Genomic DNA, 84,668 nt, shown 5'->3' with positions numbered 1-84,668 from the left:
CGGGACTTCCATGTCCCGGCTCCGCCTTTCGCCCGCGTCCTGCGGGCTCTCCTGGCCTCCTCGCTTCGTTCAGCGCTGCGGATTGCCGGCCCAAAAGCGTCCCCGGCCTGCTCATAAGCTTCAGTGCGTGTTGTTGAAAAGGGCGCATTTGCCAGAGGCGCTGGCGCGTCTGCTGCGGCGAAAGGGCTATTCGCAGCGCTGAGGCTTTTACGTTGGGCCAGGAGCCTCGCGCATGGATGCGCGAGGCAGTTCGGGGCCGGCCAGGACGGCCGATCCGCGAACGGTCCGTTGGCACAACGTGGAAGCCGAAGGCACCGCGCCAGCGGCGCGAGGACGGCCCGTGACGCAGCAGATGTGTCAGAGCCCGCTACCTATTCAAAGCAACATGCTTTCTTAACTGGCAAGCATTACGCCATTAATGGCGACCTCTTATCCAGATCAATTTCCTTTTAGACGCGTACCAGCCTTTTTTATAGGCTAAGCAAGTCACAAAAAATTCATAAGCAATTTTAGATAAGTTCGCTGCTGGCGGCCTTGTCGGGGCTTTTTTCATCTAAGAAAATTCCTGAAGCGCGGTGGTTGAGCAAGAAACACGCGTCCGATCATAAAGTGAAAAAAAAGTGCTGAGCGGTTGACACTAAGTGCAGGCCTTGCGGCATGCGGATCCAGGATTTTAGCCAGCCGGTAAGGACGATTTTTGAGTGAAAATCAACTCTTGTTAAGAAGAGATTGCTGACTAGAATACTCACCATATTGTTGTTCAAACTTCCCGCACCCCCTATATATAGTGTTTATCCACAGGCTTACTCACAACGAGCGGCTTGTGCATAAACCTTGTGCATAGATGGGGGATAAATACGTCATTCATGCATGGACAGGTAAAAACGCGACATGAACCAAAGTCTGCTCGTTACTAAACGCGATGGCCGCCAGGAGCGCATTGATCTCGACAAAATTCACCGTGTACTGGATTGGGCAGCCGAAGGGCTGAACAATGTTTCAGTTTCACAGGTTGAACTGCGCTCACACATTCAGTTCTACGATGGCATCAGAACTTCTGATATTCATGAGACCATCATCAAGGCTGCCGCAGACCTGATCTCTCGTGATGCGCCGGATTACCAATACCTGGCCGCGCGTCTGGCTATCTTCCACCTGCGTAAAAAAGCTTACGGCCAGTTTGAGCCGCCGAAGCTGTACGATCAGGTGGTCAAGATGGTTGAGATGGGCAAATACGACCGTCATCTGCTGGAAGATTACAGCACCGAAGAGTTCGAGCAGATGGACGAGTTTATCGACCATTGGCGCGACATGAATTTCTCCTACGCAGCGGTTAAGCAGCTGGAAGGGAAATATCTGGTGCAGAACCGCGTTAGCGGCGAAATCTACGAAAGCGCCCAGTTCCTCTACATTCTGGTAGCGGCGTGCCTGTTCTCTGGCTATCCGCGCGAAACCCGTATGGATTACGTGAAGCGCTTCTACGATGCGATCTCAACCTTTAAGATCTCGCTGCCAACGCCAATCATGTCCGGCGTGCGTACCCCAACGCGTCAGTTCAGCTCTTGCGTACTGATTGAGTGCGGCGACAGCCTCGACTCCATCAATGCCACCTCCAGCGCCATTGTGAAATACGTTTCGCAGCGCGCCGGTATCGGCATCAACGCTGGCCGCATTCGTGCGCTGGGCAGCCCGATCCGCGGTGGCGAAGCGTTCCACACCGGCTGTATTCCGTTCTACAAACATTTCCAGACCGCCGTAAAATCCTGCTCGCAGGGCGGCGTGCGCGGTGGTGCAGCAACGCTGTTCTACCCAATGTGGCATCTGGAAGTTGAAAGCCTGCTGGTGCTGAAAAACAACCGTGGTGTTGAAGGTAACCGCGTGCGTCACATGGATTACGGCGTCCAGATCAACAAACTGATGTACACCCGCCTGCTGAAAGGTGAAGACATCACGCTGTTCAGCCCGTCTGACGTGCCAGGCCTGTACGATGCGTTCTTCGCCGATCAGGACGAGTTCGAGCGTCTGTACACCAAATACGAGAAAGACGACAGCATCCGCAAGCAGCGCGTGAAAGCCGTTGAGCTGTTCTCACTGATGATGCAGGAACGTGCTTCAACTGGCCGTATCTACATCCAGAACGTCGATCACTGCAACACGCACAGCCCGTTCGATCCAAGCATCGCGCCAGTTCGCCAGTCGAACCTGTGCCTCGAGATCGCACTGCCGACCAAACCGCTGAACGACGTCAATGACGAAAGCGGCGAAATCGCCCTGTGTACGCTGTCTGCCTTTAACCTGGGCGCGATTAACAGCCTGGACGATCTGGAAGAGCTGGCCACCCTCGCGGTGCGTGCACTCGATGCGCTGCTGGATTATCAGGATTACCCAATTCCAGCAGCACAACGCGGCGCGATGGGCCGTCGTACGCTGGGTATTGGCGTGATCAACTACGCGTATTATCTGGCGAAAAACGGCGTACGTTACTCTGATGGCAGCGCCAACAACCTGACGCACAAAACCTTCGAAGCCATTCAGTACTACTTGCTGAAAGCCTCGAACGAATTGGCGAAAGAGCAAGGTGCGTGCCCGTGGTTCAAAGAGACCACTTACTCGCAGGGCATTCTGCCGATCGATACCTATAAAAAGGATCTCGACGCGGTGTGCAACGAGCCGCTGCATCTGGATTGGGAAGGTCTGCGTGAATCCATCACCACGCATGGTCTGCGCAACTCGACGCTCTCTGCGCTGATGCCGTCTGAAACCTCTTCGCAGATTTCAAACGCCACCAACGGTATTGAGCCGCCGCGCGGACACATCAGCATCAAAGCATCGAAAGACGGCATTCTGCGTCAGGTGGTGCCAGAGTATGAGCGTCTGAAAGATCAGTACGAACTGTTGTGGGAAATGCCATCTAACGACGGTTATCTGCAGCTGGTTGGCGTGATGCAGAAGTTCATCGATCAGGCGATTTCGTCTAACACCAACTACGATCCGAGCCGCTTTGCCAATGGCAAAGTGCCGATGAAACAGTTGCTGAAAGACCTGCTGACCGCGTACAAGTTCGGCGTGAAAACCCTGTATTATCAAAACACCCGTGACGGTGCGGAAGATGCACAGGACGATATGGCGCCTTCCATTCAGGATGATGGCTGCGAAAGCGGCGCTTGTAAGATCTAATCTCATCTTGTCAGGGCCGGCATTGGTCGGCCCTCTTCACATTTGGACTCAAAATGGCTTACTCCACATTCTCGCAGAACAAGAATAACCAGCTGTTAGAACCGATGTTCTTCGGCCAGTCAGTGAACGTTGCCCGTTTCGATCAGCAGAAATATGACATCTTTGAAAAGCTGATTGAAAAGCAGCTCTCCTTCTTCTGGCGTCCGGAAGAAGTGGACGTCTCGCGCGATCGTATCGATTACCAGGCGCTACCGGAGCATGAAAAGCACATCTTCATCAGCAACCTGAAGTATCAAACGCTGCTGGACTCGATTCAGGGCCGTAGCCCGAACGTGGCGCTGCTGCCGCTGATTTCCATCCCTGAGCTGGAAACCTGGATTGAAACCTGGGCGTTCTCCGAGACCATTCACTCGCGCTCTTACACGCATATTATTCGTAATATCGTTAACGATCCGGCGGTGGTGTTTGACGATATCGTTACCAACGAGCAGATTCTGGCGCGCGCCGAAGACATCTCGAAGTACTACGATGATCTGATCGAGATGACCAGCTACTGGCATCTGCTGGGTGAAGGTACGCATCAGGTCAACGGTAAAACCGTTACCGTAAACCTGCGCGATCTGAAAAAGCAGCTCTATATCTGCCTGATGAGCGTCAACGCGCTGGAAGCGATTCGCTTCTACGTCAGCTTCGCCTGTTCATTTGCTTTCGCCGAGCGCGAGCTGATGGAAGGTAACGCCAAAATCATCAAGCTGATTGCCCGCGATGAAGCGCTGCATCTGACCGGCACCCAGCACATGCTGAACCTGCTGCGCACCGGTGAAGACGATCCTGAGATGAAAGCCATCGCCGCAGAGTGCCGCGAGGAGTGCTACGACCTGTTCAAGAAAGCAGCCGAGCAGGAAAAAGAGTGGGCAGAATATCTGTTCAGCGGCGGTTCGATGATTGGCCTGAACAAAGACATTCTGTGCCAGTACATTGAGTACATCACCAATATTCGTATGCAGGCGGTGGGTCTTGATCTGCCGTTCCAGACGCGTTCCAACCCAATTCCCTGGATCAACTCGTGGCTGGTGTCGGACAACGTGCAGGTTGCACCGCAGGAAGTTGAAGTGAGCTCGTATTTGGTCGGTCAGATTGATTCTGAAGTGGGCGAAGACGATTTCGACGGCTTCCAGCTGTAAGCATGAGCCGCTCTGTTGTTATTCTGCGTAGCTCCGGCTCCCGGCTGGAGTGCGCAGAAGATCACCCCAATCTGCTGGCGACGCTGGAAGCCAATAATCTGTGCGTTGAGTTTCAGTGTCGTGAAGGCTACTGCGGTTCGTGCCGCATGCGCTTGCTGAAAGGCGAAGTGGATTATGCACAAACCCCGTTGGCCTTTGTGCAGCAAGGCGAAATTTTGCCGTGCTGCTGTCGTGCCAAGGGGGAGATTGAGATCGAGTTGTAATTGACCAGGTTGCCATTCATGGCGACCTGGTCACCCATCAACGTTTCACCGTTTCCAGCACATCAATCCAACCGTGTCCGGTACTGACTTCACTGCCGTGCAGCCAGCGACGCAACATGTTCATTGCCATCATCGCCACCACTTTCTGCCTGGTTTCCACGTTGTGACGACCATGGGTAAACTTCACGCGCTGGCCCCAACTGGCTTCCGGCGTGTGCAGCGCAATCGACACTTCACCCTCTTCCAGATTCCCCACGGATAGCGCCAGCGCAGTACCTTGCTGTTTGGCCCAATCACGCGTACGGGTAACCTGTGATTCCAGATCTTCATCCTGTGGCGGAAGAATCTCCGCCTTGCTGAGCGCCACCTCCGCTGCGGCCAACTGCCAGTGCAGCAAACCGGCGGTGAACTGCTCGCTGAGCGCCAAACGCAAATCACCTTGCTGCAACTCGCGCGCCAGCAGCGCCGGCATACCTTCGGTGCCTTCAAAGATGGTGCACTCAGCCAGCAACAGTTTTACCTGCTGCCACACGTGCTCCATTGCCACGCGTTGACTGGCCGGTCCGGTAAGTTTGATTTCGATAATCGGCATCGATGAGCGATAGCCCATCACCACGCCTTCTGGCAGCGGTAACGGCTCCAGCTCGGCGGCAATATCGCTTTCGCCACGACCAAAAGTGGTAAGGCGCAGGCACAGCGGCGGTTCTGGCAGTTCGAAGCGTGCTTTAAGGCGCGGAATGATCTCCTGCTCGACCATCACTTTAAATTCCGACGGCACGCCAGGCGTGAAGAAAATCCAGCAGCGATTGAGCTGCATCGCGAAGCCGCACGCGGTGCCGACCGGATTATCCAGCATCTCGGCGATGGCGGGGATTTCTGCCTGCTTGCGGTTGCTCGGCGCCATCACGCGTCCGCGGCTGGCGAACCAGGCTTCCATTTTTTCCAGCCAGGCTTGCTGGATCACTAATTCGCTGCCGCTGGCATCGGCTGCGGCCTGCGCGCTGAGATCGTCGCTGGTCGGTCCTAAACCGCCGTTCACGATCAGCACGTCAGCAATCTGGCTGCGGCTCTGCAGCGCCTCCACCAGCGAAGTCATCGCATCACCGACGGTGCTGCGGCTGGTCATCGGCAAACCGTGCTGGAACAGCACATCGGCCAGCCACGCGGCGTTGGTATCGACAATCTGCCCATGTAACACTTCATCGCCCGTTGAGAGCATTTCTACACGTATCACGTTGCGTTCTCCTTTTCCCTGTCGCTTTACTGTAGGAAGCGCGCAGGCGAAACACAATCGCGGATGATGCGAAACAGGGATTTAGCGGGAAAAGCGGCGGGAAGAAGAGGAATCGGGCGCGAAGCGGGTCGCGCCCGTTGGTACTTAACGTCGAGCCAGCAGTAAACCGACAAACAGGCCAGCGGCGGCACCAATGCCAATCCCCTGCCACGGTTTTTCATGCACATAATCATCGGCGCGATAGGCCGCATTTTTGGCACGATAATAATAGCTGTCTGACGCCTGGCTAACGCGCGATTTCACGTCTTCCAGCGCTTGTTCAGCTTTGAGTTTCAGTTCGATGTATTTCTGATCGGCCGGATCGCCTGACGCGCGTAACACTTCTTCCAGCGTTTCCGTCAGCAGCGCCAGGTCGTCGTCAAGGTGCGTTTCAAATTGGTCTGAAGATGACACTATGTAGTTCCTCCATGTTCCTAACTCGTTGTGGTTTAACTATAGTCATAAATTCCAGATTTGCTGGGCGGCAGCTGCCAGGATTTAACCGAGTTTCATCCTTCTCAATGCAAAGTTGTGTCATCAGCGGCGGAGCGGCGCGAATTCTGCTTCGCTTATTTGATTAATCTGATAAATTTTCCGCAGACTGAATTTTTTATTTTCACGACTGTCGTAACCCCCTGTAGTCAGACGTTTCTCGTCTTACGAGAGTCAAAATACACCCGAGCAGCTAAGGATTAGATTTCCGGCATGAATCGTAGAAAATTTATGAAAGCGTCCATGGCCCTCTCCGCTGTTAGCGGCATGACGGGTCTCTCCACGCTGTTTGCACAATCCGCCTGGGCCGATGATGGTATCGCCGACGGTACCGCGGTTCGCTTCGATTTCGACTCACTGAAAAAGAAAGCCTCCGCGCTGGCAAAACAGCCCTGGGGCGGCGCACCCGGCCCCTTGCCCGACACCCTGGCCAATCTAACTCCGCAGGCCTATAACGAAATTCAGTACGACGCCAATCACTCGCTGTGGAATAACATCGCCGATCGTGAGCTGGACGTGCAATTCTTCCACGTCGGTATGGGCTTTAAGCGCCGCATCCGCATGTTCTCGGTCGATGCCCAGAGCCGTGAAGCGCGTGAGATCCACTTCCGCCCGGAGCTGTTCAACTATCACAACGCCAACGTCGATACCAAGCAGCTGGTCGGTAAAACCGATCTCGGCTTTGCCGGTTTCCGTGCGTTTAAGAAGCCGGAACTGGCGCGCCGCGATATCGTCTCTTTCCTCGGCGCCAGCTATTTCCGCGCGGTTGATGAGACCTTCCAGTACGGCCTTTCCGCGCGCGGCGTGGCGGTAAACACCTTCAGCAACGGCAAAGAAGAGTTCCCGGACTTCACCGCGTTCTGGTTCGAAACGCCAAAAGCGGATGACACCACTTTCGTGGTCTACGCTCTGCTGGATGGCGCGAGCGTCACCGGTGCCTACAAATTCACCATTCACTGCGAAGAGAAACGCGTAGTGATGGAGGTGGAAAACCACCTGTTTGCACGTAACGACATTCGTCAGCTCGGCATCGCGCCGATGACCAGCATGTTCAGCTGTGGCACCAACGAGCGCCGCATGTGCAACACTTACCATCCGCAAATCCATGACTCCGATCGTCTGGCGATGTGGACCGGTGAAGGCGAATGGATTGCGCGTCCGCTGAACAACCCGCAGCGTTTGCAGTTCAACGCCTATCAGGATGAAAACCCGCGTGGTTTTGGCCTGCTGCAGCTGGATCATGACTTCAAAAATTATCAGGATGTGATTGGCTGGTACGACAAACGTCCTAGCCTGTGGGTGGAACCGATTGGTAAATGGGGCAAAGGCGCCATTAACGTGATGGAGATTCCAACCACCGGTGAAACACTGGATAACGTGGTGTGCTTCTGGCAGCCGTCAGAACCGGTGAAAGCCGGCAGCGAGTTCAACTTCCAGTACAAGCTTTACTGGAGCCAGTTGCCGCCAGTGCGCAGTGGTTTGGCGCGTGTCGACGCCACGCGCACCGGTATCGGTGGCTTCCCGGAAGGTTGGGCGCCAGGCGAACACTTCCCGGATACCTGGTCACGTCGCTTTGCCATTGATTTTGTCGGCGGCGATCTGAAAGCCGCAGCGCCGAAAGGCATTGAGCCGGTGATCACCGTATCAGAAGGCACATTCAAGCAGGTTGAGATTCTCTACGTCGAGCCGCTGAACGGTTACCGCATTCTGTTTGACTGGTATCCAAACAGCGACTCGACCAAACCGGTTGATATGCGCCTGTTCCTTCGCACTAAGGATGAGACGCTGAGTGAAACCTGGCTCTATCAGTACTTCCCGCCGCCGCCGGATCAACGCAAATATGTTGATGACCGGCAGATGACGCCGGGCTGATGATAACGGCGAGGAGCAATCCTCGCCGTTATGCTTTCTGCATGCCGATGTGGGGAATGTCATCTTCCATGTAGACTTCGGTCACCGCTTTAAAACCCAGACGACCGTAGAACCCTTCCAGATGTGCCTGCGCAGAGAGATAGATAGCGCGCTGCGGCCAATACTTCTCACAGCTCTCCAGCGCCTTCTCCATCAAGCGATAGCCAAGTTTCAAACCGCGGGCTTCTTCTGAAACAATCACTCGACCAATCAGCACCGGTGCAGAGTCTAGCGCTGGCGTTAATACGCGCGCATAGGCCAGCAGCTTACCGTCGAGAAATCCGAGAATGTGGCGGTTATCGGCGGCTAAATCCTGGCCATCAATATCCTGATACGGGCAGTTCTGTTCCACGATGAAGACATGATTGCGCAGCGCCAGCAAAGTGTAGAGTTGTTGCGCCGTCAGTTCACTGTGGTGGCAATCAAGCCAAAGCATTTCCATGGTGCTTCCTTGTCTGAGCGAAAAAAGTGAATTCCGCCAGCGTATCACAGCGACCCTGGGAATCGCAGTGTCAGACATCACTGCACCGCACGAACGTGTTGCGCTTCACACGCTTATTTCACAATACTGCGCGATGGGGCGCGCTTTTGCTGCCACAGTTCATGGCGCAATCGCAGACTTTGCCACAAGCGCAGCGGCCAAAGCTGGCTCGACTGCGGTTCAATCACGCGCTTCAACAGCCAGACGTAATCCAGCGCCAATCCCGGCGTCCACGTCATCTCTTCCGCCCGGCCGCGAATCACGCCAAGCAACCAGAAGTTGGGATCGATAAACAGACGTAAACCGGCAAACGGCTGCTGCGCCAGAATCCCCTCTATCGCCACATCCAGCGCCTGAATCATGGTGGATGAGCAGTTGCGTGCCGTGAGGTTGTAAGTGCTGTCAGTGCGATAGCTGCGCCAGTAATTTTCCAGCGCCGCACGATTGTAGCGGGTAAAAATGATCTGCTTATCTGGCGCGCACCAGTCCGCCACTTCCTCCGCCAGTGAAGGCAGGAAACGCCCGGCGACATCGTTACTTTCCCCCGAGCGCAGAATGGCGCGGAAATTCCCGGAATCACGGTCGATGTTATCCAGCGGATAGTGGCTGATGTAAATATCGCTACCCACTTCCAGCGCAGCGTGTCCGGTTGATACCACGCCATTGTTATCCACTGCGGCGATATAGCGATTTATTAACGGATAACGTTCGCGCACCACGCAGGCGCCGACCGGCGTCCAGATATAGACCGTCAAGGGAATCGCGGCCAAATCCTGTGGAAACGGGGGATGCGCATAGCGACTGCTGTGCCAGCGGCGTAATCCTGCCGCCCTGAACAGCGGCAGCGCGGTTACTGAACTGTCGTCAGTTAACAGATGTGCCTGACGCGCCATAAGAAGCAGATTGCTGCCGATGCTCAGCAGCAGCAAGGCGAAACAGAGCGGCACCGCAATGTGATGATGAAACGGCCAGTTGCTGATGATCAGAAGACTCAGAGCAAGCTCGACGATGCCGGTGAAGCAGTGCTTGCGCCAGCGAACTCCGCGCAACACCCATGCTGCCGAGATGCGAAACAGGCCATCAAACAGGAACATCAAACCAAACAACACCGCCGAGACATCGTTGTTATCAGCGGGGATGTTGAATATCAGGAAGGCGATGAAGAGAAAACCAAACGCTTTCAGCAACGTTAACCAGTCAATGCGTAGCTCTTTGCTGATGGCGAAAAACAGTTGAACCACGCCTTCAACCACAAACAGGATAGCGAGCATATCCAGCGGTACCGACAGTACGCCGTCGCTGCCAATATCATAAAGAATCGATGCAGAGAGCAGGATCAGCGCCAGACCACCCAGCGCGAGCCAATACCAGCGACGGCGCAGCACCTGAGCACCGGTAAGCAGGAAGATCAGTTTGATCATGTCGCCTCTGCGGGGGAATTAACACTGCTTAAAAATTAGCAACGTCCGCAGAGATTGTCAGATTTCAGGCAAAAAAAATCAGGCCCGCAGGCCTGATTCAGTAATGAAGTGAATCTGAATTACATCAGCGGTTGAGCCATCTGCACCAGTGTAATCAGCGGCTGCGGATAAACACCGAGCAGCAGCACCAGAATCGCAGAGATCAGCACCACAACGCCGCCCGCCGTAAACGCCCAGTTGGCTTGCGTATCGCGGTTGTGCAGTTCTGGTGGGCTGAGATACAGGCTCACCGTCACGCGCAGATAGTAGTAAAGACCAATCGCACTACCCGCTACCACCGCACCACTCAACCACCACAGATGTGCGTTCACACTCGAGGCGATAACGTAGAACTTACCGATGAAGCCGAGCGTCATTGGGATACCCGCCAGTGACAACATCATCACCGTCATTACCGCAGACAGAATTGGACGATGCCAGAACAGACCGCGATAGGAATAGAGCGTATCGGCATCCGGACCGCGATATGGGCTCGACATCAGGCTCACTACGCCGAACGCGCCAAGGCTGCTGAACAGGTAACCGGCCAGATAAACGCCTGCGGTTTCCAGCGACAGCTGATGGGTTTTCACCGCAATCAGCGCCACCAACAGATAACCAAGGTGCGCGATCGAGGAGTAACCGAGCAGACGCTTGATGTTGCTCTGGGAAATCGCCATCAGGTTACCGAACAGAATCGACGCAAAGGCAATGATGCCCAGCACGGTACGCACCGCTTCGCTGTCAGTGACTGGCGCGTACATGAACAAGCGCATGATCACGCCAAAGATGGCGATCTTGCTGGCGGTGGCGAGGAAGGTTGAAACCGGCGCAGGCGCACCCTGATAAACGTCTGGCGTCCACAGGTGGAAAGGAACCAGTGACAGTTTAAAGCCCAGACCGATAATCATCATGCCCAGACCGAGCAGCAACAGCGGCTCCTGAATCATGCTGTCACTCAGACTTTTGCCCAGCTGCACAAAGCTCAGGCTGCCGGAATCAGCATAAATCAGCGCGATACCGAACAGCAGGAACGATGAGGCGGCAGCCGACAGAATGGTGTATTTCAGCGACGCTTCCAGCGAACGTTTCTGGCGGAAGGCGTAGCCGATCAAACCAAACAGCGGCAGTGACAGCAGTTCGATACCGATGAACAGCGCCGCCAGATGGTTGGCGCTCGCCAGCACGATCCCGCCGAGTGCTGCAATCAGCACCAGCAGATAGAACTCATCTTTGTTGTCCGGGAAACCGGCCAGCCACGGATAAGCGAAGGTGCAGGTGGCTAAACTCGCCAGCACCACCAGCGCGGTGTAGAACATCGAATAGCCATCAACGCGCAGCAGCGGCGTGACGTCCATCGCTCCCGCCTGGCCAACAAACCACAGAGAAAACAGCGCAATGTTAAGTCCGATCACCGTCAGCGTGGCATTAACAAAGTGATTGCGTCGCCACGCAATGGACAGCATCACCACCACCACCGTCAATCCGACGATCAACAGCGGCAGTAACGCGATCAGATGTTGAGGAGTTATTGTCATGGCGAATTACGGCCTTGTAGTTGAAATTGAAGCGGTAAACCACTGCTGAATATTGCTCATCGCAGCATGGGATGTGTCGAGGATCGGCTGTGGATAAATCCCCAGCAGCACCAGCAACACCACCAATACGCCGATAGTCAGGAACTCACGCGGTGACATGCCTGGCAGCGGATCTTTCGACTTTGCTTCGCCGAAGTAAGCGCGCTGCATCATGATCAGGGAGTAAACCGAAGCAAACACCAGACCAAAGGTTGCGATGACGATAATCACCGGTACCACCTGGAAGCTGCCGGTCAGAATCATGAATTCGCCGACAAAGTTACCGGTGCCCGGCATACCGAGGTTCGCAACCGCAAAGAACAGTGACAGACCCGGAATCCATTTGATACGTGACCACAAACCGCCCATCTGACGAAGGTCGCGGGTATGCAGACGCTCATACAGCTGACCACACAAGATGAACAGTGCCGCAGCAGAAAGACCGTGCGCAATCATCTGAATCACCGCGCCCTGGAAGGCCAGCTGGCTGCCGGTGTAGATGGCGATCAGCACGAAGCCCATGTGCGACACCGAGGTATAAGCAATCAGACGCTTGATATCAGTTTGTGAGAACGCCATCCACGCACCATAGAAGATGCCGAGGATACCGAGCCACATGGCAATCGGTGCAAACTCTGCTGACGCGTTCGGGAACAGCGGCAGACTAAAGCGCAGCAAACCGTAGGCCGCGGTTTTCAGCAAGATACCCGCGAGGTCAACCGAACCGGCGGTTGGTGCCTGGCTATGCGCGTCAGGTAACCAGCCGTGTAATGGCACCACCGGCATTTTCACTGCAAAGGCGATAAAGAAGCCGAGCATCAGCAGATATTCAACGGTGTGCGACATTGGGGTTTTCAGCAACTCTTCGTAGCTGAAGGTCCACACGCCGGTGGCGTTATAGTGGACAAACACCAGCGCCAGAATCGACACCAACATGATCAGGCCAGATGCCTGGGTGTAGATGAAGAACTTGGTCGCCGCGCTGATACGCGTTTTACCGTCTGATGCTTTATGGCCCCACAGTGCGATGAGGAAGTACATCGGCACCAGCATCATTTCCCAGAAGAAGAAGAACAGGAACATGTCGATGGAGAGGAACACGCCAATCACACCACCGAGAATCCACATCAGGTTGAGGTGGAAGAAGCCCTGATATTTCTCAATTTCGTTCCAGGAGCACAGCACCGCCATCAAACCGAGCAGTCCGGTCAGCACCACCATCAGCAGCGACAGACCATCAATCGCCAGATGGAAGTTGATGCCAAAACGCGGGATCCACGGTACTGAGAAAGTCGATTGCCATTGCGGAATGCCCGCAGCCTGCGTCAGTGAATAGCCTCCCTGCAACCACAGCTGCAGGCCAAGCGCTAGCGTCAGGCCCATGGTGATCATGGCAATCCAGCGCGGTACCTTTGCGCCGAGGCGCTCTGCCAACCAGCAGAGTAAGCCCCCAACGAAGGGGATAATTATTAGCCAAGGTAATAACACGGCGAACTTCCCTTTTTATTGCCTTACTTCAGGCAATTTTTGACATTCTAATTGGGCGAGCGAACCCGCCCCGCTCATCAATCTTTAAATCACCAGCAGCAGCGCCAGCACCACAACGGCACCCACACTCATCGAGGCCACGTACCAGCGCAGATAACCGTTTTCGCTCACCACCAAACCTTTGTTACCAATGCGCGACAGCAGCGCAGGCAGGTTCATCAGTGAGTTAAGCGGATCGCGCTTCAGTAACCAGGCAATGCCGAGATAAGGTTTTACAAACACCTTGTCATACAGCCAGTCGAAGCCCCAGGCCGCGAACCACCAGGTGCCGAAGAAACGCCCCGGCGCGCTGTTAGCAATGCTGGTCACCAGTTGACGTTTACCCAGCCACAGTGCTGCTGCGATCAGGATACCGACGATGGCCACCACGCCTGATGTGATTTCCAACATCACTTTGCCGCCTTCACCAAACTCGTTCTGCGGCAGAACACCCGCCAGAGGAGGCGTAATCAGCGCACCAATAAAGGTGGAGAGCACCATCAGAACAATCAGCGGCAGGTGATGCGTAATGCCTTTACCGGCGTGAGCATGAATTTTCTCTTCACCGTGGAACACGATAAAGATCATGCGGAAGGTGTAGATCGAAGTGAGGAATGCACCCACCAGACCCGCTACCATCAGATTGATGTGACCATTCGCCATCGCACCAAACAGGATTTCATCTTTACTGTAGAAACCTGCGGTGATCAGCGGCAGTGCGGCCAGCGCGGCACCGCCCACCAGGAAGCAGACATACACCAGCGGGATGCTCTTACGCAGGCCGCCCATTTTGAAGATATTCTGCTCGTGATGGCAGGCCAGAATGACCGAGCCCGAAGAGAGGAACAGCAAGGCTTTAAAGAATGCATGCGTCATCAGGTGGAAAATCGCCGCGTCCCATGCCTGCACGCCAAGCGCGAGGAACATGTAGCCGATCTGACTCATGGTGGAGTAAGCCAGCACGCGTTTGATGTCGGTTTGCACCAGCGCAGCAAAACCTGCCAGCACCAAGGTAATCGCACCAATGATACCCACCAGATGCAGCACTTCCGGCGTCAACAGGAACAGACCGTGGGTACGTGCAATCAGGTAAACACCGGCGGTTACCATGGTCGCGGCGTGAATCAGTGCCGAAACCGGAGTTGGACCGGCCATCGCATCCGCCAGCCAGGTTTGTAATGGCAGCTGTGCAGATTTACCGACCGCGCCACCCAACAGCATCAGGGTTGCCCACTGCAGCATGTGGTTGTCTGCAGCGAAGTGCGCGGGTGCCAGTTCCACCAGTTCGCGGAAGTTCAGCGTGCCCAGCTCGTTATAGAGGATGAACAAGGCGAAAGCGAGGAACACATCACCGACACGGGTGATGATAAAGGCTTTCATCGCCGCTTTGCCGTTCTCTGGATTGCTGTAGTAGAAGCCAATCAGCAGATATGAGCACAGGCCCACGCCTTCCCAGCCGAGATACATCAGCATCAGGTTATCGGCCAGCACCAACACCACCATGCTCGCGATGAACAGGTTGGTGTAGGCGAAGAAGCGCGAATACCCCTCTTCACCACGCATGTACCACGAAGCGAACATGTGGATGAAGAAGCCAACGCCGGTGACGACGGACAGCATGGTCAGAGAAAGACCGTCCAGCACCAGATTCACTTTGATGTCAAAGTTGCCGACGTGAATCCAGGTCCACAGCGCCTGAGTAAACGGCTGCTGACCCTGATTAAAGAAGTCGAAACCGGCATAAATAGTGGTTAATGCTGCCAGACCAACAGAACCCATACCGATTGCTGCCGACAGGTTCTCCGACCAGCGACCGCGTGAAAACGCCAATAGCAGGAAGCCAATCAGCGGAAATAATACGGTTAAATAGAGAAGATTCATCCGCGCATCTCGCTCACTGTGTCAATGTTCAGCGTCTGACGACGACGATAGAGCTGGAGCAACAGCGCCAGACCAATACTCGCTTCCGCCGCCGCAAGGCTAATTGCCAGGATGTACATCACCTGACCATCAGCTTGTCCCCAATAGCTGCCTGCTACCACCAGCGCTAACGCGGAGGCATTGATCATGATTTCAAGACCAATCAGCATAAACAGGATGTTACGACGCAGCACCACGGAGGTCAGGCCGAGAACAAACAGCACAGCGGCCAGCATCAGGCCGTGTTGTAACGGGATCATGCGTGATCCTCCTTATTCGCTTGCGCATCAGCTTGACGATTGCTCAGCACTTCGCCGTGACGCTCTTCACGTCCAATATGGAAGGCCACGACCAGACCGGCGAGCAGCAGCATTGATGCCAGCTCAACCGCCAGAACATAGGGACCAAACAAGCTGATACCGACTGCTTTAGCGTCGATGACGGTGCCATCAATGCCCTGATCGGTTGCGGTGCTAATCGCGTAAATCATTACCGCCAGCAGCAGTAAAGAGACGATGCCCGGACCAATCCACAGCGAAGGCTTCAGCCACTCGCGCTCTTGATCCTGCTGGGTTTTTCCCAGGTTCAGCATCATCACTACGAAGACGAACAGCACCATGATGGCACCTGCGTAGACGATGATTTCCAGCGCACCGGCAAAGTAGGCGCCCATTGAGAAGAACACGCCCGCAATCGACAGCAGCGAAACAATCAGGTACAGCAGCGCATGTACCGGATTGGTGTGGGTGATGACGCGCAGCGTCGTCAGCACCGCCACCAGTCCGCAAAGATAAAACGCAAATTCCATACCTGGCTCCTTAAGGTAACAACCCTTTGACGTCGATCGGCTTGGCTTCGTTTTCCGCTTCGCCCTTCTCTTTTCCGTCGATCGCCATACCAGCCATACGATAGAAGTTGTACTCCGGATATTTACCCGGACCAGAAATCAGCAAGTCTTCTTTCTCATACACCAGATCCTGACGCTTAAACTCACCCAGTTCGAAATCGGGTGTCAGCTGAATCGCGGTGGTTGGGCAAGCCTCTTCACACAGGCCGCAGAAGATGCAGCGTGAGAAGTTGATGCGGAAGAACTCCGGGTACCAACGTCCATCCTGCGTCTCGGCTTTCTGCAGTGAGATACAGCCGACAGGACAAGCTACCGCACATAAGTTACAGGCAACGCAGCGCTCTGCGCCGTCCGGATCGCGCGTCAGCACGATACGGCCACGGTAACGCGGCGGCAGATAAACCGGCTCTTCCGGATACATTTGGGTTTCGCGCTTGGCGAAGGCATGCATGCCTATCATCCAGATACTGCGCACTGTCGTGCCGAAGCCAACGACAATATCTTTTAAAGTCATCTCAATGTCCCTTACTGCGCGGTGTACAGAATCACTGCGGCGGTCGCCAGCAGGTTCAACAGCGTCAACGGCAGACACACTTTCCAGCCGAACGACAGCACCTGGTCATAGCGTGGACGCGGCAGCGCAGCACGAATCAGGATAAACATCACCATAAAGAACGCTGTTTTCAGAGCGAACCAGATGAATGGCGGCAGGAACGGACCGTGCCAGCCACCGAAGAACAGCGTCACGATCAGCGCTGACACGGTGGTGATTGCCACGTATTCACCGACGAAGAACAGGCCGAACTTCATACCGGCGTATTCAATGTGGTAACCGTCCGCCAGTTCCTGTTCTGCTTCTGGTTGGTCAAACGGATGACGGTGACATACCGCTACGCCCGCGATGCAGAAGGTAAGGAAGCCGAAGAACTGAGGAATGATGTTCCACAAATGCGCCTGGCTTTCGACAATGGCATTCATGTTGAACGAGCCGGCTTGCGCCACCACGCCCATCAGTGACAGACCAAGGAACACTTCGTAGCTCAGCGTCTGCGCCGATGCACGCATCGCACCCAACAGCGCGTATTTATTGTTGCTCGACCAGCCAGCGAACAGCACCGCATACACCGCGATACCCGCCATCATCAGGAAGAACAGCAGACCGATGTTCAGGTCGGTGACCATCCAGGTCGGCGAAACCGGCACAATAACGAAGGCCAGCAACAGCGATACGAAGGCGATAACCGGTGCCAGCGTAAAGATGAAGCGGTCGGTAAAGGGCGGAACCCAGTCCTCTTTAAAGAACATTTTGATCATGTCGGCAGCCAGCTGCAGCGAGCCGCCCCAACCCACACGGTTCGGTCCGTAACGGTTCTGCCACAGGCCGAGCAAACGACGCTCGCCGAAGCTCATGAAAGCACCGCAACCGACAACCACCAACAAGATGACCAGCGCTTTGCCAACGCTGATCAGGATTTCAATAACGTCCGGTGTCAGCCAACTCATTGCGCGGCCTCCTGCAGTTTGTCAATTTGCGCACCTGAGAGGAACGGCGGCACGCCCGGCATACCGAGCGGTAAACCAACCTGCCCTGCTTGCAGCGACGCAGAGAAACGTACCGGCAAGCGCAGTGTTTCGCCCGCACAAACCAGCTCAACGGAAGAACCGTTATTAACGCCCAGTTTCTCAGCATCAGCCGGGTTAATCACCAGCGTGGCCGGTGACATGCGTTTCTGGAAGGTGGTTGAACGCTGTGTCATCTCCTCGCTACCAAACAGCTGGTAGTAAGGTGCGACGCGCCACTGGCTGCCTTCAACAAAGCTTTCCGGAATCGCGGTAAACCACGGCAGCGAACGATCGCTGGCTTCAAACAGACGCACGCCCGGATCGCCATGACGCAGTTTGCCGCCCACTTCAGCCTGGAACTTGTTCCATGCCTGCGGTGAGTTCCAGCCCGGCGCCCAGGCAAATGGAATCTGCGAACGCGGTGCGCTGGGTTGGTTGTTCCCTTCCATCGAGAAGGCAAACATGGTGTCTTTATCTTGCGGCTGACGCGGTTCATGCACGCTGATGTTGGCGCGCATCGCAGTACGGCCACTGTTGCGGTGCGGTGAACGTGCCAGTTTTTGACCGCGGATACGGAAGCTCGCGTCTGGCGCGGCATCCTTAATGCCTTTCAACTGTGGCAGCGCCGCTACGGTGGCATCAATCACGTGATCCAGCTGAGTCCAGTCGATGTGACGGCTCTCAACCGCGCTGTGCAGCGAACGCAACCAGCGCCAGCTCTCCAGCATCACTACGCTTTCATCGTAATAAGCGGGATCGTAAACCTGGAAGAAGCGCTGCGCGCGGCCTTCGTGGTTGATGGAGGTGCCATCGCTCTCCGCGAAGCTGGCGGTTGAAAGCACCAAACCGGCTTTTTCCAGCGTTGCGGTACGTTGATGATCGACCACAATCACGTTGGCGGTGGTATCGAGCGCTGCATCCACGTTGGCTTTCGGCGCATGACGATAGAGATCGTTTTCCAGCACCACCAGCGCATCGGCTTCGCCTTTGCTCAGCTGTTCCAGCGCACTGTCCAGCGATTGACCGCCCATCAGGCCTAGGCCAAAGCTGTTCGCCGCACCCGCGAGGAAGGTAATACCGACATCGGCACCGCGCGCTTTCAGCGCTTTCGCCACGTTAGCAGCAGCTTCAATCATTGCGATACTACCGGAATGGGTACCGGAGATAATCAGCGGTTTTTTCGCACCTGCCAGCGCCTGAACCACCACATCAACTTTGCCGTTCAGTTTGCTGTCGAAGCCGCTGACTGCCGGTGCGCTTTCATCCAGCGCATTGGCAATCGCGAAGCCGAGACGCGCCTGATCTTCCACCGGTGCGCGATAGCTCCACGCAGCGATATCATCCAGTCGGGTTTCGTCAACGTTGGTCACGAACAGCGGATGTTTAGCATGCTGACCGATGTTAAGGATTGCCGCGATCTGCCAGTCAGCCACTTTCTGAGCCGCTGCCATCTCACGCGCTTTACCTTTAACTGCCTGACGTACAGACAACGCCACGCGCGCGCCAACCTGAGTCAAATCTTCACCCAGCACCAGCACCGCATCGTAGCTTTCAATTTCGCGCAGTGATGGCGTGTAGATGCCGCCGTCCTGCAGGACTTTCAGCATCAGCTCAACCCGAGCCTGCTCACCGGCTGGCATACCGGTTGAGAAGTTGGCTGCGCCAACTAACTCACGCAACGCGAAGTTGCTTTCAATGCTGGCGCGCGGAGAACCGATACCGATCACTTTTTTCGCCCGACGCAACACATCCGCCGCTGCATTCACCGCTTGTTCAGCATTCAGGCTGACCCAATCGTTGCCGCGTTGCTGTACCGGATGACGTGGACGATCTTTGCGGTTGACGTAGCCGTAACCGAAACGACCGCGATCGCACAGGAAATAGTGGTTTACGGTGCCGTTATAGCGGTTTTCGATACGACGCAATTCGCCATAGCGCTCGCCTGGGCTGGTGTTACAACCCACGCTGCACTGCTGACAGATGCTTGGCGCGAACTGCATATCCCATTTACGGTTATAGCGTTCGGAGTGCGTTTTATCGGTGAATACGCCGGTCGGACAGATTTCAACCAGGTTACCGGAGAATTCGCTTTCCAGCGTGCCATCTTCCGGACGACCAAAGTAGACGTTGTCGTGAGCGCCATAGACGCCAAGATCTTTGCCGTCGGCATAATCTTTGTAGTAACGCACGCAGCGATAACAGGCGATACAGCGGTTCATTTCATGAGAAATGAACGGGCCGAGATCCTGATTCTGGTGGGTACGTTTGGTGAAGCGATAACGACGGAAACTGTGTCCGGTCATTACCGTCATATCTTGCAGATGGCAGTTACCGCCCTCTTCGCACACTGGGCAGTCGTGCGGATGGTTGGTCATCAGCCATTCCACCACGCTTTCACGAAACTCTTTCGCTTCGCCATCGTCGATGGAGATAAAGGTGCCGTCCGACGCTGGCGTCATGCAAGACATGACAAGGCGACCGCGGGTATCTTCGGCATTCTGGAATTGCTTCACCGCGCACTGGCGGCAGGCCCCTACGCTTCCCAGCGCCGGATGCCAGCAAAAATAAGGAATATCAAGGCCCAGAGAGAGACACGCCTGTAGCAGGTTGTCCGCTCCGTTCACATCATATTCTTTACCGTCTACATGGATTGTAGCCATAGTGAACATGCTTCCGTAAGGCTCGCCCTAAGACGAGCGTTAAACATCTAATTCTTTCCTCACGCCACTTCGGCATGAGGTGAGTTCCGTGTACGGCGGCTGATTACCAGCGCGCTTTCAGCAGGTTCGGCTGAATACCGCCGATGGCTCGGGTATTGCCAAATACCTGCGGCGCAATGCCAGCTTCAAACTCTTCACGGAAATATTTAATCGCGCTCTGCAATGGCTCGACGGCGCCCGGTGCGTGGGCACAGAAGGTTTTACCTGGGCCAAGCTGGCGGCAGAGTTGCTGCAGGGTTTCGATATCACCCGGCTGACCTTTCTTCTGCTCCAGCGCACGCAGGATCTTCACGCTCCATGGCAACCCATCACGGCACGGTGTACACCAGCCACAGGATTCACGCGCAAAGAACTCTTCGAGGTTACGCACCAGCGAAACCATGTTGATTTCGTGATCGACCGCCATCGCCAGCGCAGTACCTAAACGGCTGCCGGCTTTACCAATGCTGGCAAATTCCATTGGCAGATCGAGGTGCTGATCGGTGAGGAAGTCAGTGCCTGCGCCGCCTGGCTGCCAGGCTTTGAATTTCAGGCCATCGCGCATGCCACCGGCGTAATCCTCGAGAATTTCACGTGCGGTGGTGCCGAACGGCAACTCCCAGACGCCAGGATTTTTCACGCGGCCAGAAAAGCCCATCATTTTGGTGCCGGTATCTTCGCTGGTAGAGATGTTTTTGTACCAGTCAACGCCGTTAAGGAAGATGGCAGGCACGTTCGACAGCGTTTCCACGTTGTTAACGCAGGTCGGCTTGCCCCACACGCCGGCACTGGCCGGGAATGGTGGCTTAGAACGCGGGTTCGCACGACGTCCTTCCAGCGAGTTGATCAGTGCTGTCTCTTCACCGCAGATATAACGACCTGCGCCGGTGTGGACGATCAGCTCAAAATCAAAACCGGTACCAAGAATGTTTTTGCCGAGGTAGCCCGCTTCGGTGGCTTCAGCAATCGCGCGACGCAGATTGACGGCCGCTTCGATGTACTCACCACGTAAGAAGATGTAGCCACGATAGGCTTTCAGCGCGAACGCACTGATTAGCATGCCTTCCACCAACTGGTGCGGCAGTTGCTCCATCAGCAAGCGGTCTTTATACGTGCCCGGCTCCATTTCATCGGCATTACACAGCAGGTAACGGATGTTCATGGATTCGTCTTTCGGCATCAGGCTCCATTTCAGGCCAGTGTTAAAGCCTGCACCACCGCGGCCTTTCAGACCGGAGTCTTTTACCGCCGCGACGATTTCGTCCTGGCTGAAATCTTTCAGCGCTTTTTCTGCGCCGACATAACCGTTTTTACTGCGATATTCATCGATCCAGATCGGCTGCTTGTCGTCACGAAGACGCCAGGTCAGCGGATGCGTTTCGGCAGTACGAATGATCTGTTTAATGGTCATTGATACTGCTCCAGCAAGTTGGCGATGCCTTCAGGCGTCAGATGAACGTGGGTATCTTCATCCACCATCATGGTTGGCCCTTTATCGCAGTTACCCAGACAGCAAGTTGGCAGCAGCGTAAAGCGTCCATCCGCCGTGGTTTGGCCCGGCTTGATGTTCAGCTTCTGCTCCAGCGCATCCTGAATGCCCTGATAACCCGTGATATGGCAAACCACGCTGTCACAGTAGCGAATAACGTGACGGCCAACCGGCGTACGGTAGATTTGGCTATAGAAAGTCGCTACGCCTTCAACATCACTGGCTGGAATTCCCAGAACGTCTGCGATGGCGTTAATCGCGCCGTCCGGCACCCAGCCACGCTGTTTCTGCACGATCTTCAACGCTTCGATCGAAGCGGCGCGTGCATCTTCGTAATGGTGTTTCTCGTGCTCGATAGCGTGGTGCTCGGCCTCGCTCAGCACGAAGACCTCAGTAGGGTCGATGGTGTGAATAGCAATTTTTTGATCGTGCATAATTAGCGGTCCACGTCTGACATAACAAAATCGATACTACCGAGGTAAACGATCAAGTCGGATACCAGGCTGCCGCGGATCACCGATGGGATCTGCTGCAGATGCGGGAAGCTCGGCGTACGCACGCGGGTGCGATAGCTCATGGTGCTGCCATCGCTGGTCAGGTAGTAACTGTTGATCCCTTTGGTCGCCTCAATCATCTGGAAGGATTCGTTGGCCGGCATGATTGGGCCCCACGAAACCTGCAGGAAGTGAGTGATCAGGGTTTCAATGTGCTGCAGCGTGCGCTCTTTCGGCGGCGGCGTTGTCAGCGGGTGATCCGCTTTGAACGGGCCTTCAGGCATGTTGTTCAGGCACTGTTCCAGGATGCGCAGTGACTGCCACATCTCTTCCATTTTCAGCTGCACGCGGGTGTACGCATCACTGATGCCAGCGCCAACCGGAATTTCGAAATCGAAGTTTTCGTAACCTGAATACGGACGCCATTTACGCACGTCAAAATCTAAACCGGTAGCGCGCAGACCTGCGCCGGTGGTGCCCCACGCCAGTGCTTCATCCATGTTGTACGCCGCAACACCTTGCGAACGGCCCATCAACACGGTATTGCGCAGTGCGGCTTTGTCGTACTCTTTCAGACGCTTTGGCATCCAGTCGAGGAAGTCGCGCAGCAGACGTTCCCAGCCTTTCGGCAGGTCATGCGCGACGCCGCCGATGCGGAACCACGCCGGGTGCATACGGAAACCGGTAATCGCTTCCACCACATCATAGATTTTCTGACGATCGGTAAAGGCGAAGAACACCGGCGTCATTGCGCCGACGTCCTGAATAAAGGTGGAGATATAGAGCAGATGGCTGTTGATGCGGAACAGTTCAGACAGCATTACGCGGATTACATTGACGCGATCCGGCACGGTAATGCCCGCCAGTTTTTCCACCGCCAGCACGTAAGGCATTTCGTTCACGCAGCCGCCGAGGTACTCGATACGGTCGGTGTACGGAATGTAGCTGTGCCAGGATTGGCGCTCGCCCATCTTCTCAGCGCCACGATGGTGGTAGCCAACATCGGGAACGCAATCGACGATCTCTTCACCATCTAACTGCAGAATGATGCGGAAAGCACCGTGCGCAGAGGGGTGGTTCGGACCAAGGTTGAGGAACATGAAGTCCTCATTGGTGGTGCTGCGCTTCATGCCCCAATCTTCAGGCTTGAAGGTCAGCGCCTCCATCTCCAGATCTTCTTTCTGCTTGGTCAGCTCGAAGGGATCGAACTCGGTAGCGCGCGCCGGGTAATCTTTACGCAGCGGATGGCCTTCCCACGTCTGCGGCATCATGATGCGCGTCAGGTGCGGGTGACCATTGAAAGTGATGCCAAACATCTCCCAGGTTTCGCGCTCATACCAGTTGGCGTTGGCGAAAATTTTGGTGATGGTTGGCACATTCAGATCGTTTTCAGATAAAGCGACCTTGAGCATGATGTCGCGGTTGCGTTCAATTGAAAGCAGGTGATAGAAAACGGAAAAATCCGCGGCGGGTAAACCGGCGCGGTTAGTGCGTAAGCGCTCATCAAAACCGTGTAAGTCATAGAGCATGACATACGGCTTTGGCAGCTTGCGCAGGAATTCAACGATTTCTAATAGCTGTTCACGCTTTACCCAGACAACCGGAATCCCGGTGCGGGTAGCCTGAACGGTAAAGGCATCCGGCCCAAAACGGTTACGCAGCTCGCCGACCACTGGGTCATCCAGGTGATCGCGGGTTTGCCATGAAGGCTGTGCGAGATCTTGCGTGGTTAAATCAGTCATACGTTACTCACCATTCCGGCCTGTAATCAGGCGCTCAAAAGAAGGCGTCAGGATGGCGGCGCACATTAAATTGTGATGTTCTGCTGTGGCCGTGGCTCCATCCGTGTACGGGAAGCTTAAACTTCGTCTGGCGATCTCAGGTTGGTGACGGCAATACGCTCGCCACGCTTTCTTTCACGCTCTGGCTGCATATTGGCGCGATAAACACCCTGATCACCGACCACCCACGAAAGTGGACGACGCTCTTTGCCAATCGACTCGCGCAGCAGCAGCAATGCCTGCATATACGCTTCTGGACGCGGCGGGCAGCCGGGAATGTAAACGTCAACCGGCAGGAATTTATCCACGCCCTGCACTACCGAGTAGATGTCATACATGCCACCCGAGTTAGCGCAAGCGCCCATGGAAATCACCCATTTCGGCTCCAGCATTTGGTCATATAAACGCTGAATAACCGGCGCCATTTTGGTAAATGGCGTACCGGCGATCACCATGAAGTCAGCCTGACGTGGCGAGGCGCGCATAACTTCGGCGCCAAAACGTGCCACGTCATGCACTGCGGTGAAGGATGTGGTCATTTCCACGTAGCAACAGGAAAGACCGAAGTTATACGGCCAGAGAGAGTTTTTACGCCCCCAGTTCACCATGTCATGCAGAGCGTGCTCGAGCTTGCCCATGTAGACGCTGCGGTGAACGTGTTGCTCCAACGGATCGGTAACCGTTTCCTGTTTCTGCAGAGGATAACGATCGTTATCGCCGCCCCCGTTCGGGTCTACGCGTGTCAGCGTGTAGTCCATCTTATTGCCTCGCTTTTACTGCTTATGAGGGTTGGTGTGGCTGTGACTGACCGGGACAGATTTGACCACTACGCGACGACGCGCAGGAGCCCAATCCAGCGCACCGATGCGCACCAGATAAACCAGGCCTGCCAAGAGCACCAAAATGAAAATTGCGGCTTCGACAAAGCCGACCCAACCGCTTTCGCGAATGGAAGTCGACCATGCGTATAAATAGAGGGCTTCGACGTCGAATATGACGAAGAACATCGCAACCAGATAGAATTTTGCAGAGAGGCGAATATGAGTGTCACCGACCGACTCAATACCCGATTCGAACGGGGTATCCTTGTGTCGCGCACGCGCACGACCACCTAACAACCAGCCACCGGTCAACATAAAGGCACACAGGCCGAATGCGATAACGATAAAAACAATAAATGCCCAGTGATGAGCGATCACTTCTGTAGTTGTCGACATACTCTTTGCTTACTCATCAAAAGTGGTGATGGCATCCTGCACTGTTGCAGCAAACACACCACATCGATTCAAGGGAAGGATAAAAAACCTTATAAATTTTGCTGTCATTAGCAATAAAGCAGCAATTTTATAGGGGTTTTTACTCCTTTCTATAACCTTTTGTCAACTTTGACAAAAGTATCCAAACATTATTTTACAGCTGCATCATATTATTAACATTCAACCCTCTCAGCGCCAGCTAAATCGCTTCAGTTTGTGAGGTTAATTTTAGTGTAGCGGGTATTCACATGCGTGGATCGTGCATTTAACAATCATATTTTGACAGGTCTCGCCCGAGATTCCCCCCCCTTATCAGGGGTATTTTTTTGATCTAAAGCACATAACTGGGTTTTATGCTGCAAAAAACAGCGGAGTGGACGGGCAAATGACCTGGGAAAGTTGGCACGAATTGATAAAATCATTCCATGTGGTGCAAAAATGGAACACATTTCATTTTTAAGATGTCGAATAAAATCTTGTTTGGGAAATCGCTTCAAAAATGACGTGTTAAACGGCATAAAAAAAGCCTTAGCGGGTAATTACCCAACTAAGGCTCATTTATATAGGTTTTAACAATTAACCGATATTCCATTTGCGAGGAATTACCAGTAACTGCAATCCTTACTCTTCGTCATCCAGCAACAAGGTACCGTCTGGATTAGCACTCAGATTATAAGGATCGTTGGTGGACTGCATGGCATTGAAGATCGCCAGCGCCAGTTCGTTATCGCTGTCTGGATTACGGCACAGCAGATACTGGGTATCAGGCAATACTGGCAAACCTTCTGCCGCGCCCATCACACGCAGTTCTGGACTCATCATCTCAACGGGACGCGCTGTCACACCCAAACCGGCTTTAACCGCCGCACGGACCGCAGCCAGCGTTGAAGCAACATACGAGATGCGCCACGGAATGCCAGCCTCGTTGAGATGGTCAATGGCCATATCGCGATACGGGCTTGGCTCATCCAGCAGAACCAAAGGAATGGCTTCTCCGCGCTGGAAGATATAATCTGCCGCGCAGTACCACAACGTTGGTGAAGTACGCAGTACCTGATGAGTAAAGTTTCCTGGGCTGGACGTGGTCACAACCAGATCGACTTCACCTTGATTAAGCATTTCCATCATGAACGGGTTGCGCTTAACACGCACATCAATGGCCAGCTTCGGATAGACCGACGTTACGCGGTTAAGCAGGAACGGCAGAATGGTATCTGAGGTATCATCTGAAGCGCCAATGGTCAGAACGCCCTGGATGTTGCTGTACATTAAAGAGGTGCAAGCTTCGTCATTAAAACGAAGGATTTTCCTGGCGTAACCCAGCAGTTGAATGCCATGCTCCGTCAGCAATTTATTACGTCCATGTCTGGCAAACAGCTCTTTACCTACCAATTGTTCCAGACGTTGCATCTGCTGGCTCACTGCTGACTGCGTTCTGCACACAGCGGCAGCGGCTGCTGCAAAAGTGTTCAGATCGGCAACGGCAACAAATGTACGCAGCAGATCGAGGTCGAGATTCAGTATCGGACGATTTGCATTAGTCATGTTTTTTCTTCACTTATAAGATTTTTTAAAACTACTACCCTGGTGTATTACCCGACTTATCAAAGAGATAAGAGGCAATGGTGCTTAATGACAGCCCTGTGTGGAGCTACCATGAAAAAAATTTTGTCAGGCGGATGCCGACGATCGCACCACTCTGAGATCAGAGCAGCGTCGTCATTATAGACAGCAGAACTTCTGGGCCGAAAACGTAAGTCGTACAGGTGCTGGAAGCTGCGTAGTTGTCTATGTATCCCGCGTAAAATCCCTGCGGGTTAAAAAGAAATAACATCATGTTATGTAGATGCGAAGCGATAAAGTGCATCAAATAATAAATTATACTTAATCATTTTTACGCTATAAATGGAAATGTTTTTGTTCAAAACATCGCAATTTTTGACCAAAAGCCTTTTCGCACACATCCTGCCATAACGCTGCTCTTTTTTTAACCCCCCCAGGTTCTGAATCTCAAACACTTACGTTAAAGATACAGCGTAAATGCTATTTTACGCGTGTTTTACACTGAGTTGGAGCTGATGATGGTGCTTAATCCTGCCAATAAAAAGTGTATGAGAATGAACTCTAATTTGTGACACCAGACCGAGCTTAATCATTACCAGACACTTTTTCGCCATCTGACAAGTTTCATTTAACTATTTCGTCTGGTCGCTAATATTTTTTTAAGCCAGTTTTGACTGAAAAATTTCTGAATAGTCCCAGATGCCGATGGAAGAAGGCATTTACACGTCAGGCACACCTTACCAGTGTTTAATCTTATCATTCTTCACATTTGTGGACTAATGAACCAGATTAATCGATTTCCAATGACTTTTACGCCACGTGAAAGGGGAAAAAATGGCAAACGCGCCAAAACCAAGCGCTGCCCTTCTTTTGTTAAGGTGAGAAGAGTAAATTGGGCGAGTTTGATTTTTGGTGGCAGGTTAAAGGACTCTGCCCATAAAGGCGGTAACAATGAATTTTCAAATTGATAAATCCGGCAAGCTGGAAAATGTCTGTTATGACATCCGTGGCCCGGTACTGAAAGAAGCTAAACGTCTCGAAGAAGAAGGCAACAAAGTTCTCAAGCTGAACATCGGCAACCCTGCCCCGTTTGGTTTCGAAGCGCCTGATGAAATTCTGGTCGATGTCATTCGCAATTTGCCGAGCTCGCAGGGTTATTGCGATTCAAAAGGGCTGTATTCGGCGCGTAAAGCGATCATGCAGCATTACCAGGCGCGTGATATGCGCGATGTCACCGTCGAAGACATCTATATTGGTAATGGCGTATCCGAACTGATTGTGCAAGCGATGCAGGCATTACTCAACAGCGGTGATGAAATGCTGGTGCCTGCGCCGGATTATCCGCTGTGGACCGCCGCCGTTTCGCTGTCGAGCGGCAAAGCGGTGCATTATCTGTGTGATGAATCAGCCGGTTGGTTCCCTGACTTGGATGATATTCGCAGCAAGATCACCCCGCGCACGCGTGGCATTGTCATCATTAACCCGAATAACCCGACCGGCGCGGTTTACAGCAAAGAATTGTTGCTTGAGATTGTTGAAATTGCACGCCAGCACAATCTGATTATTTTCGCCGATGAAATCTACGACAAGATTCTCTACGACGAAGCACAACATCATTCGATTGCTGCGCTTGCACCCGATCTGCTGACCGTGACCTTTAACGGCTTGTCCAAAACCTATCGCGTGGCGGGCTTCCGTCAGGGCTGGATGGTTCTGAACGGTCCGAAGAAACACGCGAAAGGTTACATTGAAGGGTTGGAGATGCTGGCGTCGATGCGCCTGTGTGCCAACGTTCCGGCACAACACGCGATTCAGACCGCGCTGGGTGGTTATCAAAGCATTAGCGAATTTATCGCGCCCGGCGGACGTTTGTATGAACAGCGCCAGCGTGCGTGGGAATTGATTAATGATATTCCTGGCGTCAGCTGTGTGAAACCGCAAGGGGCGCTCTATATGTTCCCGCGCATTGATGCCAAGAAATTCAACATCTTTGACGATCAGAAGATGGTGCTGGATTTCCTGTTGCAAGAGAAAGTGCTGCTGGTTCAGGGCACCGCGTTCAACTGGCCGTGGCCGGATCACGTGCGTATCGTTACGCTGCCGCGCGTGGACGATTTGGAAATGGCCGTCAGCAAGTTTGGTCGTTTCCTGCAAGGGTATCGTCAGTAACCAGCTACGAGTATATACCCGTCATACTTCAAGCTGCAGCTGCGTTAGCTGCGTGTGTTCCCCCCAGTCGCTTACTTTAGTAAGCTCTTGGGGATTCACACACTTGCCGCCTTGCTGCAACTCGAATTATTTAGGGTATAGTCATCGTATTTCGGGGAAAGTTTGCTTTCCCCGCCATACGAACAGGAACCGTCCATGACTCGTAGCCATTTTTTCGCCCACCTCTCCCGCCTCAAACTGATCAACCGCTGGCCATTAATGCGCAATGTGCGCACTGAAAACGTCTCCGAGCATAGTCTGCAGGTGGCGATGGTTGCTCACGCGCTCGCCATCATCAAAAACAAAAAGTTTAACGGCAACCTTAACGCCGAGCGCATCGCCATGCTGGCGCTGTATCACGATGCCAGCGAAGTGCTGACCGGGGATTTACCGACGCCGGTGAAGTATTACAACGCGCAAATTGCACACGAATACAAAAAGATCGAGAAAATTGCGCAGCAGAAACTCATCGATATGCTGCCGCCCGAACTGCAGGACGCTTATCGCCCGTTGATTGATGAACACTTGCATAGCGAAAGTGAACAATCCGTGGTGAAGCAAGCGGATGCACTCTGCGCCTATGTGAAGTGTCTGGAAGAGTTGTCGGCGGGTAATAACGAGTTTTTACTGGCCAAAGCGCGCCTGGAAAAAACCCTGACGCAGCGGCGCTCGCCAGAAATGGATTATTTTGTTGAGGTGTTTATTCCCAGCTTTAGCCTGTCGCTGGATGAAATATCACAGGATACGCCGCTGTAAAAAAACGGGCCGCTGCGGCCCGTTACTTTATGCGGTGATAGAAAGGGTAAATTCGCCGCTATCTTCTTTGGTGACGTTTAGCGGTTCAAGCGTTGCGACGCGGAAGGTGACTTCGTCGAGGCGCGGCGCATCGGCTGGGGCATTTATGGCGATCACCGCACTGCCCGCATCCAAGCCTGAAATGATACCCGCCGGCGCATCCTCAACCACCACGCATTGCGTTGCTGAAAGCCCCAAACGCTCGGCACCGAGCAAATAAGGCTCGGGATTCGGCTTACCGTGCTTGATGTTCTCCGCAGTGATGAACACCTCTGGCATGGGTAGATTGGCGGCTTTATGGCGCGCGTGGGCAACCGGAATCGAACCCGACGTCACAATCGCCCATGGGATCTGCAGCTCGTTCAAGGTAGTCAGTAACGCTAATGCGCCCGGAATCGCCTGCACGCCTTGCGTGTCTTCCGCTTCGAGACGTTCAAGCCAGAGAAACTCCGCCTGAATCGCCTCTTCAGATTGTCCTGCCATGAAATGGCGCAGCGAATTGATGGCAGGTTTCCCGTGTATATAGCTCAGGACCTCTTCCGCCGACAAACCGTGGCGCTCGCCCCACAATGACCATGCGCGAATCACAGCAGGCAGTGAATCCACCAGCGTACCGTCTAAATCAAACAGAAAACCCCTGTACTTCACGCGTCGCTCCTTATTCAGGCATTGATAATCTGCGCGATCTCATTCGCGCTGAGATGATATTGACGCGGACAAGTGTGCCACACCGTTAGCATGCGTTGGTATTTTTCCCACATCGGCGTTTGGGCATTGAAGCCATGTGTGCCGGAATCAAAGTGGGTATAGCGCCCTTCAACGTTCACCATAAAGCGTACGTAGCCGAGATAACGTGCTTCGGTGGCCGCATCAAAGCCGAGAAACGCCAGGCGACGCTCGTCAATCGCGCTGCCATCTTTGAGGTTTGACCAGGAAACATGCAGCGCATGGTGCATTTCCATAATATCGATCAGCAGGCGACAGGTGGCTTCGGTTAGCTCGCCGAACTCTTTATCGAGCTCGCGTAACTGCAAGCCATAGCCGCGTTCAATAATGGTTTGATAACGACGATAGCGCTCGGCGTTATCGGGCTCCAGCATGGCCATCATTTTGTATTGATTGGAGAGGATCAGTCGTTGTGCGTGGGTCATTTCCATGGTTTGCTCCCGGGCCGGGCGGCCGCTTAAGATTTAAACAATGAAGAAATGATTACACAAGGAGAGTGATGCGTGTATGTCCGCACCACTTTTCTTTGATTTGAACCGGGATTTGGCTCAAATTCTCCGGCAGGTAAAAGCGTCAGCGGATCAAAGATCGTCGAGGAAAGTGCGATCGAGCTGTTTAAAGGCACGCTTCAACACATCGGCGAGCGACTGGTATGTCGGCTTACCGTCGACAGGTGCAATCGCCTGCCCCGCTTCTTGCAGTTTGCTACGCACTTCATGGAACCACTGCAGCAGCGTCGGAGGCAGCGGCGTCACAGAACGTTTACCCAACCACCATAATCCTTGCATCGGCAGGCTGCAGGCAAATAGCGCGGTAGCAATCGCTGGACCGAGTTGTCCACCCATCGCGATCTGCCACGTCAGGGTGAAAATCGCCAGCGGCGGCATAAAACGGATGGCAAAACGTGTTGCATTCACCACGCGATTTTCAGGAAACACCGGCGCCAGGCGCTTGTCTGCAGGCCAGGTCTTCATGTATCGCTGTCCGCGCTGGAATAAGCCGAACCAGCCGGGATTGTCTGTCTCATTCGCCATGATAGACCTCAACTAAATCTGCAATATTTAAAATAAACCGATAACTACACAACTTTACGTGACATCCTTCAAAAGTTTTTGTCTTTGCGGGTGACAGTGAGTATTCTGACGCCGTTTAAGTAACATTACCGGAAGCTTTAGCTCAATAAAAGAGCGGCCAGAGCCATGTTTCGCTAAGTGCTTATCAAAAATAAGCGTAAAATCACCAAAATTTTTTGCATGTCACTGAATTTTTGACTAGCACATGATGTTTATCATTAACCTACCAGCTTTCATGGGCTACGCTGTTAGTCTGATTGCGTTTTTTTTAGCCACTATTTAACAAAATAGGTACTTCCATGTCGACGAAGTTAGTTCTGGTTCTGAACTGCGGCAGTTCTTCACTTAAGTTTGCCATCCTTAACCCTGTTACCGGCGACGAATACCTCTCCGGTTTGGCTGAATGTTTCCATTTACCGGAAGCACGCATTAAGTGGAAACTGGACGGCAGCAAACAAGAAGCTCAGCTTGGCGCGGGTGCGGCACACAGCGAAGCACTGAACTTTATGGTTAAAACTATTCTGGCACAAAAACCAGAGCTTTCGGCACAAATCGCTGCAATCGGCCATCGTATTGTTCACGGCGGCGAGCAGCTGACCAAATCGGTCATCATCGACGAATCTGTTATTCAGGGCATCAAAGACGCCTCTTCTTTTGCGCCGCTGCACAATCCTGCGCATCTGATCGGTATAGATGAAGCGCTGAAAAACTTCCCGCATCTTTCTGATAAAAATGTCGCGGTTTTTGACACCGCATTCCATCAGACAATGCCGGAAGAGTCCTATCTCTATGCTCTGCCGTACAAACTGTATAAAGAGCACGGCGTTCGTCGCTACGGCGCGCACGGCACCAGCCACTACTATGTGACGCAAGAAGCCGCGAAAATGCTGAACAAACCCGTTAGCGAACTGAACGTCATCACCTGCCACCTTGGCAACGGCGGTTCCGTTTCTGCTATTCGCAACGGCCTGTGTGTTGATACCTCAATGGGCCTGACGCCGCTGGAAGGTTTGGTGATGGGTACGCGCAGCGGCGACATCGATCCTGCCATTATCTTCTTCCTGCATGATGCCCTGGGCATGAGCGTTGATGCCATCAACAAGCTGCTGACCAAAGAGTCTGGCCTGTTAGGTTTGACCGAAGTCACCAGCGACTGTCGCTATGTGGAAGACAACTACAGCACCAAAGAAGATGCCAAGCGTGCGATGGATGTGTTCTGCCACCGTCTGGCGAAGTACATCGGCAGCTACACCGCGCTGATGGAAGGCCGTCTGGACGCCGTGGTCTTCACCGGCGGCATCGGTGAAAACGCCGCGATGGTGCGCGAGCTGGCGCTGCAGAAACTGGGTCTGCTCGGCTTCGAAGTTGATCACGAGCGCAACCTGGCAGCACGCTTCGGCAAATCGGGCTTCATCAACAAAGAAGGCACGCGCCCAGCCGTGGTGATCCCAACCAACGAAGAGTTGGTGATTGCTCAAGACGCCGCGCGTCTCACCGCTTAAAAACACTTCTCTCCGTCAGCTTAGGCTGACGGAGTTGTTTTAGACAGTCTGCAACACCTGAGAGGTTTCTATCGTGTCACGTACAATTATGCTCATTCCTACCGGCACCAGCGTCGGTCTGACCAGCGTCAGCCTCGGCGTGATCCGTGCCATGGAGCGCAAAGGCGTGCGCCTGAGCGTATTCAAGCCAATTGCCCAGCCACGTGCGGGCGGCGATGCGCCAGACCAAACCACCAGCATTATCCGTAAAAGCTCCGCGATTCCTGCCGCTGAACCGCTGCAGATGTCACGCGTTGAGTCGCTGCTTGGCTCTAACCAGCAAGATGTGCTGATGGAAGAGATCATTGCCAACTACCACGCGAACGCCAAAGACGCGGAAGTAGTGCTGGTTGAAGGTCTGGTACCCACGCGTAAACATCAGTTCGCGTCTGCGTTGAACTATGAGATCGCCAAAACCCTGAACGCCGAAATCGTGTTCGTCATGGCGCTGGGCAACGATTCTCCGGCGCAGCTGAAAGAGCGTATCGAACTGACGCAAAGCAGCTTTGGCGGCAGCAAAAACAAAAACATCACTGGCGTGATCATCAACAAACTGAATGCGCCGGTGGATGAGCAAGGTCGTACGCGTCCGGATCTGTCAGAGATTTTCGATGACTCCTCCAAAGCCAGCATCGCCAACATCGATCCAAAGCAACTGTTTGCTAACAGTCCGCTGCCGGTGCTGGGTTGTGTGCCGTGGAGCTTTGATCTGATCGCCACCCGCGCCATCGACATGTGCCGTCACCTGAACGCCGATATCATCAACGAAGGTGAAATCCAGACGCGCCGTGTGAAATCTGTCACCTTCTGTGCGCGTAGCATTCCACACATGCTGGAGCACTTCCGTCCGGGTTCACTGCTGGTGACCTCAGCCGATCGCCCTGATGTGCTGGTTGCCGCCTGTTTGGCCGCGATGAACGGTGTTGAAATCGGTGCAGTGCTGTTAACCGGTGGATATCAGATTGAAGCGCCAATCGCACGCCTGTGCGAACGTGCGTTCCAGACCGGCCTGCCGGTATTTATGGTGAAAACCAATACCTGGCAGACGTCGCTTAGCCTGCAGAGCTTCAACCTCGAAGTACCGACTGACGATACGCAGCGCATCGAGAAAGTGCAGGAGTACGTGGCCAGCTTCATCAATGAAGATTGGGTGGAATCGCTGACCGCAACGTCCGAGCGCAGCCGTCGCCTGTCTCCACCGGCATTCCGCTACCAGCTCACCGAGCTGGCGCGCAAAGCCGGCAAACGCATCGTGCTGCCAGAAGGCGACGAGCCGCGTACCGTCAAAGCCGCAGCAATCTGCGCCGAACGCGGCATTGCCACCTGTGTACTGCTCGGCAACCCGGAAGAGATTCAGCGTGTTGCGGCGGCGCAGGGTGTTGAACTCGGCACAGGCATCGTGATTGTGGATCCAGAAGTGGTACGCGAAAACTACGTGCCGCGTTTGGTTGAGCTGCGTAAGAGCAAAGGCATGACCGAAGTGGTCGCGCAGGAGCAGCTGGAAGATAACGTGGTGCTCGGCACCATGATGCTGGAGAGCGGCGAAGTTGACGGTCTGGTATCCGGCGCGGTTCACACCACGGCGAATACCATTCGTCCACCGCTGCAGCTGATCAAAACCGCGCCAAACAGTTCGCTGGTGTCGTCGGTGTTCTTCATGCTGCTGCCGGAGCAGGTTCTGGTGTATGGCGACTGCGCCATCAACCCGGATCCCAATCCAGAACAGCTGGCAGAGATCGCGATTCAGTCTGCCGATTCAGCCAAAGCCTTCGGTATCGATCCACGCGTCGCGATGATTTCCTACTCAACCGGTAACTCCGGTGCCGGTAGCGACGTTGAGAAAGTGCGTGAAGCGACGCGCATCGCGCAGGAAAAACGTCCGGATCTGGTGATCGATGGTCCGCTGCAGTACGACGCCGCGATTATGGAAGACGTAGCCAAATCCAAAGCGCCAAACTCTGCGGTTGCCGGTCGCGCTACCGTGTTTATCTTCCCGGATCTGAACACCGGTAACACCACTTACAAAGCGGTACAGCGTTCTGCCGACCTGATCTCCATCGGGCCGATGCTGCAAGGCATGCGTAAGCCGGTGAACGACCTGTCGCGCGGCGCACTGGTGGATGACATCGTCTACACCATCGCATTAACGGCGATTCAATCTCAGCAGGCCGAAGGCTAATCCCTTCCCCGCCCGCCAAAAAAGCATGCACTTCGGTGCGTGCTTTTTTTTTGCCCCGCACTTCACTGGCATAAACCCTGCGCTGCGCTAACACTGATTGAAGTCTGCCCCTAATTGCGAGGTGAATAATGAGCAACAGTGATGTGCACCGCCGTCGTTTACAAGCCACACCGCGCGGCGTGGGTGTGATGTGTGATTTCTTTGCGGTGAAAGCTGAGAATGCCACGGTATGGGATCAGCATGGCCGCGAATACACCGATTTTGCCGCAGGCATCGCGGTGCTTAACACCGGGCATCGTCACCCGAAAGTGATGGCTGCGGTGCACCAGCAGCTTGAATGCTTTACCCACACCGCCTTTCAAATCATCCCTTATGAGAACTACATTCATCTCGCTGAGCGGCTGAATGCGTTGGTGCCGATTAACGGCGCGGTGAAAACCACCTTTTTCTCAACCGGTGCAGAAGCGGTCGAAAACGCGGTCAAAATCGCGCGTGCGGCCACCGTTCGTCCGGGCATCATCGCCTTCACCGGCGCGTTTCATGGCCGCACCAATATGACAATGTCGCTAACCGGCAAAGTGGTGCCGTATAAAACCGGCTTCGGCCCCTTCGCCAGCCCGGTGTTTCACGCGCGCTATCCCAACGCGCTGCACAAGGTCAGCGTGAGCGATGCGCTCGACAGCCTGGAAGCGATTTTCCGTAGCGATATTAGCCCGCAGCAGGTGGCAGCCATTATCTTTGAACCGGTTCAGGGCGAAGGCGGTTTCTACAGTGCGCCGCCAGAGTTTGTGGTTGCGCTGCGAGAATTGTGCGATCGCCACGGCATACTGCTGATCGCCGATGAGATCCAGAGCGGTTTTGCGCGCACCGGTAAACTGTTCGCCAGCGACTATTACGCCGTGCAGCCCGATATCATCACCATGGCGAAAAGTCTGGCCGGCGGTTTCCCGCTCTCGGCGGTATCGGGACGCGCGGAAGTCATGGATGCGCCAGAACCCGGCGGCCTGGGCGGAACCTATGCTGGCAGTCCACCGGCGATTGCGGCGGTGCTGGCGGTGTTAGACATTATCGAAGAAGAGGCGCTGTGCAGCCGCGCCAACCAGCTTGGCAGCCGATTAAAACAGACGTTGCAACAAGCAGATTGTAAAGCGCTGGCGGAGATACGCGGTTACGGTTCGATGATGGCGGCGGAATTCAATGATGCGGCGGGCAAGCCGTCGGCGGAGATTGCCAAAGCTATTCAGCAGCAGGCGCTGGAACAAGGTTTGATTCTGCTGACCTGTGGCGTATACGGCAACGTGATTCGTTTTCTCTATCCGCTGACCATTCCCGATGGGCAGTTCGAGGAGGCTTTGACACTGTTGGCGGGTATTCTGCGGGAACATTAATAAATGTAAGTAATAAGGTCGCCATAAATGGCGACCCTACGGCAAGATTACGCTTCGCTGCTCTGTTTACGACGAGCAGCATCGCTGTTACGGCTTAGCCACAGTGACAGCGCTTTAAGCGAATCATCGGTGAACTCGTCACAGCGTGCGGTGATCTCTTCCGGCGTCATCCAGAAGATCTCATCCACTTCCTCTTCCTGCATCGCAAACGGGCCATGGGAAACGCAGCTGAACAGCCCGCCCCATACGCGGCAATGCTGATCTTCAAAGTAGAACTGGCCGTGCTCGGCGAACGGAACGGCCGCGATACCCAATTCTTCTTCCGCTTCACGACGCGCCGATTCCAGCAGGTCTTCGCCACTCTGCACCACGCCACCGGCAGTGGCATCCAGCATACCCGGCATGAAGTCTTTAATTTCAGTACGACGCTGTACCAGAATTTTGCCCATACCATCGTGCACCACAATATAGGTAGCGCGATGACGCAGACACTGCGCACGCATCTGCGCACGGCTGGCCTGCGCAATGACTTCGTTCTCTTCGTTAACGATATCAACCCACTCGATACCGTCACCTGCCGTTTGATCCACCATCCGTAACCCTTTTCTGTTTTCGGCGTGCCCAGCACGCGCCTGTTTGCCATGCTTTATTAGAATGAGCGGTAAGGTAAAGCGTTCTTTTCGCCATCGCAAGGCGCATCGTGCTCAGCGTGTTTTACCCGATTCCGCTAACCAGAGTTGCACCGAAGCACGCTGCCACTGGAACTCAGCATAGTGTTGCAACTTCACCGGCAGCGCATCGCCGTGTAGCGCCAGACGATTGATCATCACGGCTAAATCGGTATCCGCAATCGACCATTCGCCAAACAGATTTTGCTGTCCATCAGGCAAAAGGCGCTGCACTGCAGAAATGAGTTTACTGGCGGCTTGCTCACCCGCCGGCGTAAGCGGCGCAAAGCGTTCGCCGGCGAACAGCACTTCGGTGGGACGCTCGGCGCGCAGCGCCATTAAGTCGCTGCGCAGCCATGCCTGCACTTCGCGCGCATGCGCCCGTTTCTCACGATCGCGCGGATAGAGCCGCTCGAACTCTGGCGCCGGAAAACGCTCTTCCAGATACTCCGCAATGGCTGAAGATTCCGTCAGCAGCACATCATCGATTTGCAGCGTAGGCACGCGGCAAGTCAGCGACAGCGCGCGGTATTCCTCATCCCACTGCGCATTCTGCGATAAATCAACGCGTTTGAGGGTGAAGGGAATGCCCTTCTCGGTGAGCGCAACATAAACCGACATGGCGTAAGGGCTGAAAAAGCAAGAATCTGACCACAAGGTAATGGTTGGATAATTCATTGGCTGCCTCAGGAAAGCGTCTGGTGTGCATCATGTTTACCGATTTTTATTTGTTAAGGCAATGGTGCGCTGGTCGGATCTTTAGCTGCTAAGACCAGCGCTGACTTTTCCTTTTTCTTCATAAGCGTAAGCCGAGTCACGCCGCGCGCACGCTTCTCTTCTATGCTCAATCTGAGCAGATAAAAAATGACAAGGAGGCTCAACATGCATTTACTGATCACCGGCGGCACCGGCCTGATTGGCCGCCATCTGATTCCGCGTCTGTTGCAGCTTGGCCATCAGGTGAGCGTCGTCACGCGCGATGTCGCCGCCGCACGCGAAAAACTCGACGCCAGCGTGGCGCTGTGGTCCGGCATCAATCAGCAAACCGATTTAAACGGCATTGATGGCGTCATTAATCTCGCGGGCGAACCGATCGCCGATAAACGCTGGACCGAACAGCAGAAGCAGCGGCTGTGCGAAAGCCGCTGGCAGATTACCGAGCAGCTGGTGTCGCTGATTCACGCCAGCAGCAATCCCCCGCAATTTTTGATTTCCGGCTCGGCTACCGGCTTTTATGGCGATACCGGCGATCTGGTGCTGACCGAAGAGGATCCGGGCCATGATGAATTTACCCATGCGCTGTGCGCACGTTGGGAGCAATTGGCGCTAACTGCACAGAGCGATCGTACGCGCGTCTGCCTGCTGCGCACTGGCGTGGTGCTGGCGAAAGAAGGTGGCGCGTTATCGAAGATGAAACTGCCGTTTAAGCTTGGCGTAGGCGGCCCGATTGGCAGTGGCAAACAGTATTTGCCGTGGATTCACATCGACGATTTGGTTAACGCGCTGCTGTGGTTGATCGATCACTCTGAACTGCGCGGCCCGTTCAACATGGTTGCGCCCTATGCGGTGCGCAATGAGCAGTTCGCCGCCACGCTCGGCCATGTGATGCATCGCCCAGCCTTTATGCGCACGCCCGCCAGCGCCATCAAGCTGATGATGGGCGAATCCGCGGTGCTGGTGCTCGGCGGCCAACATGTGTTGCCGAAGCGTTTAGAAGAGTCAGGCTTTGGTTTTCGCTGGTACGACTTAGAGGAAGCGTTGCGAGATGTCATGTAGGGGCGCCATTAATGGCGCCCGCCTATCACAGATTAACTCCTTTGCTGTGCCACGCGTGATTTCACTGCCGCCGGTTCATGCGTGTGTCCCGGCTGCGGCACGCGGATGATAAAGGTCAGCACGCCAGCAAACAGATACAATCCGGTATACGCCCACACCACGCCGACGATATCGAAAAACGGCAGCATCACCGACGCAATCGCGGGCGCAACAAAGTTACTCAGCCCTGCCGACAGGTTATAAATCGACACGGCGGCGCCTTTGTGATGTGGCTCCAGCGTCGGAAACACTGCGGTCATCGGCACGAAGGCGGCGACAAAAATCCCTAACATCACCGCCGGAATCAATGCCACCCAGAAGTTATGCCCGGCATATAGCGGCAGGTAGTAAAACGCCAGACTGGAGATAGCCATACCGAGGCAGCCAAACCAGCGCACCTGACGGATCCAACCCAGTTTCTCGCCGGTAATGCCCCAGAAGATGTTGGTAAAAATGGTGACGAAGAAGAACACCGCCCAGATTTGCAGCCACTCGGAAATCGTAAAGCCAAGACGATCAACAAACAGCAGCGGCATGATAATGGCGAAACCAAACAGCGACAGCGTGTTAATGATGCGAATTAAGCAGGCATAAAACACGTGCTGGTTGGTAAACAGAATAGTTACCGCGCGCGACATTTCGGCCATTTTGTCGCGCATCGGCAAATTGACGCGCGAACGGTCAACCGGCACATGGCGCAAGCTGAAATAGGCCAGCACGCCACCACAGGCAACCCAAATAATCGCCAGCCACAGCGTACCGGTTTCGCCGAGCATCGGGATGGTCAGACTCGGTAAATAGCTGCCGACCACGCCGATGCCGACGGAATACATTGCCCAGAACCAACCGGTGGCGGCCGCCAGTTTTTCACGCGGCAGCACCTGCACCAGCATCATCATGAATGAGTAGATGAATAGCGGATACGCCAGGCCGCGAATGCCGTAGAACAGCACCATCAGCGGATAGTTGCGCATGCCAAGACCCAGCGACATAAACAGCGTGTGCATGACAATCCACAGCACGAAGCCAATCATCATGGCACGCTGGGGCGTAATCAGTTCCGCCACCACGCCCGATGCCCACGCTGCTAGCGCCGCCGCCAGTCCGTAGAAGGTAAATACCACCGCCGACTGCGCTGGCGTGAAGCCCATATCGGTGATGTGGCGCGACAGAAACGCCATTTCAAAGCCGTCACCTGCCATAAAAATAGCGATGGCGAGGAAGCCCCAGAACATCTTTTTCGGTAAGCCAAACCAGTAATCATTCGATTGCATCTCATTCATCCTCTGTCTGGAATTATTCAGGCAACAACACTCGCGCCTGCTGCTGTTGTGCATAGAGCGTGCGGAACAGCTGCAACCGCTGCTGCAGCACCTTGCCGCGCGCAGCATCCGGCAGATATCGCGCCTGCACCGGCGGTTTGAGACAAACTTCGCTCTCCACACCACCCGCAGCCAGCCACGCCAGACGCGCTGCCCCTAAAGCGCCGGACGCGCTGGCGGGATGCGTGACGATCGGCTGCTGAAGCACATCCGCGATCAACTGCGCCCACAGCGTGCTGCGCGCCCCACCGCCGGTCAGGCTGCACTGACGAATCTGCTTTTGTGCGTCGCCGAGCACCGCGAAACCATCGGCGAGACCAAAAGCCACGCCTTCAATCACCGCATAGCCGAGCAGCGCACGCGGCGTTTCGTGGCGCAGATTGAAAAAAGAACCGGAGGCGTCAGGATCGTTGTGTGGCGTGCGTTCACCGGAAAGATAGGGCAGGAAAACCGGGGCATGACGCCGCTGCTCTTCGCTGAGCTGTGCCATCTCTTCCATCAGTTGGCTTTCGCTAACGGAGAGCAGATTACACAGCCAGCGCAGGCAGCTGGCGGCGCTGAGCATCACGCTCATCTGGTGCCAGCGTCCGGGCAAGGCATGGCAGAAGGCGTGCACACCCGATTGCGGATCGGCCAGCAAACGATCGTTGACGACAAAAATCACGCCGGAGGTACCCAGCGAGATAAAGGCATCGCCCGGATTGACCGCGCCAACACCTACCGCTGATGCGGCATTGTCACCGCCGCCGCCCGCCACGCAGACCGCTGCCGACAAGCCCCATTCACTTGCCAGATCGGCTTTCAATGGGGCGCTTACTGCGCTGCCTTCCACCAGCGCCGGCATATTGGCGCGCGTGAGGCCGGTGATGGCTAAAAGTTCGTCTGACCAGTCGCGCTGAGCCACATCGAGCCACAACGTGCCAGCCGCGTCTGAAGGTTCACTGATAAATTGCCCGGTTAAACGCCAGCGCAGGTAATCTTTCGGCAAGAGTACTTTGTCGATGCGACGGAAAATCTCAGGCTCATGTTCCGCCACCCAACGCAGTTTTGGTGCGGTAAAGCCCGGCATAATCATGTTGCCGCTAAGCTGCATCATTTCCGGATGTTGGGCACTGAGCGCGGCACATTGCGGCGCGCTGCGTGTGTCATTCCACAGAATGCACGGGCGCAGCACCTTGCCCTGCGCATCCAGCAGCACCGCGCCATGCATCTGCCCGGATAAACCAATAGCGCGAATCTCGCTCCAGGCCAGCGCGTCCTGCTGGCGCAATCCAGCAAGGACGTCACCGCACGCTTGCCACCAGCGCTCGGGATCCTGTTCAGCCCAATGCGCATGCGGACGCTGCACATTGAGCGTGGCGTGATTCGAGGCGATGATCTCGCCCTGCGCATTGATGATCAGCGCTTTGAGCTCCGAGGTGCCAATATCAATCCCAAGATACATAGAGCGCTCCTTATACCGCAGCCAGCGTGCGTTCTGGCTGTTTCAGCCACAGCTGCAGATCCGCCACGCTGCGCGTCACCAGCGCATGAAACGCCTTGTCCTGTGCCAGTTCGCCAAATAGCGCGTTATCGCTCAGAAAAGCGTTGAGTGCATCGGATCGGCTAAACTGCTGGCGCAGCGCATCGGCTTGCAGCACGCCATCCTGATAGGTGTAAGGCAAATCATCACTGGCCCAGCGTTGCAGGAACAGGAAGAACAGTGCAGGCAGCATGGCGGTGGCCGCCGGTTCTGCGCCGCGCTGATAGCATTCGCGCAGTGTTGGCGTCACCATGCCGGGGATTTTCGACAAACCGTCTGCGCCAACACGTTGATTGGTGTCTTTAATGTAGGGATTACTAAAGCGCGCCAGAACCACATCGCGATAATCGGCCAAATCCAGCGGGCTCGGCGACAGCGATGGCATCACATCCTGCGTCACGTAGTCATAAGCCAGTTGATAAATTGCCGGCTGACGCGTGCTGTCATCAATGTAATTGCGGCCAATCAGCGTGCCGGCCCAGGCAATCGCCGCATGCGTGGCGTTAAGGATGCGGATTTTCGCCTCTTCCCACGGCAATACCGATTCCACCAGCTCAACGCCAACCTTCTCCAGCGCCGGGCGACCGGCAATGAAGTCATCTTCAATCACCCATTGAATAAAGGATTCGGCCATCACCGCCGCGCCGTCCTCTTTACCCGTAGCGGCTTTGACGCGCTCAGCCACATCTGGCGTCGGACGCGGCGTAATACGATCCACCATGGTGTTGGGCGAGGTGGTATTTTCGCGCACCCAACTCGCTAAGGCGTTGTCACCTTTGGCGGTAAGAAACGCAAGGAAGCCGTGACGGAAACGTTCGCCGTTATGGCGCAGGTTATCGCAGTTGAGAAGCGTAACTGGTGCACCACCGTTGGCCACGCGCTGCGTGAGAATGCGCGCCAGCGCGCCATAAATCGTGCGGATGTCGCCCTTTACATCGGCCTGCACATCGGGCTGCGTAAGATCCAGTTCAAATTCCGGCGTCAAATAGTAACCGGCTTCAGTGACGGTAAAACCTATCACGCGGGTTTCACTTTTCGCTCCCTGCTCCACCAGCGCGCTGAGGTCGCTATCCCACGGCAGGATTTTGCGCAGTGACGTGATGATTTCGTAGGCGCGTTCGCCGTCTGGTGTAACGGTTTCCAGCACATATTCGCCATCTTGCGCAGCGAGTTGCTTCAGCAACGGCGCTGCATCATTGCGGATATTGCCGAGGGCAATGCTCCAGCTGTCATCGCCCTGCTCGCGTAATTTATGCAGATACCACGCCTGATGAGCACGGTGAAAAGATCCTGCGCCGATATGCATCCATACTGATTGATTAGTCATAGTCGCCTCAAAATAAACATTTGCCACCATTAAGGGCATTTGCCCGATGAGGCGTAGCATAGTGCGAGCGAGCAGCTCTGTTCTGCGAGTTCAATCACAATTAATACTTTTGCTCTTTTTTAGGGCTTTTGCTCAATTAACACTTAACCTGCATCTCGCGTTAACATGGCGCACCGGTTTTGACGGAACAGCGCGATGAGCAGAGAAGAGAAAAAACAAGAACTGGCAGCACGTGCGGCCTGGATGTATTACGTGGCGGGCGTGACGCAACAGGAGATTGCGCGCGCGTTAGGATTGTCACGTCAGGTGGCGCAGCGTTTGGTTTCCAGCGCGCGTGAAATGGGTATGGTGAGCGTAAAAATTGATCATCCGGTTACCCATTGTTTGCATCTGGCGCGCGACGTTCAGGAGAAGTTTGGCCTGCAACTGTGTCGCGTGGTGCCATCCGCCAATCTGGATGATGACGCCATTCAGCAAATGTTGGCGGTAGAAGGCGCGGCGGTGATGGCGCAATACATCAGCGAGGAGCAACCGCAGGTATTTGGCATTGGTTCCGGTAAGACGCTGCGCTCGATGATTGATGCGCTTCCCTGGGTGGAACGACCGCAGCATCAGTGCGTTTCGATGATTGGCGCGATTGCGCGGGACGATTCGGGGACGCGCTACGACGTGCCGCTGAAGATGGCGGAGAAGATGCAGGGCAAGTATTTCTTCATTCCTGCGCCGCTGTATGCCGATACGCCCGAAGATAAAGCGATGTGGATTCAGCATCAGGTTTATCAGCGCGTGACGTTACGCGCCTTGCAGGCGGATGTGGCCTTCGTCGGCATTGGTGAAGTGCAGCCCGGCTGCCCGCTGCATGCCGAAGGCTTTATCACCGATGCGCAAGTGGCTGCGCTCAACGCGCGCGGAGTGGTGGGCGAAATGCTTGGGCACTTTTTTAATCAGCAAGGTGAACGTGTGTGGGGTGAAACCGATGAACTGCTCACCAGCGTGTTGCTGGAGAGCCAGACGCAACGCCAGATTATTGGCTTTGCCGGCAGCGAGCGAAAATATCCGGCGATCCGCGCGGCGCTGCAGGGCGGCTGGGTGTCAGGTCTGGTGACCGATGAGGATACGGCGCTGAAGTTGTTGCGGGGGTAGAGGGTTCGCTGTCCCCCATCCCGGCCTTCCCCCGCCCGCGGGGGAAGGAGACGCTGCCAAATGCCACTTCAACACCCACATATAGCAGCATCTTCCTCCCCCAATTTTGGGGGAGGACCGAGGAGGGGGACAGCGAGCACTGGCCGGGATGGGGGACAGCGGGCACAAAATCTACTTCAACGATCCCTTCAAAAACTGCTGCAAACGTGGGCTTTTCGGATTACCGAACAGCTCATCTGGCGTGCCCTGCTCTTCGATTTTGCCCTGATGCAGGAAGATCACATGATTAGAGACGTGACGAGCAAACTCCATCTCGTGCGTCACCACCACCATGGTTTTGCCCTCTTCCGCCAGTTTCTGCATGATGCGCAGCACTTCGCCGACCAGTTCCGGATCGAGCGCAGAAGTGGGTTCGTCAAACAGTAACACTTCGGGCTCCATCGCCAACGCCCGCGCAATCGACACGCGCTGCTGCTGACCACCGGAGAGATGCACCGGATATTTGGCACGCGCACGTGCATCAATGCCGACTTTATCCAGATACTTGATCGCCCGCTCGCGCGCTTCCGCCTTGCTCAGCCCCAGCACCTGAATCGGCGCTTCGGTGACGTTGTCCAGCACCGTCATGTGGCTCCACAGGTTGAAGTGCTGAAACACCATCGTCAGGCGTGTACGCAGCATACGCAGCTGCTCTTTATTAGCGACTTTCAGTTGACCATCAGTGTCGCGCACCAGATTGATTTGCTGGTTGTTGACCGCAATGGTGCCTTCGCTCGGTTTCTCGAGGAAGTTAATGCAGCGTAAGAAGGTACTTTTCCCGGAACCGGACGAGCCAATAATGCTGATCACATCGCCGGCATTCGCCTGCAGCGATACGCCTTTCAGAACTTCATGTTCACCGTAACGTTTGTGCAGTTCGGTAACGCTTAATTTATTGTCAGCCATAGTGATACTCAATGCGATGAAGAAGGTTTTACGTGCGCCAGGAAGCGTTGTTCAGCTTTGCGGAACAAGCTAATCAGCCCGTAAGAGATAATCAGATACAGCACCGCAGCGATGCCAAACGCGGTAAACGGCTGATAGGTGGCCGAGTTGATATCGCGCGCGATTTTTAACAGATCCGGCACCGTCGCGGTAAACGCCAGCGCGGTGGAGTGCAGCATCAGGATCACTTCATTGCTGTACGCCGGCAGCGCGGTGCGCAGTGCCGAAGGCAGAATAATGCAGCGATACAATTTGAACGGCGAGAAGCCATAGGCGCGCGCCGCTTCGATTTCACCGTGCGGCACCGAACGAATCGCACCGGCAAAGATTTCGGTGGTATAGGCGCAGGTATTCAGCGTGAATGCCAGCAGCGTACAGTTCAGTCCACTGCGGAAGAAGGCGTTCAGCAGCTCGGTGCCCTTCACCACTTCCAGCGTGTACATGCCGGAGTAGAACACCAGCAGCTGCACATACAGCGGCGTGCCGCGAAACACATAGGTGAACAGCCAAACCGGCGTGGAGATAAAGCGGTTAGAGGAGACGCGCGCAATCGCCAGCAGCACCGCGAGCGAACCGCCGATCACCACCGAGATGATCAATAACCACAGCGTAATCGCGATGCCGGTAAAACGGTAACCATCGGTCCAGAGCAGCTGTTTCCAATACTCCTGAATAATCTCAATCATAGCTCTGCCCTTTTCACACCCACCGTGTAGCGACGTTCAAGCCACCACAGCACGCCATTCGACAGCGTGGTAAACACCAGATAAATCACACCCGCCACAATGGCGAAGTAGAACGGCTGCCAGGTACTTTTCCCTGCCAGCTGCGTGGCTTTCACCACATCTTCCAGCCCCAGCAGCGAAACCAGCGCCGTGGCTTTGAGAATAACCTGCCAGTTGTTGCCGATGCCCGGCAGCGCAAAGCGCATCATGGCCGGGAACAGAATGCGACGGAAGGTTTGCGAGCCGGTGAAACCGAAGGCAGTTGCGGCTTCGATCTGCCCTTTTGGCACCGCGAGGAACGCGCCACGGAAGGTTTCGGTGAAGTAAGCGCCGTAGATAAAGCCGAGCGTGATGATACCGGCGACCATCGGGTCGATATCAAACTGCGCCAGTCCCAGCGCATCGGTGAGCATATTCAAGGCGATCTGCAGACCGTAGAAGATCAGCAGCATCAACACCAAATCGGGCACACCGCGGATTAAGGTGGTGTAGCCTTCAAACAGCATCGCCAGCGGGCGACTGCGGGAAAGTTTGGCGCCAGCGCCAATTAAGCCGAGCACCACCGCCAGCAACACGGAACTGAGCGCCAGCTCCAGCGTCACAAGGGTGCCCTTGAGGATTACTTCGGAATAGCCATACAACATGGGTTCAATCCTGTCGTGAGGGTAAGTTACAAACGCTGCCCAACTGGCGGACAGTCCTAACCAGGAAATTTGAATCGCAGGATGGATGGCGGCAAGCGTATGAAGCCGGGCAGTTTACATATGTAAGCGCCCGGAGTGAATACTTATGTGCAACCTTCCTGCATTTCACAGACCAGGATTAGGAAACAGGATAATTAATCGCCGTACACGTTGAAATCAAAGTACTTCTTAGCAATCTTGTCGTAAGTGCCGTCTTTACGCATCTCAACAAAAGCTTTATCGATCGCGGCCTTCAGATCGGCATCATCTTTACGCAAGCCCATACCGGTACCGACGCCAAAGACTTTTTCATCTTTAACCGCTGGGCCGGCAAACGCATATTTAGCGCCAACAGGCTGTTTCAGGAAACCTTCGCTCGCCTGTACTTCGTCCTGGAACGCGGCATCAATACGACCGGCATTCAGATCCTGATACACCAGATCCTGGTTAGCGTAAGGCGTAACGGTGACACCTTTTGGCTGCCAGTACTCTTTTGCATAGGTTTCCTGGGTAGTGCCCTGCAGCAGACCGATGTTTTTGCCTTTCAGCGATTCAATGGTCGGTTGCAGCGTAGAACCTTTAGGTGCCACTAAGCGCGCGTTCGCCGCGTACAGTTTTTCAGAAAAGTTAATCTCTTCCTGACGCTTTTCGGTAATTGACAGAGAAGAGATGATGGCGTCGATCTTCTTCGCTTTCAGCGACGGGATCAGCGCATCGAAATCACTTTCCACATAAGTACATTTAGTCTTGATACGCTTACAAATTTCGTTCGCCAGATCGATATCAAAGCCAACCAGCTGACCTTGCGCGTTCTTGGATTCGAATGGCGGATAAGTCGGGTCAGTTCCGATGCGCAGCGACTGCGGCACAGCGGCGAAGACGCTCGCGCTACTTACCATTGTCAGCATCAGAGAAAGAGCCAGAACTCGCTTTTTCATAGGTAACCCTCAAGTGAAGTGCTTATTGTTATGTGGTGCGTGATGTGTTGGTTTGCGCTGTAAGATGTGCACGTTTCATGCCAGTTGTGCGAATTGGCTAAACGCTGCGCAAGCGCGCTAAATACTGCGCCCGTGAGCGGCGCAAGCACTTAGTTTGTGAGGGAAATATAACAGTGGTGTGAGGAAGAAAAAGCGACATTGTTAACTTTTGGTGCACAAGATGCACGAAGAGTGATCGCACACGCGAATTTGCACACGAGCAGTGCATTAATGCACCATTATGCGCCACTCCAGCGAGTGAAAAGATCTTCTGGCAGCTCAATATCAAACTGATCGAGCACGCGATTTACCGTTTGATCGACTAAATCGCCGATCGATTGCGGACGATGATAGAACGCCGGCACCGGCGGCATGATCAGCGCACCCAATTCCGCGGCGGTGGTCATCATGCGCAGATGTCCCAAATGCAGCGGCGTTTCGCGCACGCACAGCACCAGCTTGCGCTGCTCTTTCAGCACCACATCGGCGGCGCGGGTCAGCAGGCTATCGCTGTAGCTGTGCACGATCCCCGACAGCGTTTTCATTGAACACGGCGCGATCGCCATGCCGAGCGTTTTGTAGGATCCGGATGAGATGCTGGCGGCGATGTCGCGCACGTCATGCACCACATCGGCCATCGCTTGCACCTCGCGCAGGCTGAAATCGGTCTCCAGCGCCAGCGTTTGCCGCGCGGCGGGGCTGATCACCAAATGGGTTTCCACCTCCGCCAGCGGTTGCAGCACTTGCAACATGCGCACGCCGTAGATCGCGCCGCTGGCGCCGGAAATACCAATGATCAGTCGTTTCATAATTCAGCCTTGCAGGTTCAGATTGCGGCAATGATAGCGGCTCGCTGAACAAAAATACAAAAACAAACAGGGCGGGATTGCGCCCGCCCTGCTTTTAATCTGCCACAACCGCTGGCTTAGCCTTCGTTGTGCAGCTCCAGACCTTCCACTTCTGTCTGACGCGCGATGGCTTTGGAATCGTCATTACGCAGCGACTGCAGATACTCAAGATACTGTTGATCGACGTCTTTGGTGACGTAGATGCCGTTAAAAACCGAGCACTCAAAGTTGGCGATATCCGGGTTCTCTTCACGCACTGCTTCAATCAGGTCGTTGAGATCCTGGAAAATCAATGCATCCGCTTTAATCAGCTGGCAGATCTCGTTAACTTCACGGCCATGCGCAATCAGTTCGGTAGCGCTCGGCATATCAATGCCGTAGACGTTCGGGAAACGGATTTCCGGTGCTGCCGAGGCGAGATACACTTTTTTCGCGCCTGCTTCACGTGCCATCTCAATGATTTGCTCAGACGTGGTGCCGCGTACGATGGAGTCATCCACCAGCAACACATTCTTATCACGGAACTCAGCACGGTTGGCATTCAGCTTACGGCGAACGGCGCTGCGGCGCTGCTGCTGGCCCGGCATGATAAAGGTACGGCCAACGTAGCGGTTCTTCACGAAGCCTTGACGATATGGCTTGTCGAGGATGCGTGCGATCTCCAGCGCGATATCGGTTGAGGTTTCCGGAATCGGAATCACCACATCGATATCCAGATCTTCCCACTCGCGGGCAATTTTGTTACCCAACTTGGTGCCCATCCGCACGCGTGCGCTGTACACCGAGATTTTGTCGAGGAACGAGTCCGGACGCGCGAAGTAGACGTATTCGAACAGGCACGGATTGGTTTTCGGGTTCTCGGCGCATTGACGCGTAGAGAGCTGGCCTTGCTCGGTGATGTACACCGCTTCGCCAGGCGCTACGTCACGAATGAACTCGAAGCCCAGCGTATCCAGCGCGACGCTCTCTGACGCCACCATGTATTCGGTGCGGCCATCGGCGATCACGCGCTTGCCCAGCACCAGCGGACGAATACCGTTTGGATCGCGGAAGGCGACCATCCCGTGTCCGATAATCATTGAAACCACTGCGTAAGCGCCGCGCACCTGCTGATGCACAGCCGCCACCGCAGCAAAAATGTTGTCAGCTTCCAGCGGATAGTGCTGAAAACGGTCCAGCTCCTGCGCGAAGATATTCAGCAGGATTTCGGAATCTGAGGTGGTATTAACGTGACGGCGACCCGTTTCGAACAGCTGTTTACGCAGTTCGTGGGCGTTGGTCAGGTTGCCGTTATGCGCCAACGTGATGCCGTAAGGAGAGTTCACGTAGAAAGGCTGCGCTTCAGAGGCGCTGGAGCTGCCTGCCGTTGGGTAGCGCACATGACCAATCCCGATGTTGCCCTGCAGACGCTGCATATGGCGCGCTTCGAACACATCGCTGACCAGGCCGTTGGCTTTACGCAAACGGAAGCAGTTAATAGCATCGATGGTACAAATGCCGGCGGCATCCTGCCCGCGGTGCTGAAGCACCGTTAACGCGTCATAGATTGACTGGTTTACTGGCATGAAACCGGTGATACCAACAATACCGCACATATTGTCATTTCCTCATTAGCCGCACTCCCGATGGTGTCACCGGGGTAAAAAACTCGACGTGCTTTTCAGGTAATCGAAAAACCACCTGATGATGTAACTGAACTGGGGAATGAGTTGCGACTGTTGCCAGTCCGGGCTTTTGGAAAAGCCGGTGAATGTATCGAGAAAGAACAGCATAGCAGACACGATCAGCACGCCACGCAACGCCCCGAAACAGACCCCCAACACCCTGTCGGTTCCCGACAAGCCGGTTTTCTCAACCAGCGAGCCGATCACATAGTTCACGATGGCACCCACAATCAGGGTGGCAACGAACAACACCGCGATAGCGATGCCGTTGCGAACCAGTTCGTCGTCAAAACCTGTAAACCAGACTGCAAGGTAGGCGTAATAATGACTGGCGACAAAAAACGCGCATCCCCAGGTAACGAGAGATAAGGCTTCCCGGACAAACCCGCGAATCAGGCTGACCAGAGCCGAAAAACCAACTACCGCAATAATGACGTAATCAATCCAGATCATGAACTCTTCCAGCCCAGTGCTATCGCACCCCTGCATCCAGTTCGGGGCGCATTCTAACAGAAAAAGAAAACGTTTGCGTAGGGTTTTCCGGTTCTGTTTCCGCAAAAAAGGCGATGAAAAAAACTTTCCTCGCCCTGTGTGTTATCAATGATTTAATCCACTGATATTCAATGATTTTCTTGCCGCGCTTCGCTACAAAAATTTTGTAAAGCCGCGCCTTTTTCTGCTATCGGCGCGGCTTATCAGCGCTTTATCGCGCGCTATACGGTTTCACCACGCCACCGAGGCCGGAGATGCTTTGCAACTCACTTAGCGAGCCTTGCAGCTTCGCTTTATTGGCATCCGGACCGACATAAATGCGGGTGATTTGTCCCTGCACCGGCGTAGACGGCACGGTGAAGGCGCGATAACCCGAGAGACGCAATTGCGCCACAATCTCGCTCACTTTCGCCGCGTTCTTCAGCGCACCGAGCTGCACCACAAATGCCTGACCGGCTGGCGCTGCGGGTTCGCTCTGCTTCGGCGTTTCCACCGGTTTCGGCTGTTCTACCGGTTTCGGCTGCTCGACAGGCTTCGGCTTCGGTTGCTCCACCGGTTTTGGCTTCGGCTGTTCAACCGGCTTCGGTTTCGGCTGCTCGACCGGTTTTGGCTTCGGCTGTTCCACAGGTTTCGGCTGCACTTGCTGATGCACCGGCGGCGGCGTCACCACGCTTGGCTCGCTATTCTGCGTGGGCTGCGCGCTGCCGTTGGTGGCGGTTTTACCACCGTTCTGATTCTGTGCCGCGCCCGCACCTTCCGGCGGCTGCGCCGGTAAAGGTTGCGTCACCGGCGGCACCATTTCGCTATCCTGCTGATCGTCCGGTTTTGGCACCAGCGGAATGGCGGCGAACTCTTCTTTATAGTGCTTCTTCTTACCGTCCAGCAGGCCGGGCAATACGATGACACCAATCGCCACCAGAATGACCGTACCGACTAAGCGATTTTGGAACTTACTTGCCACTGCCGTTCTCCGCTGCCATCGATTCCATAACCTGCGCTACGGTGTGGAAAGAGCCACACACCAGAATCACATCTTCGGGACGCGCCTGCTGACGCGCCGCTTGCCAGGCTGCATCAACGTTGCTGTAAGCCACACCGCCATCCAGATGAGCCAGCAGCTCATCGGCGGAGGCACCGCGCGGACCGTCGAGCGGCGCGCAGTACCAACGATCAACCTGTGGTGCCAGCGCCGCCAGCGTGCCCGCGATATCTTTGTCGTGCAGCATGCCAACCACCGCATGCACTTCACCGCTGTGCGGCTCTTCTGCCAGACGCGAAGCCAGATAATAAGCGGCATGCGGATTGTGCGCCACATCGAGAATGACGCGCGGCGCTTCACTGACGGTCTGGAAACGCCCCGGCAGAATCGCCAGCGGCAGATGCTGACGAATAATCGCTTCGCTCACCGTTAAACCCGACGCACGCAGCGCGGTAAGCGCGGTTGCGGCATTGGGTAACGGCACCTGCGGCAGCGGTAAATCGCGCAGCTCGCCGTGCGCATCCTGCAACGTCCAGCTGGCACCGGTTTGCTGCCACTGCCAGTCACGATTGCGCTGCAGCAGCACGGCGCCCTTCTCCGCCGCGACGTCGGCGATGGTGCCCGGCATATCGGCTTCACCGACAATTGCTGGTTTACCTGCGCGGAACACGCCAGCTTTTTCCCGGCCGATACTTTCACGATCCGGACCCAGCCAATCGGTGTGATCGAGCGCGATGCTGGTGATCACCGCCACATCGGCGTCGACTATATTGGTGGCATCAAGACGTCCGCCCAGGCCGACTTCAAGGATCACCACGTCGAGATTCGCCGCGCGGAACAGATTGAAGGCCGACAAGGTGCCGAACTCAAAGTAGGTCAGTGAAATGTCACCGCGCCCGGCTTCAATCGCCGCAAAACTGGCGCTGTGCTGCGCTTCATCCAGTTCAGCGCCCTGCACACGCACACGTTCGGTGTAACGCACCAGATGTGGCGAGCTGTAAACGCCCACGCGATAGCCCGAGGCCATCAACAGCGTTTCCAGCGTGCGGCAGGTGGTGCCTTTGCCGTTGGTACCGGCGACGGTGAAGACAAAAGGAGCGGGTTTGAGCAGGTCGAGGCGTGCGGCGACGCGTTGAATACGATCCAGACCCAGTTCAATGGCCTGCGAGTGCAGATGCTCAAGATAATGAAGCCACGTGGCCAAAGGCGACGTGGCTTGAGGAAGAGATTTGTCCATGTGTCCCGTTCAAAATCAATACATCGAATAACTTAAGGTCGCGGACCACGTTGGATGCAACCTTAAGTATTCAATGTAGACGGTGCATTGGAGGAAAGGAACGTTATGCGCCTTTCCGTTGCCTGTCAGGCTTCGTTGCTCTCCGGCTCAGCCACATTTGGCTGATCACCATCCAGCTGCGGCGCTGGCAGGTTCATCATTTTCGCCAGCAGGCTCGCCAGCTTAAAGCGCATTTCCGGACGACGGATGATCATGTCGATCGCGCCTTTCTCGATCAGGAACTCACTGCGCTGGAAGCCCGGCGGCAGTTTTTCACGCACGGTCTGCTCGATAACGCGTGGACCGGCAAAGCCGATCAGCGCTTTCGGTTCCGCCACGTTGAGATCGCCCAACATCGCGAAGCTGGCTGATACGCCGCCCATGGTTGGGTCGGTCAGCACGGAGATGTACGGCAAGCCGCGCTCCTGCATTTTCGCCAGTGCCGCACTGGTTTTGGCCATCTGCATCAGCGACTGCAGCGCTTCCTGCATACGTGCACCGCCTGACGCGGAGAAGCAGATCAGTGGGCAGTTGTCTTCCAACGCCTGCTCAACGCCACGCACAAAGCGCGCGCCAACCACTGAACCCATTGAGCCGCCCATAAAGGAGAACTCAAAGGCCACAGCAACAATTGGCATGCCGTGCAGCGTGCCTTTCATCGCCACCAGCGCATCTTTCTCACCGGTGTCTTTCTGTGCGGCGACCAAACGGTCTTTATACTTCTTCGAGTCGCGGAACTTCAGCAAATCCTTCGGTTCCAGCTCGCTGCCCAGCTCAACCAGCGAACCTTCATCCAGCATGCTATGCAGACGCTCACGGGCGTGCATGCGCATGTGATGGTCGCACTTCGGGCAGACCTCGAGGTTACGCTCCAGCTCGGCGCGGTACAGCACCTGTCCACAGCTATCGCACTTGGTCCACACCCCTTCCGGGATGCTGGCTTTGCGCGTTGGCGTGGCAGTGCTTTTATTCAGTATGCGTTCAATCCAGCTCATTGATGACCTTTCTATTTAATGCTGACCTGGTCCAGTCTTCTCATTGCTGCTGAAATCACCTTCAGCAGGCCGTAAATGTCGCTCATTAAACCACAACCCGTTCACGCTGTGGATAAAAATCTGGTAACGAGCTTACTGTGACTTCTGCTGGCGGCGATGACGCCACACTTCAATTACGCCTGGCAGTATCGAAACCACGATGATGCCGACGATCAGCAGCTTCAGGTTCTCCTGCACAATCGGCAGGTCGCCAAACAGGTAACCGGCGTAAGAGAACAGCAGCACCCACAGCAGTGCGCCCGTCACATTGTAGAGCGCGAAGTGGCGATAAGACATGTGTCCCATCCCCGCCACAAAGGGGGCAAAGGTTCGCACGATTGGTACAAAGCGCGCAAGTATAATGGTTTTGCCGCCGTGGCGATCGTAGAACGCGTGGGTTTTATCCAGGTAACTGCGACGGAAAATTTTCGAGTTCGGGTTACTGAACAACTTCTCACCGAACAGACGCCCAATAGTGTAGTTCACCGCATCACCAAGGATGGCGGCGATCACCAACAGCGTTACCATCAGGTGCACGTTGAGATCGTTACCCGGCAACGCCGCCAGCGCACCGGCAACAAACAGCAGGGAATCGCCTGGCAGGAACGGCGTGACCACCAAACCCGTTTCACAGAACAGAATCAGGAACAGAATGGCGTAAATCCAGATGCCGTACTGCGCCACCAGCTCGGCCAAATGCACATCAATATGCAGAATAAAATCGACTAAAAAGTGGATGAAATCCATATAACCACAACTCCCCTAACACCCAACAATTAACGGTTAATCCGCGAGGAACAACGGTCCCAACGCAGGCTGAGGTAATGCAAAGTGGGATGGATAATCCACCGCCACCAGATAAAGCCCCTCGGCTTTGGCGGTCGCCGCCGCCAGCTTACGATCTTTGGCCGCGAGCAGCGTCGCCATCCACTCTTCCGGCTGATTGCCGGTGCCGATTTCCATCAGGCTGCCGACAATGTTACGCACCATGTGATGCACAAAAGCATTGGCTTTGATATCCACCACCACATACGGCCCATGACGCGTGACATTGAGGTGCATCACGTTGCGCCACGGCGTGCGTGACTGGCACTGCACCGCGCGGAACGAGGTGAAGTCATTCTCACCAATCAGCGCCTGACCGGCGCGCTGCATCTTCTCCGCATCCAGCGGATGGTAATAATGGGTGATGCCATTGCCCAGAATCGCCGGACGCAGCCGATGGTTGTAAATCACGTAGCGATAGCGGCGCGCCGTGGCGCTAAAACGCGCATGGAACTCGTCCGGCACCGCTTTCACCCAACGCACCGCGATGTCATCCGGCAGATTGGCGTTCACGCCTAACGTCCAGGCCGCGTCAGCACGCGGCGAGGTGGTTTCGAAATGCACCACTTGTCCGGTGCCGTGCACGCCAGCATCAGTGCGGCCCGCGCAGAACACCACCACCGGATGATCCGCCACCTTCGACAGCGCCTTTTCCAGCTTTTCCTGCACGCTGCGCACTTCATTTTGCCGCTGCCAGCCGTAATAACGGCTGCCATCGTATTCAATACCCAACGCCAGCTTAAGCGTCTTCCCTTCAGGCAACATTAATAGAAATACTCCTGCACCAGTTTCTCAGCAGTTTTTACCGCCATCAGTGCACCGCCGAAGCGGATGTTGTCTGCCACAGACCAGAACTGCAGCAGCTCTGGAATGCCGTAATCATTGCGCACGCAGCCAATGCTCAGCACGTCGCTGCCGGAAGCATCGCCCACCTGCGTGGGGTAATCGCTCTCTTCAGTCAGGTTGATATCACCGGAGCGGCCCAGTTCATCGCGCGCTTCTTCAGCGGAAAGCGGACGCAGATTCTCCACGTGCACGATCTGCGCATTGCCGTAGAACACCGGCGCCTGCACGCTGCTTACCGCGATCGGTAAACCTTCGTCCTGCAGCACTTTACGCACCTGCTCAACCACGCGACGTTCGCTCTCGACGCTGCCATTGCTGTCAGCCAGCAGCGGCAAAATGTTGAACGCCAACTGGCGGCCAAAATAGTGCGTTTCCGCCGGCACGCCGTTCAGCAAACGCGCACTTTCACCGGCCAAACCATCCACCGCCGCTTTACCATGGCTTGATGCCGCAATCAGGTTGGTGACCTGCAAACGGCTCAGACCGGCCAGATCCACCAGCGGTTTGATTGAGCACAGCAGCTGGCTCACCAGGCTGTCGGCAACGGTAATGATGTTGCGATTGCGGTAATCCGCCAGCACCTGTGGATTCACATCCGGCACCACCAGCGGCACGTCCGGTTCGAGCGCGAACAGATCGCTGCTATCGATCACCAGACAACCCTGGCTGGCGGCTTCTTCGGCATAGCGCGCCGAAGCTTCACGACCCGCAGTGAAGAACGCCAGCTGCACTTGCGTCCAGTCAAATTCGGCCACGTCCTGCACCAGCACGGTACGTCCCTCAAAACGTTTGTTCTCACCGGCACCGTTTTCACTCGCCAGCAAATACAACTCACCAACCGGGAACTGGCGTTCAGCCAGCAGTTCCAGTACAGCGTTCCCTACTGCGCCTGTTGCGCCCAAAAGCGCGATATTCCAGCCGTCAGACATGTTGGTTACTCCAGAGATTGACACAAAAACAGAAGGCGATGAAAACATCGCCCGAGATTTAGGAATTATCCCCCGCAATATTGCAGGTGATTGAAATTTCTTTACAAACTGGCGCGGAAGCCAAGTTGATTCAGCATCGCCGCCGTCTCCGCATCATCGCAATGCACCTGCAGCGATGACCATTCACGACGCTCTTCATATTGCTTGCGCAGGCGATCAAACTCGCCTGGCTTTGCCGCCACTTTACGCAGTGGCGCATCGTCGCGGCGCACATCATACACCAGATGCACTAAGCGTTTTAGCGTTGGCTGATCGAGCTTACCGCGCAGGGTGATAGAACCGAATTCAGGTGCCGGCAGCAGGCTTTCCAACGCCACCTGCTGCGGCTGGCCGATAAAGTCGCACCAGGCTTCAAACACTTGCGTGGTACCGCGCGCTTTACCTTCCAGCGTGTAGCCAGCGATATGCGCGGTGGCGATATCCACTTTATCCAGCAGATCGAGCGACAAATCCGGCTCCGGCTCCCACACATCCAATACCACGCTGAGATCGTGGCGCATCTTCAGCACTTCCAGCAGCGCCGCGTTATCCACCACCGCACCGCGGCAGGCGTTGATCAGAATGGTATTGGGTTTAAGCGCCATCAGCAGCGCCGCATCGGCCAGATGCCAGCTTTTATACGGGCCATCTTTAAACAGCGGCGTGTGGAAGGTCAGGATATCGGCCTGCGCCACCAGATCATCCAGCGAATGGAAGGTTTCCTGATCGCCACGATCGGCGCGCGGTGGATCGCACAGCAGCGTTTTCACGCCCCAGGCTTGCAGACGCTTCTGCAGGCGGCCGCCAACATTACCCACGCCAACAATGCCCACGGTGCGATCGCGCAATGCAAAACCATCGCGCTCCGCCAGCAGCAGCAGCGAGGAGAACACATACTCCACCACCGCAATGGCGTTACAGCCAGGCGCCGCAGAGAAGCTGATGCCCGCCGCCGCCAGCGATGCATCATCAATATGATCGGTGCCGGCGGTCGCGGTGCCGACAAACTTGACCGGCGTACCGGCCAGTAGCGCCGCATTCACTTTGGTGACGGAACGCACCATCAATCCGCTGGCGTCCTGCAGCTCAGCTTCCGGCAACGGACGGCCCGGCACCGCGAGCACATCGCCGGTGCGGCTGAACAGTTCACGGGCATAAGGCATATTTTCATCGACGAGAATTTTCACTGCGGCGGTCCTGTCTGCAAAAATTTAAGGCGCGTATTTTGCCATAAAGCCGGGGATTAACCTAACCGACTACGATAGCGATCGGGCGTGGTACCGGCCTGCTGCTGGAACATCACTATCAGCGCCGACGCCGAGCTGTAACCCAACTCGTGAGCGATGCCCTGCACGCTGTAGCCCTGCTCCAGCAGCGCGATGGCGCGCAGAAAGCGTAAACGCTGCCGCCATTCGCTGAATGACATATTCAACTGCTGCTGACAGCGTCGCGCTAGCGTACGCTCGGTGGTGAACACGCGCTTCGCCCATTGTGCCAGCGTGGTGTTATCGCCGGGATGCGCTTCGAGCGCGCGCAGAATCGGCGCGAGGAATTTGTCATCTGACATCGGCAAATAGCTGTTATGCACCGGCGCCAGACGCAGGCGATCGATCAATACTTCACACATGCGCCAGTCGGCTTGCGTCTGCGGCTGCTCCAGTTCACGGCGGGCAAAATCATTCATGATGGCGTGCCCGATGGCATCGACATGCAATAAACAGGCTTTATCCGGCAGGCCCGCGCAGAGATCGGCGGCGAGATTAAAGGTGCGAAAACGCGCTTCGTTATGGTTGTAGCTGCTGTGACGATGCCCGGCCGGGATCCAGATCGGAATATCGGCGGGCGTCAGCAGACGTTCGCCCTCCACTTCCATCTCCAGCACGTGGCGGGTGACGAAAATCACCTGACCCCAATCATGCGCATGGGTGAGGTATTCGGTTTTGGCGTTGACCTCGTCGTAACGCATGAAGAAGCGCAGCAAGGGCGCATCAATCGGCGGCTGGTATTCGACTTGTAGATTCATTCTGTCCGGTCACTAACGAATATTGTCCGATTTTAACTATCTGCTTTAAACCGGTCAAACGTAAACTATTCGCGATTATCTGAGGAGCTGTATCATGAATTTACTGTTTCCGCTGATCGCGGTGCTGATCTGGTCGATCAACACTATCGTCAGCAAACTCTCGGCGGGAAGTATCGATCCTGCGGCGATCTCCTTTTATCGCTGGCTGCTGGCGCTGGTGGTGCTGGCACCGTTTTGCCTGCCGGGTGTGTGGCGTCATCGTCACACCATTAAAGCCAACGGCTGGCGATTGCTGATCCTCGGCCTGCTCGGCATGGTGCTGTATCAAAGTCTCGCCTATTACGCGGCGCACAGCGTTTCTGCGGTGATGATGGGGATTCTCGGCGCGACCATTCCGCTGCTGACCATTCTGCTCAGCCTGTTTGTGCTGCGCCTCGCGCCGACACGCGGCATTCTGATCGGCGGCGTGCTGTCGTTCGCCGGTTTGGTATGGCTGGTGAGCGAAGGCAATCCGGCGCAGCTGCTGAATCAACGGCTCGGCAATGGCGAATTGATGATGCTGGCAGCATCGACTTCTTACGCCTTGTACGGCGTGCTGACCAAGCGGTGGGCGATTCCGCTGCCGACCTGGCAAAGCCTGTATGTGCAGATTTTCTTTGGCGTGCTGCTGTTGCTGCCTGGCTTCCTGCGCGCGCCGGATGTCACGCTCAACATGCACAATCTGCCGCTGGTGCTGTATGCCGGGCTGTTTGCATCGATCATCGCGCCGTTCCTGTGGATCCTTGGCGTGCAGCGTCTGGGCGCCAGCACCACCAGCATTTTTATGAATTTCGTACCGGCGTTTACTGCCATTATTGCCGTGATGTTCCTGCATGAGCAGCTGCATGGCTATCACTGGATTGGCGGTGGCATGACGTTAGTCGGCGTTATTCTGGCGCAACGTCTGAAAACCCCGCTGCGTAAGCCGCGCAGCGCGACCCTTCCCGATCCCGCCGCCTGATTTTATTATCCGGAAAGGCCGCAGCCCCCGTGGATTTCCTGGGGGCTTTTGCTATCATGTGGCCTCTTTTTTCCGGCGCACCCGGATCTGACCCGTTTTCAAGGATTCCGCCATGCAACCTCTCAGCGGTCCCGGTGTGCCCGCGGGCGATCGTTCCCCTTTATCTCAGGCCACTGGCCCAACGCGTCCTGGCGGTCCAGCCGGTGAGCAGCCGCTCTCTCCTGCGCAGCGCACTACGCTGGAACGTCTGATTGTTCGCATTATGTCTTTGAGTACGCTGAAAGCACCCGAACTCTGGGCTGGCGTGCGACATGAAGTCGGGGTGAAGAGTGAGGCGGAGCTGCAATCGCGCCACTTCCCGGCGGCGGAGCAGCATCTCAATGGTCGCTTAACCCAGGTGCAAAACAGCCTCGCTACGCGCCAGCTGCTGCAACAGCTGCTGGAAAAATTGCCGCAGGGCAATAATCGTCAGGCGGTGAGCGATTTTATTCGTCAGCAGTTTAACCAAACGGTGTTGAGCGCGTTGTCGCAGGATCAGCTGCGTCAGGTGCTGACCATGTTGCAAAACGGCCAGATGGCGATCCCGCAGCCGCAGCAAACGCGCGTCTCCGATCGCAGCTTGTTGCCAGCAGAACAGCAGTCGCTCAATCAGCAGGTTACGCGCCTTGCAGCGAAAACCGGTGAATCGCCGGTGAAACTGCTGGCCGATACGCTGAAGCTGGTGAATCTGAAAAGTGGCGATCCGATCCCATCGCGCCACTTCCCGCTGCTGACGCAATATTTGCAGGTGCGCCAGACGCTGGCTCAGCACAGTGCGCCAACCTTGCAGATGCTGGAAACCTCGCTGCGCCAGCCATTAACCCATGATGAGCAGCGACTGCTGGAAGATTACAGCCAGCAACGTTTCCAGGCGCTGCCGACCACCGTGCTGACGCCAGCGCAGACACAGGATCTGCTGAATCTGCTGTTTAGCCGCCGCGCCGAAAAACTGCACGAACAGCCACTGGCCGATAGCGAAATTAGGCCGCAGCCAATCTGGTCGCCGTTTATCCAGATGTTGCCGCAGCCGCTGGCCCAGCGCCCGGCGTTAACGCTGATTGTTGGCATCTTCCTGTTTATCTTCCTGCTGTGGCTGTTTATCTAGCAGCCGCAGTGTGCAGCGGGCGTGGCGAGTGGCCACTCACCCGCTGCCGCGCCCCACGCCATCGGATGGCCATCGCGTTTCCAAAAATCCAGCCCGCCAATTAACTCCTTGACCTGAAAACCCAGCGACGCCAGCTCGAGCGCGGCTTTGGTTGAGCCGTTACAGCCGATGCCGTCGCAATAGGTGATGTAAACCTTGCTGCGATCGAGATGCGCCGTGGATTCCGCATTCATGGTGCGATGCGGAAACGAAAGTGCACCGCAAATGTGTCCAGCCTGATAAACCTCGTCAGAGCGCGCATCAATCACCACGATTGCCGTGATGCCCTGCGCCAAATCCTCCGCTAAATCCCACGCATCGGTGTAGTACGCCAGTTTATGTTGCAGATACGCCACGCTTGCGCTGGCGCTGGCTGGGACAATTTTTAAGACCGCTGACATCGCATTCTCCTGTTGTGATTTCCCCTGAGTTTACGGCAAAGTGGTCTGCATATTGATACCACTTCTGACATAGCGATAAGACCACTGTGACCACATCATTTCTCGCGCTGTTTAGCCATCAAACTCAGGGCGGTTTACGTGAGCGACTGTGCAACACCTTGCGTCAGGCTATCGCCAATGGGCATCTGCGGCATGAGCAGAAATTGCCGTCCAGCCGCCAGTTAGCTACCGACCTATCGCTGTCGCGCGTCACGGTGGAGGCGGCATATGCACAATTAGAGAGCGAAGGTTATCTGCAGCGTTACGGCGGGCGCGGGACCTTTGTTTCGATTCGCATGGCGTCGCCCACCAACAAAACCCGCAGCGACCGTTCGCCGCACTTTTCTCAGCGCGGCCAGCAGGTTTTGGCAACGGGCGGCTGTCAGGATCCGCCCTTTCCGCTCGCCTTTGCCGCCGGTTCACCCGAGTTACGCGCCTTCCCGCATGCGCAGTGGCGTCGCATCAGCAATCAGGTGCAGCGCTCGCTGGGCAGCAAAGTGATGGGTTACGGCGATCCGCTTGGATTGCCATCGCTGCGGCAGGCAGTGGCGGATTATCTGGCGCTGTCACGCGGCGTGCGATGCACGGCGGAGCAAGTGGTGATCCTCACCAGTTCACAGCAGGCGCTGCAGTTGCTGGCGTTGATGTTCCTTGATGCGGGTGACGAAGTGTGGCTGGAAGAGCCGGGTTATCCCGGCGCGCGCAATGCGTTTCTTGCCGCCGGGGCGCGCTGTCGCGCCATGCCGCTGGATGCAGAAGGCGCAGTGCCGCTCAACGGCAGCGCGAAACTGGTCTATCTGACGCCGGCGCATCACTATCCCACCGGCACAGCCATGAGCCTGGCGCGGCGCTTGCAGTGGCTGGCGTGGGCGCGGCAGCAGGATAGCTGGCTGATTGAGGACGATTACGACAGCGAATTTCACTACGAGGATCGCCCGGCTCCGGCGCTGCAAGGATTAGCCGCGGAGGGTCGGGTGATTTGCCTCGGCACTTTCTCCAAAACGCTGTTCCCGTCGCTGCGGCTGGCGTGGATAGTGGTGCCGCCACAACTGGTAGAGCCGTTGGGCCGCGCGCGCAGCGTGATGGATGGTCATAGCGCATTGCTGCCGCAGGCGATCAGCGCGGAGTTTTTGCAGCAAGGCCATTTCGCCAGCCATTTGCGCCTGATGCGCCAACTCTATCGCAGCCGACGTGACTGCTTGCTACAGCAGATCGAAACGCGCTTAACACCCTGGCTTGAGCCGCTGCCGGCGGCTGGCGGCTTACAGTTAGCGGTGCGGCTGTTGCAAGGGGATGAAGCGCGCTTAACCGCCCAGGCGAAAGAGAACGGATTATTGCTGCCGCGCCTGTCGCCGCTTTATGCCGGTGACGTGCAGCAAGCGGGCTGGCTGCTGGGCTTTGCGGCGCTGACGCCCGGTGAGATTGTCAGCGCCTGCGATAAGCTGGTTACGCTGTTGTCGCAGCCCGCGCAAACGTCCAGGTAACCAGAATGCCCAGCGCCGCACAACAGGCACCCGCGACATAGACCGAGCCGTAACCCAGCGCCGTCGCCAGTAAGCCGGTCAACGGGCCGCTGGCACCGTACGCGATATCCTGAAACGCAGAGAAACCGCCAAGCGCAGTGCCGCGAATCTGCGGCGATACGCGCTTGATCACTTCAACGCCCAGCGCCGGGAAGATCAGCGAGCAGCCGCAGCCGGTCAGAGCCGCACCAATCAGTGCCATCCAGCCGGAAGTGGCGAACGCCAGCAGCATCAGACCGGCGGTTTCCACCAGCAAGGAAACCATCGCCACTTTTACGCCACCGTGTCGATCCGGCAAGCCGCCAAAGAACACGCGCACCAGCACAAACGCACAGCCAAAAGCGGTCAGCGCGAAACCGGCATTGCCCCAGTTCTCCGCTGCAAAATAGAGTGACGTAAAGGTGCCGATCACCGCAAAACCGGTGCCCTGCAGCGCCAGCGCCAGTCCCGGCTGAAAGATGGTTTTCACCACGCTAAGCAGCGATGGCCGCTCGCCGCCCACCACCGGCACGTTGCGGATCCAGCTATTAATCGCCAGCGACAGCAGCGGCAACAGCAGCGCAACCGCGCCGAGAGCAGCAAAGCCGCCGTACTGATTGATCAGCAAGCCGAGTGGCGCACCGGCCGCCAGCGATCCATAAATCGCCATGCCGTTCCACGACATCACTAATCCGGAACGTTTGCTGCCCACCAATCCCATGCCCCAGGTCAGATTGCCGGTCAGCAGCAGACTTTCGCCGAATCCTAACAACAAGCGCCCTAGCGCCAGCAAACCGAACTTCGCCCACGGAGAAACCGGTAACAACGCCGCCGCCAGATACGCCACGCCCACCAGCGCGATGGCCAGCATGCCGTGCTGCGTGGTGAGTTTCGCACCGTGCTGATCGGCTCGACGCCCGGCAAAGCTGCGCGTTAACAGCGTGGCGAAGAACTGAATCCCCACCGCCACGCCAACCATCAGGTTGCTCATGCCGAGTTCATGATGGACATACAGCGGGATCACCGGCAGCGCGAGGCCGGCGGTCAGATAGGTGAGGAACACCGCAAAGGAGGTGCAAGCCAGCGGCATAACGGATTGCGTCTGCGCGTCAGCAGTCGTGGTCATGATGGGTCGAACTCCTTGTAATAACCAGACACGCGCTTACTGCCAAAACAGAAACGGGATATTTGGTTCACGTTAGTGTGAAGTGATAATTTTGTTTCGGATGGAGTGAGAGTGTAGGCAAGCAGGAGGTGGAATGTCAAAAACAACAAGGGCCAGATTAACTGGCCCTTGAGATAGTGCTGGCATAATTTGGTCGCCATAAATGGCGACCCTACGGGATTATGCTGGCAACTTACGCATTGTGAGGGTGGCGTTGGTACCGCCGAAACCGAAGCTGTTTGACATCACGGTGGTCAGCGCTTTTTCAGTTGGCTTGGTCACGATGTTCAGACCTTTGCCCGCTTCATCCAGCTCTTCCACGTTGATGCTTGGCGCGATGAAACCGTGCTCCAGCATCAGCAAGGTGTAGATCGCTTCCTGCACGCCCGCCGCACCCAGTGAGTGACCGGTCATGGCTTTGGTAGCAGAGATAGACGGCGAGTTGTCGCCGAACACTTCGCGAATCGCACCCAGCTCTTTCACATCACCAACCGGCGTAGAAGTGCCGTGGGTGTTGAGGTAATCGATTGGGGTATCCAGACCTTGCATCGCCATCTTCATGCAGCGCACTGCGCCTTCGCCTGAAGGAGCTACCATGTCTGCGCCATCTGAGGTTGCGCCGTAGCCCACGATCTCAGCGTAGATGTGTGCGCCGCGAGCCAGAGCGTGCTCCAGCTCTTCAACCACCACCATACCGCCGCCGCCGGCGATGACGAAACCGTCACGGTTGGCATCGTAAGTACGTGAAGCTTTTTCTGGGGTTTCGTTGTATTTGGTCGACAGTGCGCCCATCGCATCGAACTCACAGGCCATTTCCCAGCTCAGCTCTTCGCCGCCGCCAGCAAACACGATGTCCTGTTTGCCCAGCTGAATCTGCTCAACGGCGTTACCGATGCAGTGTGCAGAAGTGGCACAGGCTGAACTGATGGAGTAGTTCACGCCGTGAATTTTGAACGGGGTTGCCAGGCAAGCAGAAACGCCTGAACCCATCGCCTTGGTCACCACATAAGGACCGACCGCTTTCAGGCCGCGTGGGCTACGCATGGCGTCAGCACCAAATACCTGATAACGCGGAGAACCGCCGCCAGAACCGGCAATCAAACCCACACGTGGATTTTGCTGATACTGTTCGTCAGTCAGGCCAGAATCTTTGATCGCTTCGGCCATTGAAAGATAAGCATAAATAGAGGCATCACTCATAAAACGCACGATTTTGCGATCGATGAGCCCGTTGGTATCCAGTTTGACGTTGCCCCATACGTGGCTGCGCATACCGGCATCTCTCATCTCTTCAGAGAAAGTAATACCGGAACGGCCTTCACGCAGAGAAGCCAGCACTTCTTGCTGGTTATTACCAATGCTGGAAACAATACCCAGGCCAGTAATCACTGCACGTTTCATTCAATAATCCTCGTTCCACATATTTGGATGACGTGCACTCTAGCGTACAGTTGTAAGCCGAACAAGTCCGATCAGCCATTTCCCTTTGTAAATTTGCGTCATGTGACGTCTATCGCTAAACTCGCGCCACTGCCTGAAATATGAGCCTTTCCCGTGAAATTAACCCCGGTTGAACACGCCCAAATAAACTGGAATGAACAGGGTACACCTGTGTCCCGAGCGTTCGGCGACGTCTATTTCTCCAACGATAATGGACTGGAGGAAACGCGCTATGTCTTCCTCGATGGCAACCATATTCCGCACCGTTTTGCTGAACATTCGCGCGATTTATTTATTGTCGCCGAGAGCGGTTTTGGGACTGGTCTGAACTTTCTCACCCTGTGGCAAGCCTTCGATCGCTTCCGAAATGAGCAGCCCAACGCCACTTTGCAACGCCTGCACTTCATCAGCTGCGAGAAATTCCCGCTGACGCACGCCGATCTGGTTGCCGCGCATGCCCATTGGCCGGAGCTGCAGCCGTGGGCCGAACAGCTGCAACAGCAGTGGCCGCAGGCGTTACCGGGTTGTCAGCGCTTGCTGTTTAACGGCGGCGAAGTCACGCTGGATCTCTGGCTTGGTGATATTAACGCGCTAATTCACACCTTTGATGACAGCCTCAATCGTCAGGTGGATGCGTGGTTCCTTGATGGCTTCGCGCCGGCGAAAAATCCAGAGATGTGGACGCCAGAGCTGTTCGCCGCGATGGCGCGCCTCGCCCGGCCGGGCGGCACGCTGGCGACTTTTACCGCATCGGGATTTGTGCGGCGCGGGTTGCAGGACGCCGGTTTCAGCATGCAGAAACGCAAAGGCTTTGGTCACAAGCGTGAAATGCTGGTCGGCGTGCTGGAACAGGCCGCTGCATTGCCGCACAGCCAGCCGTGGTATGCGCGCCCGCAGGCAGGCAGCAATGAAGTGGCGCTGATTGGCGGCGGTGTCGCCAGCGCAGTATTGGCGCTGGCGCTGTTGCGACGCGGTTGGCGCGTGACGCTCTATTGCGCTGATGAGGCGCCCGCGCTGGGCGCATCCGGCAATCGTCAGGGCGCGCTCTATCCGCTGCTCAATCAGCACGATCCCGCGCTGGCTACCTTTTTCCCGGCGGCTTTTAGTTTTGCCCGACGTCTGTACGATCGGCTGCCCGTGGAATTTGAGCATGATTGGAGCGGCGTGTTGCAGCTGGGCTGGGATAGCAAAAGCGCGGAGAAAATCGCGCAGATGCTCAACATGGCACTGCCGCATGACATCGCGTACGGCGTTAATAAAGAAGAAGCGCAACAGCTGGCGGGCGTCGAAATTGATGTCGGCGGGATTTTTTATCCGCAAGGTGGCTGGCTATCGCCTGCGCAGCTGACCAGCAATCTGCTGGAATATGCGCAATCGCGGGGATTACGCCTTCACTGGCTGCATCGCGTCACGCAGCTAACGCGCGATGAAGATCGCTGGACGCTGCACTTCAATGAGCAGCCGCCGGTGCAGCATTCTCAAGTGGTGCTGGCGAATGGCCATGCGTTGCTGGAACTTGAGCAAAGCAACATGCTGCCGGTGTACGCGGTGGCGGGACAAGTGAGCCACGCGCCGACCAATCCGTCGTTGGGCGCGCTGCGCACCGTGCTGTGCTACGACGGCTATCTCACGCCGGTCAGCCCGAACTTCGCCACCCATTGCATCGGCGCCAGCTATCATCGCGGCGATACCGCAACGGATTTCCGCGCCGACGATCAGCAGGAGAATCGCCAGCGGCTGATTAACTGTCTGCCGCAGAGCCAATGGCCGCAACAGGTTGATGTGTCAGATAACCAGGCGCGCAACGGCGTGCGCTGTGCCACGCGCGATCACCTGCCGATGAGCGGCAGCGCGCCGGATTATGACGCCACGTTGGCGCAATACGCCGATCTGCCGGAACAGCGCGCGCGCGGTGCAAGCGTGGCCGATGCGCCGGTGCATAACGGTTTGTTTGTGTTGGGCGCATTAGGCTCGCGTGGCTTGTGCAGCGCACCGCTGGCGGCCGAAGTGCTGGCGGCGCAGATGAGCGGCGAACCGCAGCCGCTGGATGCAGCTACGCTGGCGGCGATGAGTCCGAATCGCTATTGGGTGCGAAAACTGCTGAAGGGTAAAAAAGCGGGTCGATAATCTGCGGGGCGAGCGATCGCCCCGAGAGGTTAAGCGGTTTGACGTGCCTGCAGGAACAGATTGTCCCACATGCCGGTGACCAGCGCCTGATCGCGTGGCGACAGTTCGCCAGCAGCAATGGCTTTTTGCAGGCTGTTGGTGACGTGAGTTTGCAGCGCTTCCGGCGTGTGTTCACCGCTCAGCTCAATTTCCGCCACTGCCAGGGTCAGATGACCACGCAGATAGCCGCCTGCAAACAGCTCGTCATCGCTGGCGTGATCGACCATGTCATCAATCAGGGCCAGAATGCGGGTTTCAAATTCTACGATCATCTCTTCCTCTCTTCTTATAACCTTCGCGGATTACAGATCTTCCGGCCAAGGGAATTGTGCCGCCGTCAGTGGCGGCGTGCCGTAATAATTCGTCAGTGCATCGATGAAACGGGCCGGTCGAGCCGGAATGCCCTGCTGCAGATACGTCATCACCTGTGCATGAACCTTGCGCTGAAACGCTATGCGATCTGGCTCACAATCGCCTTCGAGATTGTCACAACTTACGTTGAAGGGAAAGCCCGCCGCCACGCAGAACAACCACTCCAGCGCCTGCGGTTTTACCTCAACCGATTCGAACTGGCTCTGCGTTTGCGCATCGCGTCCGTCCGGGCAATACCAATAACCAAAATCCACCAGCTTGCGGCGCGCTTCACCGGCAATGCACCAGTGGGAAATTTCATGCAGTCCGCTGGCGTAGTAGCCGTGTGCGAACACCACGCGATTCCACAGTGAGGTTTCATCCGCTGGAAGATAAATAGGTTCGTCGTCGCCTTTAATTAGACGGGTCTGAAAATCGTCAACGAAGCAGCCATCAAAGATGGCAATCAGCTGATCGTAATGGTGTGTTGTACTCATAATTTTTAATCTTTAAAAAAACCGGCGCCATTGTCGCATTGGCAGCCGGTCTTGACGAGTGTTGGATTACAGCGTGGCCAGCCAGGCCATCAATTCTGCGCCGTGACTGTCCCATAACAATTTGGCGCTCATCACCGCAGAAACCGTCACCACCATGGGGCGAATCAGTTTCTGACCGCGGCTCAACACCAGCTTGGCACCGAGGCGCGCGCCGATAAAGGCGCCGAGCAGCATAATCGCGCCGGTGCCCCACACCACTTTTCCGCCGAACATAAAGAACAGCAAACTGCCAAAATTCGAGGTGAAATTTAGGATTTTGGCGTGGGCGGTGGCTTTCGCCAGATTGAAGCCGCACAGCGTAACGAAGGCCAGCGCATAGAACGAGCCGGCGCCGGGACCAAAGAAGCCGTCGTAGAAGCCGACGCAGCCGCCGCCCACCAGCGCATAGGGCAAACCGTGCAGACGACGTTCGCGATCGGCTTCGCCCAAACGCGGCATCAGCAGGAACCACAAACCGATGCAGATCAGCAGCAGCGGTAAGATTTGGCGCAGCACATCCGCTTGTAAGTGCTGAATCAGAATGGTGCCGGCAATCGCGCCGAGAAAGGTCATGGCGATATTCAGCCACTGCTCGCTCAGATTCACCGCACCACGTCGGATGAAATAGAGGCTGGCGGAGAACGATCCGCCGACCGATTGCAGCTTATTGGTGGCTAACGCCTGTGCCGGAGAAAGCCCGGCCGCCAGCAACGAAGGCACGGTGAGCAAACCACCGCCACCGGCAATGGAGTCGATAAACGCCGCCAGCACCGCCACGAAAAACAGCACGCCGAGCACCAGCGGGCTGACAACAAACCAATCCATTGCAGTACCTACAGAAGATGCTTATCTAATAACGCCTGGCAAGACGGCGGAAGTGGCGGCGGCGTTTTCTTCACCGGCGGCGTACTACCTGGTTTTTTCGGCAGGAACCAGCTGTCCAGCTCAGCGCCACAGCCATCGCCCGCCGGTTGAGGTGCCTGGTCTTCACACTCCAGACTGCCCGCCGGGCAACGCAGACGCACGTGCATGTGCGCACGATGGGCGAACCACGGACGCACTTTATTCAGCCACGCGCGATCGCTACCGGCATCGGCACAAAGCTGCCTTTTAATCGCTGGATTGACGAAGATACGTGTGACTTCATCATCTTTCGCTGCCAGTTTAATCAGGCTGTCAATTTGCGGCTGCCAGTGACGCGCAATCACCTGTTTATCATCGGCAGAAACCAGATCGAGCGGCTGCGGCTTGAGTAATTGCTGCGCCGTCCAGCGGGTTTTCGGCAGCTGCAGCCAGATATCAACATCCAGACCGGTTTGATGGCTGGCGTGGCCGCTGCTAAAACGGCCACCCGCCGCCATGCCCATATCGCCAATCAGCACTTGCCCCAGCTGAAGCTGATGAACCTGAGTGCTGAGACGCTGAATAAAGGCGATCAGATCGGGATGGCCGTAATAACGGCGTTGATCCTGGCGCATCACCTGATAATTAGGTGAGTTGAGCGGCAACTGCTGCGCACCGACAATACAGCCGTTGGCGAAACCGCCAATCGACTGCGGGCTGCCGGCAATCGGCTGATGAATTTGCTGCCACGGCGTGGCGGCAACGGCGGCCGCACTGCATAACAGCGCGGCACAGGTGATGAGCAGACGACGCATCATCGGGCTTACCAGCGCGGAACGCTGCTGTTGACGTCACCGTTTTGCGCACGCTGGCGCAGCAGGTGATCCATCAACACAATCGCCATCATCGCTTCGGCAATCGGCACGGCGCGAATGCCGACGCACGGATCGTGACGACCTTTGGTGATCATCTCGACTTCTTCACCATCGCGCGTGATGGTGTTGCCTGGCACGGTGATGCTGGAGGTCGGTTTCATCGCCAGATTGGCGCTGATGGTTTGGCCGCTGCTGATGCCGCCCAAAATGCCGCCCGCGTGGTTGCTCTGGAAACCGTTGGCACGAATCTCATCGCGATGCTGACTGCCGCGCTGGTTGATCACCGCGAAACCGTCGCCGATCTCCACGCCTTTCACCGCGTTGATGCTCATCAGCGCATGCGCTAAATCTGCATCCAGACGATCAAATACCGGCTCGCCCAGGCCCGGCGGCACGTTCTCCGCCAGCACGGTGACTTTGGCGCCGATAGAATCGCCCTCTTTTTTCAGGCCGCGCATCAGTTCATCCAGCGCTTCCAGTTTGGAGGCATCCGGGCAGAAGAACGGGTTCTCTTCTACGATGCTCCAGTCTTTCAGCTCGCAGGCCACATCGCCAATCTGCGCCAGATAGCCGCGCACCACGATGCCGTGCTTCATCTGCAAATACTTCTTGGCAATCGCACCTGCCGCCACGCGCATCGCGGTTTCACGCGCGGAAGAGCGTCCGCCGCCACGATAGTCGCGCAGGCCGTATTTTTGCTCGTAGGTATAATCGGCATGGCCAGGACGGAACAGATCTTTGATCGTGCCGTAATCCTGTGAACGCTGGTCGGTGTTCTCAATCAACAGACCGATTGAAGTCCCCGTCGTCACGCCCTCAAACACGCCGGACAAAATTTTCACCTGATCCGGCTCGCGGCGCTGCGTGGTGTAGCGCGAAGTGCCAGGACGACGACGATCGAGATCGTGCTGGATGTCGGCTTCCGTCAGCGGAATGCCGGGCGGCACACCATCAACGATGCAGCCCAGCGCAATACCATGCGACTCGCCAAAAGTGGTTACGCGAAAAACTTGTCCGATGCTGTTTCCGGCCATGCTGGTTCCTTGTTGCGATGTTGCGGGCGAGCGCTCGCCCTCTTATTTAGTCTTTGTAGAATGAGAAGTGATGCTGTGCCGCCACGATTTGCTCGCGCGTCAGCATAAACACGCCGTCACCGCCGTTATCAAACTCCAGCCAGGTAAACGGCACGTCTGGATACTGATCGATCATGTGCACCATGCTGTTACCCACTTCGCAAATCAGCACGCCTTGCTCGGTGAGGTAATCCGGCGCACAGGCCAGAATGCGACGCACCAGTTTCAGGCCGTCGCTGCCCGCCGCCAGACCGAGTTCCGGCTCGTGGCGATATTCGTTCGGCAGATCGTCCATATCTTCCGCATCCACGTACGGCGGATTGGTGACGATCAGATCGTATTTCACCGGCGGCAAGTTGCGGAACAGATCGGCACGGATTGGCGTGACGTGGTTCAGCAGGCCGTGCTCTTCGATGTTCTGCTCGGCAACAGCCAGCGCATCGGTGGAGATATCGACTGCATCCACTTCCGCTTCCGGGAAGGCGTAAGCGCAGGCAATGGCGATGCAGCCGCTGCCGGTACACATATCGAGAATGTGATTAGGCGAATCGCTGATCAAACCGGCAAAACGGTTCTCAATCAGTTCACCAATCGGTGAACGCGGCACTAATACGCGCTCATCAACGTAAAATTCGTGACCGCAGAACCAGGCTTTGTTGGTGAGATACGCCACCGGAATGCGCTCGTTGACGCGGCGAATCACGCGCTCAACAATGCGATGACGCTCGCTGGCGGTCAGGCGCGCATTGCGCATATCTTCTGGAATATCCAGCGGCAGCCACAGCGTTGGCAGAACCAGTTGGACTGCTTCGTCCCAGGGATTATCCGTGCCGTGGCCGTACCAAATGCCTGCCGCCGAAAAACGGCTGACAGCCCAGCGCAGCATGTCCTGAATGGTGTGCAGTTCATTCACTGCCTCATCGACGAATATCTTGTCCACGTAGCCCTCCGCAGGCCATAAAATCAATCGGCCGATAGTGTGCCACGAAGCCGGGCAGAATTCAGCGCAGCGAGGCGAAAAAGCTGACATTTGTTAACGCTAACGGTTAAGGTATGCGACTTGATGTTTATCAGCCTTTTCTGACCCCAGCACAGAGCCATGAGTAAAAAAACGCCGCTAAGCCAGGACGATCAGCAGATGTTCCGCCAATTAATGACCGGAACGCGCAAGCTGAAACAGGACACCATCGTGCATAAACCGGTGGTGAAAACGCGCCAACTGCCGTTGAAACGCTTGATTTCGGAACAAGCCGATAACAGTCATTACTTTTCTGACGAGTTTCAACCGCTGCTTTCCAGTGAAGGTCCGGTGCGCTACGTGCGCGCCGATGTCAGCCATTACGAGCAGAAGAAATTGCGTCGTGGCGATTACACGCCGGAAATTTTTCTCGATCTGCACGGCTTAACGCAGATGCAGGCCAAACAGGAGCTGGGCGCGCTGATCGCCGCCTGTCGCCGTGAGCATCTGTTTTGTGCCAGCGTCATGACCGGACACGGTAAACACATCCTCAAGCAGCAAACACCGCTGTGGCTGGCACAACATCCGCATGTGATGGCATTTCATCAGGCACCGAAAGTGTTTGGCGGCGACGCCGCATTGCTGGTGCTGATAGAGGTAGAAGAGTGGCAACCGCCTGAACTGCCGTAAAGGCTGCGGTAAAAAAGGATAGGGCCGCATTTGTAAGCGGCCCATAGAGCGGAATTACATCGCTTTAGCCAATTTTGACGGGCTGACCTGCCACTCCAGCTTGCCTTCGCAGGCAGCTGCATCAAAGTTCACACAGGCTATTGCCGAGGTCGCGAACATCGGCGGCGCTTCCTGCGGGCAGAGTTCAGACACCAGATAACCCACCAGCGGCAGATGCGAAATCACCAGCGCCGATTTAACCCCTTTTTGTGCCAGCGCCTGCAGATAGCAGGCCACCATGCCTGGATCGCCGCCCGGCGTCAGTTCCGGCAAGACATCCTGCCCTTCTGGCAATTTCAGGGTTTCGCGCACCGTGGCGAGCGTTTGCTCGGCACGCAGGTAAGGACTGACTAATACCCGATCAATTTCTGGCGTTTTGCCGTTGAGCCAGCTCGCCATCGCTCTCGATTCATCACAGCCACAGAGTGTGAGAGGTCGAACAGAATCACTCGCTGCTTCCAGAGCTGCATCGCCATGACGCATGATAAAAACTTGCATAAAGCACCGCTGTTGTTTGTCGATATCGCCCGGTACCACAGCACCAGACGCTTCATTCTGCGAATGAACGGTGTGTTTTACCCCAATGGCTTCAGTATAGTCAACCGGTTGTTTATTAAATAAGCATATCTCAGAATGGTGCCGCGCTTGCCGCTGCGCGGCCCTCTGACTAACCCGCTGAATCTGTGCGCCTATTCACGATTGTGCAGAAGTGTAAAAATTCGTTTGCTGTTCTGACATTGCGATCAGCGCCTCACTCGGCGCAAAACGCTCGCCGTGCTGCTGCATTAATGACCTTAATGCTTTGACGATATCGCCAATGCCGCGCTGATCCATATAGCGGAACGGACCGCCAAGGAACGGCGGAAAACCGATGCCAAATACCGCCGCAATATCGCCATCACGCGCGTTGCGGATTACCGCTTCATCCAGACAGCGTGCCGCTTCGTTCAGCATCATCAATACACAGCGCTCAGCGATCTGCGCTTCGCTCTGCTTCGCCTGCGGTTTGATATTCAGTAGTGAATAAAGGGAAGCATCGACTTTGCGTTTTCCCGGCCAGCGCGAACGTTGATAGAGGTAAAACCCTTTGTGGTTTTTACGCCCTTTTCTGCCGTCGGCCAGAATGGCGTTCGCGGCGTTGGGCGCGCTGAAACGTGAACCGTAAGCCTGCTCGAGAATCGGGCTGATTTTGCTGCCGACATCAATGCCCACTTCATCCAGCAGCTGCAGCGGCCCAACCGGGAAACCAAATTTCACTAACGCGCGATCGATATGCTCAATCGGCTCACCTTCCTGCAAACAGTGCATCGCTTCATTTATATAGGGCGCGAGAATGCGGTTAACGTAAAAGCCGGGACGATCCGCCACCACCACCGCCGTTTTGCCCTGCTGTCGCGCCAGCTGCACGGTGTTCGCCAGCGTTTGCGCCGAGGTGTTGGCGTGAGGAATCACCTCCACCAGCGGCATTTTGTCCACCGGGCTGAAGTAGTGCAGGCCGATAATATTTTCTGGTCGCTGCGCATGGGTGGCAATGTCGGCAATCGGCAGCGACGAGGTATTGGAGGCGAATATGGTATGCGGCTGGCAATGGCTTTCGATTTCGCTGACCATCTGCTGCTTGAGCGCCAGATCCTCAAATACCGCTTCAATCACCAGATCGCGCTGGCTGAATCCCTGATAATCGGTGCCGCCGCTGATGCGCGCCATCTGCTGCTGACGTTCGGCGGCTTTTAGCTGACGCCGCTTCACCTTATTGCTCAGCAGATCCCAGCTGTATTGCAGCGCATGATTCACGCCATTGAGATTGATGTCTTTAATGCGCACTGGCAAACCGGCTTTCAGCGCCGTAACGCTGGCGATGCCGCCGCCCATCAAACCGCCGCCGAGCACGCCAATCTGCTTCAGCACTTGCGGCTCGACACTGGCCATCGACTCTTTCTTTAAGGCCGTTGAGGCGAAGAACAAACTGCGCAGCGCGGCCGATTCTGGCGTCATCGCCAGTTGGCCAAAGGCACGCGCTTCGGCTTCATGCCCGGCGCTGCTGCCCTGCTCCAGACCGATGCGCACCACGTCAAGAATACGGTCAGCCGCTGGATAGTTGCCCTGGGTTTTGCTGTGGGTTTGCCGCTGCGCCAGCGAGAACAGCACCTGACGCGCAATCGGTCCCTGCAGCAAACGATCGCGGCGCGAAAGCTCCCGGCGCGCGCCTTTTCCTTTATGTACGCGCGCAATCGCCGTTTCCAGCAGAATCGATTGCGGCACCGCGTCATCGACAATCCCGAGCTTAAGCGCCTGTTTAGCGCGCAGCTGTTTGCCGGTAAGGATCAGCGGCAGCGCCTGCTGTACGCCAATCAGGCGCGGCAAACGTTGCGTACCACCAGAACCCGGCAGCAGACCGAGCTGCACTTCCGGCAAACCGAGGCGCGTTTTGTCATCCAGCGAACAGATGCGCGCATCGCAGGCCAGCGCCAGTTCCAGACCGCCGCCAAGGCAGGCACCGTGAATCGCCGCCACCACCGGAAACGGCAGCGCGGCAATCATCGCCATCACATCTTGTCCCTGCTTTGCCAGCGCCTCAGCTTCCTGCGCCGTTTTGCAGCTGGCGATCATGCTGATATCCGCACCGGCAACAAAGTTGTCTGGCTTGCCGGAGATCAACACTAATCCGGCCAACTCCCGATGGCTGCGCGCTTCATCCAGTATCGCTTTGATTTGCGGCACAAACTCGGCCTTCAGCGTGTTCATCTTCTCGCCCGGCACATCGATGGTGATCACACCAACGTGGTCGAGGCGCATGTGTAAATGAAAGGCGGATTCGCTCATTATTCGGCCTCCAAAACCATTGCCGTACCCAAACCGCCCGCCGCGCAGGCGGTGACCAATCCTAATCCGCCACCGCGCCGCCGCAGTTCCTGCAGCGTCTGCGTGATCATGCGTGCGCCGGTAGCGGCAAACGGATGACCATAAGCAATCGATCCGCCGAGCACGTTAAAGCGCTCTTCATTCACTTCGCCCAGCGCATGCGGACGATTCAACACCTCGCGCGCAAAGCGTTCGTCACGGAACATTTTCAGGTTGGCTAAAGTTTGTGCGGCAAAGGCTTCATGCATATCAATCAGCGTCAGATCGTTGAGCGTGATGCCGGCGCGGTCCAGCGCCAGCGGCGAGGCGTAGGCCGGTCCAAGCAGCATGTCCTGCCAGACATCAATCGCCGTAAAAGCGTAGCTGCGCAGATAGCCGAGCGGCTGAATGCCAAGTTCGCGCGCGCGCCCTTCACGCATCAGGATCACCGCTGCGGCGCCATCGGTCAGCGGCGTGCTGTTGGCGGCGGTCACCGAACCGTGGCGACGATCAAACGCCGGGCGCAGTTTGGCGTAATCGGCGGCGCTGGCGTTGAAGCGAATATTGTTGTCCTGCTCGATGGGCGCTTTCCACGGTGGCACAAACGCGGGCATCACTTCCTGGCTTAACACGCCCGATTGCCAGGCGCGCGCCGCATGCTGGTGCGAACGCAGTGCCAACGCGTCCTGCTGTTCACGCGTGATGCCGTGACTTTTCGCCATCTGCTCGGCGGTATCTCCCATGCGCAACCCGGTGGAATACTCCGCCACCGCCGGCGGCACCGGCAACAGATCGCGCGGGCGCAAACGGCGCAGGATGCTGAGTTTTTGACTGAAGCTGCGCGCTTTGTTGAGATCCACCAGCGCACGCGCCAGAGTTTTACTGACGCCAATCGGCAGCACCGAGGATGAATCCGCACCACCGGCAATGCCGGCATCGATGGTGCCCGCCATTAAACTTTCCGCCACGTTTGCCACCGCCTGAAAACTGGTGGCGCAGGCGCGACTAACGCTATACGCATCGGTATGTACGCTCAATCCGCTGCTCAGAACAATTTCACGCGCAATGTTGGGCGCTTCAGGCATCTGCACCACCTGACCAAACACCAGTTGATCGATAACGTCGACCGGTAATTCGCTGCGCGCCATCAGTTCGCTGATCACCATGCGTCCCAGCTCCAGCGCGGGAATGCCGTGGAAATCGGTCGCCTGACGGGCAAAAGGGGTGCGTAATCCGTGGGTTATGGCGATACGTTCGCCCTGACGCGTCAGCAGCGGCTGCGCTTTGCTCATTGCAATCACCTGTAATTTTCGACCGGGGCATCATTGCCAAACAGGTCTGACCTGATCATCAGTGTTAACTAAGTGTTGCTAAGTAGCCAATAAGCAGAGGAAAAAAGTGCGAGGGAATACACGAAAATGAGTTAAGGCTGCCGAAGGGGTTTCGGCAGCGGCGTGATTAGCGTAGGCCGAGCTGGAAAATCAGGGTTTCGGCCTGGCAGGCAAAGGTGAAGTCGATAGAGAGGCGCACCGCGTCGCCTTCATTGGCAAAATCCGCGCGAATATCGCAAGGATCGGATTCGACCTGACGCGCGCGTTCAGTCAAATGCGCCAGCATCGCTTCCGCCGCATGGCGATCGGCAAACACGCCAGACCAGCTTGCGGTGCAATCGGTGTTATCCATCACGGTTCCCACATCGACACAGCAGCAGGCCGCTGTTTCGTTCGCACTACACTTTTTAATGGCATCAGTCATGGTTCTCTCCTGACGATAAATTCAACATAATCGGATTATTTTCTGCCGCAAAGTGTACGCCTGCTGCGTTTTCACATCCACGATCAAGCCGCTAAGTGACGAATATCACACTAAAAATTGATCCAGAACAAAATTGAAAGCTATGTTGAGGGCGAACCGCTAAGATTTTGTTAAGCAGATCTGATTTTATCGATCAAATTAGAAATATTTAAAAAACATTATTGCAACAAATACACAGGTCGGACCTATACTCGTCGCACTGGTCTGATATGTGGTTTTGCCATCAGTCCCTACAATTCGCCGCTCTTTGTTACGCGACGTAACAACGTTAAATAATAAATCTAGATGAGGTTGTGGTCATGAACCATAAAAACCTGTTTGCAAAGTCAGCTGTGGCAGCTGCAGTAACGCTCGTCTGTTCTCATGTTTACGCCGCGGGCTTTCAACTGAATGAATTCTCAGCAATTGGTTTAGGTCGTGCATATTCCGGCGAAGGTGCGATGGGTGATACCGCCGCCTCTGCCAGCCGTAACCCGGCAACCATGGCGTTAATGGATCGCCCTTCTTTCTCTATCGGCGCGGTTTATATTGATCCTGAAGTGGATATTAGTGGTCAGAGCCCGTCTGGTCGCAGCCTCGATGCCAAAAATATTGCGCCGAATCAGTGGATCCCTAATCTTCACTACGTGCATCCGATTAACGATCAGTGGTGGATTGGTGCATCTGCGACCTCCAACTATGGTCTGGCAACCGAATTTAATGACGGCTATACCGCAGGTGGTTATGGCGGCAAAACCGACCTGATGACCGGTAATTTTAATATCAGCACCGCTTATCGACTGAATGAGAATTTCAGTTTTGGTATCGGCTTTGATGCGGTCTACGCAAAAGCGAAAATTGAGCGTTATGCCGGTGAATCTGGTGCAGCGCTGGGCATTCCTGCCAATACCCAAATTGCCCATTTAAAGGGTGATGAATGGGGTTACGGCTGGAACGCCGGCATTTTGTATGAAGTGGATAAGAACAACCGCTTCGGTTTCACCTATCGCTCAGAAGTTAAAATCGACTTTGATGGCGATTACAAAAGCAGCCTGCCGGGTTACGTAAATTCTCTGCCGCAAGCGCAGCTGTTAGGCCTGCCTTACGGCACCGGCGGCTCAACCATTCCGGGCTCTCTGACCTTAAACCTGCCAGAGATGTGGGAAGTTTCAGGATGGCATAAAGTGGCGCCGCAATGGGCGGTTCACTACAGCCTGACGTATACCAGCTGGAGCCAGTTCCAGGAGCTGAAAGCCACCGGCAGCAATGGCCAGACGCTGTTCTATAAGGATGAAGGCTTCCACGATGCCTACCGTATCGCGTTGGGTACCACTTACTTCTACGACGATAACTGGACCTTCCGTACCGGTATCGCCTTTGATGACAGCCCGGTTCCGGCCGATAAACGTTCAATCTCCATCCCGGATCAGGATCGTCTGTGGCTGAGCGCCGGTGCGTCTTATGCGTTCAATGAAGATGCTTCCGTCGACCTGGGTATTTCTTACATGCACGGTCAGAAAGTCACCGTTAAAGAAGGCCCGTATACCTTTAACTCTGAAGGTAAAGCCTGGCTGTATGGCGCGAACTTTAACTACAAGTTCTGATGCCTGAAGTGATGTGAATAACGGCGACAGCGATGTCGCCGTTTTTATTCTTAATCCTGCACGCGATGTACCACCGGCCAGTGAGCCGCGAGAAAATCCACAAAGCAGCGCACGCGCGGCGACAGATAACGGCTGGCGGGCCAGATGGCAGAAAAACGACTCTCCCGCACGCAGCTGCCCGGCAACACTTCCTGTAACTCGCCTCTTTTCAGTAGTTCACTCACGACAAAATCCGGCACATAGCTGATGCCCATTCCAGCCAGCGTGCTGTGCACCATCGCTTCGATGTTGTTGACGGTTAACAGTTTTAGCGGCTGGAATTCGCCAGTCACACGCAAATCTGCCAGCTCCCAGCTTTGGATCAAGCCGGTTGCCGGGAAGCGAAACAGAATGCAGTGATGGCGGATTAACTCGTCGCTGTGTTTTGGTGGCTGATGGCTTTGCAAATAGCCGGGACTGGCGCACAACACAAAGCGAAATGCGCCCAGCGTGCGCGCCTGCAGGCGTGAATCCTGCATTTCACCGCTGCGAATCGCCACATCAAATCCTTCATCAATGACGTTCACCAGCCGATCGCTAAAATCCAGTTCCAGTTCAATATCCGGATAAAGCTGGCTGAAGTGCGGCAGCAGCGGCGTGAGTAGCCGATATCCGACCACCGGCAGCGAAATGCGCAGTTTGCCGCTGGGATGACTCACCGCCTGAGTGATCTCCGCTTCGACATCGCGAATTTGTTCGAGGATAGGCCGCGATCGCTCCAGCAACAATGCGCCCTCCGCCGTCAGGCTGACGCTGCGCGTACTGCGATGAAACAAGCGCACGCCGAGCTGCTGCTCTAAACGTGCCACATTCTTCCCCACCGCAGACGCGGAAATGCCAAGCAGGTGCGCCGCCTGCACAAAGCTCAGCGTCTCGGCTGTACGCACAAAGGAAGTTAACGACGTCAAACTGTCCATGCTAATAAACCTTTTGTCCGCAAAGAACGGATATCCACCCCATTTATTCATCTTTATATCCGCAATAGCATCCTTCGTCATCCCTTCACTATTTTGCGAGACCTTTCGATGACGGAAATCAGCACGGCATTGACTATCAGCGCTAAACACAGCGCAACGCTGGCGATTCTGCTGGCAGCGTTATTGTTGCCGTTAAGTTTTACCGGCGGCGTTGTGACAACACCGGCGATCAGCCACGAACTGCAGGGCGGGCCGCTTTCACTGGCCTGGCTAACCAATGGCTTTATGCTGACCTTCGGCAGCGGTCTGCTTGCTGCGGGCGTCGCCGCCGATAAGCTCAGCTACAAACGCATTTTCATCGCCGGTCTGGCGCTGTTCGCGCTTAGTTCTCTTTTGATTTTTCTCACCCAAAGCGCGTTTGCCCTCGGCATCTACCGCGCGCTGCAAGGCATTGCCGCCGCCATGACCTTAGCTGGAGGCGCCACCGCGCTGGCGCATCTGCACAGCGGTAATACGCGTACGCGGGTGTTCAGTTTGCTCGGCACGCTGTTTGGTGTCGGATTGGCGTTTGGCCCGTTGCTGATGGGATTGATTACCGCTGGATTGGGCTGGCGCTGGGTTTATCTGGTGCTGGCGTTGATAGCCACGCTCATCGCGTTAGCCAGCCAGCTTTCTCTCGCCGCACCGCAGGTGCGCGCATCCGGACCTGTGGATATACGCGGCACCGCGCTATTCAGCATGGCGCTGCTGTCCTTCACCACCGCGCTAATTCTGCTGCCGCAATATGGCGCGATTTCATGGCCGCTGCTGCTGTGCACGGTATTAACGCTGCTGGCGGGCGGAGAATTTTATCGTCACACCAAGCGGGTTGAAGCGCCGGTGTTTAGTCTGACGCTGCTGCGCCAGCCGCACTTTGCTGGCGTGCTATTGCTGCCCGTCGCCACTTGTTACTGCTATGTGGTGCTGCTGATTGTTATCCCGCTATTTTTGATGGGCGCACAGGGACTGAGTGAAACGCAAAGCGCCGTCACGTTGCTGTCACTGACCGCGCCGATGCTGATTTTTCCCGGTATCGCGGCCTGGCTAACGCGCTGGTTCCGTGCTGGCAATGTAGCGGTATTGGGCTTGCTGCTGGCGACATTGGGATTGCTGGGCATGGCGCACGCCATCGCAACCTTCGATATCACCGGGTTGAGTATCGCGATGTTCATTACCGGCGCGGGTGCGGCGTTGCCCTGGGGTTTGATGGATGGATTGGCGGTGTCTGCCGTATCGGTAGAACGTGCAGGCATGGCGGCCGGCTTGTTTAATACGGTGCGTGTGGCCGGTGAAGGTATCGCGCTGGCGGTGGTGATGGCGCTGCTGACGCTGTTCAATCAGTGGCAACTCCACCAGACATTACCTGCGCTGGACGTCAGCACGCGCGAGGCGGTTGCTGGCTGGCTTTCCGGCAGTCATATCGCAGAAGCCAGCAAGTTACTGCCGCAATTGACGGTCCGCGCACTGGTGCACAATGTTCAACAGGCTTATCAGATTTTGTTGTACGGATTAGCGGCGATCACGCTGCTGTGTACAGGGATGATTGGATTTTTACTGACACGCCCAACGATACCGAGATAAAAAAATGGCGACTCAATTGAGCCGCCATCTTCTTTTATTGTGAGTCGATATCTTTCAGATCATCCTGAATCGCACTGGCGTTCGGATTATCTTCCGGCTTCAGCTTACCGCCGTTGGCGATGAAGTCATGTCGCTGGAAGTAGGCATTGCGAATGAAGGCGTACGGATCTTGCTGCTGACGCAAAATGGCGTCCGAATCCAGCAACTGCGCACGGGTTTCAATCCCTTCCAGTGTCCATTTACCTACCGAGATCGGCCAGCTTAACCAGCTTAAGACCGGATAAAGCGTATCAACGAAATCACCGCCATCTTCACGGATGGTGAAGCTGCCGTAGGCTGGCAATTCAACATACGGGCCGTAACCGACGCCATAACGTCCCAGCGTGCTACCAAAGCGATGCGGCACTTCACGCGCCAGCTCCGGATTGGCTTTGCCCGCCACGTCAATAAAGCCACCCAGCCCTAACACGGTGTTCAGGAAGAAGCGGGTGAAGTGGATGCCTGCCTGGCGCGGTTCGCCAACCAGAATGGCGTTGACCATGCTGGCGGGCTCTTCGATATTGCCCAACACATTACTTATGCCGCTACGAGCCGGCACCGGCACATAATCGCGCCAGGCTACCGCCACCGGGCGCAGAACATACGGATCCAGCACGTTGTAGTTGAAGTTAAACATCGTGCGGTTAAAGCCTTCCAGCGGATCGCTGCGCTGCGCAGGTTCCGTATTTTCAGCCGGTTTTGAGCTGGCACAACCCACCAGCAGTAAGCTGGCTAACGCCAAACCGGTCAGGCGGTTATTCATTCTTCTCTCCCTGTGCGGATCAGTAAGGTATCGCTTCAGGGCTGCTGTTGATTAATTTCCACAGCCAGTTGCTGATGACCATCCCAGGGTGTGACCGCGCTTAAACCCAACCAGTCGCCAGACTGCGGATTGGCACTGCCATCGCGCGAAATGCGCACCCTGACTTGCACCTGATGCTGCGCCGAAAGCAGACGATCGGGCATCATGGCATTGCTGTCATCAAGCGTGAGCGATAACGGGAAGTGGCTCAGCGGTAAACGCTTCACAGCCACAGGCACCGGTGAAACACCGTCAGACACAGAAATATACAACACTCCGCCTTGCGGTAACATTTTTTCTGCCTGCGGCGTCAAACTCACCGTCAATGCCAGGCTGCTATTTTGCTGTCCCGCGTCGGTTTTCGCTTGTTCAATGCTGCGCTCGATCATGGTGATGCGACGATCGCCCGCCGGTAACAGTTTCAGCATCACCTGCCATGCACCAATCGCCTCGTTGTACTGCTGCTGCTCAAAGGCGTTAAACGCCAGCAGACTCAGCGTGCGCACATCGCTGTGATCGCGTTTGAGCAGCTCTTTCAGCAATACGTTGGCCTGACGGTTATCCTGCGGATCGCTGGAGCGCGTTAGCACTTCGGCGTAATCCTGCTGCAGTTCGATATTGTCTGGCGCCAGCTGTAGCGCGTGTTCAAATGCCTGGCTGGCATCGGTGGCGTTATTCAGCACCATGCCTAAACGTCCCAGCATCGCCCAATCATTGAGGTTAGTTGAGTCGTTCTGCAGCGAGCTGCGTAGACCCAGTTGCAGACGCGCCAGCTCTTCCATGGTCAGCGGCTGCGCTTTGGGATCCATCACGCGCGCTCTTAAAGCAGGATACTCCTGCTGTACGCTGACAAACGCGGTTTGCTGCGCGAGTCCACCGGTTTTCAGATACATGCCAATCGACACCACCAACAGCGCAATCACGCCCGGCAGCAATACCCAGCGACTGCTGCGATGAATAGCTGCCGCGTCCTGCTGCGGCACATCAGTTAACAGCGTTTGTTGCAGTTCGCGCACCATTTCCGGGCGCTCAGCCACCACGCCCTCTTCTTCATCACGCTCCAGCTCACGCAAGCGTTGCTGATAGAAATCGGTGTTGAGACGATCGCGATCGCCACTGCTGGCCTCGCGCTGACGCCAGCCGGCCCGCAGAAACAGCGCGATAGCCGCCAGCAGTAAAATAATCAGGGTAATCCAGAATCCAGTCATTACGGCTTCCCGTCACGCTTAAGTAACGCCGCAAGGCGCTGTTGTTCACTGTCGTCGAGTTCGCTACGCGCTTTGCCGCGACGATTGCGCAGAATAATGATCAGCGCGCCCAGCACCACAAACAGCGCTGGTCCCACCCACAAAATCAGCGTGGAAGGGGTTACCGGTGGCTCATACGTCACGAAATTACCGTAACGCGCCACCATGTAATCAATGATCTGCTGGCGGTTTTCGCCCTGCTTCATCAGCTCGTAGACTTTGAGACGCATATCCGCCGCGATCATCGCGTTGGAATCGGCAATGCTGTTGTTCTGGCATTTCGGGCAACGCAGCGATGCGGTGAGTTCGCGGTATTGCTCTTCCTGCTGCACCGAATCGAACTGATACGTATCAATCGCCGCCCACAGGCTGGTGCTGAGCAGAATGCCCGCTAACAGTAGAAGCAGCCGTTTCATACGCCCGCCTCCTTGGTGTATTTGTCCCACAGCGGTTTCACTTCTTCGAGCCAGACGCGATCGTTCATGTCGCCTGCGTGGCGATAACGAATGATCCCTT

77 protein-coding genes (1 of these 77 cut by a window edge) are annotated in these 84,668 nt (G+C 55.7%); 18 read left to right on the top strand and 59 right to left on the bottom strand.

Annotated elements, in window-relative coordinates; all coding sequences use genetic code 11:
* Nucleotides 1–891 precede the first annotated feature (891 nt).
* From nrdA to yfaE, 3 genes are read left to right on the top strand one after another with little or no spacing between them, the layout of a single operon-like run.
* Nucleotides 892–3,177, top strand: coding sequence for a class 1a ribonucleoside-diphosphate reductase subunit alpha (gene nrdA, locus HX773_RS08630; RefSeq protein ID WP_154190330.1), 2,286 nt, complete (start codon nucleotides 892–894; stop codon nucleotides 3,175–3,177).
* A 53-nt stretch (nucleotides 3,178–3,230) separates the two neighbouring features.
* Nucleotides 3,231–4,361, top strand: coding sequence for a class Ia ribonucleoside-diphosphate reductase subunit beta (gene nrdB / locus HX773_RS08625; protein ID WP_176971197.1), 1,131 nt, complete (start codon nucleotides 3,231–3,233; stop codon nucleotides 4,359–4,361).
* 2 nt (nucleotides 4,362–4,363) lie between these two features.
* The gene (yfaE, locus tag HX773_RS08620; protein ID WP_176971196.1) at nucleotides 4,364–4,624 is read left to right on the top strand and encodes a class I ribonucleotide reductase maintenance protein YfaE; all 261 of its coding nucleotides are present in this window, start codon (nucleotides 4,364–4,366) and stop codon (nucleotides 4,622–4,624) included.
* A 37-nt stretch (nucleotides 4,625–4,661) separates the two neighbouring features.
* Here yfaE and HX773_RS08615 read toward each other — a convergent pair whose 3' ends face one another.
* Together HX773_RS08615 and elaB are read right to left on the bottom strand one after the other, a co-directional pair.
* Nucleotides 4,662–5,858 (bottom strand): nicotinamide mononucleotide deamidase-related protein YfaY, encoded by a 1,197-nt coding sequence (locus HX773_RS08615; protein ID WP_176971195.1) that lies wholly within the window; start codon nucleotides 5,856–5,858, stop codon nucleotides 4,662–4,664.
* 144 nt (nucleotides 5,859–6,002) lie between these two features.
* Complete coding sequence (gene elaB, locus HX773_RS08610; protein WP_008105125.1) at nucleotides 6,003–6,311, bottom strand: stress response protein ElaB; 309 nt, start codon at nucleotides 6,309–6,311, stop codon at nucleotides 6,003–6,005.
* 291 nt (nucleotides 6,312–6,602) lie between these two features.
* Between elaB and HX773_RS08605 the strand changes: the two genes are divergently transcribed.
* A complete protein-coding gene (locus HX773_RS08605) occupies nucleotides 6,603–8,261 on the top strand; it encodes a glucan biosynthesis protein D (protein WP_176971194.1) in 1,659 nt (552 codons plus the stop codon).
* A 28-nt stretch (nucleotides 8,262–8,289) separates the two neighbouring features.
* Here the strand turns inward: HX773_RS08605 and HX773_RS08600 are convergent, their stop codons facing one another.
* The 16 genes from HX773_RS08600 to lrhA form a co-directional block, all read right to left on the bottom strand.
* Complete coding sequence (locus tag HX773_RS08600; protein ID WP_176971193.1) at nucleotides 8,290–8,742, bottom strand: GNAT family N-acetyltransferase; 453 nt, start codon at nucleotides 8,740–8,742, stop codon at nucleotides 8,290–8,292.
* Nucleotides 8,743–8,855: 113 nt separating this feature from the next.
* Nucleotides 8,856–10,202: an HdeD family acid-resistance protein gene (locus HX773_RS08595; protein WP_176971192.1), complete on the bottom strand. Its 1,347-nt coding sequence runs from the start codon at nucleotides 10,200–10,202 to the stop codon at nucleotides 8,856–8,858.
* A 119-nt stretch (nucleotides 10,203–10,321) separates the two neighbouring features.
* Nucleotides 10,322–11,779 carry an NADH-quinone oxidoreductase subunit NuoN gene (gene nuoN / locus HX773_RS08590; protein ID WP_008105131.1) on the bottom strand — a complete coding sequence of 486 codons (1,458 nt, stop codon included), beginning with the start codon at nucleotides 11,777–11,779 and terminating at the stop codon, nucleotides 10,322–10,324.
* Between the two features lie 6 nt (nucleotides 11,780–11,785).
* Nucleotides 11,786–13,306 carry an NADH-quinone oxidoreductase subunit M gene (gene nuoM, locus HX773_RS08585; RefSeq protein ID WP_176971191.1) on the bottom strand — a complete coding sequence of 507 codons (1,521 nt, stop codon included), beginning with the start codon at nucleotides 13,304–13,306 and terminating at the stop codon, nucleotides 11,786–11,788.
* An 84-nt stretch (nucleotides 13,307–13,390) separates the two neighbouring features.
* Nucleotides 13,391–15,226, bottom strand: a complete 1,836-nt coding sequence (gene nuoL, locus HX773_RS08580) for an NADH-quinone oxidoreductase subunit L (RefSeq protein ID WP_176971190.1) — start codon at nucleotides 15,224–15,226, stop codon at nucleotides 13,391–13,393.
* The gene (gene nuoK / locus HX773_RS08575) at nucleotides 15,223–15,525 is read right to left on the bottom strand and encodes an NADH-quinone oxidoreductase subunit NuoK (RefSeq protein WP_007889334.1); all 303 of its coding nucleotides are present in this window, start codon (nucleotides 15,523–15,525) and stop codon (nucleotides 15,223–15,225) included. Before nuoK ends, nuoL begins: the two co-directional genes overlap by 4 nt.
* Nucleotides 15,522–16,073: an NADH-quinone oxidoreductase subunit J gene (nuoJ, locus tag HX773_RS08570; RefSeq protein WP_008105138.1), complete on the bottom strand. Its 552-nt coding sequence runs from the start codon at nucleotides 16,071–16,073 to the stop codon at nucleotides 15,522–15,524. Before nuoJ ends, nuoK begins: the two co-directional genes overlap by 4 nt.
* Nucleotides 16,074–16,083: 10 nt before the next feature.
* Complete coding sequence (gene nuoI / locus HX773_RS08565) at nucleotides 16,084–16,626, bottom strand: NADH-quinone oxidoreductase subunit NuoI (RefSeq protein ID WP_007889332.1); 543 nt, start codon at nucleotides 16,624–16,626, stop codon at nucleotides 16,084–16,086.
* An 11-nt stretch (nucleotides 16,627–16,637) separates the two neighbouring features.
* Entirely contained in the window at nucleotides 16,638–17,615 is a 978-nt protein-coding gene (nuoH, locus tag HX773_RS08560) for an NADH-quinone oxidoreductase subunit NuoH (RefSeq protein ID WP_176971189.1), read from the bottom strand.
* A complete protein-coding gene (gene nuoG / locus HX773_RS08555; RefSeq protein WP_176971188.1) occupies nucleotides 17,612–20,335 on the bottom strand; it encodes an NADH-quinone oxidoreductase subunit NuoG in 2,724 nt (907 codons plus the stop codon). Before nuoG ends, nuoH begins: the two co-directional genes overlap by 4 nt.
* Before the next feature lie 103 nt (nucleotides 20,336–20,438).
* Nucleotides 20,439–21,779: an NADH-quinone oxidoreductase subunit NuoF gene (gene nuoF, locus HX773_RS08550; protein WP_176519213.1), complete on the bottom strand. Its 1,341-nt coding sequence runs from the start codon at nucleotides 21,777–21,779 to the stop codon at nucleotides 20,439–20,441.
* Nucleotides 21,780–21,781: 2 nt separating this feature from the next.
* The gene (nuoE, locus tag HX773_RS08545; protein WP_008105146.1) at nucleotides 21,782–22,297 is read right to left on the bottom strand and encodes an NADH-quinone oxidoreductase subunit NuoE; all 516 of its coding nucleotides are present in this window, start codon (nucleotides 22,295–22,297) and stop codon (nucleotides 21,782–21,784) included.
* 2 nt (nucleotides 22,298–22,299) lie between these two features.
* Nucleotides 22,300–24,099, bottom strand: coding sequence for an NADH-quinone oxidoreductase subunit C/D (gene nuoC, locus HX773_RS08540; RefSeq protein WP_008105149.1), 1,800 nt, complete (start codon nucleotides 24,097–24,099; stop codon nucleotides 22,300–22,302).
* A 116-nt stretch (nucleotides 24,100–24,215) separates the two neighbouring features.
* The gene (locus HX773_RS08535; RefSeq protein ID WP_008105151.1) at nucleotides 24,216–24,896 is read right to left on the bottom strand and encodes an NADH-quinone oxidoreductase subunit B family protein; all 681 of its coding nucleotides are present in this window, start codon (nucleotides 24,894–24,896) and stop codon (nucleotides 24,216–24,218) included.
* A 15-nt stretch (nucleotides 24,897–24,911) separates the two neighbouring features.
* The gene (locus tag HX773_RS08530; protein ID WP_007889316.1) at nucleotides 24,912–25,355 is read right to left on the bottom strand and encodes an NADH-quinone oxidoreductase subunit A; all 444 of its coding nucleotides are present in this window, start codon (nucleotides 25,353–25,355) and stop codon (nucleotides 24,912–24,914) included.
* A gap of 660 nt (nucleotides 25,356–26,015) precedes the next feature.
* Nucleotides 26,016–26,939 (bottom strand): transcriptional regulator LrhA, encoded by a 924-nt coding sequence (gene lrhA, locus HX773_RS08525; protein ID WP_007889314.1) that lies wholly within the window; start codon nucleotides 26,937–26,939, stop codon nucleotides 26,016–26,018.
* 969 nt (nucleotides 26,940–27,908) lie between these two features.
* On the opposite strand from lrhA, the gene HX773_RS08520 reads away from it, so the two are divergent.
* Both HX773_RS08520 and yfbR read left to right on the top strand, forming a co-directional pair.
* Nucleotides 27,909–29,126 (top strand): pyridoxal phosphate-dependent aminotransferase, encoded by a 1,218-nt coding sequence (locus HX773_RS08520; protein ID WP_008105154.1) that lies wholly within the window; start codon nucleotides 27,909–27,911, stop codon nucleotides 29,124–29,126.
* 195 nt (nucleotides 29,127–29,321) lie between these two features.
* Nucleotides 29,322–29,921 (top strand): 5'-deoxynucleotidase, encoded by a 600-nt coding sequence (yfbR, locus tag HX773_RS08515; protein ID WP_176971187.1) that lies wholly within the window; start codon nucleotides 29,322–29,324, stop codon nucleotides 29,919–29,921.
* 27 nt (nucleotides 29,922–29,948) lie between these two features.
* On the opposite strand, the gene HX773_RS08510 is transcribed toward yfbR, so the two are convergent.
* The 3 genes from HX773_RS08510 to yfbV form a co-directional block, all read right to left on the bottom strand.
* Nucleotides 29,949–30,608 carry a sugar phosphatase gene (locus HX773_RS08510; RefSeq protein ID WP_176971186.1) on the bottom strand — a complete coding sequence of 220 codons (660 nt, stop codon included), beginning with the start codon at nucleotides 30,606–30,608 and terminating at the stop codon, nucleotides 29,949–29,951.
* A 14-nt stretch (nucleotides 30,609–30,622) separates the two neighbouring features.
* Complete coding sequence (locus tag HX773_RS08505; protein WP_008105160.1) at nucleotides 30,623–31,117, bottom strand: YfbU family protein; 495 nt, start codon at nucleotides 31,115–31,117, stop codon at nucleotides 30,623–30,625.
* 150 nt (nucleotides 31,118–31,267) lie between these two features.
* On the bottom strand, nucleotides 31,268–31,720 hold the full coding sequence (gene yfbV, locus HX773_RS08500) for a terminus macrodomain insulation protein YfbV (RefSeq protein WP_176971185.1): 453 nt from the start codon (nucleotides 31,718–31,720) through the stop codon (nucleotides 31,268–31,270).
* A 338-nt stretch (nucleotides 31,721–32,058) separates the two neighbouring features.
* Between yfbV and ackA the strand changes: the two genes are divergently transcribed.
* From ackA to HX773_RS08485, 3 genes are all read left to right on the top strand, one after another.
* On the top strand, nucleotides 32,059–33,261 hold the full coding sequence (gene ackA / locus HX773_RS08495) for an acetate kinase (protein ID WP_176971184.1): 1,203 nt from the start codon (nucleotides 32,059–32,061) through the stop codon (nucleotides 33,259–33,261).
* A 73-nt stretch (nucleotides 33,262–33,334) separates the two neighbouring features.
* On the top strand, nucleotides 33,335–35,479 hold the full coding sequence (gene pta, locus HX773_RS08490) for a phosphate acetyltransferase (protein WP_176971183.1): 2,145 nt from the start codon (nucleotides 33,335–33,337) through the stop codon (nucleotides 35,477–35,479).
* Nucleotides 35,480–35,607: 128 nt separating this feature from the next.
* Complete coding sequence (locus HX773_RS08485) at nucleotides 35,608–36,867, top strand: 4-aminobutyrate--2-oxoglutarate transaminase (RefSeq protein ID WP_176971182.1); 1,260 nt, start codon at nucleotides 35,608–35,610, stop codon at nucleotides 36,865–36,867.
* Nucleotides 36,868–36,914: 47 nt separating this feature from the next.
* Here HX773_RS08485 and yfcD read toward each other — a convergent pair whose 3' ends face one another.
* Both yfcD and yfcF read right to left on the bottom strand, forming a co-directional pair.
* Nucleotides 36,915–37,460, bottom strand: coding sequence for an NUDIX hydrolase YfcD (yfcD, locus tag HX773_RS08480; RefSeq protein ID WP_007889295.1), 546 nt, complete (start codon nucleotides 37,458–37,460; stop codon nucleotides 36,915–36,917).
* Between the two features lie 111 nt (nucleotides 37,461–37,571).
* On the bottom strand, nucleotides 37,572–38,213 hold the full coding sequence (gene yfcF, locus HX773_RS08475) for a glutathione transferase (protein ID WP_176971181.1): 642 nt from the start codon (nucleotides 38,211–38,213) through the stop codon (nucleotides 37,572–37,574).
* Between the two features lie 204 nt (nucleotides 38,214–38,417).
* Here yfcF and HX773_RS08470 point away from each other — a divergent pair, with 204 nt between their 5' ends.
* Nucleotides 38,418–39,311 (top strand): TIGR01777 family oxidoreductase, encoded by an 894-nt coding sequence (locus HX773_RS08470; RefSeq protein ID WP_176971180.1) that lies wholly within the window; start codon nucleotides 38,418–38,420, stop codon nucleotides 39,309–39,311.
* 32 nt (nucleotides 39,312–39,343) lie between these two features.
* Here HX773_RS08470 and HX773_RS08465 read toward each other — a convergent pair whose 3' ends face one another.
* From HX773_RS08465 to dalD, 3 genes are read right to left on the bottom strand one after another with little or no spacing between them, the layout of a single operon-like run.
* Nucleotides 39,344–40,624: an MFS transporter gene (locus HX773_RS08465; protein WP_176971179.1), complete on the bottom strand. Its 1,281-nt coding sequence runs from the start codon at nucleotides 40,622–40,624 to the stop codon at nucleotides 39,344–39,346.
* Nucleotides 40,625–40,646: 22 nt separating this feature from the next.
* Nucleotides 40,647–42,116, bottom strand: coding sequence for a xylulokinase (gene xylB / locus HX773_RS08460; protein WP_176971178.1), 1,470 nt, complete (start codon nucleotides 42,114–42,116; stop codon nucleotides 40,647–40,649).
* Between the two features lie 10 nt (nucleotides 42,117–42,126).
* A complete protein-coding gene (dalD, locus tag HX773_RS08455) occupies nucleotides 42,127–43,521 on the bottom strand; it encodes a D-arabinitol 4-dehydrogenase (protein ID WP_176971177.1) in 1,395 nt (464 codons plus the stop codon).
* 195 nt (nucleotides 43,522–43,716) lie between these two features.
* Here dalD and HX773_RS08450 point away from each other — a divergent pair, with 195 nt between their 5' ends.
* On the top strand, nucleotides 43,717–44,664 hold the full coding sequence (locus HX773_RS08450) for a sugar-binding transcriptional regulator (RefSeq protein ID WP_176971176.1): 948 nt from the start codon (nucleotides 43,717–43,719) through the stop codon (nucleotides 44,662–44,664).
* Between the two features lie 171 nt (nucleotides 44,665–44,835).
* Here the strand turns inward: HX773_RS08450 and hisP are convergent, their stop codons facing one another.
* The 15 genes from hisP to HX773_RS08375 form a co-directional block, all read right to left on the bottom strand.
* Nucleotides 44,836–45,609, bottom strand: a complete 774-nt coding sequence (gene hisP, locus HX773_RS08445; RefSeq protein WP_101763641.1) for a histidine ABC transporter ATP-binding protein HisP — start codon at nucleotides 45,607–45,609, stop codon at nucleotides 44,836–44,838.
* Between the two features lie 8 nt (nucleotides 45,610–45,617).
* A complete protein-coding gene (locus HX773_RS08440) occupies nucleotides 45,618–46,334 on the bottom strand; it encodes an ABC transporter permease (RefSeq protein WP_008105190.1) in 717 nt (238 codons plus the stop codon).
* Nucleotides 46,331–47,017 (bottom strand): histidine ABC transporter permease HisQ, encoded by a 687-nt coding sequence (locus HX773_RS08435; RefSeq protein WP_176971175.1) that lies wholly within the window; start codon nucleotides 47,015–47,017, stop codon nucleotides 46,331–46,333. The genes HX773_RS08440 and HX773_RS08435 overlap by 4 nt, the downstream gene beginning before the upstream one ends.
* Nucleotides 47,018–47,211: 194 nt before the next feature.
* Nucleotides 47,212–47,994: a lysine/arginine/ornithine ABC transporter substrate-binding protein ArgT gene (gene argT / locus HX773_RS08430; RefSeq protein ID WP_176971174.1), complete on the bottom strand. Its 783-nt coding sequence runs from the start codon at nucleotides 47,992–47,994 to the stop codon at nucleotides 47,212–47,214.
* A 278-nt stretch (nucleotides 47,995–48,272) separates the two neighbouring features.
* Nucleotides 48,273–48,842 (bottom strand): UbiX family flavin prenyltransferase, encoded by a 570-nt coding sequence (locus HX773_RS08425; protein ID WP_061717852.1) that lies wholly within the window; start codon nucleotides 48,840–48,842, stop codon nucleotides 48,273–48,275.
* Nucleotides 48,843–48,958: 116 nt separating this feature from the next.
* Nucleotides 48,959–50,476, bottom strand: coding sequence for an amidophosphoribosyltransferase (gene purF, locus HX773_RS08420; RefSeq protein ID WP_101763639.1), 1,518 nt, complete (start codon nucleotides 50,474–50,476; stop codon nucleotides 48,959–48,961).
* A 36-nt stretch (nucleotides 50,477–50,512) separates the two neighbouring features.
* Nucleotides 50,513–50,998 (bottom strand): colicin V production protein, encoded by a 486-nt coding sequence (gene cvpA / locus HX773_RS08415; protein WP_064739347.1) that lies wholly within the window; start codon nucleotides 50,996–50,998, stop codon nucleotides 50,513–50,515.
* A gap of 250 nt (nucleotides 50,999–51,248) precedes the next feature.
* The gene (dedD, locus tag HX773_RS08410; protein ID WP_176971173.1) at nucleotides 51,249–51,998 is read right to left on the bottom strand and encodes a cell division protein DedD; all 750 of its coding nucleotides are present in this window, start codon (nucleotides 51,996–51,998) and stop codon (nucleotides 51,249–51,251) included.
* The gene (gene folC, locus HX773_RS08405; RefSeq protein ID WP_176971172.1) at nucleotides 51,988–53,253 is read right to left on the bottom strand and encodes a bifunctional tetrahydrofolate synthase/dihydrofolate synthase; all 1,266 of its coding nucleotides are present in this window, start codon (nucleotides 53,251–53,253) and stop codon (nucleotides 51,988–51,990) included. The genes dedD and folC overlap by 11 nt, the downstream gene beginning before the upstream one ends.
* A 125-nt stretch (nucleotides 53,254–53,378) precedes the next feature.
* Complete coding sequence (accD, locus tag HX773_RS08400) at nucleotides 53,379–54,287, bottom strand: acetyl-CoA carboxylase, carboxyltransferase subunit beta (protein ID WP_008105205.1); 909 nt, start codon at nucleotides 54,285–54,287, stop codon at nucleotides 53,379–53,381.
* Between the two features lie 132 nt (nucleotides 54,288–54,419).
* Nucleotides 54,420–55,073: a DedA family protein gene (locus tag HX773_RS08395; RefSeq protein WP_061717855.1), complete on the bottom strand. Its 654-nt coding sequence runs from the start codon at nucleotides 55,071–55,073 to the stop codon at nucleotides 54,420–54,422.
* Nucleotides 55,074–55,109: 36 nt separating this feature from the next.
* Entirely contained in the window at nucleotides 55,110–55,916 is an 807-nt protein-coding gene (gene truA, locus HX773_RS08390; RefSeq protein ID WP_101763635.1) for a tRNA pseudouridine(38-40) synthase TruA, read from the bottom strand.
* Nucleotides 55,916–56,926 carry an aspartate-semialdehyde dehydrogenase gene (locus HX773_RS08385; RefSeq protein ID WP_101763634.1) on the bottom strand — a complete coding sequence of 337 codons (1,011 nt, stop codon included), beginning with the start codon at nucleotides 56,924–56,926 and terminating at the stop codon, nucleotides 55,916–55,918. Before HX773_RS08385 ends, truA begins: the two co-directional genes overlap by 1 nt.
* Nucleotides 56,927–57,027: 101 nt before the next feature.
* The gene (pdxB, locus tag HX773_RS08380) at nucleotides 57,028–58,152 is read right to left on the bottom strand and encodes a 4-phosphoerythronate dehydrogenase PdxB (RefSeq protein ID WP_176971171.1); all 1,125 of its coding nucleotides are present in this window, start codon (nucleotides 58,150–58,152) and stop codon (nucleotides 57,028–57,030) included.
* Nucleotides 58,153–58,208: 56 nt separating this feature from the next.
* Nucleotides 58,209–58,988 carry a helix-turn-helix domain-containing protein gene (locus HX773_RS08375; RefSeq protein WP_176971170.1) on the bottom strand — a complete coding sequence of 260 codons (780 nt, stop codon included), beginning with the start codon at nucleotides 58,986–58,988 and terminating at the stop codon, nucleotides 58,209–58,211.
* 94 nt (nucleotides 58,989–59,082) lie between these two features.
* Between HX773_RS08375 and HX773_RS08370 the strand changes: the two genes are divergently transcribed.
* Together HX773_RS08370 and flk are read left to right on the top strand one after the other, a co-directional pair.
* The gene (locus tag HX773_RS08370) at nucleotides 59,083–59,988 is read left to right on the top strand and encodes a DMT family transporter (RefSeq protein WP_176971169.1); all 906 of its coding nucleotides are present in this window, start codon (nucleotides 59,083–59,085) and stop codon (nucleotides 59,986–59,988) included.
* Between the two features lie 112 nt (nucleotides 59,989–60,100).
* Nucleotides 60,101–61,132 (top strand): flagella biosynthesis regulator Flk, encoded by a 1,032-nt coding sequence (gene flk, locus HX773_RS08365; RefSeq protein WP_101763630.1) that lies wholly within the window; start codon nucleotides 60,101–60,103, stop codon nucleotides 61,130–61,132.
* On the opposite strand, the gene HX773_RS08360 is transcribed toward flk, so the two are convergent.
* Complete coding sequence (locus HX773_RS08360) at nucleotides 61,129–61,572, bottom strand: rhodanese-like domain-containing protein (RefSeq protein ID WP_176971168.1); 444 nt, start codon at nucleotides 61,570–61,572, stop codon at nucleotides 61,129–61,131. The two genes, flk and HX773_RS08360, sit on opposite strands and share 4 nt — an antisense overlap.
* Before the next feature lie 86 nt (nucleotides 61,573–61,658).
* Between HX773_RS08360 and HX773_RS08355 the strand changes: the two genes are divergently transcribed.
* The gene (locus HX773_RS08355) at nucleotides 61,659–63,095 is read left to right on the top strand and encodes a PLP-dependent aminotransferase family protein (RefSeq protein WP_176971167.1); all 1,437 of its coding nucleotides are present in this window, start codon (nucleotides 61,659–61,661) and stop codon (nucleotides 63,093–63,095) included.
* On the opposite strand, the gene HX773_RS08350 is transcribed toward HX773_RS08355, so the two are convergent.
* On the bottom strand, nucleotides 63,058–64,239 hold the full coding sequence (locus HX773_RS08350) for an MFS transporter (RefSeq protein WP_176971166.1): 1,182 nt from the start codon (nucleotides 64,237–64,239) through the stop codon (nucleotides 63,058–63,060). The two genes, HX773_RS08355 and HX773_RS08350, sit on opposite strands and share 38 nt — an antisense overlap.
* Nucleotides 64,240–64,458: 219 nt before the next feature.
* A complete protein-coding gene (gene fabB, locus HX773_RS08345; protein WP_176971165.1) occupies nucleotides 64,459–65,679 on the bottom strand; it encodes a beta-ketoacyl-ACP synthase I in 1,221 nt (406 codons plus the stop codon).
* Nucleotides 65,680–65,832: 153 nt separating this feature from the next.
* Here fabB and mnmC point away from each other — a divergent pair, with 153 nt between their 5' ends.
* Nucleotides 65,833–67,845 carry a bifunctional tRNA (5-methylaminomethyl-2-thiouridine)(34)-methyltransferase MnmD/FAD-dependent 5-carboxymethylaminomethyl-2-thiouridine(34) oxidoreductase MnmC gene (mnmC, locus tag HX773_RS08340; protein WP_176971164.1) on the top strand — a complete coding sequence of 671 codons (2,013 nt, stop codon included), beginning with the start codon at nucleotides 65,833–65,835 and terminating at the stop codon, nucleotides 67,843–67,845.
* A gap of 29 nt (nucleotides 67,846–67,874) precedes the next feature.
* On the opposite strand, the gene HX773_RS08335 is transcribed toward mnmC, so the two are convergent.
* From HX773_RS08335 to prmB, 6 genes are all read right to left on the bottom strand, one after another.
* Complete coding sequence (locus HX773_RS08335) at nucleotides 67,875–68,156, bottom strand: YfcL family protein (protein ID WP_008101252.1); 282 nt, start codon at nucleotides 68,154–68,156, stop codon at nucleotides 67,875–67,877.
* A 30-nt stretch (nucleotides 68,157–68,186) separates the two neighbouring features.
* Nucleotides 68,187–68,732, bottom strand: a complete 546-nt coding sequence (locus HX773_RS08330; RefSeq protein WP_176971163.1) for an elongation factor P hydroxylase — start codon at nucleotides 68,730–68,732, stop codon at nucleotides 68,187–68,189.
* Nucleotides 68,733–68,798: 66 nt separating this feature from the next.
* Nucleotides 68,799–69,596: a sulfite exporter TauE/SafE family protein gene (locus HX773_RS08325; RefSeq protein WP_176971162.1), complete on the bottom strand. Its 798-nt coding sequence runs from the start codon at nucleotides 69,594–69,596 to the stop codon at nucleotides 68,799–68,801.
* An 8-nt stretch (nucleotides 69,597–69,604) separates the two neighbouring features.
* On the bottom strand, nucleotides 69,605–70,429 hold the full coding sequence (gene mepA, locus HX773_RS08320) for a penicillin-insensitive murein endopeptidase (protein WP_176971202.1): 825 nt from the start codon (nucleotides 70,427–70,429) through the stop codon (nucleotides 69,605–69,607).
* A gap of 8 nt (nucleotides 70,430–70,437) precedes the next feature.
* Complete coding sequence (gene aroC / locus HX773_RS08315) at nucleotides 70,438–71,523, bottom strand: chorismate synthase (RefSeq protein WP_007889217.1); 1,086 nt, start codon at nucleotides 71,521–71,523, stop codon at nucleotides 70,438–70,440.
* Nucleotides 71,524–71,569: 46 nt separating this feature from the next.
* The gene (gene prmB, locus HX773_RS08310; RefSeq protein ID WP_008101261.1) at nucleotides 71,570–72,502 is read right to left on the bottom strand and encodes a 50S ribosomal protein L3 N(5)-glutamine methyltransferase; all 933 of its coding nucleotides are present in this window, start codon (nucleotides 72,500–72,502) and stop codon (nucleotides 71,570–71,572) included.
* Nucleotides 72,503–72,661: 159 nt separating this feature from the next.
* Between prmB and smrB the strand changes: the two genes are divergently transcribed.
* Complete coding sequence (gene smrB / locus HX773_RS08305) at nucleotides 72,662–73,210, top strand: endonuclease SmrB (protein ID WP_176971161.1); 549 nt, start codon at nucleotides 72,662–72,664, stop codon at nucleotides 73,208–73,210.
* Nucleotides 73,211–73,264: 54 nt separating this feature from the next.
* Here smrB and sixA read toward each other — a convergent pair whose 3' ends face one another.
* The 4 genes from sixA to HX773_RS08285 all read right to left on the bottom strand — a co-directional run bounded on the left by sixA (nucleotide 73,265) and on the right by HX773_RS08285 (nucleotide 77,845).
* The gene (gene sixA / locus HX773_RS08300; protein WP_176971160.1) at nucleotides 73,265–73,747 is read right to left on the bottom strand and encodes a phosphohistidine phosphatase SixA; all 483 of its coding nucleotides are present in this window, start codon (nucleotides 73,745–73,747) and stop codon (nucleotides 73,265–73,267) included.
* A 195-nt stretch (nucleotides 73,748–73,942) separates the two neighbouring features.
* Nucleotides 73,943–76,072 (bottom strand): fatty acid oxidation complex subunit alpha FadJ, encoded by a 2,130-nt coding sequence (fadJ, locus tag HX773_RS08295; RefSeq protein ID WP_176971159.1) that lies wholly within the window; start codon nucleotides 76,070–76,072, stop codon nucleotides 73,943–73,945.
* A complete protein-coding gene (fadI, locus tag HX773_RS08290; protein ID WP_176971158.1) occupies nucleotides 76,072–77,382 on the bottom strand; it encodes an acetyl-CoA C-acyltransferase FadI in 1,311 nt (436 codons plus the stop codon). Before fadI ends, fadJ begins: the two co-directional genes overlap by 1 nt.
* A gap of 166 nt (nucleotides 77,383–77,548) precedes the next feature.
* A complete protein-coding gene (locus HX773_RS08285; RefSeq protein ID WP_176971157.1) occupies nucleotides 77,549–77,845 on the bottom strand; it encodes a YfcZ/YiiS family protein in 297 nt (98 codons plus the stop codon).
* A gap of 359 nt (nucleotides 77,846–78,204) precedes the next feature.
* Between HX773_RS08285 and fadL the strand changes: the two genes are divergently transcribed.
* Nucleotides 78,205–79,488, top strand: a complete 1,284-nt coding sequence (gene fadL, locus HX773_RS08280) for a long-chain fatty acid transporter FadL (protein ID WP_176971156.1) — start codon at nucleotides 78,205–78,207, stop codon at nucleotides 79,486–79,488.
* 50 nt (nucleotides 79,489–79,538) lie between these two features.
* Here the strand turns inward: fadL and HX773_RS08275 are convergent, their stop codons facing one another.
* Nucleotides 79,539–80,444 (bottom strand): LysR family transcriptional regulator, encoded by a 906-nt coding sequence (locus HX773_RS08275; RefSeq protein ID WP_176971155.1) that lies wholly within the window; start codon nucleotides 80,442–80,444, stop codon nucleotides 79,539–79,541.
* Nucleotides 80,445–80,552: 108 nt separating this feature from the next.
* Between HX773_RS08275 and HX773_RS08270 the strand changes: the two genes are divergently transcribed.
* Nucleotides 80,553–82,064 (top strand): MFS transporter, encoded by a 1,512-nt coding sequence (locus HX773_RS08270; RefSeq protein WP_176971154.1) that lies wholly within the window; start codon nucleotides 80,553–80,555, stop codon nucleotides 82,062–82,064.
* 34 nt (nucleotides 82,065–82,098) lie between these two features.
* Here the strand turns inward: HX773_RS08270 and mlaA are convergent, their stop codons facing one another.
* The 4 genes in view from mlaA to HX773_RS08250 are tightly spaced (at most 35 nt apart) and all read right to left on the bottom strand, a layout consistent with a single transcriptional unit that may run on beyond the window.
* On the bottom strand, nucleotides 82,099–82,866 hold the full coding sequence (mlaA, locus tag HX773_RS08265; RefSeq protein ID WP_176971153.1) for a phospholipid-binding lipoprotein MlaA: 768 nt from the start codon (nucleotides 82,864–82,866) through the stop codon (nucleotides 82,099–82,101).
* Between the two features lie 35 nt (nucleotides 82,867–82,901).
* Nucleotides 82,902–84,113, bottom strand: a complete 1,212-nt coding sequence (ccmI, locus tag HX773_RS08260; RefSeq protein ID WP_176971152.1) for a c-type cytochrome biogenesis protein CcmI — start codon at nucleotides 84,111–84,113, stop codon at nucleotides 82,902–82,904.
* On the bottom strand, nucleotides 84,113–84,568 hold the full coding sequence (locus tag HX773_RS08255) for a cytochrome c-type biogenesis protein (RefSeq protein ID WP_176971151.1): 456 nt from the start codon (nucleotides 84,566–84,568) through the stop codon (nucleotides 84,113–84,115). The genes ccmI and HX773_RS08255 overlap by 1 nt, the downstream gene beginning before the upstream one ends.
* Nucleotides 84,565–84,668 carry the final stretch of a DsbE family thiol:disulfide interchange protein gene (locus tag HX773_RS08250; RefSeq protein ID WP_176971150.1) on the bottom strand. Its footprint extends 454 nt past the window's final position, so 104 of the gene's 558 nt are visible here — the last part of the coding sequence; the start codon falls outside the window, past its right edge; it ends in the stop codon at nucleotides 84,565–84,567. Before HX773_RS08250 ends, HX773_RS08255 begins: the two co-directional genes overlap by 4 nt.

The organism is Pantoea sp. B9002 (assembly GCF_013385945.1).
Lineage (GTDB): Bacteria > Pseudomonadota > Gammaproteobacteria > Enterobacterales > Enterobacteriaceae > Pantoea.
The sequence above is the reverse complement of the archived record's forward strand: the minus strand, read 5'-3'. Positions and strand labels throughout refer to the sequence as shown.

Bases quoted from the DNA above. Each gene is read 5' to 3' on its own strand.
- nrdA (WP_154190330.1), top strand. From the start codon at position 892: ATGAACCAAAGTCTGCTCGTTACTAAACGCGATGGCCGCCAGGAGCGC.
- nrdB (WP_176971197.1), top strand. From the start codon at position 3,231: ATGGCTTACTCCACATTCTCGCAGAACAAGAATAACCAGCTGTTAGAA.
- yfaE (WP_176971196.1), top strand. From the start codon at position 4,364: ATGAGCCGCTCTGTTGTTATTCTGCGTAGCTCCGGCTCCCGGCTGGAG.
- HX773_RS08605 (WP_176971194.1), top strand. From the start codon at position 6,603: ATGAATCGTAGAAAATTTATGAAAGCGTCCATGGCCCTCTCCGCTGTT.
- HX773_RS08600 (WP_176971193.1), bottom strand. From the start codon at position 8,742: ATGGAAATGCTTTGGCTTGATTGCCACCACAGTGAACTGACGGCGCAA.
- HX773_RS08595 (WP_176971192.1), bottom strand. From the start codon at position 10,202: ATGATCAAACTGATCTTCCTGCTTACCGGTGCTCAGGTGCTGCGCCGT.
- nuoN (WP_008105131.1), bottom strand. From the start codon at position 11,779: ATGACAATAACTCCTCAACATCTGATCGCGTTACTGCCGCTGTTGATC.
- nuoL (WP_176971190.1), bottom strand. From the start codon at position 15,226: ATGAATCTTCTCTATTTAACCGTATTATTTCCGCTGATTGGCTTCCTG.
- nuoK (WP_007889334.1), bottom strand. From the start codon at position 15,525: ATGATCCCGTTACAACACGGCCTGATGCTGGCCGCTGTGCTGTTTGTT.
- nuoJ (WP_008105138.1), bottom strand. From the start codon at position 16,073: ATGGAATTTGCGTTTTATCTTTGCGGACTGGTGGCGGTGCTGACGACG.
- nuoI (WP_007889332.1), bottom strand. From the start codon at position 16,626: ATGACTTTAAAAGATATTGTCGTTGGCTTCGGCACGACAGTGCGCAGT.
- nuoH (WP_176971189.1), bottom strand. From the start codon at position 17,615: ATGAGTTGGCTGACACCGGACGTTATTGAAATCCTGATCAGCGTTGGC.
- nuoG (WP_176971188.1), bottom strand. From the start codon at position 20,335: ATGGCTACAATCCATGTAGACGGTAAAGAATATGATGTGAACGGAGCG.
- nuoE (WP_008105146.1), bottom strand. From the start codon at position 22,297: ATGCACGATCAAAAAATTGCTATTCACACCATCGACCCTACTGAGGTC.
- nuoC (WP_008105149.1), bottom strand. From the start codon at position 24,099: ATGACTGATTTAACCACGCAAGATCTCGCACAGCCTTCATGGCAAACC.
- HX773_RS08535 (WP_008105151.1), bottom strand. From the start codon at position 24,896: ATGGACTACACGCTGACACGCGTAGACCCGAACGGGGGCGGCGATAAC.
- HX773_RS08530 (WP_007889316.1), bottom strand. From the start codon at position 25,355: ATGTCGACAACTACAGAAGTGATCGCTCATCACTGGGCATTTATTGTT.
- lrhA (WP_007889314.1), bottom strand. From the start codon at position 26,939: ATGACTAATGCAAATCGTCCGATACTGAATCTCGACCTCGATCTGCTG.
- HX773_RS08520 (WP_008105154.1), top strand. From the start codon at position 27,909: ATGAATTTTCAAATTGATAAATCCGGCAAGCTGGAAAATGTCTGTTAT.
- yfbR (WP_176971187.1), top strand. From the start codon at position 29,322: ATGACTCGTAGCCATTTTTTCGCCCACCTCTCCCGCCTCAAACTGATC.
- HX773_RS08505 (WP_008105160.1), bottom strand. From the start codon at position 31,117: ATGGAAATGACCCACGCACAACGACTGATCCTCTCCAATCAATACAAA.
- yfbV (WP_176971185.1), bottom strand. From the start codon at position 31,720: ATGGCGAATGAGACAGACAATCCCGGCTGGTTCGGCTTATTCCAGCGC.
- ackA (WP_176971184.1), top strand. From the start codon at position 32,059: ATGTCGACGAAGTTAGTTCTGGTTCTGAACTGCGGCAGTTCTTCACTT.
- HX773_RS08485 (WP_176971182.1), top strand. From the start codon at position 35,608: ATGAGCAACAGTGATGTGCACCGCCGTCGTTTACAAGCCACACCGCGC.
- yfcD (WP_007889295.1), bottom strand. From the start codon at position 37,460: ATGGTGGATCAAACGGCAGGTGACGGTATCGAGTGGGTTGATATCGTT.
- yfcF (WP_176971181.1), bottom strand. From the start codon at position 38,213: ATGAATTATCCAACCATTACCTTGTGGTCAGATTCTTGCTTTTTCAGC.
- HX773_RS08470 (WP_176971180.1), top strand. From the start codon at position 38,418: ATGCATTTACTGATCACCGGCGGCACCGGCCTGATTGGCCGCCATCTG.
- HX773_RS08465 (WP_176971179.1), bottom strand. From the start codon at position 40,624: ATGCAATCGAATGATTACTGGTTTGGCTTACCGAAAAAGATGTTCTGG.
- xylB (WP_176971178.1), bottom strand. From the start codon at position 42,116: ATGTATCTTGGGATTGATATTGGCACCTCGGAGCTCAAAGCGCTGATC.
- dalD (WP_176971177.1), bottom strand. From the start codon at position 43,521: ATGACTAATCAATCAGTATGGATGCATATCGGCGCAGGATCTTTTCAC.
- HX773_RS08450 (WP_176971176.1), top strand. From the start codon at position 43,717: ATGAGCAGAGAAGAGAAAAAACAAGAACTGGCAGCACGTGCGGCCTGG.
- hisP (WP_101763641.1), bottom strand. From the start codon at position 45,609: ATGGCTGACAATAAATTAAGCGTTACCGAACTGCACAAACGTTACGGT.
- HX773_RS08440 (WP_008105190.1), bottom strand. From the start codon at position 46,334: ATGATTGAGATTATTCAGGAGTATTGGAAACAGCTGCTCTGGACCGAT.
- HX773_RS08435 (WP_176971175.1), bottom strand. From the start codon at position 47,017: ATGTTGTATGGCTATTCCGAAGTAATCCTCAAGGGCACCCTTGTGACG.
- argT (WP_176971174.1), bottom strand. From the start codon at position 47,994: ATGAAAAAGCGAGTTCTGGCTCTTTCTCTGATGCTGACAATGGTAAGT.
- HX773_RS08425 (WP_061717852.1), bottom strand. From the start codon at position 48,842: ATGAAACGACTGATCATTGGTATTTCCGGCGCCAGCGGCGCGATCTAC.
- purF (WP_101763639.1), bottom strand. From the start codon at position 50,476: ATGTGCGGTATTGTTGGTATCACCGGTTTCATGCCAGTAAACCAGTCA.
- cvpA (WP_064739347.1), bottom strand. From the start codon at position 50,998: ATGATCTGGATTGATTACGTCATTATTGCGGTAGTTGGTTTTTCGGCT.
- folC (WP_176971172.1), bottom strand. From the start codon at position 53,253: ATGGACAAATCTCTTCCTCAAGCCACGTCGCCTTTGGCCACGTGGCTT.
- accD (WP_008105205.1), bottom strand. From the start codon at position 54,287: ATGAGCTGGATTGAACGCATACTGAATAAAAGCACTGCCACGCCAACG.
- HX773_RS08395 (WP_061717855.1), bottom strand. From the start codon at position 55,073: ATGGATTTCATCCACTTTTTAGTCGATTTTATTCTGCATATTGATGTG.
- truA (WP_101763635.1), bottom strand. From the start codon at position 55,916: ATGTTGCCTGAAGGGAAGACGCTTAAGCTGGCGTTGGGTATTGAATAC.
- HX773_RS08385 (WP_101763634.1), bottom strand. From the start codon at position 56,926: ATGTCTGACGGCTGGAATATCGCGCTTTTGGGCGCAACAGGCGCAGTA.
- HX773_RS08375 (WP_176971170.1), bottom strand. From the start codon at position 58,988: ATGAATCTACAAGTCGAATACCAGCCGCCGATTGATGCGCCCTTGCTG.
- HX773_RS08370 (WP_176971169.1), top strand. From the start codon at position 59,083: ATGAATTTACTGTTTCCGCTGATCGCGGTGCTGATCTGGTCGATCAAC.
- flk (WP_101763630.1), top strand. From the start codon at position 60,101: ATGCAACCTCTCAGCGGTCCCGGTGTGCCCGCGGGCGATCGTTCCCCT.
- HX773_RS08360 (WP_176971168.1), bottom strand. From the start codon at position 61,572: ATGTCAGCGGTCTTAAAAATTGTCCCAGCCAGCGCCAGCGCAAGCGTG.
- HX773_RS08350 (WP_176971166.1), bottom strand. From the start codon at position 64,239: ATGACCACGACTGCTGACGCGCAGACGCAATCCGTTATGCCGCTGGCT.
- fabB (WP_176971165.1), bottom strand. From the start codon at position 65,679: ATGAAACGTGCAGTGATTACTGGCCTGGGTATTGTTTCCAGCATTGGT.
- HX773_RS08335 (WP_008101252.1), bottom strand. From the start codon at position 68,156: ATGATCGTAGAATTTGAAACCCGCATTCTGGCCCTGATTGATGACATG.
- HX773_RS08330 (WP_176971163.1), bottom strand. From the start codon at position 68,732: ATGAGTACAACACACCATTACGATCAGCTGATTGCCATCTTTGATGGC.
- HX773_RS08325 (WP_176971162.1), bottom strand. From the start codon at position 69,596: ATGGATTGGTTTGTTGTCAGCCCGCTGGTGCTCGGCGTGCTGTTTTTC.
- mepA (WP_176971202.1), bottom strand. From the start codon at position 70,429: ATGCGTCGTCTGCTCATCACCTGTGCCGCGCTGTTATGCAGTGCGGCC.
- aroC (WP_007889217.1), bottom strand. From the start codon at position 71,523: ATGGCCGGAAACAGCATCGGACAAGTTTTTCGCGTAACCACTTTTGGC.
- smrB (WP_176971161.1), top strand. From the start codon at position 72,662: ATGAGTAAAAAAACGCCGCTAAGCCAGGACGATCAGCAGATGTTCCGC.
- sixA (WP_176971160.1), bottom strand. From the start codon at position 73,747: ATGCAAGTTTTTATCATGCGTCATGGCGATGCAGCTCTGGAAGCAGCG.
- fadJ (WP_176971159.1), bottom strand. From the start codon at position 76,072: ATGAGCGAATCCGCCTTTCATTTACACATGCGCCTCGACCACGTTGGT.
- fadI (WP_176971158.1), bottom strand. From the start codon at position 77,382: ATGAGCAAAGCGCAGCCGCTGCTGACGCGTCAGGGCGAACGTATCGCC.
- HX773_RS08285 (WP_176971157.1), bottom strand. From the start codon at position 77,845: ATGACTGATGCCATTAAAAAGTGTAGTGCGAACGAAACAGCGGCCTGC.
- fadL (WP_176971156.1), top strand. From the start codon at position 78,205: ATGAACCATAAAAACCTGTTTGCAAAGTCAGCTGTGGCAGCTGCAGTA.
- HX773_RS08275 (WP_176971155.1), bottom strand. From the start codon at position 80,444: ATGGACAGTTTGACGTCGTTAACTTCCTTTGTGCGTACAGCCGAGACG.
- HX773_RS08270 (WP_176971154.1), top strand. From the start codon at position 80,553: ATGACGGAAATCAGCACGGCATTGACTATCAGCGCTAAACACAGCGCA.
- mlaA (WP_176971153.1), bottom strand. From the start codon at position 82,866: ATGAATAACCGCCTGACCGGTTTGGCGTTAGCCAGCTTACTGCTGGTG.
- ccmI (WP_176971152.1), bottom strand. From the start codon at position 84,113: ATGACTGGATTCTGGATTACCCTGATTATTTTACTGCTGGCGGCTATC.
- HX773_RS08255 (WP_176971151.1), bottom strand. From the start codon at position 84,568: ATGAAACGGCTGCTTCTACTGTTAGCGGGCATTCTGCTCAGCACCAGC.